The organism is Chromohalobacter sp. 11-W, from assembly GCF_029889905.1.
Classification (GTDB): domain Bacteria; phylum Pseudomonadota; class Gammaproteobacteria; order Pseudomonadales; family Halomonadaceae; genus Chromohalobacter.
In genome coordinates this window covers 1-106,686 of sequence record NZ_JARANZ010000012.1, presented here as the reverse complement: position 1 = coordinate 106,686, position 106,686 = coordinate 1, and the positions used below count along the sequence as shown (strand labels likewise).

The 106,686-nt window shown below is 60.9% G+C and carries 107 protein-coding genes and 5 tRNA genes; 88 read left to right on the top strand and 24 right to left on the bottom strand.

Translation table 11 applies throughout. The features are described from left to right. Positions 1–231: 231 nt before the first annotated feature. From OP494_RS15555 to rplQ, 46 genes are all read left to right on the top strand, one after another. The gene (locus OP494_RS15555) at positions 232–1,212 is read left to right on the top strand and encodes a biotin--[acetyl-CoA-carboxylase] ligase (protein WP_280542154.1); all 981 of its coding nucleotides are present in this window, start codon (positions 232–234) and stop codon (positions 1,210–1,212) included. Next, positions 1,209–2,048: a type III pantothenate kinase gene (locus tag OP494_RS15550; protein ID WP_178999560.1), complete on the top strand. Its 840-nt coding sequence runs from the start codon at positions 1,209–1,211 to the stop codon at positions 2,046–2,048. The genes OP494_RS15555 and OP494_RS15550 overlap by 4 nt, the downstream gene beginning before the upstream one ends. 105 nt (positions 2,049–2,153) lie before the next feature. Then, positions 2,154–2,237, top strand: a tRNA-Tyr gene (locus tag OP494_RS15545). A gap of 50 nt (positions 2,238–2,287) precedes the next feature. Beyond that, positions 2,288–2,361, top strand: a tRNA-Gly gene (locus OP494_RS15540). Between the two features lie 6 nt (positions 2,362–2,367). Continuing rightward, positions 2,368–2,442: transfer RNA gene (locus OP494_RS15535), tRNA-Thr, on the top strand. A 125-nt stretch (positions 2,443–2,567) separates the two neighbouring features. Next, positions 2,568–2,643, top strand: a tRNA-Trp gene (locus tag OP494_RS15530). A gap of 72 nt (positions 2,644–2,715) precedes the next feature. Beyond that, on the top strand, positions 2,716–3,084 hold the full coding sequence (secE, locus tag OP494_RS15525) for a preprotein translocase subunit SecE (protein ID WP_178999559.1): 369 nt from the start codon (positions 2,716–2,718) through the stop codon (positions 3,082–3,084). Positions 3,085–3,092: 8 nt separating this feature from the next. Beyond that, positions 3,093–3,626 carry a transcription termination/antitermination protein NusG gene (gene nusG, locus OP494_RS15520; protein WP_040239448.1) on the top strand — a complete coding sequence of 178 codons (534 nt, stop codon included), beginning with the start codon at positions 3,093–3,095 and terminating at the stop codon, positions 3,624–3,626. Positions 3,627–3,729: 103 nt separating this feature from the next. Beyond that, a complete protein-coding gene (gene rplK, locus OP494_RS15515; RefSeq protein WP_040239445.1) occupies positions 3,730–4,161 on the top strand; it encodes a 50S ribosomal protein L11 in 432 nt (143 codons plus the stop codon). A 2-nt stretch (positions 4,162–4,163) separates the two neighbouring features. Beyond that, positions 4,164–4,856, top strand: a complete 693-nt coding sequence (rplA, locus tag OP494_RS15510) for a 50S ribosomal protein L1 (protein WP_280542151.1) — start codon at positions 4,164–4,166, stop codon at positions 4,854–4,856. A 263-nt stretch (positions 4,857–5,119) separates the two neighbouring features. Further along, complete coding sequence (rplJ, locus tag OP494_RS15505; protein WP_280542149.1) at positions 5,120–5,623, top strand: 50S ribosomal protein L10; 504 nt, start codon at positions 5,120–5,122, stop codon at positions 5,621–5,623. 83 nt (positions 5,624–5,706) lie between these two features. Continuing rightward, complete coding sequence (gene rplL, locus OP494_RS15500) at positions 5,707–6,078, top strand: 50S ribosomal protein L7/L12 (RefSeq protein ID WP_040239438.1); 372 nt, start codon at positions 5,707–5,709, stop codon at positions 6,076–6,078. Positions 6,079–6,305: 227 nt separating this feature from the next. Further along, on the top strand, positions 6,306–10,382 hold the full coding sequence (rpoB, locus tag OP494_RS15495) for a DNA-directed RNA polymerase subunit beta (protein ID WP_280542147.1): 4,077 nt from the start codon (positions 6,306–6,308) through the stop codon (positions 10,380–10,382). A gap of 79 nt (positions 10,383–10,461) precedes the next feature. Further along, positions 10,462–14,679, top strand: a complete 4,218-nt coding sequence (gene rpoC, locus OP494_RS15490) for a DNA-directed RNA polymerase subunit beta' (RefSeq protein WP_280542145.1) — start codon at positions 10,462–10,464, stop codon at positions 14,677–14,679. Between the two features lie 148 nt (positions 14,680–14,827). Next, complete coding sequence (rpsL, locus tag OP494_RS15485) at positions 14,828–15,202, top strand: 30S ribosomal protein S12 (RefSeq protein ID WP_040239433.1); 375 nt, start codon at positions 14,828–14,830, stop codon at positions 15,200–15,202. 110 nt (positions 15,203–15,312) lie between these two features. Further along, entirely contained in the window at positions 15,313–15,783 is a 471-nt protein-coding gene (gene rpsG, locus OP494_RS15480; RefSeq protein WP_040239431.1) for a 30S ribosomal protein S7, read from the top strand. 18 nt (positions 15,784–15,801) lie between these two features. Continuing rightward, entirely contained in the window at positions 15,802–17,922 is a 2,121-nt protein-coding gene (gene fusA / locus OP494_RS15475; RefSeq protein ID WP_280542143.1) for an elongation factor G, read from the top strand. 29 nt (positions 17,923–17,951) lie between these two features. Further along, positions 17,952–19,145, top strand: a complete 1,194-nt coding sequence (gene tuf, locus OP494_RS15470; protein WP_280542141.1) for an elongation factor Tu — start codon at positions 17,952–17,954, stop codon at positions 19,143–19,145. 153 nt (positions 19,146–19,298) lie between these two features. After that, positions 19,299–19,610 carry a 30S ribosomal protein S10 gene (gene rpsJ, locus OP494_RS15465; RefSeq protein ID WP_011505728.1) on the top strand — a complete coding sequence of 104 codons (312 nt, stop codon included), beginning with the start codon at positions 19,299–19,301 and terminating at the stop codon, positions 19,608–19,610. Positions 19,611–19,740: 130 nt separating this feature from the next. After that, on the top strand, positions 19,741–20,379 hold the full coding sequence (gene rplC / locus OP494_RS15460) for a 50S ribosomal protein L3 (protein WP_075369415.1): 639 nt from the start codon (positions 19,741–19,743) through the stop codon (positions 20,377–20,379). Positions 20,380–20,393: 14 nt separating this feature from the next. Then, entirely contained in the window at positions 20,394–21,002 is a 609-nt protein-coding gene (gene rplD, locus OP494_RS15455) for a 50S ribosomal protein L4 (RefSeq protein WP_040239419.1), read from the top strand. Beyond that, positions 20,999–21,295: a 50S ribosomal protein L23 gene (rplW, locus tag OP494_RS15450; RefSeq protein ID WP_040239417.1), complete on the top strand. Its 297-nt coding sequence runs from the start codon at positions 20,999–21,001 to the stop codon at positions 21,293–21,295. Before rplD ends, rplW begins: the two co-directional genes overlap by 4 nt. A 16-nt stretch (positions 21,296–21,311) precedes the next feature. Beyond that, positions 21,312–22,142, top strand: a complete 831-nt coding sequence (gene rplB / locus OP494_RS15445; protein WP_075369414.1) for a 50S ribosomal protein L2 — start codon at positions 21,312–21,314, stop codon at positions 22,140–22,142. 34 nt (positions 22,143–22,176) lie between these two features. Further along, positions 22,177–22,452: a 30S ribosomal protein S19 gene (gene rpsS / locus OP494_RS15440; RefSeq protein WP_011505733.1), complete on the top strand. Its 276-nt coding sequence runs from the start codon at positions 22,177–22,179 to the stop codon at positions 22,450–22,452. Positions 22,453–22,470: 18 nt separating this feature from the next. Then, positions 22,471–22,803, top strand: coding sequence for a 50S ribosomal protein L22 (rplV, locus tag OP494_RS15435; RefSeq protein WP_246901017.1), 333 nt, complete (start codon positions 22,471–22,473; stop codon positions 22,801–22,803). Positions 22,804–22,814: 11 nt separating this feature from the next. Further along, positions 22,815–23,513 carry a 30S ribosomal protein S3 gene (gene rpsC / locus OP494_RS15430; RefSeq protein ID WP_178999553.1) on the top strand — a complete coding sequence of 233 codons (699 nt, stop codon included), beginning with the start codon at positions 22,815–22,817 and terminating at the stop codon, positions 23,511–23,513. A 14-nt stretch (positions 23,514–23,527) separates the two neighbouring features. Then, complete coding sequence (rplP, locus tag OP494_RS15425) at positions 23,528–23,941, top strand: 50S ribosomal protein L16 (RefSeq protein WP_011505736.1); 414 nt, start codon at positions 23,528–23,530, stop codon at positions 23,939–23,941. After that, positions 23,941–24,132, top strand: coding sequence for a 50S ribosomal protein L29 (gene rpmC / locus OP494_RS15420; RefSeq protein WP_011505737.1), 192 nt, complete (start codon positions 23,941–23,943; stop codon positions 24,130–24,132). The genes rplP and rpmC overlap by 1 nt, the downstream gene beginning before the upstream one ends. Before the next feature lies 1 nt (position 24,133). Then, complete coding sequence (rpsQ, locus tag OP494_RS15415) at positions 24,134–24,394, top strand: 30S ribosomal protein S17 (protein WP_040239407.1); 261 nt, start codon at positions 24,134–24,136, stop codon at positions 24,392–24,394. 51 nt (positions 24,395–24,445) lie between these two features. Further along, positions 24,446–24,817: a 50S ribosomal protein L14 gene (gene rplN / locus OP494_RS15410; protein WP_040239405.1), complete on the top strand. Its 372-nt coding sequence runs from the start codon at positions 24,446–24,448 to the stop codon at positions 24,815–24,817. Between the two features lie 14 nt (positions 24,818–24,831). Continuing rightward, complete coding sequence (rplX, locus tag OP494_RS15405) at positions 24,832–25,146, top strand: 50S ribosomal protein L24 (protein ID WP_246976039.1); 315 nt, start codon at positions 24,832–24,834, stop codon at positions 25,144–25,146. Between the two features lie 18 nt (positions 25,147–25,164). Further along, entirely contained in the window at positions 25,165–25,704 is a 540-nt protein-coding gene (rplE, locus tag OP494_RS15400) for a 50S ribosomal protein L5 (protein WP_040239400.1), read from the top strand. 10 nt (positions 25,705–25,714) lie between these two features. Beyond that, positions 25,715–26,020, top strand: coding sequence for a 30S ribosomal protein S14 (rpsN, locus tag OP494_RS15395; protein ID WP_040239397.1), 306 nt, complete (start codon positions 25,715–25,717; stop codon positions 26,018–26,020). Positions 26,021–26,048: 28 nt separating this feature from the next. Continuing rightward, entirely contained in the window at positions 26,049–26,441 is a 393-nt protein-coding gene (gene rpsH, locus OP494_RS15390; protein WP_040239394.1) for a 30S ribosomal protein S8, read from the top strand. Positions 26,442–26,450: 9 nt separating this feature from the next. Further along, positions 26,451–26,981, top strand: a complete 531-nt coding sequence (rplF, locus tag OP494_RS15385; RefSeq protein WP_040239393.1) for a 50S ribosomal protein L6 — start codon at positions 26,451–26,453, stop codon at positions 26,979–26,981. 9 nt (positions 26,982–26,990) lie between these two features. Beyond that, the gene (gene rplR, locus OP494_RS15380) at positions 26,991–27,341 is read left to right on the top strand and encodes a 50S ribosomal protein L18 (RefSeq protein WP_040239390.1); all 351 of its coding nucleotides are present in this window, start codon (positions 26,991–26,993) and stop codon (positions 27,339–27,341) included. Positions 27,342–27,352: 11 nt separating this feature from the next. Continuing rightward, on the top strand, positions 27,353–27,853 hold the full coding sequence (rpsE, locus tag OP494_RS15375; RefSeq protein ID WP_040239388.1) for a 30S ribosomal protein S5: 501 nt from the start codon (positions 27,353–27,355) through the stop codon (positions 27,851–27,853). 6 nt (positions 27,854–27,859) lie between these two features. After that, positions 27,860–28,045, top strand: a complete 186-nt coding sequence (gene rpmD / locus OP494_RS15370) for a 50S ribosomal protein L30 (RefSeq protein WP_040239387.1) — start codon at positions 27,860–27,862, stop codon at positions 28,043–28,045. A 3-nt stretch (positions 28,046–28,048) separates the two neighbouring features. Then, positions 28,049–28,483 carry a 50S ribosomal protein L15 gene (gene rplO, locus OP494_RS15365; RefSeq protein WP_040239384.1) on the top strand — a complete coding sequence of 145 codons (435 nt, stop codon included), beginning with the start codon at positions 28,049–28,051 and terminating at the stop codon, positions 28,481–28,483. Beyond that, positions 28,483–29,814 carry a preprotein translocase subunit SecY gene (gene secY, locus OP494_RS15360; RefSeq protein WP_040239383.1) on the top strand — a complete coding sequence of 444 codons (1,332 nt, stop codon included), beginning with the start codon at positions 28,483–28,485 and terminating at the stop codon, positions 29,812–29,814. Before rplO ends, secY begins: the two co-directional genes overlap by 1 nt. 31 nt (positions 29,815–29,845) lie before the next feature. After that, positions 29,846–29,959 carry a 50S ribosomal protein L36 gene (gene rpmJ, locus OP494_RS15355; RefSeq protein ID WP_075369409.1) on the top strand — a complete coding sequence of 38 codons (114 nt, stop codon included), beginning with the start codon at positions 29,846–29,848 and terminating at the stop codon, positions 29,957–29,959. Positions 29,960–30,081: 122 nt separating this feature from the next. Beyond that, positions 30,082–30,438 (top strand): 30S ribosomal protein S13, encoded by a 357-nt coding sequence (rpsM, locus tag OP494_RS15350; protein ID WP_040239380.1) that lies wholly within the window; start codon positions 30,082–30,084, stop codon positions 30,436–30,438. Between the two features lie 38 nt (positions 30,439–30,476). Further along, positions 30,477–30,863: a 30S ribosomal protein S11 gene (gene rpsK, locus OP494_RS15345; protein WP_011505752.1), complete on the top strand. Its 387-nt coding sequence runs from the start codon at positions 30,477–30,479 to the stop codon at positions 30,861–30,863. Between the two features lie 12 nt (positions 30,864–30,875). Further along, positions 30,876–31,496, top strand: a complete 621-nt coding sequence (gene rpsD / locus OP494_RS15340) for a 30S ribosomal protein S4 (protein ID WP_040239375.1) — start codon at positions 30,876–30,878, stop codon at positions 31,494–31,496. 91 nt (positions 31,497–31,587) lie between these two features. Next, complete coding sequence (rpoA, locus tag OP494_RS15335; RefSeq protein WP_040239374.1) at positions 31,588–32,586, top strand: DNA-directed RNA polymerase subunit alpha; 999 nt, start codon at positions 31,588–31,590, stop codon at positions 32,584–32,586. 39 nt (positions 32,587–32,625) lie between these two features. Further along, positions 32,626–33,009: a 50S ribosomal protein L17 gene (rplQ, locus tag OP494_RS15330; protein ID WP_040239371.1), complete on the top strand. Its 384-nt coding sequence runs from the start codon at positions 32,626–32,628 to the stop codon at positions 33,007–33,009. An 87-nt stretch (positions 33,010–33,096) separates the two neighbouring features. Here the strand turns inward: rplQ and uvrA are convergent, their stop codons facing one another. Then, entirely contained in the window at positions 33,097–35,967 is a 2,871-nt protein-coding gene (gene uvrA / locus OP494_RS15325) for an excinuclease ABC subunit UvrA (protein ID WP_280542125.1), read from the bottom strand. A 245-nt stretch (positions 35,968–36,212) separates the two neighbouring features. Between uvrA and OP494_RS15320 the strand changes: the two genes are divergently transcribed. The 6 genes from OP494_RS15320 to pgaD all read left to right on the top strand — a co-directional run bounded on the left by OP494_RS15320 (position 36,213) and on the right by pgaD (position 44,511). Beyond that, positions 36,213–37,595: an MFS transporter gene (locus tag OP494_RS15320; RefSeq protein WP_280542123.1), complete on the top strand. Its 1,383-nt coding sequence runs from the start codon at positions 36,213–36,215 to the stop codon at positions 37,593–37,595. A gap of 33 nt (positions 37,596–37,628) precedes the next feature. After that, the gene (gene ssb, locus OP494_RS15315; protein ID WP_280542121.1) at positions 37,629–38,198 is read left to right on the top strand and encodes a single-stranded DNA-binding protein; all 570 of its coding nucleotides are present in this window, start codon (positions 37,629–37,631) and stop codon (positions 38,196–38,198) included. Positions 38,199–38,431: 233 nt separating this feature from the next. Continuing rightward, a complete protein-coding gene (pgaA, locus tag OP494_RS15310) occupies positions 38,432–40,645 on the top strand; it encodes a poly-beta-1,6 N-acetyl-D-glucosamine export porin PgaA (RefSeq protein ID WP_280542119.1) in 2,214 nt (737 codons plus the stop codon). Then, positions 40,645–42,747 (top strand): poly-beta-1,6-N-acetyl-D-glucosamine N-deacetylase PgaB, encoded by a 2,103-nt coding sequence (gene pgaB, locus OP494_RS15305; protein ID WP_280542117.1) that lies wholly within the window; start codon positions 40,645–40,647, stop codon positions 42,745–42,747. Before pgaA ends, pgaB begins: the two co-directional genes overlap by 1 nt. Then, on the top strand, positions 42,744–44,042 hold the full coding sequence (pgaC, locus tag OP494_RS15300) for a poly-beta-1,6-N-acetyl-D-glucosamine synthase (RefSeq protein ID WP_280542115.1): 1,299 nt from the start codon (positions 42,744–42,746) through the stop codon (positions 44,040–44,042). The genes pgaB and pgaC overlap by 4 nt, the downstream gene beginning before the upstream one ends. Position 44,043: 1 nt before the next feature. Further along, the gene (gene pgaD / locus OP494_RS15295) at positions 44,044–44,511 is read left to right on the top strand and encodes a poly-beta-1,6-N-acetyl-D-glucosamine biosynthesis protein PgaD (RefSeq protein ID WP_280542112.1); all 468 of its coding nucleotides are present in this window, start codon (positions 44,044–44,046) and stop codon (positions 44,509–44,511) included. A 37-nt stretch (positions 44,512–44,548) separates the two neighbouring features. Here pgaD and norR read toward each other — a convergent pair whose 3' ends face one another. Next, a complete protein-coding gene (gene norR / locus OP494_RS15290; protein WP_280542111.1) occupies positions 44,549–46,117 on the bottom strand; it encodes a nitric oxide reductase transcriptional regulator NorR in 1,569 nt (522 codons plus the stop codon). Positions 46,118–46,367: 250 nt separating this feature from the next. Here norR and hmpA point away from each other — a divergent pair, with 250 nt between their 5' ends. After that, positions 46,368–47,549 carry an NO-inducible flavohemoprotein gene (hmpA, locus tag OP494_RS15285; RefSeq protein WP_280542109.1) on the top strand — a complete coding sequence of 394 codons (1,182 nt, stop codon included), beginning with the start codon at positions 46,368–46,370 and terminating at the stop codon, positions 47,547–47,549. A 116-nt stretch (positions 47,550–47,665) separates the two neighbouring features. Here hmpA and OP494_RS15280 read toward each other — a convergent pair whose 3' ends face one another. Further along, positions 47,666–48,460: a 2OG-Fe dioxygenase family protein gene (locus OP494_RS15280; RefSeq protein ID WP_280542107.1), complete on the bottom strand. Its 795-nt coding sequence runs from the start codon at positions 48,458–48,460 to the stop codon at positions 47,666–47,668. Between the two features lie 285 nt (positions 48,461–48,745). Here OP494_RS15280 and OP494_RS15275 point away from each other — a divergent pair, with 285 nt between their 5' ends. From OP494_RS15275 to OP494_RS15265, 3 genes are all read left to right on the top strand, one after another. Then, a complete protein-coding gene (locus OP494_RS15275) occupies positions 48,746–50,593 on the top strand; it encodes a GGDEF domain-containing phosphodiesterase (RefSeq protein WP_280542105.1) in 1,848 nt (615 codons plus the stop codon). Positions 50,594–50,767: 174 nt separating this feature from the next. Continuing rightward, positions 50,768–51,640: a sugar nucleotide-binding protein gene (locus tag OP494_RS15270; protein WP_280542104.1), complete on the top strand. Its 873-nt coding sequence runs from the start codon at positions 50,768–50,770 to the stop codon at positions 51,638–51,640. Continuing rightward, positions 51,637–52,392 carry a lysophospholipid acyltransferase family protein gene (locus OP494_RS15265; RefSeq protein ID WP_280542103.1) on the top strand — a complete coding sequence of 252 codons (756 nt, stop codon included), beginning with the start codon at positions 51,637–51,639 and terminating at the stop codon, positions 52,390–52,392. Before OP494_RS15270 ends, OP494_RS15265 begins: the two co-directional genes overlap by 4 nt. Before the next feature lie 101 nt (positions 52,393–52,493). On the opposite strand, the gene fabB is transcribed toward OP494_RS15265, so the two are convergent. Together fabB and fabA are read right to left on the bottom strand one after the other, a co-directional pair. Then, complete coding sequence (gene fabB / locus OP494_RS15260; RefSeq protein ID WP_280542102.1) at positions 52,494–53,711, bottom strand: beta-ketoacyl-ACP synthase I; 1,218 nt, start codon at positions 53,709–53,711, stop codon at positions 52,494–52,496. A gap of 13 nt (positions 53,712–53,724) precedes the next feature. Then, a complete protein-coding gene (fabA, locus tag OP494_RS15255) occupies positions 53,725–54,240 on the bottom strand; it encodes a 3-hydroxyacyl-[acyl-carrier-protein] dehydratase FabA (protein ID WP_040239351.1) in 516 nt (171 codons plus the stop codon). Positions 54,241–54,450: 210 nt separating this feature from the next. Between fabA and OP494_RS15250 the strand changes: the two genes are divergently transcribed. Further along, positions 54,451–56,286, top strand: coding sequence for a GGDEF domain-containing phosphodiesterase (locus tag OP494_RS15250; RefSeq protein ID WP_280542098.1), 1,836 nt, complete (start codon positions 54,451–54,453; stop codon positions 56,284–56,286). Here OP494_RS15250 and OP494_RS15245 read toward each other — a convergent pair. The 9 genes from OP494_RS15245 to OP494_RS15205 all read right to left on the bottom strand — a co-directional run bounded on the left by OP494_RS15245 (position 56,255) and on the right by OP494_RS15205 (position 64,248). Next, on the bottom strand, positions 56,255–56,737 hold the full coding sequence (locus OP494_RS15245; protein WP_280542095.1) for a DUF2878 domain-containing protein: 483 nt from the start codon (positions 56,735–56,737) through the stop codon (positions 56,255–56,257). The genes OP494_RS15250 and OP494_RS15245 overlap by 32 nt on opposite strands. Before the next feature lie 4 nt (positions 56,738–56,741). Then, entirely contained in the window at positions 56,742–57,929 is a 1,188-nt protein-coding gene (locus OP494_RS15240; RefSeq protein WP_280542159.1) for a cyclopropane-fatty-acyl-phospholipid synthase family protein, read from the bottom strand. A gap of 77 nt (positions 57,930–58,006) precedes the next feature. Next, positions 58,007–58,774: a DUF1365 domain-containing protein gene (locus OP494_RS15235; protein ID WP_280542094.1), complete on the bottom strand. Its 768-nt coding sequence runs from the start codon at positions 58,772–58,774 to the stop codon at positions 58,007–58,009. Next, a complete protein-coding gene (locus OP494_RS15230; RefSeq protein WP_280542092.1) occupies positions 58,771–60,099 on the bottom strand; it encodes an FAD-dependent oxidoreductase in 1,329 nt (442 codons plus the stop codon). Before OP494_RS15230 ends, OP494_RS15235 begins: the two co-directional genes overlap by 4 nt. Next, a complete protein-coding gene (locus OP494_RS15225; protein ID WP_280542090.1) occupies positions 60,096–60,887 on the bottom strand; it encodes an SDR family NAD(P)-dependent oxidoreductase in 792 nt (263 codons plus the stop codon). Before OP494_RS15225 ends, OP494_RS15230 begins: the two co-directional genes overlap by 4 nt. A gap of 28 nt (positions 60,888–60,915) precedes the next feature. Continuing rightward, complete coding sequence (locus OP494_RS15220) at positions 60,916–61,362, bottom strand: nuclear transport factor 2 family protein (protein ID WP_280542088.1); 447 nt, start codon at positions 61,360–61,362, stop codon at positions 60,916–60,918. Positions 61,363–61,412: 50 nt separating this feature from the next. Continuing rightward, the gene (gene phrB / locus OP494_RS15215) at positions 61,413–62,834 is read right to left on the bottom strand and encodes a deoxyribodipyrimidine photo-lyase (protein WP_280542086.1); all 1,422 of its coding nucleotides are present in this window, start codon (positions 62,832–62,834) and stop codon (positions 61,413–61,415) included. A 27-nt stretch (positions 62,835–62,861) separates the two neighbouring features. Then, a complete protein-coding gene (locus OP494_RS15210; RefSeq protein WP_280542083.1) occupies positions 62,862–63,779 on the bottom strand; it encodes a MerR family transcriptional regulator in 918 nt (305 codons plus the stop codon). Positions 63,780–63,867: 88 nt separating this feature from the next. After that, positions 63,868–64,248 carry a CbiX/SirB N-terminal domain-containing protein gene (locus tag OP494_RS15205; protein WP_280542081.1) on the bottom strand — a complete coding sequence of 127 codons (381 nt, stop codon included), beginning with the start codon at positions 64,246–64,248 and terminating at the stop codon, positions 63,868–63,870. Positions 64,249–64,408: 160 nt separating this feature from the next. Here OP494_RS15205 and OP494_RS15200 point away from each other — a divergent pair, with 160 nt between their 5' ends. Then, positions 64,409–65,305 carry a TIGR01777 family oxidoreductase gene (locus OP494_RS15200; RefSeq protein WP_280542079.1) on the top strand — a complete coding sequence of 299 codons (897 nt, stop codon included), beginning with the start codon at positions 64,409–64,411 and terminating at the stop codon, positions 65,303–65,305. 22 nt (positions 65,306–65,327) lie between these two features. Here the strand turns inward: OP494_RS15200 and rapA are convergent, their stop codons facing one another. Both rapA and OP494_RS15190 read right to left on the bottom strand, forming a co-directional pair. Continuing rightward, positions 65,328–68,285 carry an RNA polymerase-associated protein RapA gene (gene rapA / locus OP494_RS15195; protein ID WP_280542077.1) on the bottom strand — a complete coding sequence of 986 codons (2,958 nt, stop codon included), beginning with the start codon at positions 68,283–68,285 and terminating at the stop codon, positions 65,328–65,330. 121 nt (positions 68,286–68,406) lie between these two features. Further along, positions 68,407–69,249, bottom strand: coding sequence for a TlpA disulfide reductase family protein (locus OP494_RS15190; protein ID WP_280542075.1), 843 nt, complete (start codon positions 69,247–69,249; stop codon positions 68,407–68,409). 96 nt (positions 69,250–69,345) lie between these two features. Here OP494_RS15190 and OP494_RS15185 point away from each other — a divergent pair, with 96 nt between their 5' ends. Further along, on the top strand, positions 69,346–69,594 hold the full coding sequence (locus OP494_RS15185) for a hypothetical protein (RefSeq protein WP_280542073.1): 249 nt from the start codon (positions 69,346–69,348) through the stop codon (positions 69,592–69,594). A gap of 8 nt (positions 69,595–69,602) precedes the next feature. On the opposite strand, the gene OP494_RS15180 is transcribed toward OP494_RS15185, so the two are convergent. Then, entirely contained in the window at positions 69,603–70,019 is a 417-nt protein-coding gene (locus OP494_RS15180) for a hypothetical protein (RefSeq protein WP_280542071.1), read from the bottom strand. A 416-nt stretch (positions 70,020–70,435) separates the two neighbouring features. Between OP494_RS15180 and OP494_RS15175 the strand changes: the two genes are divergently transcribed. Next, positions 70,436–70,600 (top strand): hypothetical protein, encoded by a 165-nt coding sequence (locus OP494_RS15175; RefSeq protein ID WP_280542069.1) that lies wholly within the window; start codon positions 70,436–70,438, stop codon positions 70,598–70,600. Here the strand turns inward: OP494_RS15175 and OP494_RS15170 are convergent. The 3 genes from OP494_RS15170 to ispB all read right to left on the bottom strand — a co-directional run bounded on the left by OP494_RS15170 (position 70,578) and on the right by ispB (position 72,564). Then, positions 70,578–71,192, bottom strand: coding sequence for a Fic family protein (locus tag OP494_RS15170; protein ID WP_280542066.1), 615 nt, complete (start codon positions 71,190–71,192; stop codon positions 70,578–70,580). The genes OP494_RS15175 and OP494_RS15170 overlap by 23 nt on opposite strands. Before the next feature lie 239 nt (positions 71,193–71,431). Beyond that, a tRNA-Pro gene (locus tag OP494_RS15165) sits at positions 71,432–71,508 on the bottom strand. Between the two features lie 81 nt (positions 71,509–71,589). Beyond that, on the bottom strand, positions 71,590–72,564 hold the full coding sequence (ispB, locus tag OP494_RS15160; protein WP_280542064.1) for an octaprenyl diphosphate synthase: 975 nt from the start codon (positions 72,562–72,564) through the stop codon (positions 71,590–71,592). A 272-nt stretch (positions 72,565–72,836) separates the two neighbouring features. Here ispB and rplU point away from each other — a divergent pair, with 272 nt between their 5' ends. The 15 genes from rplU to OP494_RS15085 all read left to right on the top strand — a co-directional run bounded on the left by rplU (position 72,837) and on the right by OP494_RS15085 (position 87,756). Further along, entirely contained in the window at positions 72,837–73,148 is a 312-nt protein-coding gene (rplU, locus tag OP494_RS15155; RefSeq protein ID WP_040239266.1) for a 50S ribosomal protein L21, read from the top strand. A 33-nt stretch (positions 73,149–73,181) separates the two neighbouring features. Then, a complete protein-coding gene (rpmA, locus tag OP494_RS15150) occupies positions 73,182–73,439 on the top strand; it encodes a 50S ribosomal protein L27 (protein ID WP_040239264.1) in 258 nt (85 codons plus the stop codon). A gap of 85 nt (positions 73,440–73,524) precedes the next feature. Then, positions 73,525–74,712: an Obg family GTPase CgtA gene (gene cgtA, locus OP494_RS15145; protein WP_280542059.1), complete on the top strand. Its 1,188-nt coding sequence runs from the start codon at positions 73,525–73,527 to the stop codon at positions 74,710–74,712. A gap of 26 nt (positions 74,713–74,738) precedes the next feature. Then, positions 74,739–75,875 (top strand): glutamate 5-kinase, encoded by a 1,137-nt coding sequence (gene proB, locus OP494_RS15140; RefSeq protein WP_280542056.1) that lies wholly within the window; start codon positions 74,739–74,741, stop codon positions 75,873–75,875. A gap of 208 nt (positions 75,876–76,083) precedes the next feature. Next, positions 76,084–76,350 (top strand): 30S ribosomal protein S20, encoded by a 267-nt coding sequence (gene rpsT, locus OP494_RS15135; RefSeq protein WP_178999527.1) that lies wholly within the window; start codon positions 76,084–76,086, stop codon positions 76,348–76,350. A 172-nt stretch (positions 76,351–76,522) separates the two neighbouring features. Then, positions 76,523–78,106 carry a murein biosynthesis integral membrane protein MurJ gene (gene murJ, locus OP494_RS15130; protein WP_280542157.1) on the top strand — a complete coding sequence of 528 codons (1,584 nt, stop codon included), beginning with the start codon at positions 76,523–76,525 and terminating at the stop codon, positions 78,104–78,106. Positions 78,107–78,181: 75 nt separating this feature from the next. After that, positions 78,182–79,249, top strand: coding sequence for a bifunctional riboflavin kinase/FAD synthetase (gene ribF, locus OP494_RS15125; protein ID WP_280542053.1), 1,068 nt, complete (start codon positions 78,182–78,184; stop codon positions 79,247–79,249). Positions 79,250–79,258: 9 nt separating this feature from the next. Next, positions 79,259–82,099, top strand: a complete 2,841-nt coding sequence (gene ileS, locus OP494_RS15120) for an isoleucine--tRNA ligase (RefSeq protein WP_280542050.1) — start codon at positions 79,259–79,261, stop codon at positions 82,097–82,099. A gap of 65 nt (positions 82,100–82,164) precedes the next feature. Then, the gene (gene lspA, locus OP494_RS15115) at positions 82,165–82,710 is read left to right on the top strand and encodes a signal peptidase II (RefSeq protein WP_280542048.1); all 546 of its coding nucleotides are present in this window, start codon (positions 82,165–82,167) and stop codon (positions 82,708–82,710) included. Further along, complete coding sequence (gene fkpB / locus OP494_RS15110; RefSeq protein WP_035415327.1) at positions 82,707–83,150, top strand: FKBP-type peptidyl-prolyl cis-trans isomerase; 444 nt, start codon at positions 82,707–82,709, stop codon at positions 83,148–83,150. The genes lspA and fkpB overlap by 4 nt, the downstream gene beginning before the upstream one ends. Positions 83,151–83,211: 61 nt before the next feature. After that, positions 83,212–84,165: a 4-hydroxy-3-methylbut-2-enyl diphosphate reductase gene (gene ispH, locus OP494_RS15105; RefSeq protein WP_280542045.1), complete on the top strand. Its 954-nt coding sequence runs from the start codon at positions 83,212–83,214 to the stop codon at positions 84,163–84,165. Between the two features lie 130 nt (positions 84,166–84,295). Further along, positions 84,296–84,805: a GspH/FimT family protein gene (locus tag OP494_RS15100; protein ID WP_280542042.1), complete on the top strand. Its 510-nt coding sequence runs from the start codon at positions 84,296–84,298 to the stop codon at positions 84,803–84,805. Then, complete coding sequence (pilV, locus tag OP494_RS15095) at positions 84,805–85,269, top strand: type IV pilus modification protein PilV (RefSeq protein WP_280542156.1); 465 nt, start codon at positions 84,805–84,807, stop codon at positions 85,267–85,269. The genes OP494_RS15100 and pilV (OP494_RS15095) overlap by 1 nt, the downstream gene beginning before the upstream one ends. After that, the gene (locus tag OP494_RS15090) at positions 85,262–85,882 is read left to right on the top strand and encodes a prepilin-type N-terminal cleavage/methylation domain-containing protein (protein ID WP_280542041.1); all 621 of its coding nucleotides are present in this window, start codon (positions 85,262–85,264) and stop codon (positions 85,880–85,882) included. Before pilV (OP494_RS15095) ends, OP494_RS15090 begins: the two co-directional genes overlap by 8 nt. Beyond that, positions 85,879–87,756 carry a polymer-forming cytoskeletal protein gene (locus tag OP494_RS15085; RefSeq protein ID WP_280542038.1) on the top strand — a complete coding sequence of 626 codons (1,878 nt, stop codon included), beginning with the start codon at positions 85,879–85,881 and terminating at the stop codon, positions 87,754–87,756. Before OP494_RS15090 ends, OP494_RS15085 begins: the two co-directional genes overlap by 4 nt. Position 87,757: 1 nt before the next feature. Here the strand turns inward: OP494_RS15085 and OP494_RS15080 are convergent, their stop codons facing one another. Continuing rightward, on the bottom strand, positions 87,758–88,264 hold the full coding sequence (locus tag OP494_RS15080; RefSeq protein WP_280542037.1) for a GspH/FimT family pseudopilin: 507 nt from the start codon (positions 88,262–88,264) through the stop codon (positions 87,758–87,760). A 101-nt stretch (positions 88,265–88,365) separates the two neighbouring features. Here OP494_RS15080 and pilV (OP494_RS15075) point away from each other — a divergent pair, with 101 nt between their 5' ends. From pilV (OP494_RS15075) to OP494_RS15050, 6 genes are all read left to right on the top strand, one after another. Continuing rightward, a complete protein-coding gene (gene pilV, locus OP494_RS15075) occupies positions 88,366–88,827 on the top strand; it encodes a type IV pilus modification protein PilV (protein WP_280542035.1) in 462 nt (153 codons plus the stop codon). After that, a complete protein-coding gene (locus OP494_RS15070) occupies positions 88,790–89,560 on the top strand; it encodes a PilW family protein (protein WP_280542034.1) in 771 nt (256 codons plus the stop codon). The genes pilV (OP494_RS15075) and OP494_RS15070 overlap by 38 nt, the downstream gene beginning before the upstream one ends. Positions 89,561–89,589: 29 nt before the next feature. After that, positions 89,590–90,189: a PilX N-terminal domain-containing pilus assembly protein gene (locus tag OP494_RS15065; RefSeq protein ID WP_280542033.1), complete on the top strand. Its 600-nt coding sequence runs from the start codon at positions 89,590–89,592 to the stop codon at positions 90,187–90,189. 70 nt (positions 90,190–90,259) lie between these two features. Then, positions 90,260–90,640 carry a type IV pilin protein gene (locus tag OP494_RS15060; RefSeq protein ID WP_280542032.1) on the top strand — a complete coding sequence of 127 codons (381 nt, stop codon included), beginning with the start codon at positions 90,260–90,262 and terminating at the stop codon, positions 90,638–90,640. Positions 90,641–90,678: 38 nt separating this feature from the next. Then, complete coding sequence (thiO, locus tag OP494_RS15055; protein ID WP_348521705.1) at positions 90,679–91,809, top strand: glycine oxidase ThiO; 1,131 nt, start codon at positions 90,679–90,681, stop codon at positions 91,807–91,809. A 108-nt stretch (positions 91,810–91,917) separates the two neighbouring features. Further along, positions 91,918–93,549, top strand: a complete 1,632-nt coding sequence (locus OP494_RS15050) for an NAD+ synthase (RefSeq protein ID WP_280542029.1) — start codon at positions 91,918–91,920, stop codon at positions 93,547–93,549. Positions 93,550–93,701: 152 nt separating this feature from the next. Here OP494_RS15050 and OP494_RS15045 read toward each other — a convergent pair whose 3' ends face one another. After that, positions 93,702–94,502, bottom strand: coding sequence for an outer membrane protein assembly factor BamD (locus tag OP494_RS15045; RefSeq protein ID WP_280542027.1), 801 nt, complete (start codon positions 94,500–94,502; stop codon positions 93,702–93,704). Positions 94,503–94,607: 105 nt separating this feature from the next. Here OP494_RS15045 and rluD point away from each other — a divergent pair, with 105 nt between their 5' ends. The 3 genes from rluD to clpB all read left to right on the top strand — a co-directional run bounded on the left by rluD (position 94,608) and on the right by clpB (position 99,070). Beyond that, the gene (rluD, locus tag OP494_RS15040; RefSeq protein WP_280542024.1) at positions 94,608–95,570 is read left to right on the top strand and encodes a 23S rRNA pseudouridine(1911/1915/1917) synthase RluD; all 963 of its coding nucleotides are present in this window, start codon (positions 94,608–94,610) and stop codon (positions 95,568–95,570) included. A 7-nt stretch (positions 95,571–95,577) separates the two neighbouring features. Further along, the gene (gene pgeF, locus OP494_RS15035; protein ID WP_280542022.1) at positions 95,578–96,333 is read left to right on the top strand and encodes a peptidoglycan editing factor PgeF; all 756 of its coding nucleotides are present in this window, start codon (positions 95,578–95,580) and stop codon (positions 96,331–96,333) included. 154 nt (positions 96,334–96,487) lie between these two features. Further along, the gene (gene clpB, locus OP494_RS15030; protein WP_280542020.1) at positions 96,488–99,070 is read left to right on the top strand and encodes an ATP-dependent chaperone ClpB; all 2,583 of its coding nucleotides are present in this window, start codon (positions 96,488–96,490) and stop codon (positions 99,068–99,070) included. Positions 99,071–99,203: 133 nt separating this feature from the next. Here clpB and OP494_RS15025 read toward each other — a convergent pair whose 3' ends face one another. Beyond that, positions 99,204–100,562, bottom strand: a complete 1,359-nt coding sequence (locus tag OP494_RS15025) for a sugar porter family MFS transporter (protein ID WP_280542155.1) — start codon at positions 100,560–100,562, stop codon at positions 99,204–99,206. Between the two features lie 512 nt (positions 100,563–101,074). On the opposite strand from OP494_RS15025, the gene OP494_RS15020 reads away from it, so the two are divergent. Both OP494_RS15020 and ilvN read left to right on the top strand, forming a co-directional pair. Continuing rightward, the gene (locus tag OP494_RS15020) at positions 101,075–102,799 is read left to right on the top strand and encodes an acetolactate synthase 3 large subunit (protein ID WP_280542018.1); all 1,725 of its coding nucleotides are present in this window, start codon (positions 101,075–101,077) and stop codon (positions 102,797–102,799) included. Then, positions 102,799–103,290 (top strand): acetolactate synthase small subunit, encoded by a 492-nt coding sequence (gene ilvN / locus OP494_RS15015; RefSeq protein WP_075368568.1) that lies wholly within the window; start codon positions 102,799–102,801, stop codon positions 103,288–103,290. Before OP494_RS15020 ends, ilvN begins: the two co-directional genes overlap by 1 nt. Positions 103,291–103,376: 86 nt before the next feature. Here the strand turns inward: ilvN and ilvY are convergent, their stop codons facing one another. Continuing rightward, the gene (ilvY, locus tag OP494_RS15010; protein ID WP_280542015.1) at positions 103,377–104,258 is read right to left on the bottom strand and encodes an HTH-type transcriptional activator IlvY; all 882 of its coding nucleotides are present in this window, start codon (positions 104,256–104,258) and stop codon (positions 103,377–103,379) included. A gap of 169 nt (positions 104,259–104,427) precedes the next feature. Between ilvY and ilvC the strand changes: the two genes are divergently transcribed. Both ilvC and pssA read left to right on the top strand, forming a co-directional pair. Then, positions 104,428–105,444 carry a ketol-acid reductoisomerase gene (gene ilvC / locus OP494_RS15005; protein ID WP_280542013.1) on the top strand — a complete coding sequence of 339 codons (1,017 nt, stop codon included), beginning with the start codon at positions 104,428–104,430 and terminating at the stop codon, positions 105,442–105,444. Between the two features lie 156 nt (positions 105,445–105,600). After that, entirely contained in the window at positions 105,601–106,425 is an 825-nt protein-coding gene (gene pssA, locus OP494_RS15000) for a CDP-diacylglycerol--serine O-phosphatidyltransferase (protein ID WP_280542011.1), read from the top strand. Positions 106,426–106,686: the final 261 nt, after the last annotated feature.

Below are 106,686 nucleotides of genomic sequence, written 5' to 3'. Positions count from 1 at the left end.
TCGTCAGGCATTTATTTCGACACCCCCGGCCAATGGTCGGGGGTGTTGTCGTTGGGGCCTCCCTCTCCAGGCCTTGTGTCGAACCCCCGCTTCAGGCGAAGCGGGGGTTTTGTCGTTTATGGGGCTGAAAAACAGCCTGACAGAGTAATTTGTTGCGCTTTGGTCGGCTATGCTCCCCCGGCGGAGTGCATTTCGATAGAATGGCATTTTTTCCCGACGGGGATGATCGGAATGACGATTGGTGATCTGATCCGTTTGCTGAGCGACGGTGAGTATCACTCCGGCGAACAATTGGGCGAGCAGCTTGGCGTTTCACGCACGGCGGTCTGGAAGCAGCTCAAGAAGCTGGAGAAAATGGGGTTGCAGTTGGAGGCGGTGAAAGGCCAAGGGTATCGTTTGGCCGCACCGTTGGACCTGCTGTCCGGGCCGGCTATCATCGAGCGCCTGCCCGCGGAGCCACGTCATCATTTGACCCGCCTGTTCGTTGAAGATGCGCTGCCTTCGACCAACACTTTTTTGCGCGAGCGTTTTCAGCAAGGCGCTGGGCATGCTGAGGTGTGCCTAGCGGAGAGCCAGGAAGCCGGGCGTGGACGGCGTGGCCGTCATTGGGTCTGCCCCTGGGGGAGTGGCCTGCTGTTCTCGCTAGGGTGGCGTTTCGATGAAGGCGCGTCGGCGTTGGAAGGCTTGAGCCTGGCCGTGGGCGTGGTGCTGGCCGAAGTGTTGGAGCGCTTCTCCGTACCTGTGGTGCTTAAATGGCCCAATGATTTGTTGTTGCGCCGGGATGACGGCACAGCGAAGTTGGCCGGTATTCTGCTGGAGGTGAGCGGCGATGTCGCCGGTCCCTGCGAGGTCGTCATCGGTATTGGGCTCAATGTCGCCTTGCCTGACGCCGCGCGAGATAGCGTGGACCAACCCGTTGCCGCCCTGAATGATGTGAGGTCCGATATCACGCGCAATGAATTGTCCGCATCACTGGTGGAAGCCTTGCTGGGAATGTTGCCTCGTTTCGAGCAACATGGCTTCGAGCCTTGGCGTGATGCGTGGAATCGTCGCAATGCCTATGCAGGGCTCGAAGTGGATGTCGTTCAGGGTGGGCACACTTATACGGCTGTTGCCGAGGGCGTGGATGCCACTGGGAACTTGCGAGTCAATGTAGATGGGGAGGCCCGGCTGTTGGCCGGCGGTGAAATCAGCTTGCGCGCGCTCTCATGATTTTGGATCTCGATATCGGCAATACCTTGTCGAAATGGCGCCTGAAGGATGTCGCGAGCAGTGAAATTCGCTCTCGTGGGGCCGTCTGGACACGGGAAGAGTGGCGGCCTGGTGCCGACATACCAGATCTCGATGTGGTAGAGGCCGTGCGTATCTCGAGCGTCGCGCGAGAATCCGTATTGCGCGACACCGTGACCTTGCTGCGGCGCCAGGTCGGTGTGGTTCACGTGGCGCGTTCTACTCCCGAAGCGCTTGGTGTCAGCTGTGGCTATGATGAGCCTGGGCGTCTTGGCGTCGACCGCTGGATGGGTGTGCTTGCCGGCTATCAGCTGACTGGAGGCTGTTGCAGTGTCGATTGCGGCAGTGCGATCACCATGGATTTCGTGCTGCCGGGTGGGCGCCATCTGGGGGGGTACATCATCCCCGGGCTACGCTTGATGAAAGAGAGCCTCAAGCTGGGGACGCGTAATGTGGCCATTGACCCTGACAGTGAAGCAGATGAGCTGCTGGCACCAGGGCGCAACACGGTCGAGGCGGTCAATCATGGCATCTACATGTCGGCGGTGAGCGCTGTTAATCGTATCTATAGCGAAGTGTGCGATCGAGAAGGCGTTGCACTACCGCTACTCTTGACCGGGGGAGACGCTCGGGTAGTGTCGCGCGGGCTGCGTATCCCGCACGCAGTATGGCCGGACATGGTCTATGCCGGGCTCGAAACATGTTATCCGCTGACAGCGGCGGAGCGCGCTGGACGATTGGCCGGGGCGCCGCTGCCACCCCCCGTTCCTCCCCTGGAAAAAGTCCGGGCCGGCCTTGCATTCTCAATGCTGCTTTGACACAATGCTGCGCGTTTCGGGTCGACGGGCTCATGGACAGAGAAAAGCATTGTAAATTAAGTGCTTGACACAATTCTCAAATTCCGTAGAATTCGTCGCCACGTTGGAGGGGTTCCCGAGTGGCCAAAGGGAGCAGACTGTAAATCTGCCGCGAAAGCTTCGAAGGTTCGAATCCTTCCCCCTCCACCAGATTAAATGCTTGACCGCCAGCCTGTAGGGCGCAAGCGACGAGTGGGTAGGCGGGCATAGTTCAATGGTAGAACCTCAGCCTTCCAAGCTGATGATGCGGGTTCGATCCCCGCTGCCCGCTCCAAATTAAGCTCATGTAGCTCAGGGGTAGAGCACACCCTTGGTAAGGGTGAGGTCGACGGTTCAAATCCGTCCATGAGCTCCAATATTGGGCGAGACAAGCTTCTCGTCTTGGTGCGATACAATTGGGTTGCCTTCCTGGTTGTAGTTAGCTAACATGACGCGCGCTGTGGCAAAAGCCTACCAGTAAAGCGTCAGGTTGCAGAGTATAGGCCAGTAGCTCAATTGGCAGAGCAGCGGTCTCCAAAACCGCAGGTTGGGGGTTCGATTCCCTCCTGGCCTGCCAGCCTTCCTCAGTGCTGGTTCTTCCTTTATTCTTTCTTGCCACGCTTGCCGCGCCTTTAGGAGTTCCTTTTCCATGAAACAAAGCGCCGAGGTGCAAGGGTCGCGTTTCGATTTCGCCAGATGGGCGGTCGCCGTCGTTCTTGTCGTTCTGGCGGTGGCAGGCAATGCTTATTTTGCCGATCAAGCGCTGCTGTATCGCGTTCTAGGCGTCGTTGTGCTGGGTGTGGCCGCTGCGGCGGTAGCCTTGACCACGACCAAAGGGCGTGCGCTGACTGAGTTGGCGCGCGGGTCGCGTAAGGAAATTCAGCGCGTAGTGTGGCCGACGCGCCCCGAGACGATTCAGACCACTGCGATTGTCTTGGTGGCCGTAGTGTTGGTCGGCATTCTATTATGGCTGATCGATACGCTTCTCGGCTGGGCCATGTCCGGCATCATAGGTTAGGAGTTTTCATGTCCAAGCGTTGGTACGTCGTCCACGCCTACTCCGGTTTCGAAAAGCATGTGATGCGCTCTCTTCATGAGCGCGTCAAGATGTATGGCATGGAAGACCAGTTTGGCGAAATTCTGGTGCCGACCGAAGAAGTCGTCGAGATGCGTGACGGCAAGCGCCGCAAGAGCGAGCGCAAGTTCTATCCCGGCTATGTGCTGGTCGAGATGGAGATGACCGACGCCACTTGGCACTTGGTGAATGAGACGCCGCGTGTCATGGGGTTCATCGGCGGTACGCCGGAAAAGCCGGCGCCCATTACGCAAAAAGAAGCCGATGGCATCCTGCGTCGTGTGCAGGACGGTACGGACAAGCCACGTCCCAAGACGCTCTTCGATCCGGGCGAAACCGTGCGTGTCGTTGATGGGCCTTTTGCCGACTTCAACGGCGTGGTGGAAGAGGTCAACTACGAGAAGAGCCGCTTGCATGTCAGCGTGCTGATATTCGGGCGCTCGACGCCTGTCGAGCTCGAGTTCGCTCAGGTCGAAAAAGACTGAATTCAAGACGCCGGCTCGATATGAGCCGGTGCGTGTCGTAGAGGCCTCAGGGTCTCATTGAAACGGGGAGCCGCAAGGCGTTAGCACCCAACTGGAGTCCAATATGGCGAAAAAAGTACAGGCCTATATCAAGCTGCAAGTTGCAGCGGGTAAGGCCAATCCGAGTCCCCCCGTGGGCCCCGCGCTGGGTCAGCACGGTGTCAATATCATGGAGTTCTGCAAGACGTTCAACGCAGAAACTCAGGATATCGAGCCGGGCCTCCCGACGCCGGTCGTGATTACGGTCTACTCTGATCGCAGCTTCACGTTCATCACCAAGACGCCGCCCGCAGCAGTGTTGTTGAAGAAAGCGGCGGGAATCAAGTCTGGCTCTGGTGTGCCGAACAAGACCAAGGTCGGTACTGTGACGCGCGAGCAGCTGGAAGAGATTGCCAAGACCAAGGAGCCCGATTTGACGGCTTCCGACCTTGATGCGGCTGTCCGCACCATCGCAGGCAGTGCCCGTAGCATGGGCCTCAACGTGGAGGGTCTCTGATCATGGCCAAGCTTACCAAGCGCGCGCAGATGCTCAACGAAAAGGTCGACAAATCCAAGGTATATAACCTGGAAGAAGCGGTTGCCCTGTTGTCCGAAGTGTCCGCGGTCAAGTTCAAGGAATCCGTCGAAGTATCGATCAACCTCGGCGTTGACCCGCGTAAATCCGACCAAGTCGTGCGTGGCGCTACCGTCATGCCTAACGGTACGGGCAAAACCGCACGTGTCGCTGTCTTTGCGCAAGGCGCTGCTGCCGATGCCGCGAAAGAAGCCGGCGCCGATGTCGTGGGGATGGATGAACTGGCGGCAGACGTCAAGAAAGGCAATATGGACTTCGATGTGGTGGTTGCCGCACCGGACGCCATGCGTGTCGTTGGGCAGCTGGGCCAGATCCTCGGTCCGCGTGGGCTGATGCCCAACCCCAAGGTCGGCACCGTAACGCCGGACGTCGCCACTGCCGTGAAGAATGCGAAGGCAGGCCAGGTGCGCTTCCGTACCGACAAGAACGGCATCATCCATGCCGCCATCGGTAAGGTGGATTTCGACGCCAGTGCTATCAAGGGCAACCTCGATGCATTGATCGGCGACCTCAAGCGTCTCAAGCCGAGTACGTCCAAGGGCATCTACTTCAAGAAAATCACCCTGTCCACTACCATGGGGCCAGGGTTGACCGTGGATCACACGCCGTTCGTGTGAGTCGCGGGAAAAGGCAGTAACTTTGCGGTCCCCGTACACAGCGTTTAAACGTGGCGGCGGGGCACCGTCAAAGACCGCAGGTGCCATGCTTTCTCGAGGAAGCATGGCTTAATGGACCTAAAAAGCCGCCTGCGCAGATGGTGTGGCCGCCAGATTTCTGGTGAGCACCATCACCCCGGCCCCCTCTCGTGGTAAGCGAAGATGGGGGAGATGGTAACCACTGGAACGCCCCCAAAGGCGTCCGGTACGAAGGAGTGATCACTGTGCCATTAGCACTCGAAGGCAAGAAAGCGATCGTTGCCGAGGTCAGTGAAGCCGCACAAGATGCGCTCTCCGTCGTCGTTGCCGATTCTCGCGGTGTGGCCGTAAGCGCCATGACCGAACTGCGCAAGCAGGCCCGCGAGAATGGTGTGCAAATTCGTGTTGTGCGCAACACCCTAGCACGCCGCGCCCTCGAAGGTACTCCTTGGGAGTGCCTTAACGAGACGTTCTCGGGTCCGACCATGTTGGCCTTCTCCTATGAGCATCCGGGCGCTGCCGCTCGTCTGTTCAAGGAATTCGCCAAGAATGAGAAAGATTTCGAGATCAAGGCGCTGGCATACGAAGGCGAGTTCATCCCGGCTTCCGGTCTTGACCGCCTGGCGACGCTGCCGACACGTGATGAAGCCATCGCCAAGCTGATGTCCGTCATGAAGGAAGCATCGGCTGGCAAGTTGGCTCGTACACTCGCTGCGTTGCGTGACCAGAAGCAGGAAGAAGCGGCCTAAGGGCAGGCTGAACCGCACTGGCACGAATCCTGTATCAATGAGCTCTCATGATATGAGGCTCCCGCAAAGTTAGGAATTTGATAATGGCACTGACTCAAGAAGATATCATCAACGCCGTCGCCGAAATGTCTGTCATGGAAGTGGCTGAGCTCGTTTCCGCGATGGAAGAGAAGTTCGGTGTTTCTGCGGCCGCCGCTGTTGTGGCTGGCCCGGGTGGTGGCGAAGCTGAAGAAGCTGAAGAACAGACCGAGTTCGACCTGGTGCTGACCAGCGCTGGTGAGAAGAAGGTCAACGTCATCAAGGTGGTTCGTGAGATCACCGGTCTGGGCCTCAAGGAAGCCAAGGCAGCCGTCGACGGCGCCCCGGCAACCCTCAAGGAAGGCATGTCCAAGGAAGATGGCGACGAAGCCAAGACCAAGTTGGAAGAAGCTGGCGCATCCGTGGAACTCAAGTAACTCCGGTGACCATGGCTTTACGCGCTGCGTAAGCTTCATGGCTGGCGGCGGGCTTTCCCGCTGCCGGCCTTTTTCTGTTGCTGCTAGCCAGAATGTCACGTGTCTGACTAGACGAATTCCGACGGCGAGCTCTCGTAAGGGCTTGCCGTCAGCGCCTGACGGGAAATCCCTTCAGGCGGCGCCGACCACGCACCGGTCACCCAAGGTGAACAAGCTGGGGAATACAGATGGCTTACTCATACACTGAGAAAAAACGCATCCGCAAGGATTTCGGCAAACTGCCACAAGTGATGGATGTGCCCTACCTGCTGGCCATTCAGCTTGATTCCTACTACGACTTCCTCCAGCAGGACCGGGCGATCGAAGAACGCCTCGACGTCGGCTTGCATGCTGCTTTCAAGTCCGTGTTCCCTATCGAGAGCTTTTCCGGCAATGCCGCTCTCGAGTATGTCAGCTACCGCTTTGGCACGTCGGCTTTCGACGTCAAGGAATGCCAACTGCGTGGCGTGACCTATTCGGCGCCGCTGCGGGTCAAGGTGCGCTTGATCATCTACGATAAGGACTCGTCCAACAAGGCGATCAAGGACATTAAAGAGCAGGAAGTCTACATGGGGGAGATCCCCCTGATGACGGAAAACGGTACCTTCGTTGTCAATGGTACCGAACGTGTCATCGTCTCCCAGCTCCATCGCTCGCCGGGTGTGTTCTTCGACCATGACAAGGGCAAGAGTCACACGTCCGGCAAGCTGCTGTACTCCGCGCGAATCATCCCGTATCGCGGTTCATGGCTGGATTTCGAGTTCGATCCCAAGGACAACGTCTACGTCCGCATCGACCGTCGCCGCAAGCTGCCGGCCACGGTGTTGCTGCGCGCGTTGGGCATGAGTGCCGAGGAGATCCTCGAGACGTTCTTCGACACCAGCACCTTCCATGTCGAGAAGAAAGGATTCAGCGTCGAGCTGGTACCGTCACGTCTGCGTGGCGAGACGGCGACCTTCGATATCCAGGACGGCGAGGGTAACCTCATCGTCGAGGAAGGGCGTCGTATTACCCAGAAGCATATTCGCCAGATGGAAAAAGCCGGCCTCGAGCGCCTCGATGTGCCGATGGAATATCTGTTCGGCAAGACGCTGGCCAAGGATCAGGTCGATCCGAATACCGGCGAGCTGGTGTGCGAATGCAATACGGAAATCACCCCCGAGCTGCTTGAAACGCTCGGTCAGGCGGGCATTACCACGCTTGAGACGTTGTACACCAACGATCTCGACGCGGGCTCGTTCGTCTCCGATACGTTGAAGATTGATACCACGCGCTCTCAGCTCGAGGCGCTGGTCGAGATCTATCGCATGATGCGTCCCGGAGAGCCGCCGACAAAAGAAGCGGCCGAGACGCTGTTCCACAATTTGTTCTTCACCGAGGACCGCTACGACCTATCGGGCGTCGGTCGCATGAAGTTCAACCGCCGCCTGCGTCGCGAAGGGGACACCGGCTCCGGGATTCTCGACAACCAAGACATCCTCGATGTTCTTCGCGAGCTGATCAATATCCGTAATGGCTTCGGTGATGTCGATGATATCGACCACTTGGGCAACCGCCGCATTCGTTGCGTCGGCGAGATGGCGGAAAACCAGTTCCGTGTCGGTTTGGTGCGCGTCGAGCGTGCGGTCAAGGAGCGTCTCTCCATGGCGGAGAGCGAAGGCTTGATGCCTCAGGATCTGATCAATGCCAAGCCGGTGGCGGCCGCAGTGAAGGAGTTCTTCGGCTCCTCGCAGCTGTCCCAGTTCATGGACCAGAACAACCCGCTCTCCGAGGTGACGCACAAGCGTCGTGTGTCTGCGCTTGGGCCGGGTGGCCTGACCCGTGAGCGTGCCGGCTTCGAAGTGCGCGACGTCCATGCCACGCACTACGGTCGTCTGTGCCCGATCGAAACGCCGGAAGGCCCGAACATCGGCCTGATCAACTCACTGGCGACCTACAGCCACACCAACAGCTACGGCTTCCTGGAAACGCCGTATCGCAAGGTGGGTGATCGTCAGGTGACCGACGAGGTCGTGCATCTGTCGGCTATCGAGGAAGGTGACTTCGTCATTGCCCAGGCGTCGGCAACGGTGGACGAGGACGGCAAGCTGGTCGACGACCTGGTGCAGGTTCGTCACAGAGGCGAGACGACCTTCATGGCGCCGGATAAGGTCACGTTGATGGACGTGTCGCCGCGTCAGGTAGTGTCCGTGGCCGCGGCGTTGATTCCGTTCCTCGAGCACGATGACGCCAACCGTGCCTTGATGGGCTCGAACATGCAGCGTCAGGCCGTTCCGACCCTGCGTGCCGAGAAGCCACTGGTCGGTACGGGCATGGAGCGTTTCGTTGCTCGTGACTCTGGCGTCTGCGCGGTTGCACGGCGCGGCGGGGTGATCGACTCGGTGGATGCCAAGCGCATCGTGGTACGTATCAACGAAGATGAGATCATCGGCGGTGAAGCGGGTGTCGATATCTACAATCTCACCAAGTACCTGCGCTCCAACCAGAACACCTGCATGAACCAGCGCCCGATCGTTCGCCCGGGCGACACCGTGGCAAGCGGCGATATCCTGGCCGACGGTCCTTCCGTCGACATGGGGGATCTGGCACTGGGTCAGAACATGCGCATGGCTTTCATGCCGTGGAACGGCTACAACTTCGAGGATTCCATCCTCATCTCGGAGCGCGTAGTCGAGGAAGACCGCTTCACCAGCATCCATATTCAGGAGCTGACCTGCGTGTCTCGCGACACCAAGTTGGGCGCCGAGGAAATCTCCTCGGACATTCCCAATGTCGGTGAAGCGGCACTTGGCAAGCTCGACGAAGCAGGTATCGTCTACATCGGTGCCGAGGTCGGCCCTGGCGATATCCTGGTCGGCAAGGTCACGCCCAAGGGCGAAACCCAGCTGACGCCGGAAGAGAAACTGCTACGTGCGATCTTCGGCGAGAAGGCGTCCGACGTGAAGGACACTTCACTGCGTGCGCCGACGGGCATGAAGGGCACGATCATCGACGTGCAGGTCTTCACCCGCGATGGCGTCGAGAAGGATTCGCGCGCCCTGTCCATCGAGCAAAGCCAGCTCGATGAGGTGCGCAAGGACCTTCAGGAAACCTATCGCATCGCCGAAGAAGCCACCTTCGAGCGCCTCAAGCGCACCTTGCTCGGTCAGCCGGTCAATGGCGGTCCCAAGCTCAAGAAGGGCGACGTCCTCGATGAGGCCTATCTCGACGAGCTGCCGCGCAGCCAGTGGTTCAAGCTGCGCATGCAGGACGAGGCACTCAACGAGCTCTTGGCCCAGGCCGATGAGCAGTTGGAAACGCGTCGCAAAGAGATGGACGAGCGTTTCGAAGACAAGAAGCGTAAGTTGACTCAAGGCGATGATCTGGCACCCGGCGTGCTCAAGATCGTCAAGGTCTACCTGGCCGTTAAGCGTCGCATTCAGTCGGGTGACAAGATGGCCGGCCGTCACGGTAACAAGGGTGTCATTTCGTCGATCATGCCCGTCGAGGACATGCCGTTCGACGACAATGGCGAACCGGTCGATGTGGTACTCAACCCGCTGGGCGTGCCCTCGCGCATGAACGTCGGGCAGATCCTCGAGACTCACTTGGGCATGGCTGCCTGGGGGCTCGGGGTGAGAATCGACGAGATGTTGCGCGAGGCACGCCAGCAGCAGGTAGCGGAGATTCGCGACTTCTTGGGGCAGGTGTACAACACCGCCGAGACGCGCCAGGAGGATATAGACTCGCTCAGCGATGACGAGATCATTACCCTGGCGAAGAATCTGCGCAATGGCGTGCCGGTGGCGACGCCGGTCTTCGATGGTGCCAAGGAGCACGAGATCAAGCATCTCCTGAGCCTGGCCAACCTGCCGGATTCCGGTCAGATGACGCTCTACGATGGGCGTACGGGCGAGACCTTCGATCGCTCAGTGACGGTGGGCTACATGTATATGCTCAAGCTCAACCACCTGGTCGACGACAAGATGCACGCCCGTTCCACCGGTTCGTACTCGCTGGTGACCCAGCAACCGCTGGGCGGTAAGGCGCAGTTCGGCGGACAACGCTTCGGTGAGATGGAAGTCTGGGCGCTGGAAGCCTATGGCGCGGCCTATACCTTGCAGGAAATGCTGACCGTCAAGTCCGACGACGTGGAAGGCCGCACCAAGATGTACAAGAACATCGTCGACGGCGACCACTCGATGCAGGCAGGCATGCCGGAATCCTTCAACGTATTGGTGAAGGAAATCCGCTCGCTGGGTATTGATATCGAGCTGGAAGGCTGAGCGTTTCACGCTGACGAATGACGGTCCGCGGGGCCTTTAGAGGCCCCGCCCATGACAACTCCGCTACGGAGCCGACCCCATGAAAGATTTGGTGAAAGTCCTCAAATCGCAGGCACAGTCCGAAGAGTTCGATGCGATCAAGATTACGCTCGCATCGCCGGACTTGATCCGCTCCTGGTCCTACGGCGAAGTCAAAAAGCCTGAGACCATCAACTACCGTACGTTCAAGCCTGAGCGTGATGGCCTGTTCTGCGCCAAGATCTTCGGTCCGGTGAAGGATTACGAGTGCTTGTGCGGTAAGTACAAGCGCATGAAGCATCGTGGCATCATTTGCGAAAAGTGCGGCGTCGAGGTCACTAAGGCCGCCGTGCGCCGCGAGCGTATGGGACATATCGAACTGGCTGCGCCGGTGGCGCATATCTGGTTCCTCAAGTCGCTGCCGTCACGCATCGGCTTGTTCCTGGACATGACCCTGCGTGATATCGAGCGTGTGCTCTATTTCGAGAGCTTCATGGTCATCGATCCAGGCATGACCACGCTTGAGCGTGGTCAGTTGCTAAACGATGAGCAGTACTTCGAGGCACTGGAAGAATTCGGTGATGATTTCGATGCCCGCATGGGCGCCGAAGCCGTACAGGCATTGCTCAATGATGTCGATCTCGAAGAAGAGATCGAGCGCCTGCGCGAAGAAGTTCCGCAGACCAACTCCGAAACCAAGATCAAGAAGCTCTCCAAGCGCTTGAAGCTGTTGGAGGCCTTCTACAAGTCCGGCAACGACCCGGCGTGGATGATCATGGAAGTGCTGCCGGTACTTCCGCCGGATCTGCGCCCGTTGGTGCCGCTGGACGGTGGCCGTTTCGCGACGTCGGATCTCAACGATCTGTATCGTCGCGTGATCAACCGCAACAATCGCCTGAAGCGTCTGCTCGACCTCAATGCGCCGGATATCATCGTGCGCAACGAGAAGCGCATGCTGCAGGAATCGGTCGATGCGCTGCTCGACAACGGTCGTCGCGGCCGTGCCATCACCGGTTCCAACAAGCGTCCGCTGAAGTCACTGGCCGACATGATCAAGGGCAAGCAGGGGCGTTTCCGTCAGAACCTGCTGGGCAAGCGTGTCGACTACTCCGGCCGTTCCGTCATCACCGTCGGTCCGACCCTGCGCCTGCACCAGTGCGGTTTGCCCAAGAAGATGGCGCTTGAGCTGTTCAAGCCGTTCATCTATTCCAAGCTACAGGCGAGCGGCCAAGCGTCTACCATCAAGGCCGCCAAGAAGATGGTCGAGCGCGAGCTGCCGGAAGTGTGGGACATCCTTGCCGATGTCATCCGCGAGCACCCGGTGATGCTCAACCGTGCACCGACGCTGCACCGCTTGGGTATCCAGGCCTTCGAACCGTTGTTGATCGAAGGCAAGGCGATCCAGCTGCATCCGTTGGTGTGCGCGGCGTATAACGCCGACTTCGACGGCGACCAGATGGCCGTACACGTCCCGCTGACGCTGGAAGCACAGCTCGAGGCGCGGACGCTGATGATGGCCACTAACAATGTGCTGTCGCCAGCCAACGGCGAGCCCATCATCGTACCGTCTCAGGACGTCGTGCTGGGTCTATATTACATGACTCGCGAGAAGGTCAATGCCAAGGGCGAAGGCATGGTTTTCTCCAACCTCGACGAAGTCGAGCGTGCGTTCGGGACCGAAAGCGTGTCGATGCATGCGCGTGTCAAGGTGCGTCTCACCGAATACGAACGGGACGACGAAAGCGGTGAACTGAACGGCAAGACCTCGCTGCGTGATACGACGGTGGGGCGTGCCTTGTTGTTCCGCATTTTGCCCAAGGGGATGCCCTACGAGCTGGTCGATCAGCCGATGAAGAAGAAGGCGATTTCCGGCTTGATCAATGCCGTCTATCGTCGTGCGGGCCTCAAGGATACGGTCATCTTCGCCGACCAGTTGATGTACACCGGTTTCCGTCTGGCGACTTGGTCGGGCGCATCGATCGGGGTCAACGACTTTGTCATCCCCGACTCGAAGAAGGAAATCGTCGACGGGGCCGAGGAAGAGGTCAAGGAAATCGAGGACCAGTTCTCCTCCGGTCTGGTGACTGCGGGCGAGAAGTACAACAAGGTCATCGATATCTGGTCCAAGGCCAACGATAAGGTCGCCAAGGCGATGATGGCGGGGATCTCGAAGGAGACCGTCACCGACCGTCATGGCGAACAGGTCGAGCAGGATTCGTTCAATAGCGTCTTCATCATGGCCGACTCCGGGGCACGTGGTAGTGCCGCACAGATCCGCCAGTTGGCGGGCATGCGCGGGCTGATGGCAAAGCCGGATGGCTCGATCATCGAGACGCCGATCACCGCCAACTTCCGCGAAGGCTTGAACGTCCTGCAGTACTTCATCTCGACGCACGGTGCGCGTAAGGGTCTGGCGGATACGGCACTCAAGACCGCCAACTCCGGTTACTTGACGCGCCGCTTGGTGGACGTGTCTCAGGACTTGGTGGTGACCGAAGAGGATTGCGGCACGTATGAAGGCCTGACGCTACATCCGGTGATCGAGGGCGGTGACGTCATCGTATCGCTGGCGCAGCGTGTGCTAGGCCGCGTCGTGGCGCAGGATGTCATCGATCCTGCCAACGATGATGTATTGATTCCGCGCGGTACTTTGCTGGATGAGGCTTGGTGCGCCAAGCTCGATACCATGGGCGTGGACGAGATCATCGTGCGCAGTGCGATCACCTGCGAAACACGACATGGTGTATGCGCATCGTGCTACGGCCGTGACTTGGCGCGTGGCCATCAGGTCAACATCGGCGAAGCTGTCGGTGTTATCGCGGCGCAGTCGATTGGTGAGCCGGGTACCCAGCTGACCATGCGTACTTTCCACATCGGGGGGGCTGCATCACGTGCCTCGGCCGTCGATAGTGTTCAGGTCAAGCACGGTGGCACGGTGCGCCTGCACAACATCAAGCATGTCGAGCGCAATGACGGCAAGCTCATCGTGGTCTCTCGCTCGAGTGCTCTGGCCGTCGCCGACGAGCATGGTCGCGAACGTGAGTACTACAAGTTGCCGTATGGTGCCGAGCTGTCGGTACGCGACGGTGACATGGTCGAAGGCGGGACGCCGGTCGCCAAGTGGGATCCGCACACCCATCCGGTCGTGGCTGAGGTCGAGGGTAGGGCCCAGTTCAGCGACATGGAAGAAGGCATCACGATCCACCGTAGCGTGGACGAGATGACCGGCCTGTCGAACATCGAGGTGATCGAGACCGCTGCGCGCCCAACCTCTGGCCGTGAAAAGCGTCCGATGATCATGCTGCTCGACGACAATGGTGAGCATGTCACGCTGCCGGGCTCCAACACCCCTGTGCAGTACATGCTGCCCGGTAAGGCCATCATCGCAGGCGAAAATGGCGATCAGGTCGGTGTCGGTGAGGTTATCGCGCGTATCCCGGTCGAAGCGTCCGGTAACAAGGACATCACCGGGGGTCTGCCGCGTGTCGCCGACTTGTTCGAGGCGCGCAAGCCCAAGGAGCCAGCGATTCTGGCCGAGGTCACCGGGACCATCAGCTTTGGCAAGGAAACCAAGGGCAAGCGTCGCCTGACGGTTACGCCTGAAGAAGGTGATCCGGTCGAGATGCTGATCCCCAAATGGCGTCAGATCGGGGTGTTCGAAGGCGAGACGGTGGAGAAAGGCGAGGTCATCTCCGACGGCCCCAGCAACCCCCACGACATCCTGCGCCTGCTCGGGATCGCGGAATTGGCCAAGTACATCACGGTCGAGATCCAGGACGTCTATCGTCTGCAGGGCGTGGTCATCGATGACAAGCACATCGAGGTGATCGTGCGTCAGATGCTGCGCAAGGTGGAAATCACCGATGCAGGGGATTCTTCCTTCATTACCGGCGACCAGGCGGAGTACGTTCGCGTCCTCGAGGAAAACGCACGCCTGGCCCAGGAAGATAAATTCCCGGCCAAATGCGAGCGTCTGCTGCTGGGTATCACCAAGGCGAGCCTGGCAACCGAGTCGTTCATCTCGGCGGCATCGTTCCAGGAAACCACCCGCGTGTTGACCGAGGCGGCGGTGTCCGGCAAGCGTGACTACCTGCGCGGCCTCAAGGAAAACGTTGTGGTGGGTCGCCTGGTGCCGGCCGGTACAGGGTTGGCGCACCACGCCGAGCGGCGTCGCAAGCGCGAGGGTGATGAGCACACGCTCAACCCATCGGCCTCCGATGTCGAACAGGAGTTGGGCGCGCAGCTCACCGCGCTGGACGCCGACGACGAAGACCTCTAGGCGTATGCCGTCAAGTCCGGCGCCTACTGGGTGGCGGACTTGACGTGGCTCGTCGCCAGACATTAGAATGCGCAGCCTTTAACAGTGGGGTGGGTACGTCCTGTCCCAATGTTGAAAGGTTTGGCAACCATTGGAGTCAGCTACAGATATGGCAACGATCAATCAGCTCGTGCGCAAGCCGCGCAAGCGCCCGGCCGCCAAGAGCGACGTGCCGGCGCTGCAGTCTTGCCCGCAAAAGCGCGGGGTTTGCACCCGTGTATACACCACCACCCCGAAGAAGCCGAACTCGGCGCTGCGTAAGGTCTGCCGTGTGCGCCTGACGAATGGCTACGAAGTCGCTTCCTACATCGGCGGTGAAGGTCACAACCTGCAGGAACACTCTGTGGTCCTGATTCGCGGCGGTCGTGTAAAAGACTTGCCGGGTGTGCGTTATCACACCGTTCGCGGCGCGCTGGATACTTCTGGTGTTCAGAATCGCCGTCAGGGCCGTTCCAAGTACGGTACCAAACGTCCCAAGTCTTGATCGCAAAGCGATCAGGGCTTCAACTGTTGTCGGTCAGATAAGAGTAAGGTCGAGCGCGCGATGCGTCGTCTCGAGTTTACCTGAAGGACCCTTCGAAACGAGGGCTTATCATGCCTAGAAGAAGAGTTATCGCCAAACGCGAAATCCTCCCGGATCCGAAATTCGGAAGTGAGCGTCTGGCCAAGTTCATGAACCACCTGATGATCAGCGGCAAGAAATCTGTAGCTGAGCGTATCGTCTATGGTGCGCTGGACAGGGTTGCCGAACGTAGCAAGGATGAGCCGCTGGAAATCTTCGACAAGGCGCTGGAAACGATCCAGCCGATGGTTGAGGTCAAGTCTCGCCGCGTTGGCGGTGCGACCTATCAGGTGCCCGTGGAAGTCCGTCCTTCTCGCCGCCAGGCCCTGGCCATGCGTTGGCTGGTGGATGCGGCGCGCAGTCGTGGTGAGAAGACCATGGTGCAGCGCCTCGCTGGCGAAATGCTGGACGCCGCCGAAGGCAAGGGTGCTGCTGTGAAGAAGCGTGAAGACGTGCATCGCATGGCAGATGCCAACAAGGCCTTCTCTCACTACCGCTTCTAACCAACGGGGTATTCCATCGTGGCACGCAAGACTCCGCTTAATCGCTACCGTAATATCGGTATCGTGGCTCACGTCGACGCCGGGAAGACTACCACTACCGAGCGTGTCCTGTTCTATACCGGCCTGTCGCACAAGGTCGGCGAAGTTCATGATGGTGCCGCCACCATGGACTGGATGGAGCAGGAGCAGGAGCGTGGTATCACAATCACCTCTGCTGCGACCACCTGTTTCTGGCAGGGGATGAGCAAGCAGTTCGATGAGCATCGTATCAATATCATCGATACACCGGGGCACGTTGACTTCACGATCGAAGTCGAGCGTTCCTTGCGTGTCCTCGACGGTGCCGTCGTTGTGCTTTGTGGCTCTTCCGGTGTACAGCCGCAAACCGAAACGGTTTGGCGCCAGGCCAATAAGTATGAAGTTCCGCGCATGGTGTTCGTCAACAAGATGGACCGTGCCGGCGCCGATTACTTCATGGTACTCAACCAGCTCAAGCAGAAGCTGGGGGCCAATACCGTTCCGATCCAGATCAACTGGGGCGCGGAAGATAACTTCAAAGGGGTTATCGACCTGATCCAGATGAAGGGTATTCTCTGGGACGAAGCCAACCACGGCATGAACTATGAGCTGGTCGACATTCCCGATGAGCTTAAGGAAACCGCCGAGGAGTATCGCGAGGCGATGGTCGAAGCCGCCGCCGAAGCGTCTGAAGAGTTGATGGACAAGTACCTCGAAGAGGGGGCTCTCTCCGAGGCGGACATCAAGGCTGGCTTGCGTCGCCGTACCCTGGATAACGAAATCGTTCTGGTGACGTGCGGTAGCGCGTTCAAGAACAAGGGCGTCCAGGCGGTACTCGATGGCGTGATCGAATACATGCCGTCACCGACCGAAGTCAAGGCCATCGAAGGTGAGCTTGACGACAAGGATGGCACTATCGCCACGCGTGAAGCTGACGATAAGGCTCCCTTCGCCGCGCTGGCTTTCAAGATCGCCACTGACCCATTCGTCGGTACGCTGACCTTTATCCGCGTCTACTCGGGTGTGCTCAAGTCCGGTGATAGCATCTTCAATTCCGTGAAGAGCAAGAAGGAGCGCGTGGGCCGTATCGTCCAGATGCACTCCAATTCACGCGAGGAGATCAAGGAAGTCTACGCGGGCGATATCGCCGCGTGCATCGGTCTCAAGGATGTCACCACTGGTGACACGCTCTGCGATCTGCATGACAAGATCATTCTTGAGCGCATGGAATTTCCGGATCCGGTGATCTCGGTCGCCGTGGAGCCGAAATCCAAGCCCGACCAGGAGAAGATGGGGACCGCGCTGGGCAAACTGGCTCAGGAAGATCCTTCTTTCCGCGTCAAAACCGACGAGGAAACCGGTCAGACGATCATTTCTGGCATGGGCGAGCTTCACCTCGACATCATCGTCGATCGTCTGCGTCGCGAATTCAAAGTCGACGCCAATATCGGTAAGCCGCAGGTAGCCTACCGCGAAACGATTCGCGCCAGTGTCGAGCAGGAAGGCAAGTTCGTTCGTCAGTCGGGCGGTCGTGGTCAGTACGGTCACGTGCTGCTGCGTATCGAGCCGCTGACGGCCGAAGACAAAGGCGAAGACGAAGACATGAACTTCAAGTTCGCCTCCGAAATCGTCGGTGGTGTGGTTCCCAAGGAATACGTGCCGGCCGTCGAGAGAGGGGCCTATGAGCAGCTGCAGAACGGGGTCATCGCGGGTTACCCGATGATTGACGTCAAGGTCACGCTGTTCGATGGTTCCTACCATGACGTGGACTCGAACGAGACTGCGTTCAAGGTTGCCTCTTCCATGGCGATCAAGGAAGGCGCGCCGAAGGCCAAGGCCGTGCTGCTGGAGCCGGTGATGAAGGTTGAGGTCGTGACTCCCGAAGAGTTCATGGGGGATGTCATGGGCGATATTAACCGCCGCCGTGGCCTCGTTCAGGGCATGGATGACTCGCCGTCTGGCAAGATTATCCGCGCCACGGTGCCGCTGGCTGAGATGTTCGGTTACGCGACCGATTTGCGTTCTCAGACCCAGGGCCGCGCAAGCTACACTATGGAGTTTGCGGATTATGAAGAGGCGCCCTCCAGCGTCGTTGAAGCCGTCATCAACCAGAATGGTTAACCGTTAGCTAACGTAAAGAGGTTATAGCAGTGGCTAAGGAAAAATTTGAACGTAACAAATCGCATATCAACGTCGGTACCATCGGTCACGTCGACCATGGCAAGACCACGCTGACTGCGGCACTGACTCGCGTTTCCGCAGAGGTTTTCGGCGGCGACTGGCGCGAATTCGATACGATCGATAATGCGCCGGAAGAGCGTGAGCGCGGTATCACCATCGCGACTGCTCACGTCGAATACCAGTCTGAAGTGCGCCATTACGCGCACGTCGACTGCCCGGGGCACGCTGACTACGTCAAGAACATGATCACCGGCGCCGCCCAGATGGATGGTGCTATCCTGGTCTGCAGCGCCGCTGATGGCCCCATGCCGCAGACGCGCGAGCACATCCTGCTGTCTCGCCAGGTCGGCGTTCCGTACATCGTCGTGTTCCTGAACAAGGCCGACATGGTCGATGACGAAGAACTGCTCGAGCTGGTCGAGATGGAAGTTCGTGAGCTCCTCAACGAGTACGACTTCCCGGGCGACGATACGCCGATCATCATCGGTTCCGCGCTGATGGCGCTGGAAGGCAAGGATGACAATGGCATGGGTACCACCGCCGTTGCCAACCTGATCAAAGCCCTGGACGCGTATATTCCGGAGCCGGAGCGTGCCATCGATCAGCCGTTCCTGATGCCGATCGAGGACGTGTTCTCGATTTCCGGTCGCGGTACTGTTGTGACTGGTCGTGTCGAGCGCGGTATCGTCAAGAGCGGTGAAGAAGTCGAGATCGTGGGTCTCAAGGACACCGTCAAGACGACCGTTACCGGTGTTGAGATGTTCCGCAAGTTGCTCGACGAAGGTCGTGCTGGCGAGAACATTGGTGCGCTGCTGCGTGGCACCAAGCGTGACGACGTCGAGCGTGGCCAGGTATTGGCCAAGCCGGGTACCATCAAGCCCCACACTACCTTCGAAGCCGAAGTTTACGTGCTGTCCAAGGAAGAAGGCGGTCGTCATACGCCGTTCTTCAAGGGCTACCGTCCGCAGTTCTACTTCCGGACCACTGATGTGACCGGTACTTGTGAACTGCCGGAAGGCGTCGAAATGGTCATGCCGGGCGACAACGTCCAGATGACTGTGACGCTGATCGCGCCGATCGCCATGGAAGACGGCCTGCGCTTCGCGGTTCGCGAAGGTGGACGTACCGTGGGTGCCGGTGTTGTCGCCAAGATCGTCAAGTAAGGGTTCCGCCCTTCGATGATCGAAGGGGGCTCCTTTGGGGAGCCCCCTTTCTGTGCATGTTTGACAGTCACTGTCAGCCTGCCTATAATGCGCATCCTTTGAATGCGTGGGTAGACGGCTCGCGCCGTCGACATCCATTGGAGTTTAAGGCTAATGCAGAACCAAAAGATTCGCATTCGGTTGAAGGCCTTTGACCATCGCCTGATTGACCAGTCCGCGCAAGAAATCGTGGATACCGCGAAGCGTACGGGTGCTCAGGTCCGTGGTCCGATCCCACTACCGACTAATCGCGAGCGCTATACCGTATTGATCTCGCCGCACGTCAACAAGGACGCGCGCGATCAGTACGAGATTCGCACTCACAAGCGTGTGCTCGACATTGTCGAACCCACGGAAAAAACCGTAGACGCGCTGATGAAGCTCGACCTCGCCGCTGGCGTGGATGTGCAAATCAAGCTCGACTGACCACACTAGTCACTAGCGGCTTTTCCACAAGGTCGCCACGCCGGGACGGCGTCACACAATGTGCTAGTGGAATGCTCTGGAAAGGGCAGCCATAGCGGGTGATAGCCCCGTACACTAAAGGAGACTGAACATGACTATCGGTTTGGTCGGTAAGAAGAGCGGCATGACCCGCATCTTTACCGAGAATGGCGCCTCCGTGCCCGTAACCGTTATCGAGGTCGAGCCGAATCGCGTGACTCGCGTCAAGACTGTCGAAACCGACGGCTATAGCGCGATTCAGGTGACTTCGGGTTCCCGCAAGGCCAAGCATCTGACCAAGGCTGCCGCAGGGCAGTATGCCAAGTCAGGTGTCGAGGCCGGTCGTGCATTGATGGAGTTTCGTCTCGCAGAAGGCGAAGACACTCCTGAAGTGGGCGGCAACATCACCGTATCCCTCTTTGAAGCCGGTCAGAAAGTCGATGTGACTGGTACCTCTAAAGGCAAGGGCTTCCAGGGCGCCGTCAAGCGCTGGAATTTCCGCACCCAAGACAATGGCCACGGCAACTCGCTTGCGCACCGTGCACCGGGCTCCATCGGTATGTGCCAGACGCCAGGTCGCGTCTTCAAGGGCAAGAAGATGGCCGGTCAGATGGGCAATGAGCGTGTCACCGTCCAGAGCCTGGAAATCGTGCGCGTCGATGCCGAGCGTAATTTGCTGCTGGTCAAAGGCGCCGTGCCGGGTGCGACCGACTGCGAAGTCATCGTACGCAGTGCCGTTAAAGCTCGCTGAGGGGTATGAGACCGATGAATTTGAATCTCGCAGGTGCCGAAGCCGGCACTGTCGAAGTGTCAGACGCTACCTTCGGTAAAGAGTTTAATGAGTCGCTGGTCCACCAGGTCGTGACTGCGTACTTCGCAGCCGGTCGCCAGGGGACTCGTGCACAGAAGACTCGCGCCGAAGTACGTGGCGGCGGCAAGAAGCCGTGGCGTCAAAAAGGAACCGGCCGTGCGCGTGCCGGCACTATCCGCTCGCCGCTGTGGCGTAGTGGTGGTGTGACCTTTGCGGCGCGCCCGCAAGACTACACCCAGAAAGTCAACCGCAAGATGTACCGCGCGGCCATGCGCTCGATTCTCTCCGAGCTGGTGCGTCAGGAACGTCTGGTCGTTGTTGACAGCATTGCGGTGGATGCCCCCAAGACCAAGCAGCTGATTGCCAAGCTGAAGGACCTGGATCTCGAGAAAGCGCTGATCGTCACCGAAGATATCGACGAAAAGCTGTTTCTCGCCGCGCGTAACATTCCCTACGTCGATGTAGTGGATGTCGCGGCTGCCGATCCGGTGAGCCTGGTTGCCTTTGACAAGGTGCTGGTCACCGTTTCCGCTCTGCGTAAATTCGAGGAGAAGCTGGGATGAACCAGGAACGCGTATTCAAGGTTCTGCTCGGGCCTCATATGACCGAGAAGGCCGCATTCGCCGCCGAAAACAACCAGTACGTGTTCAAGGTGGCCCAGGACGCGACCAAGCCCGAGATCAAGAAAGCCGTCGAAGCGCTCTTCGAGAAGAAGGTCGCCGGTGTGCAGGTCTTGAATGTCAAGGGTAAGACCAAGCGCACGCAGCACGGTGTTGGTCTGCGCAAGGGATATCGCAAGGCATACGTCACGCTGGCGGCCGGCGAGACTCTCGAAGACTTCTCTGGCGCCGAGTAAGGCAGGAGTACGGATCATGGCAGTTGTTAAGACCAAACCCACGTCCGCCGGTCGTCGTCACGTCATCAAAGTCGTCAACGACGAGCTCTACAAGGGCCGCCCTTATGCCGGCCTATTGGAAAAGAAATCCAAGAGCGGCGGTCGTAACAATAACGGTCGTATCACTACCCGTCATGTCGGGGGTGGTCACCGTCAGCACTATCGTGTGATCGATTTCAAACGTGCCAAGGATGGCGTTGCCGCCGTCGTTGAGCGCCTTGAATACGATCCCAATCGTAGCGCCAATATTGCGCTGCTCAAGTACCTGGATGGCGAGCGTCGCTACATCATCGCTCCGCGTGGCGTGAAAGCGGGCGATCGCTTGGAGTCCGGCGTCAATGCAGCGATCAAGCGTGGTAACGCGCTGCCGCTGCGTAACATTCCGGTAGGGTCTACCGTGCACTGCATCGAGATGAAGCCCGGCAAGGGTGCTCAGATCGCGCGGAGTGCCGGTGCCAGCGCCCAGTTGGTAGCACGTGAAGGCAACTACGCCACTGTGCGTCTACGTTCCGGCGAGATGCGCAAGATTCTGGCGGAATGCCGTGCGACCTTGGGTGAAGTGGGCAATTCCGAGCACAGCCTCCGTCAACTTGGCAAGGCCGGTGCAAAGCGCTGGAGAGGTGTGCGCCCGACGGTTCGCGGTGTCGCGATGAACCCGGTCGACCATCCGCATGGTGGTGGTGAAGGCCGCTCCAGCGGTGGCCGTCACCCGGTCAGCCCGTGGGGTATCCCCACCAAGGGCCATAAGACCCGCAAGAACAAGCGCACCGACAAGCTGATCGTCCGTCGCCGCAAGGCTCGGAAGTAAGCATCTAACGCCAAGACATTAAGAGGTAACGGCTGTGCCACGTTCACTGAAGAAAGGTCCCTTTATTGACCTTCATCTGTTGAAGAAGGTTGAGACTGCAGTGGAGAAGAGCGATCGCAAACCGATCAAGACCTGGTCGCGTCGCTCCATGATCCTGCCCAATATGGTCGGGCTCACCATTGCAGTCCATAACGGTCGCCAACACGTCCCGGTGCATGTCTCCGAGGAAATGGTTGGCCACAAGCTGGGCGAATTCGCTGCCACCCGCACCTATCGCGGCCATGCGGCGGACAAGAAAGCCAAACGGTAAGCCAGAGAGGTTAGAGAGATGGAAGTCACTGCAAAGCTGCGTGGCGCTCGTTTATCCGCCCAGAAGGCCCGTTTGGTGGCTGACCTGGTGCGCGGTAAGCCGGTCGCCGAAGCACTGGATTCATTGACGTATTCGCCGAAGAAAGCGGCGAAGATCGTCAAGAAAGTGCTTCAGTCCGCCATCGCGAATGCGGAAGAAAACAATGGCATGGACATCGACGAGCTGCGTGTCTCGACCATCTGCGTCGATGAGGGCATGACGCTTAAGCGCATCCAGCCTCGCGCCAAGGGCCGTGCGGATCGCATTTTGAAGCGCACCTGCCACATCACCGTCAAGGTAGCCGAGAAGTAGGAGTCGACCAGATGGGTCAGAAAGTAAATCCGACAGGTATTCGGCTAGGCATCGTTAAGGATCACCGCTCCGTCTGGTACGCCGAGCGTGGTGCTTATGCCGATAAGCTGAATAATGACCTCGAAGTGCGCCGTTTCCTGGAGCAGCGTTTGAAGAACGCCTCCGTGAGCGACATCACCATCGAGCGTCCAGCAAATAACGCACGCATCACCATTCACACGGCCCGTCCGGGCATCGTGATTGGTAAGAAGGGCGAGGACGTCGATCGCCTGCGTCGCGATGTCTCCGAGATGATGGGCGTGCCGGTGCACGTCAACATCGAGGAAATCCGCAAGCCGGAACTCGACGCTCAACTCGTCGCACAGAACGTGTGCGGCCAGCTCGAGCGCCGCGTGATGTTCCGTCGTGCCATGAAGCGCGCCGTACAGAACGCCATGCGTCTAGGCGCAGGCGGCATCAAGATCCAGCTGTCAGGGCGTCTTGGTGGTGCGGAAATCGCGCGTACTGAATGGTATCGCGAAGGTCGCGTGCCGCTGCACACGCTGCGCGCCGACATCGATTACGCCACTTACGAAGCGCACACCACTTACGGCGTTATCGGCGTCAAAGTGTGGGTCTTCAAGGGTGAGATCCTCGGCGGCATCGAGGAAGTGCGTGCCAAGCAGAAACAAGCGCAGGCACCGGGGCCCAAGAAGAAAGGTTCCAAGTAAGGGGAGAGTGATCGATGTTACAACCCAAGCGTACGAAATTTCGCAAGGTGCAAAAAGGCCGTAACCGCGGTCTGGCGCATCGCGGAAGCAAGGTGAGCTTCGGCGAGTATGGCCTGAAAGCCACCGGTCGCGGACGTATCACCGCTCGCCAGATCGAAGCCGGCCGCCGCGCTATTACGCGTCACGTCAAGCGTGGTGGCAAGATCTGGATCCGTGTCTTCCCGGATAAGCCGATTACCGAGAAGCCGCTGGAAGTCCGTATGGGTAAGGGTAAGGGCTCCGTTGAATATTGGGTCGCCCAAATCCAGCCCGGCAAGGTGCTCTACGAGATCGAAGGCGTTTCCGAGGAGCTGGCGCGTGAGGCTTTTGACCTGGCCGCCCAGAAGTTCCCGGTCTCCACCACCTTTGTGAAACGGACGGTGATGTGATGAAAGCCCAGGAAATTCGTGAAAAATCAGTCGAAGCGCTTCAGCAGCAGCTGCTCGAGCTCCTCCGGGAGCAGTTCAACCTGCGCATGCAGAAGGCCACCGGCCAGCTGAGCCAGACCCATCTGCTCAAGCAGGTGCGTCGCGATATCGCTCGCGTTAAGACTGTGCTCAATGAGAAGGCAGGTGACTGAGATGGCTGAAGAAAATAATGCCCGCACACTGAATGGCAAGGTCGTGAGCGATAAGATGGACAAGTCCGTCGTCGTTCAGGTCGAGCGCCGTGTCCGGCATCCGATTTACGACAAGTACGTGAAGCGCTCCACCAAACTGCACGCCCATGACGAGGCGAATCAGGCGAAGGTCGGGGATACGGTCTCTATCGAAGAGTGCCGCCCGATCTCCAAGTTGAAAGCCTGGACGCTGGTCGAGGTGGTCGAGCAGGCCAAGGGCTGAGCAGGCCAGAGCCTTTCACCAGTGCAGTCAGTTTAGGTTTGGAGAAAACCGATGATTCAGACGCAGACAATGCTGGATGTCGCCGACAACAGCGGCGCGCGCCGGGTGCAATGCATCAAGGTGCTGGGCGGTTCTCACCGCCGTTACGCCCGTGTTGGTGACGTCATCAAAGTGACGGTCAAGGAAGCGATTCCGCGAGGCAAGGTCAAAAAAGGCCAAGTTCTCAAGGCCGTCGTTGTACGTACCAAGAGTGGTGTCCGTCGCACAGACGGTTCACTGATCCGCTTCGATGGAAATGCGGCCGTTCTGTTGCAAAACGCCAACGAGCAGCCGATCGGTACCCGTATCTTCGGGCCGGTTACGCGTGAGCTTCGCAACGAGAAGTTCATGAAGATCATTTCCCTAGCGCCTGAAGTGCTGTGAGGAGCGAGGCGGATATGCGAAAGATTAAACGTGACGACGAAGTAATCGTCATTGCCGGCAAGGACAAGGGCAAGCGCGGCACGATTAAGCGGGTCCTAAACGGAACCTATGTCGTGTCCGGTGTGAATATGATCAAACGTCACACCAAGCCTAACCCCATGCAAGGCAAGCAGGGGGGTATCGTCGAGCGTGAGGCCCCGATTCACGGATCCAACGTGGCCATCTTCAATCAGGAGACCGGTAAGGCGGATCGCGTCGGCTTCCAGATTCAGGAAGACGGTACCAAGGTACGTATCTACAAGTCGACGCAAAAGCAGATCGACGCCTAACGCGAGTCGGGTAGCAAAATGGCGAACTTGAAAGAACGTTATCAGAACGAGGTGGCAGCTCAGCTCCAAGAGCAGTTCAGCTATGCCAACGTGATGCAGATCCCTCGGATCACCAAGGTGACCCTCAACATGGGCATCGGCGATGCGACCAGCGATAAAAAGCTGATCGACAACGCCGTCGGCGACCTGGAGAAACTCTCCGGTCAGAAGCCGGTAGTGACCAAGGCGCGCAAGTCAATCGCAGGCTTCAAGGTCCGCGAGGGCTGGCCGATCGGCATCAAGGTGACTTTACGTCGCGAACGGATGTGGGATTTCCTCGATCGTCTCGTGAACGTCGCGATTCCGCGCGTTCGTGACTTTCGCGGTCTGAACCCCAAGTCCTTCGATGGTCGTGGCAACTACTCAATGGGTGTGCGTGAACAGATCATCTTTCCCGAGCTCGAATATGATAAGATTGATCGTATTCGCGGGTTGGATGTCACAATCACCACTACTGCCAACACCGATGAAGAAGGCCGTGCGCTGCTGAGCGCGCTGAACTTCCCGTTCAAGAAATAAGGGTGGGATCATGGCAAAGAAAAGCATGATTGAGCGTGAGCTCAAGCGCGCGAAGCTGGTAGATAAGTACGCGGCCAAGCGTGCCGAGCTCAAGGCCGTCATCTATGACGTCAACGCTTCTGATGAAGAGCGCTTCGACGCCCAACTGAAACTTCAGGAGTTGCCGCGCGATTCCAGCCCGGTGCGTCAGCGTAATCGCTGCCGCGTCACCGGTCGTCCGCACGGCTTCTACAACAAGTTCGGCTTGGGCCGCAATAAACTGCGTGAAGCCGCCATGCGTGGCGACGTACCTGGGCTCAAGAAGTCCAGTTGGTAAGCTACGCGAGAATCAGGAGCGCAACGTAATGAGCATGCAAGATACTCTGGCGGATATGTTTACCCGTATCCGCAATGCGCAGATGGCCACCAAGGAGACGGTTTCCATGCCGTCTTCCAACCTCAAGGTCGAGGTGGCTCGCGTATTGAAGCAAGAGGGCTATATCCACGACTTCACTGTCACGGAAGGCGCCAAGCCCCAGCTGACCGTTACTCTCAAGTACTTCGAGGGTAAGCCGGTCATCGAGCACATTCAGCGCTTTTCCAAGCCGTCCCTGCGCTCTTACAAGGGCAAGGACACGCTGCCGAAAGTCGCGGATGGTCTGGGCATCGCGATCGTCACCACTTCTCAGGGCGTGATGACCGATCGTGCGGCGCGTCAGGCCGGTGTCGGTGGTGAAGTCATCTGCACCGTATTCTAGGAGTTTGGAATGTCCCGCGTAGCCAAATATCCGGTGAAACTACCGAGTGGCGTCGAGGTCAAACTCGAGGCTAACAAGCTGACCGTCAAGGGCGGTCAGGGCACGCTCTCCATGACCGTGCATTCCGATGTCACCGTGGGCCAGGAAGAAGGCCAACTGACATTTAATCCGAGCGAGTCCGCCAAAAGCTGGGCGATGGTCGGAACCACCCGTGCGCTGGTACAGAACCTCGTTACTGGCGTTTCGGAAGGCTTTAGTAAGTCTCTCGAGATCAACGGTGTCGGTTACCGCGCGCAATCAAGCGGCAACACACTCAACCTGACATTAGGCTTCTCGCACCCCGTCGAGTATACGCTGCCTGAAGGTGTGACGGCTGAAACGCCGAAGAACACCACGATCGTGCTGAAAAGCGCGGACAAGCAGAAGCTCGGCCAGGTCGCAGCGGAAATTCGTGCCTTCCGTCCCCCCGAGCCCTACAAGGGCAAAGGGATTCGGTATGGCGACGAAGAAGTCCGCCGCAAAGAAGCCAAGAAGAAGTAAGGCAGGGTTATGAACGCGAAGAAAGAATCTCGTCTCCGTCGTGCCCGCCGCGCTCGCGCCAAGATCCGCGAGCTTGGCGTGTCTCGCTTGTGCGTCAACCGCACGCCGCGCCACATCTACGCGCAGATCATTTCGCCGGATGGCGGCCAAGTACTGGCCAGCGCATCCACGCTCGATAAGAGCCTGCGTGAAGGATCCACGGGCAATGCGGACGCCGCCTCCAAGGTGGGCGCTCTGATTGCCGAACGCGCAAAGGAAGCGGGCATCACCGAAGTGGCCTTTGATCGTGCCGGGTTTAAATACCACGGTCGTATCAAGGCCCTGGCAGATGCCGCTCGTGAAGGCGGCCTGGAATTCTAAAGGGTTTTACGATGGCGAATAACGAACAGAAGGGCGGCGATCTGCAAGAGAAACTCGTGCAGGTAAACCGCGTCGCCAAGGTTGTGAAAGGTGGTCGTATTTTCGGCTTCACCGCACTGACCGTCGTTGGCGATGGCAACGGTCGCGTCGGCTTCGGCCGCGGCAAAGCACGTGAAGTGCCAGTCGCGATTCAGAAGGCGATGGATCAGGCTCGCCGCAACATGGTGAAGGTAAGTCTCAGCGGCTCTACGCTGCAGTACCCCACGAAGGCCCGTCATGGCGCCTCCAAGGTGTTCATGCAGCCGGCGTCTGAAGGTACCGGCATCATTGCTGGCGGTGCCATGCGCTCCGTACTCGAACTGGCAGGCGTCCATGACGTTCTCGCCAAGTGCTACGGTTCCACCAACCCGGTGAACGTGGTGCGCGCGACTATCAAAGGTCTCGCCGCCATGCAGTCTCCGGAGGATATTGCCGCTAAGCGTGGTATGTCCGTCGAAGAGCTCGCGGGGTAAGGCATCATGGCAGCAGCAACGATCAAGGTTACCCAGACTCGTAGTACCATCGGCATTCTGGAAAAGCACAAGGCCACTATTCGTGGCTTGGGCCTGCGCCGCATCGGTCACACGGTTGAGCTGGAAGACACCCCCGCCGTACGCGGTATGGTCAACAAGGTTAATTACCTTGTGCGTGTTGAGGGAGAGTAATCCATGAAACTCAATAGTCTGAGTCCAGCACTGGGCTCGAAGCACGCCGAGAAGCGCGTCGGTCGTGGCATTGGCTCCGGTCTGGGTAAGACCGGCGGCCGTGGCCACAAAGGCCAGAAGTCACGCTCCGGTGGGTCCGTGAAGCCCGGTTTCGAAGGCGGTCAGATGCCATTGCAGCGTCGTCTGCCGAAATACGGTTTCACGTCCATCAAGTCGCTGGCATCCGAAGAGGTGCGCGTGGCGGAGTTGGGCAAGATCGACGGTGATATCGTCGATCTGGATAGCCTTAAGAAAGCCAACGTACTCAAGGATAATACCAAGTACGCGAAGGTGATTCTCTCCGGTGAACTGAACAAAGCAGTCACGGTTCGTGGTCTCAAGGTCACCAAGGGTGCCCGTGGCGCGATCGAAGCTGCCGGTGGCAAGGTAGAGGACTAATGGCTAAGTCAGGAAACATGCCGGCCAGTGGAAGTGGTCTGAGTGAACTTTGGGCGCGTTTGCGTTTCGTGTTCATCGCCATCGTGGTGTACCGTATCGGTGCCCATATTCCGGTGCCTGGCATCAATCCTGACCAGCTTGCTGCCTTGTTCAGGGAAAATCAGGGCACCATCTTGGGCATGTTCAACATGTTTTCGGGTGGTGCGCTGTCGCGCATGAGTATTTTTGCGCTGGGGATCATGCCGTATATCTCCGCGTCGATCATCATGCAGCTCCTGACGGCGGTCTCGCCTCAGCTGGAACAGCTGAAGAAGGAAGGTGAGGCTGGCCGGCGCAAGATCAACCAGTACACGCGCTACGGTACGGTGCTGCTGGCATTGATCCAAGCGACCGGCATGGCAGTCGGTCTGGTCGGACAGGGCGTCGCCTATAGCGGCGATCTCAGCTTCTACTTCACAGCAATCGTGACGTTTGTCGCGGGTGCCGTGTTCCTGATGTGGCTGGGAGAGCAGATCACCGAAAAAGGTATTGGTAACGGCATTTCCCTTATCATCTTCGCGGGTATCGTGGCGGGTCTTCCGAGCGCTATCGGCCAGTCTTTCGAGCTGGCGCGAAACGATGGGGCCTGGAATATCTTGCCGCTGCTGTCTTTGGCAGTCCTGGGGATCGCGACCGTTGCATTCGTGGTCTTCATCGAACGTGGCCAGCGACGGATCAAGGTGAATTATCCGCGTCGTCAGGTAGGCAACAAGATGTATGCCGGGCAGAGCAGCTATCTGCCGCTGAAGGTCAACATGGCCGGTGTCATTCCGCCGATCTTTGCCTCCAGTATCTTGCTGTTTCCGGCCTCGATTGGCCAATGGATCGGTGACGGGCAGAACATGGCCTGGCTGCAGACGGTGTCGCAAGCGCTTGGGCCGGGGCAGCCGCTGTACATCTTGCTTTTCGCGGCGGCGGTGCTATTCTTCTGCTTCTTTTACACGGCGTTGGTCTTCAATCCCAAGGATGTCGCCGACAACCTGAAGAAGTCGGGAGCGTTTCTACCGGGAATTCGTCCGGGTGAGCAAACGTCCCGCTATGTCGATAAGGTCATGACACGTCTGACGCTTTTCGGCGCCTTGTACATCACCGCAGTTTCCCTGATGCCCCAGTTCCTCGTGGTGGCCTGGCAAGTGCCTTTCTACTTTGGCGGCACTTCCTTGCTCATCGTGGTAGTGGTGGTCATGGACTTCATGGCCCAGGTGCAGTCGCATCTGATGTCGAATCAATATGAATCGGTGATGAAGAAGTCCAACCTGAAAGGCTATGGCAGCGGCGGTATCCTGCGTTAAACGAGCCCCGCTAGGTTTTTTGGAGAGAACGATGAAAGTTCGAGCTTCCGTCAAGAAAATGTGCCGTAACTGCAAGATCATTCGGCGCAATGGCGCGATTCGTGTCATCTGTAGCGAACCGCGGCATAAGCAGCGCCAGGGTTGATCCTGCGCTGACTTAAAAGCGGGTGTAGGCATACCCCTTGTCTCCAAGGAGACAAAGGGGTATGCTATTGCGCCCTTATAGACGACTAAACGAGCAAGCCGCTCAACATTCGGAGTAAGCTGATGGCCCGTATTGCAGGCGTCAATATCCCGGACAACAAGCATGCGGCGATCTCGCTGACTTACATCTTCGGGATTGGCCGTACGCGTGCGCAGGAAATCTGCGTCGCTACCGGCATCGCGCCGACGACGAAAGTGCAGGAGCTGTCCGCCGACCAGGTGGATGTCCTGCGTAACGAAGTCGGCAAGTATACCGTTGAAGGCGACCTTCGCCGTGATACGACGCTTAACATCAAGCGTCTCATGGACCTGGGTTGCTATCGTGGTCTGCGTCATCGTCGTGGTCTTCCGCTGCGTGGTCAGCGTACCAAGACCAATGCGCGTACCCGTAAGGGACCGCGTAAGCCGATTCGCAAATAAAACGCAGTTCTGGCGTTAAGACAGGAATAGACATCAACATGGCTAACCCGCGTAGTAACCGTAAAAAGGTGAAAAAGCAGGTAGTGGATGCGGTTGCCCACATCCATGCCTCTTTTAACAACACGATCGTGACGATCACAGACCGCCAGGGCAACGCTCTTTCTTGGGCGACTGCCGGTGGTTCGGGTTTTCGTGGTTCTCGTAAGAGCACCCCGTTCGCTGCTCAAGTAGCAAGCGAACGTGCAGCGACTGCTGCAGCCGAGTATGGTGTGAAAAACGTCGACGTGCTGGTCAAGGGACCCGGTCCCGGCCGTGAATCCGCCGTGCGTGCGCTCAATGCTGCGGGTTTCCGCGTGCAGAGCATTACCGACGCGACGCCCGTTCCCCATAACGGCTGCCGTCCGCCGAAGAAACGCCGCGTTTAAGGAGACAGATTCATGGCACGTTATATTGGACCGAAGTGCAAACTGTCTCGTCGTGAAGGCACCGACCTCTTTTTGAAGAGCGGTGTTACTCCCTTCGAGAAAAAGTGCAAATCCGAGCAGATCCCGGGTGTCCACGGCCAGCGCCGTCAGCGTCTTTCCGACTACGGCTTGCAGCTTCGTGAGAAGCAGAAAGTACGCCGCATGTATGGCGTACTCGAGAAGCAGTTCCGCAACTACTACAAGGAAGCGGCCCGCCTCAAGGGCGCGACCGGCGAGTTGTTGTTGCAGCTCCTCGAATCCCGACTGGACAATGTCGTCTACCGTATGGGCTTCGGCTCCACGCGCTCCGAAGCGCGTCAGTTGGTCAGCCACAAGGCAATCGCCGTGAATGGCCGTAGCGTCAACGTGGCTTCCTATCAGGTCAAGCCGGGTGACGTGGTGTCCGTTCGTGAAAAGTCCAAGAACCAGGCGCGTATTCAAAACGCCCTGGGAATCGCCGCCAACCGTGGCGATGTGACTTGGATCGACGTCGACTCCAAGAAGATGGAAGGCACTTTCAAGGCTGTCCCGGAACGCGGCGACCTGTCTGCCGACATCAACGAAAACCTGATCGTCGAGCTGTACTCGAAGTAATCATGCAGCCACTGCGTGATGCCGCCAGGCCCCATGCCAGGGCCTGGTTTCGAGTACCGAGTATCCGTTTGGCAGCCTGAAAGGTGTTCTTATGCAGCGTTCAGTGACAGAGTTTCTCCGTCCTCGCGACATCAAGGTCGAAGAGATCAACGCGAATCATGCGAAGATCGTGCTCGAGCCGTTCGAGCGTGGTTTCGGCCATACCCTGGGGAATGCTCTGCGTCGCATCCTGCTGTCTTCCATGCCCGGTTGCGCCATTGTGGAAGCGGAGATTGAAGGCGTTCTACACGAGTACAGCGCCATCGAGGGCGTCCAAGAAGACGTCATCGAAATTCTCCTGAACCTCAAGGACGTCGCCATCAAGATGCATGGCCGTGACGAAGTGGTTCTGACGCTGAGCAAGCAGGGTCCGAGTGTGGTGACCGCGGGCGATATCGCCGTCGATCATGACGTCGACGTCATCAACCCGGATCACGTTATCGCGCACCTCAACGACAGCGGCGAGCTGAAAATGGAGCTCAAGGTGGTCCGCGGTCGTGGCTATGAGCCGGCGGATACCCGTGCTTCTGAGGAAGACGAATCGCGCGCGATCGGTCGCCTCCAGTTGGATGCGACTTTCAGCCCGGTGCGTCGTGTGTCTTACTCCGTGGAAGCCGCGCGTGTCGAACAGCGTACCGATCTCGATAAGCTGATTATCGACTTGGAAACCGACGGCACCTTGGATCCGGAAGAGGCGATTCGTCGTAGCGCGACTATTCTGCAAGAGCAGTTGGGCGCGTTCGTCGACCTCGAAGCCGACAAGGAACAGGAAGTCGAAGAAGAAGAGGATCAGATCGATCCGATTCTACTGCGCCCCGTAGACGATCTCGAGTTGACCGTTCGCAGCGCCAACTGCTTGAAAGCCGAGAATATCTATTATATCGGTGATCTGATTCAGCGTACCGAAGTGGAGCTGTTGAAGACGCCGAACCTCGGCAAGAAATCCTTGAACGAGATCAAGGATGTTCTGGCAGCGCGCGGTCTTTCCCTCGGCATGCGGCTGGAAAACTGGCCGCCGGCGAGCCTGAAGGACGACAAGGCCTCTGCGTGAGCGCCGACTCGAGTCCCAGTTTGGTAAGGAATTTCAACCATGCGTCATCGTAAGAGTGGTCGTCACCTCAATCGTACGAGCTCGCATCGCCATGCCATGTTCAAGAACATGTGTGTGTCGCTAGTCGAGCACGAAGTCATCAAGACTACCCTGCCCAAGGCCAAGGAGTTGCGTCGTCACGTCGAGCCGCTGATTACTCTGGCCAAGCAGGACAGCGTCGCCAACCGCCGTCTGGCCTTCAACCGCACCCGTTCCAAAGAAACGGTCGGTAAGCTCTTCAACGAGCTGGGCCCACGTTACGTCGAGCGCCCGGGCGGCTATGTGCGTATTCTCAAGTGCGGTTTCCGCACTGGTGACAATGCGCCGATGGCTTATGTTGAGCTGGTCGACCGTCCGGTCGTAGAGGAAGCCGCCGAAGAGTAATCTTCGCCAGGCTTCGCCATCTCGGCACAATAAAGCCGGCCCCTCGGGGCCGGCTTTTTTATGCGTTGTTGATAGCCGGTATTGAGGTCAGGTCTCGGTAGTACTCGTTTCGCGCGTTGCTTTGGCGGTTGTGCGCTTGGCCAGGATCGGCTCCAGGAAGCGCCCGGTGTGCGAGACGTCCATCTTGGCGACTTGCTCTGGCGTCCCCTCGGCGATGATGCGTCCCCCGCCGGAACCACCCTCCGGGCCAAGGTCGATAAGCCAGTCGGCGGTCTTGATCACATCGAGATTGTGCTCGATGACCACGATGGTGTTGCCATGATCGCGCAAGCGATGCAGGACACCCAGTAATTGCCGGATATCTTCGAAGTGCAGGCCGGTAGTGGGTTCGTCGAGAATGTAGAGCGTCTTCCCAGTATCGCGTTTGGCCAACTCGCGGGCGAGCTTGACGCGCTGCGCCTCGCCGCCGGAAAGGGTGGTCGCGCTTTGCCCCAGGCGCACGTATGACAGGCCGACATCCATCAGGGTCTGCAAGCGCCGGGCAAGCGCCGGGACCGGCGAGAAGAACTCCAATGCCTCCTCGATGGTCATTTCCAGCACCTCATGGATGTTCTTGCCCTTGTATTGAATCTCCAGGGTTTCGCGGTTATAGCGTTTGCCCTTGCAGACGTCGCAGGGTACATAGATGTCGGGCAAAAAGTGCATCTCGACCTTGATCAGTCCCTCGCCTTGGCAGGCTTCGCAGCGTCCGCCCTTGACGTTGAAACTGAATCGCCCCGGTTTGTAGCCACGTGAGCGTGCCTCCTGGGTGCCCGCGAAGAGCTCTCGAATCGGTGTGAAAATGCCGGTATAGGTGGCCGGGTTGGAACGTGGCGTCCGCCCGATCGGGCTCTGATCGATGTCGATGACCTTGTCGAGCAAATCCAGCCCTTCGATGTGCTTGTAAGGCGCGGGCGTGAGGCTCGTCGCGCGGTTGAGCTCGCGCGTGGCGACGGGCATCAGCGTCGAATTGATCAGCGTCGACTTACCTGAGCCGGACACCCCCGTCACGCACACGAAAAGGCCCAAGGGTAGCTCGAGCGTGACATCCTGCAGGTTGTTGCCGTTAGCACCGGTGAGGCGCAGCATCTTCTCTGGATTGCCGGGGATACGGTACGGGGGCATCTCGATACGCCGCCGATCCGAGAGGTACTGGCCGGTCAGTGAGGCTTCGCATTGGGTTATCTGCTCGGGGGTGCCCTGGGCGACGATACGACCGCCGTGCACACCGGCACCGGGGCCAATATCGAGCACGTGGTCCGCTGCACGGATCGCTTCCTCGTCGTGCTCGACGACGATGACCGTATTGCCGAGATCGCGAAGATGCTCGAGCGTCTGAAGCAGCCTGTCGTTGTCGCGCTGGTGCAGGCCAATGGATGGCTCATCGAGGATGTACATGACCCCAACCAGCCCGGCGCCGATCTGGCTGGCCAGGCGAATGCGCTGTGCCTCGCCGCCGGAGAGGGTGTCGGCGCTGCGTTCGAGGGTCAGGTAGTCGAGCCCCACATTAACCAGGAACTCCAGGCGAGAGTGGATCTCGTGGAGGATCTTGGCGGCGATTTCACCCTTGCGGCCCGGCAGTTCCAGCGCCACGAAATAATGCCAGGCCTCGCCGATGGGCAGTTGCGAGACCTCGGGGAGAGGACGCCCGTCAATATAAACATGGCGGGCTTCCTTGCGTAGCCGGGTCCCTTGGCAAGATGGGCAGGACCGCACTGCCAGGTGCTTGGCGAGGTCTTCTCGCACCATGCTCGACTCGGTTTCGCGGTAACGCCGCTCCATGTTGGGGAGGACACCCTCGAAGGCATGTTCGCGCGTGACCTTGCGGCCCCGGTCGTTGACGTAGCTGAAGGCGATCTGGTCCTGTCCGCTACCGTGCAACACCACGTCGCGCTCGTGCCGGGCAAGATCCTGCCAGGGCGTTTCCAGCGCGAAACGATAGTGCTCGGCGACCGCCTGAAGCTGGTTGAAGTAATACACGCTACGCCGATCCCAGCCCTTGATGGCGCCTTCGGCCAGCGACAACTCGGGGTGGCTGATCAGTTTATCGGGATCGAAATACTGCCGCACACCGAGACCGTCGCAGGTCGGGCAAGCACCGGCGGGGTTGTTGAACGAGAACAGCCGCGGCTCGAGCTCGGCAATCGAGTAGCCGCACACCGGGCAGGCGAAGCGTGCCGAAAAGACGATGTCGTCGCGCGCGCCATTCATATCGTGAAGGATGGCGATGCCGTCGGACAGGCCGAGCGCAGTTTCAAACGACTCGGCCAGGCGCAGGGCCAGCCCCTCGCGTACCTTGATACGATCTACCACGACGCTGATGTCGTGTTTCTTGTTCTTGTCGAGCGGACCGAGCTCATCGAGTTCCACGGCCTGGCCGTCGACCATGGCGCGGACGTAGCCTTGGGCACGTAGCTCGGCCAGTAGTTGCTGGTGTTCGCCCTTGCGGCCACTAATGACCGGCGCCAGCAGCATCAGCTTGCTGCCTTCGGGCAATGCCAGAGCTTGGTCGACCATTTGTGAGACGGTTTGCGCTTCGAGGTCGATATCGTGATCGGGGCAGCGTGGCGTCCCCGCGCGGGCATAGAGCAGGCGCAGGTAATCGTGGATCTCGGTGATCGTGCCGACCGTCGAACGTGGGTTGTGGGACGTCGACTTCTGCTCGATGGAAATCGCGGGCGAGAGCCCTTCGATGTGGTCGACATCGGGCTTTTCCATCATCGACAGGAATTGGCGGGCGTACGTGGAGAGGGACTCCACATAGCGACGCTGCCCCTCTGCGTAGAGGGTGTCGAAGGCCAGCGATGACTTGCCGGAACCGGACAAGCCGGTAATGACGATCAACTTGTTGCGCGGTAGTTCGACGTCGATGTTCTGCAAATTGTGGGTGCGTGCACCCCTGACCAGAATTCTGTCCATGCCCACCTCGTGCCGGTTGCGCCGTGGCGGTGGCGCGGTCAAAGGATCGATTATAGAGGGTGCAGTGGAGTCCGGGCAAAGCGCGTCCTTTCCTTGACAGGCAGGCAGTCGGTAAAATGCGCTTGGTCGGCGTCTGCGCGCGTGCGAGACGCCGAGGTGTTGGTTCGTCACGGCCCCTTGCGGCAAGGCCTCATGGGCCGGTTTCGGTATCGAACGTTTCTTCTCTTCAACGACGCGACTCAATCATGTCTTCATCATTGCTTCACACCGAGCGGCGTGCCATTTTCGGCCTCGCTAGCTTATATGCGACACGCATGCTCGGGCTTTTCATGGTATTGCCGGTCCTGGCGCTGTATGCCGAGGGCCTGGATGGCGCGACTCCCTTACTGGTGGGAATGGCGCTGGGTGGTTACGGCCTGACACAGGCGATTCTACAAATTCCCTTCGGGCTGCTGTCGGATCGGTTCGGCCGCAAGCTCATCATCAGTATCGGGCTCTTGTTGTTTCTGCTGGGCAGTGTGGTCGCCGCCCAGGCGACCTCGATCGGCTGGGTAATCGCCGGGCGCTGCCTGCAAGGCAGCGGCGCGGTTGCGGGCGCGATCATGGCGCTGCTAGCCGATCAGACCCGCGAAGAGGTGCGTACGGCGGCGATGGCGACCATCGGGCTGTCGATCGGCATCGCGTTTGGCGTGGCGATGGTCGTGGGTCCCTTGGTCGCCGACCCTTACGGCTTGGCCGGCGTGTTCTGGTTCACGGCCGCACTTGCGGCGGTGGGGATGTTGGTGCTGTGGCGGCTGGTCCCGCGGGCACCACGTTTGGTGTCGCATCGCGATGTCGGGCTCGACCGCACTCAACTCCGCGCGATGCTGGCACGGCGTGATCTGTTGCGCTTGGATTTCTCGATCTTCGCCCTGCACGCCATCCTGACCGCCTGCTTCGTGGCCGTGCCCTTTCGCTTGGAAGCCTTGGGCATTGCGCCGGCGCATCATGGCTGGGTCTATCTGCCGATCATGGCGCTGGCCTTTGTGGCCATGGTGCCGCTGGTGATCGTGGCCGAAAAGTACCGCAAGATGAAACCGATCTTCATCGGCGCCGTGGCATGGCTGACGCTGTGTCTGGCGGGGCTGGTGGAGTTTTCCGATGGGCGTTGGGCGCTGTTCTCGCTGCTCTGGGGATTCTTCGTGGCCTTCAACTTGTTGGAAGCCACGCTGCCGTCGATGATCAGCAAACTGGCCCCGGCGGGCGCCAAGGGCACGGCGATGGGGGTGTACTCCACCAGCCAGTTTCTGGGCGCTTTCCTGGGCGGAACGGCGGGAGGCTTCCTCTCCCAACACTTCGGCCTGGATGCGGTCTTTCTGGGCGCAACGTTGCTGGGTGCGGTATGGTTGGCGATTGTCTGGAAGATGCCGGCACCCCGCCACCTCTCGAGCGAGATCGTCGCCCTGGACGAGCGCTCGATGGGCACGATGGATACACTGATGGAGCGATTCGCCGCCGTGGCCGGCGTCGAGGATGTCATGGTGGTGCCCGACGAGCGTGTCGCCTACCTCAAGGTCGACCGTCAGCGACTGGATGCCGAGGCGTTAGAACGCGTCCTCGGATCCCAGCGAGATCACAAGAGCGCCTGATTACGGGCGCGGGACTATTTCAAGGAGACTCACATGGCGCGCGGCGTGAACAAGGTCATCCTGATCGGCAATCTCGGTCAGGACCCGGAAGTCCGCTTTTTACCTTCCGGTAATCCGGTGTGCAATCTACGCATCGCGACCACCGATACCTGGACCGACCGTCAGAGCGGTCAGCGCCAGGAGCGTACCGAATGGCATACGGTGGTGATGTTCAACAAGCTGGCGGAAATCGCCCAGCAGTACGTGAAGAAAGGCTCGCGTATTTATGTCGAAGGCCGCCTGCAGACGCGTAAGTGGCAGGGCCAGGACGGTCAGGATCGGTATTCCACCGAGATCGTCGCCAACGACATGCAGATGCTGGACTCGCGTAGCGGCCAGGGTGGCGGCGACTATGCCCAACCCCCGCAAAATGCGCCTCAGCAAGGCATGGGGCAAGGCGCTGCGGCGCAGCAGGGCGGTGGCTACGGCCAGCCACAAGGCGGCCCGCCCCCGCAGCAGCAGGCACCTCAGCAACAGCCGCCCCAGCAGGGTGGCCAGCAAGGTAATTACGGTGCTCCCAATCCCGGCAACTTCGATGACTTCGACGACGAGATCCCGTTCTAGCGTTGCCGACGTGATAAGTCGATAGACGCTTGTAGAGCCCCGTTTAACGGGGCTTTTTTATGTCGGCTTTGGAGGAAAGGCTCTCAGATTGTCATGGATACGCAAAGACACATAACATCACACTTGTTTGCATACGGAGATATTCCCTACTAGCCTCAGTGTCGCTACAGCACCCGCTCAACGGATTTGAGCCCTCATCTCGTTAATGGAACTAACGGTGGTGTCATCTCATAATGCAATCTCTCCGCTTCGGCGGCCGGTGGATGGGTGGTCATCCAGGCCACTGCTCACGTGCGCGTGCCGGCTGTCATCGTTTTCTACGCTTGGGCGTGGCTTTTACTGGGTTCGCCGCGCTGGGTCTGCTTTTGGCGCCGACAGGTGCCGCTCAGGCGGACGCGCGCTTTCCCGATGGTCGACTGCCGGCTACTGATGCGCCGGCGTCGGCCTATGGTGACGACGTGCGTGCGGGGCCTGATGGACACCCTAACGCCGACGATCTGGCAGGGATAGCCGAGCGCCAACGACAGCAAGGCCACCCCGGTATTGCGCTGCAGCTCGCTGAGCGCGTCTTGACGTATGCGTCATCCAACCCCCAGGCGCTCAAGACGAAAATTTCCAGTCTCTCCAACTTAGGAGCATATCGGCGTGCCGATCGGTTGCGGCGACGTCATCAGCCCGAGTGGCCAGAGGAGGTGAGCGACCGCTTTCGGGCGGATAAGGCGACGGGCGCTATCCACAACGGAATTCTCGAGCAAACGCGTCACCAGCGTCGGCAACGCTACGCCAAGGACGACGTCGCGCTATCGGCGGCGCTGGAGAAACTCAATGCTAACCTTGATGCCTTTGCAGCCGGTAGTGAGGCGCGTCGGCGTACTCGGTTCGATCGGCTCGTGGTGCTACGCCAGTTGCGGCGTTTCGATGATGTCATCGACGATTACGAATCGTTGCGTCGGGCCTCGGTGACGTTACCGACCTATGCCCAGGCGCCGGTGGCCGATGCGTATCTGGCACGCCAAAGACCCGAAAAGGCGGCGGCGCTTTATCGCCAAGTGCTCGATGCCGGTTCGCCGGCACCGCTCGCGGTCAAGACGGGATATTACTACGCGCTGATCGAGAGCGAAGACTACGAGGGGGCCAAGCAACAACTGGCGCGCCTGGATGATCGCACCCCGACGTGGCGCTACCGCGAGAACCAGACGGCGTCGCCGGTTCCCAACTGGGAGCGTAGTGAAATCGATCGTCTCCGGGTCCGTGACGCGGCGTACAGAAATCATGAAGAGGTTGCGCTTGAGAGGGCGACTACGCTTTATCGAGCGGCGCCGCGCAACACCGATGTCATCAATGCGCTTGCCACCACCCAGCGTGCCCGCGGCTGGTATCGTCAAGCGCAAGCGACGACCGAGCTGGCCAAGGCATACGCGCCGGACGATAAGGCCACGCGTTTGAATATCGCTGAGAATGCCCAGGATCTCGAAGCGTTTCCGCGTTGGCAGGCGACCAGCGAGGCTCTAGCGGAGCAGTTTCCGAGCGACTCGGCGGTGAGACGTAATCGGCTCGAATGGCTGGATCGCCAGCATTTTTCCATCGAGGGGCAGGGGAGTTTTGGCCGTTCTCACGGTGGTAATGCCGTCAATGGTAGCCAGGATGGCGATTACCAACTGCGCCTGAACTCGCCCTGGAGCGAGGGAGGCTATCGCATTTATGCCGAGCAGTCCTACCAATGGGGCGATTATGACGAGGGCGCAGAGCGCCATAGCCGCCAGAGCCTGGGCGTCGAACGCCAGTGGCTGCGTCGACACTGGTGGGCGGCGTTGAGCGGTGAGCAACTGAATGATCATCTCGGCCTCGAGCTCGGCTGGTCGCAATGGCTGGGCGATCATTGGCAATACCAGCTACGCACGCAGACGCAGTCGCCCGAGACGCCACTGCGTGCCGAGCGCGACGACCTGGACGGACGTCTTTACCAGACGCAAGTGACCTGGCGCCAGAATGAATCCCGAGACGCCACGCTCACGCTGAGTGCACTGGATATCAGCGACGGTAACCTACGCAGCGATGTGGCGGTCGACCTGACGCAGCGCGTTCAGGCCAGCGCTCATCATCAGACCCGGCTGATTGGTTCTCTGTCGGCCGAACACAATCGCGACGTCGAGGCCGATTATTACAACCCCGAAGGCCAGCGCATGGCTGGCATTACGCTTGAACATGACTGGTTGACTTGGCGTCGCTACGACCGCTCCTTGACCCAGAATTTATCGTTGGGTGCGGCATCTGAGTGGGAAAGCGGCTACGGCGGTGCGCCAGGTTACGAGGTGTCCTATGGCCATACCTGGCAGCTGACGCGGACCTGGTCGATTAATTACGGCATCGGCTGGGAAAGCCATGCATACGAAGGTGAGCGCGAGAAGCGCTGGTATGGGCAGTTTGGTTTCGAGGGGGTGCTGTAATGCCATCGCTGGTCTCAATATTGCTGCTCTTGGGGCTGCTGATAGCCGGCCCCAGCTTGGCCGAGACGTCGGCTGCGCCGCCCCCGAGGGATCCCTCTGCCTCGGCCAATGTGCACATACCGGATGGCCATTTCGCGACGCTCGCGTTTCATGATGTCCGTGACGCTGCCCAACCGGCGGTGGGGCGTGACCCCTATGCGATCAGCCATGAACGGCTGGCGGGATGGTTCGATTGGATGCTGGCGCATGACTGGCATCCTGTCTCGTTGGACGACATTCAGGCGGCACGCCAAGGCCAGCGGCCACTGCCCTCGAATGCCGTACTGCTGAGTTTCGACGATGGCCTGGAAAGCTTCTATCGTCGCGTGTACCCGCTGCTGCAGGCCTACGACTATCCGGCGCTCTTCGCGGTCGAGACAGGATGGCTCGAGCGGGTCCGCAAGGGCGAGAATATCGCGACGCGCGAAACCGCCCAGTTGGCGGCCAATCTAGGCAATGCGTCGAGCGACCCGCGTGACGAGGCAGCCGCGGATGAAATCCAGTACAACGGTGCCACGCGTGGCCAGGCAGGGTTCGTTACCTGGGAGCAGGTACGTGAAATGCAGGCCTCGGGCTTGGTCGAGATCGCCACTCACACCCACGACCTGCATCGTGGCATTCGCGCCAATCCTCAGGGCAACGTCGAACCGGCCGCGTTGGCGCGGCACTATGACCCGACGAGCGGTGAGTATGAAGACGATGCCGCGTATCGCCAGCGCATTCATGACGACCTCGTTAAAAGTGCCGATGTGATCGAGTCGAAAACGGGCGTGCGTCCGAGGGCCTTAGTCTGGCCATATGGCGCCACCAATGCCGAAACCGAGGCGATTGCACGTGACGTGGGTTTTGACTTCACCTTCAACCTGGGGGACCGACGTCTATCGACGCCGGCCTCGGGGCCTGACTTCGGGCGCTTACTGGTCATGGGCAATCCCACGCCGGTGGATATCGAAGCACAGGTCGCGCAGACGCTCGACCCGCCGGCGCGTAGTCAGCGTGCCGTGCAGGTCGACATCGACATGCTCTACGATGACGATCCCGAGCAGGTGCATGCCAACCTGAGCGCGCTGCTCGATCGTATCAAGGCGATGCAGGTGCGCACGGTCTATCTGCAGGCGTTCGCCGACCCGGACGGCGATGGCACCGCCTCTTCGCTTTACTTCCCCAATGCGCATTTGCCGATGCGGGCCGATCTGTTCAACCGCGTCGCCTGGCAGCTCAAGACGCGTGCCGGGGTGGATGTTTATGCTTGGCTACCCTTGCTGGCCTTCGACCTGCCGGATGCCTCTCGGCAGCGTCGCTTGCAGGTTCGGGTGCACGAGGCCGATGGTGACAGTCGCGTTGCCGAGCGTGCCTATCGACGCCTGAGCCCGTTTCGTCCCGAGGCGCAAGCGCTCGTCCATGACATCTACGCGGACTTGGCGCGCAGCACGCCGGGTATCGACGGCGTACTGATTCACGATGATGCTTACCTCGCCGCTGATGAAGATGCCCAGGCATGTGCCCCCGAGGCTCGCTGGCCCGATAGTGGGCGCCGGATTACCGACTGCAAGCTGAGCGCGCGTGACAAGACTCGGGCGTTGATCGATTTCGGTGAGCAGGCGCTCGACGGCGCCCGACACTACGCCAATCTCAGCAATCGCTTTCGCGTAGCGCGCAATCTCTATGCGCGCGTTGTGCTCGACCCGAGCGCGGAAGCGCGTTTCTCCCAGGCGCTGGGGCCATTCCTCGAGCATTACGATGATGTCGCCTTGATGGCGATGCCTTATCTGGATGGTACCGAGAAGCCGGCGGAAGAGTGGTTGGACACGCTCGTGGACCGGGTGCAGCGCTATCCGCGTGGCCTCGATAAAACGGTGTTCGAGTTGCAAACCTATGATTGGGAGCGCCAGGAGTGGATCGCGCCGAAACGCCTGCGTGACTGGATGCATCAGCTCGTGCGTCGTGGCGCGCTCAATCTGGCGTATTACCCGGATGACTTCATTACCGGCAAGCCAGCGTTCCAGCCGACGTTCGAAGGCATGAGCCTTAACGAGTTTCCCCACCGCCGGAGCCAGCCATGATCGATGCACTCGTTTCCTGGATACTGACCATCGATTGGCGGGCAACGATGTTCGGCTTTGCTTTTTACTACCCGATCTTCATGGCCTGGATGTGGATCATCGGCGGGTTGTGGTTCTATCTGCGCCGCGAACGTGGCCATACCGAGCAACCGCGCTTCGATGGCTCGGGGGCGGAGATGGAACCCGTCAGTATCGTTATTCCGTGTCACGACGAAGCAGATCAAATCGAGCAGACGATCCGGTATGCGCTGGCGACGCGTTATCCGCACTTCGATGTCATCGCCGTCAATGACGGTAGTCACGATGACACGGGCGCCATTCTTGACCGACTGGCGGAAAACAACGAACGCCTGCGGGTCATTCATTTCGGCGCCAACCAGGGCAAGGCCGTGGCGCTGAAGGCCGGGACGCTCGCGGCAGGCAGCGACTATCTGGTGACTATCGATGGCGATGCCTTGATACATCCTCATGCCGTCTATTGGATGATGCGCCATCTAACGGGAGGGCCGCGCGTGGGCGCTGTAAGTGGCAATCCGCGCATCCTCAATCGCTCGACGCTACTGGGAAAGATCCAGGTCGGCGAGTTTTCCTCGATCATCGGTCTGATCAAGCGTGCCCAGCGTACTTATGGGCGTATTTTTACCGTCTCCGGGGTCATCACGGGCTTCAATCGGGCCGCGTTGGATAGCGTGGGCTATTGGCGTGCCGATATGGTAACGGAGGATATCGATGTCTCGTGGCGCCTGCAGTTGGACCACTGGGACATTCGTTTCGAGCCCGAGGCGCTCTGCTACATCTATATGCCGGAAACTCTGAAAGGCCTGTGGCAGCAACGGCTGCGTTGGGCCCAGGGCGGCGTCGAGGTGATGCTGCGTTATGGTCGAGGCTTGTTTGCCTGGCGCCAACGGCGTTTCTGGGGCGTGGCAATCGAGTACTTCACCAGTTTGATCTGGGCCTATGTGATGCTGGCGATTGCCGTGTTGTTTTGCTTGGGGCCGTTTGTGCCCCTGCCGCAGCAGTGGCGGGTGGACACGTTGTTGCCCCAATGGAATGGTTTGCTGCTGGGGGCGACATGCTTGATCCAGTTTCTGGTCAGTCTCTACATCGACCAACGCTACGAACGCATGGGCTTCCTGCGTCATTACTTCTGGGTGATCTGGTACCCCTTGCTCTACTGGACGCTGTCGACCCTCACCGCCGTGGTCGCGGTGCCCAAGACCCTTCTGGCCTCACCCTGTCGGCGGGCACGTTGGCAGAGTCCCGATCGCGGCATCCAAACCGATAAGGACGCATGACATGCGAGACGATACTGCGGCGCTCGAGTTGCCTGAGATCATCCATCGTCCCGACTTGCAGTCGCGCCGTCAGCGGAGTGTGTTCGCGCTACTCTCGGGGGTGGGGTGGATGCTGTGGCTTTACCTGTTCCTACCGTTGTCGACCCTGTTGGGATGGGCCTTCGGGAGCGAGCGTTTTCAGTCCTATGTGATCGACAGCCACGAGCACAGTTGGGCTTCGCTGACAGTTTATGCCGTGACTGTCGTGCTGGCGGGAATGGCGTTGCTGATATGGGCCTTCTACAACTATCGCCGCTTTCGGCATGCCGATCGTCGCCGCCCACCATCCCCGCTGACCACTGAGCGCCTGGCGGTCTCTTTCGGGGTGAGCGAGGCGCAGGTCGAGGACCTTCAGCGCAGTCGCGTGACGACACTGCGCCATGATGCGCGGGGCCACATCGTCGGCATCGAGACGGCATCGACGCTGTGAGAGGACGCGCGGTTGAGGCAGATGCCGAGCGTGCCGCTTAAGGCTTGAGTCCCAGGCGTTTGCCCAGGCGGTGCAGGTTACCGCCGTCTGTCTGCAGCGTTCGCGCGGTGGCAGCCCAGTTGCCGTCATGCGCCTCCAGTGCGTGGGCGATATGCTGGCGCTGGAAGGCCTCGACGGCTTCACGGAGCGGGGTGAGGGGCGCGCGGTGGGCCTCGGGTGCTGAGGGTTCGGGAGGCTTGAGATCGTCGGTGGGCAGCGTCGGCAGTTCCAAGTGGTGCGCGGCGATGCGCACCACGGCGTCGCGACGTGCGCTCTGCCCGCGAGGTGACTGTTCGCCGAAGGCGCGTAGCGCGGCGCGCCCCAGGGTGTGTTCCAGTTCGCGGATGTTCCCCGGCCATGGCCAGGCCAGCAGAGCGTGTTCGGCTGCAAGGTCGAGGCGCAGGTTAGCGAGCCCCAGGCGAACGCGGTTGTCCTCCAGAAAACGGCCGGCCAGTAGTGGCACGTCCTCGCGCCGTTCGCGCAGGGGCGGCACCTGCAAGGGGAAGACGCTCAAGCGGTGGTAGAGGTCTTCACGGAAACGCCCGGCGGCGACTTCCTGGCTCAGGTCGCGGTTGGTGACCGCGACCAGGCGCACGTTGATGCGCTGCGAGGTCTCGCTGCCCAGTGGCTGAATCTCGCCTTCCTGCAGCACGCGCAATAGCTTGGGTTGCATGGTCAACGGCAACTCGCCGATTTCATCGAGCATCAGCGTACCCTCATGGGCCATGGCGAAATGGCCGCGATGATCGCGGACGGCGCCGGAAAACGCGCCGCGTCGATGGCCGAAGAGTTCACTTTCGATCAGTGACTCGGGCAGGGCAGCGCAATTGACACGCACCAGTGGCCCCTGGCTGCGTGCGGAAAGCGCATGCACGCGGCGGGCGATACGCTCCTTGCCGACGCCGGTCTCGCCATGCAGCAGCACGCTCATGTCGGTGGGCGCCACCAGGGCGAGACTTTCCTCCAACCGGCGCATGGCGGGGCTCTGCCAATCGGGCGTGCTATTACGCGGTGCGTCCTGATCGGGGAAGTGCTGGTCGAGCGCCTGATTGAGGCGCGAACGGGTATCGCTGAGTTGCTGCGCGAGACGCAGGCAGGTCGCTAGCAGGCCCGCCGCGGCCAACAGGTCGTCATCGTCGATGGCGGCCAGGCAGCCGGGCGTCAGTGCATCCAGCGTCAGCATGCCGAGCAGTCGGTCGCCATCGCGCAGGGCGACGCCCATGCAGTCATGTACATGGCTCAAGGTGTCGTCGAGCAGGCCATCGAAGGGGTCGGGCAACGGCGAGTCGAGCGGGAAACGGCATACGCCGGGATGCGCGGCGATCGCGGCCAGACGCGGGTGTGCGGCTAGGCTGAAGCGACGCCCACGAACTTCGTCGTCGAGGCCCAGCACGGCGACGGGCTGCAAGCCGTCGTCATGGGCGACCATCAGCGTACTGGCATCGGCGGGGTAATCGCCGACCAGCGCAGCGAGCAGCCGTGCCCAGCGCTCGGGCAGAGCGTCGCTGCCACGCCCGACGCTGAGGTCGGCGAGCAGGTCGCGCAAGGTATGCAAAAAGACGGTCATTTATACATCCTTTTCCGAGCCGATTGTCATATCGACACGTTGTTTGGGTGTTATTTTGACAGTCATGGTGGCGAGGGCAAGGGCTCGTCATATGCCGGGCGGTGCCCTGACGTTTCTATAAAGCGGCAACCGCGCGGCCTCGCAGGTAGGCGCGTGGCACAATGTCGCGGGCACGGTGAAACGAGCCGAGTTGGCACTCCGCTTGCGATAGCAGGGGCACACACTGTAAGCCCCATCGTAAGGAGACATCATGCTGACATCTGCCCAGGAATCCGTCATCGCCGCCACTGCACCGGTGGTTGCCGCACACATCGAGGCCATCGCCAAGCGCTTTTATCCGTTGATGTTTGCGCGTTATCCCGAGGTCAAGACGTTTTTCAACGCCGCGCACCAGCAAAGCGGCGGACAGCCGCGCGCGCTGGCGGGCGCCGTTGTCGCCTATGTGCAACTGCGCCACGAGCCGACGCGTCTCGACGAGGTGCTGGGCATCATCGTCGACAAGCACGTCTCGCTGGGAATCCGCCCCGAGCATTATCCGATCGTCGGCGAATGCCTGATGGCGGCGATCGGTGAGGTGCTGGGCGAGGCAGTCACAAAAGAGGTCGCCGACGCATGGGGTGCGCTTTATGAGGAGCTGGCGGGGGTGTTGATCGAGAAAGAGGCACGCCGTTATCACGACTTCGCCGCCCAGCCTGGTGGCTGGGATGGCACCCGTGCGTTTCGCATCGTCGCCAAGCATCCCGAGAGCGCGGTCATTACCTCTTTCGAGCTGGCGCCGGTGGATGGCGGTGCGGTCGCCGAGCATCGTCCGGGGCAGTATATCGGCCTCAAGCTGGCCATCGACGGTGAAACGGTGCATCGCCACTACAGCCTCTCGGCGGCACCCAATGGCACAACGTATCGGATTTCCATCAAGCGCGAGAAAGGTGGCAAGGTCAGCCGTCATTTCCATGATCGCCTGGCGGTGGGCGATACTCTGGAACTGCTGCCGCCGGCGGGGCATTTGACCCTGGCCGCAGGCGACGCGCCGGTGATGCTGATTAGCGGTGGTGTAGGGCAGACGCCGATGCTGCCGCTGGCGCGGCAGGCGCTCGCCGAGGGGCGCCGAGTCGTCTATTTGCATGCGGCGCGCGACGGTGCGGTGCATGCTTTCGCCGACGAACTGGCCGAGCTGCGCCGGTCATACCCTGAGACGTTGCACGTAATGACCATTTATTCACAACCGCGTTCGGAGGATGCGCCCGATCACGTCGGCCGTGTGGGTGCCGCGTTGCTGGCGGACTACATGCCGCATGATGCGCAGTGCTACACGGTGGGGCCGGCGGATTTCATGCGCCGCGTCGACGCGGCGCTGGAAGCGCTCGGGGTCGAGGCTGAACGGCGCCATCATGAGTTCTTCGGACCGGCTGAGTCGTTGGCACACGTCGCCTGAGACGTCGTGCCGCTGACCGAAACGCCACGCCATCCGGCGTGGCGTTTTGCGTGGGTGCCCGGTATGGCGCTGGGGGCGACCCCAGCACCGATACGGTCGTGATTGCTGATGTGTCTTTAGCGGGTCTCGTTGAGCACCGCCTCGGGAAAGTGTCGACGCAGGATCTGATTCTGAAACGCATCCACGAAGCGGCTATTGATGATGATGATGAAGCGCTCGAAGGGCGCTCCGGCATCTTCCTGGTGGATGCCGTCTACGCTATGGAAGAGACGGTCGTCACGCAGGTGGAGGATATCGCCTGGGGCGAGGGTCGTGTCGGCCACGGCGCAAGTGCCCGCCTTGTCAGCATAGAGGTGGTTATCGCCCCCGGCGACATTGTGGCGGCTTAACACCAGGATGCTCAGCGCCTTGCATCCGTCGGCATGAATCCCCTGACCCTGCAGAGGGTCGATCATGCCTTCGCCACGAACGCCGGTTATCTGCATCAGGATGGGCTCGTTGGGCTTCAGGTCCCAGAGCCGCGCCCAGGCACGCACGAAGTCCTTCACGTCCGGTCGGGCCATGAATGCTGGCGTCAGTGGCTCATAGTAGCGCAGGCGGTCCGCCATGCTCTCGGCATCATTAAAGGCACCGCCCTGCGCCATGGGGCAATGGCCCATATCGATGACCTCGTCATGTTCATCCAGAGCCAGCCAGGACATGCGTTTCCAGCGACGATTGACATAGGGGTCTCGCGGCAAGTCGGCGGTGAATGCTTGCCAGGCCTCGAGATCTATCCGGGAGCGGACCTCGGTCTTGGCCCAGCCCTGATAGTGTAGGGCTTGGGTAATCGAGGGCGACCAGTAGTCGACGAACGGATCGGAGGGTATGGTGCTTGAATTGACGCCATGCTTGAGGGTATCGAGTTTCATGAGATCTTCTCCATTACAGTGTGAACCGAGATTGCCCGAGATCGTCCGAGCAACCCTCGGAAAGGAGAATATCTGCAGCGAAATGTCAAAAAAGGTATAAAAAGTGTCGCATTGCTTTGACGTTGGTCACGTTTCGTTACGCTGGATGAAAACGGTCATGCCGAGTCGGGCTGCCGTGTGGAGGCATGCCTGCGTATGCCGTGAGGGTGAAGTGGTCGCGGTGGTGGAAGATGCCATCTGGCCTCATGATGCAGGCAACAGCATCTTTCGATGATGGGAAAGTTGATGAGCGGTTACGATTTCGTTTTCCGACGCTGGCTAGTCTTGCAGTGGCATAAGCTAGTGCGTCGGTGGCAGCAGCTCAGGGCGAGATGGTTGGATGCTCAGGGCGAGAGCGTTCGGGATGATATCGAGCTCGTGCGCCGTCAGTATCTGGAGAGCGAGCAGCGTTTTCGAGCCCTGCTGGAAAGCCTGCCCAGAGTGGCGGTCCAGGGCTATGATCGCGATCGCCGCGTGATCTACTGGAACGAGGCCAGCACCCGGCTCTATGGCTATGGCGCCGCGGAGGCACAGGGCCAAGCGCTGGAAGAGCTGATCATCCCGGACCCCATGCGTGAATCGGTGATTCAGGCGCATCAGGCCTGGGTGAAGAAGGGGGTCGAGATTCCGGCGGAAGAACTCGAGCTTCAGCACAAGAGTGGTGAGCTGGTCCCGGTCTTCTCTCATCACGTGATGCTCGGCGAACACACCGAGAATCCCCTGATGTTTTGTGTCGACGTGGACCTCTCGGATCAGAAGCGAGCGTATCGCGAGCTGGATTTTGCCACGCGCTTCGATGCGCTGACCCACCTTCCCAATCGCCAGACCTTCGAAGCGCAGCTGGATGAGGTCATCGTCTATTGCCGCCGAAAGCGTGTCGGGATGACGCTGGTCTATCTGGATATCGACGACTTCGTGGCGGTCAACGACGCTCTAAGCTACGAGCAGGGAGACCGGTTACTCGTCGAGTTGACGCGGCGGCTGCATCAGGTGATGGGAGCGTCAGACATCATGTCGCGGCTCTCCGGCGACGAGTTCGTGATCGCCTGCCCGATGTTGCAGCGCAAGGAGGTGCTCCTGCAGTGGGTCCACAAGATTCAAGATACCCTGCGTTCTCCTTTCCTGATGAACGGTTCTCGGCATCAAGTGACGGCCTGCCTGGGAGTCAGCCTCTATCCGGATAATGGCGAAACGGCCCGCGAGCTGATCCGCAACGCCGATGTGGCCAAGAACCGGGCCAAGATGGATGGCCACGGTAGCGTGTGCTTCTTCGACCAGACGCTCCATGATCAACTGCTCTACCAGCATCGCCTTGTCGACCGGCTGACGAAAGCGCTGGATAGCGGAGAACTCTCGCTGCATTACCAGCCTCAGGTTTCTGCTGCGAGTGGGCGTATCGAGAACCTCGAGGCGCTGCTCCGCTGGCAGCCGGCAGAGGGACCACCGATCTCGCCGGCCGAGTTCATTCCCCTCGCCGAGCGCTCCGACTTGATCCATCGCCTCGGTGATTGGGTCATGGAAACCGCCTGTCAGCAGCGTGTGCTGTGGCGGGATGCCGGGCTAGCCATCGGTCGCATCGATATCAACTTCTCCGGTCGACAGATGAGCCGGCCCGACGTCTTCCAGCGCTTCGAAGATTGCCTGGGGCGCCATGGGCTGGGTCCTCAGGACATAGGGTTGGAACTTACCGAGAACGTGCTCATCGAAGCCGACGATCGTATCCTGGAGGGCTTGCGCCGGCTTCATGACCGGGGTTTTCGCATCGCCATCGATGATTTCGGCACCGGCTACTCGTCGCTGAGCTATCTCAAGCACTTTCCGGTAACGGCGCTCAAGATCGATCGTGCCTTCGTGCGTGATGCTCCTGACGAGCCCAAGGATCGCGCGATCATGGAGGCCGCGATCTTCATCGGCCACCGCCTGGGTCTGGAGGTCGTGGCCGAGGGGGTCGAGAATCGTGAGCAGCTCGCACTGATCCGGGAGATGCGCTGCGACCTGGTGCAGGGGTTCTATTTCTTCCGCCCCATGCCCGCTCTGGAAATGGAGCGTGTACTGGACGGTCTGGTAACGGGGCATCCCGGGGTTTCGGGCTGAGTCCACCGCCTGCATGGCGTAGAATACGAGCCTTGCGCACGACCACGGCGCGTCTCCGTGCGCAGCCTGTCGGCGGCAATGAGGATGACAGGCAATACGGCGATGGGTGAATATGTGGCCCTGTCGACGCGGTGGACGACGAATCGAGGAAACGAGCATGCGAAAGGAGAGGCCGTGAAGCTGTTGCTGGCGGATGCGGGACATTGCTTGAGTCTGGCGCTGGCGCGTGAGGCCAATCGACGTCGCGATACCCAATTGACCATCGTCGAGGAGACGCAAGTCTCGGCGGAGGCCTTGGCCGAGGCCCGGCCCGATGCGCTGGTGGTGCCACCGTTATCGGCGCCGTCACGTCTGGCGCCCGCTGAGGTCATGGCCCATGTCGAGGCGGTCGACGCCAACCTCGCGCTGTGTCGGGAATACGATGTGCCGTTGATCTGGTGCGTATCCGATGAACTCTATGAGGATGGGGGCGACGGGCCGCTCGACGAGCATGTCATCCCGGCGCCACGCGATGACAGTCTGAAGCGCTTGATTGCCACCGGCGACCGGGTGCGTGAGTGTCTGCCGAAACATCTCATCGTACGGCTGGGGCCGCTGTTCGCGCTCGGCGGCGCGCATGCCTGGTTACCCGAGTTACTCGACACGCTGCTGGCGGGTGACGAAGTACGCGCCGCGGAAGACATCATCCTGTGCCCGACCTCGGTCGATGCGGTGGCCATGGCGTTGATCGGTATGATGCAGCAGCAAGGTTGTGGCGCCGATGCGTGGGGCGCCTATCATCTGGCAGGTACCGAGCCGATCAGCCCGTATACGTTCGCCTCCGTCGTACGCACCTACCTCACCACGCATCTCGAGCGACAGGAGCGTGACGCGACATTAGGGACGTTGCACGCCTTGCATCATCATCACGACCATCCGTTACGGCGTGTCCTGAATTGTCGCCGCGTATTGGACGTTTTCGGTATCCACCAGAAGCCCTGGCGGCTCGAGCTGAGCCGCATGTTGGATGACTGGTGCCTGTTGCATGACAAGGAGTCGGCGACGTGAAGGTGTTACGCAGTCTCGTATTTTATACCGGCTACTTTTTGGCCCTGCTGATCAGCGGCCTAGTGTTGTTACCGGCCGCACCGTTCTTGCCGTTGTTTTCGCGTTTTCGGCTGCTGAATCTGTATAACCGCTTCATCGTGGGTTGGTTCGCTGTGTCCTGCGGGGTGCGTTATCACATCAGCGGGCGCGATAACGTACCTGAGGGGCCCTGCGTGGTGCTCGCCAATCATCAGAGCGAGTGGGAAACTCTGTTCCTGCAGCTGCTCAAGGTGCCAGTGTGCACGGTACTCAAGCGTGAGCTGCTCAATATACCAGTCTTCGGCTGGGGACTGCGCTTGATCAAGCCCATCGCGCTGGATCGCTCGCGACCGTCGCGGGCCATGCGTATGGTGCTCGAGCAAGGCACGCAGCGTTTGGCCGAGGGGCTATCGGTGCTGATCTTTCCCGAGGGAACGCGGGTGGCGCCAGGGCAGCGGCGTCGCTACAACAAGAGCGGGGTGGTGATTGCTTGCCGCTCGGGTGTCCCGGTGTTGCCCGTAGCCCATAATGCCGGCGAACACTGGCCGGGACGACATTGGGTCAAGAAGCCTGGAGACTTGCATGTGGTGGTCGGCGAGCCGATCGCCACGCAGGGGCGTTCCACCAACGAGGTACTGGCCGAGGTCGAGCATTGGATCGAGGCGCAGCTTCGCGAGATCTCCGCGGTACCGCGTCCCGAGGTTGAGGGCGAGCCTGCCAAGGTGCCGGCCTGAGCCTCTGTCGACGGCAGGTGTGCCAGCATGCAAAAAGGGGCGTCTCGCGAGAGACGCCCCTTTTTCATGTTACCGAGGAACGGTACGGCGCGAGATCGCGCTCAGTCCCGGTAGCGCTGTAGCACCAAGCAGGCGTTGGTGCCGCCGAACCCGAAGCTATTGGATAGCACGCGCTCAATGGCGACATCGTCGCGACGTTGGTCGACGATATCGAAGCCCTGGGCAGCATCGTCCAGCTCGCTGATGTTGGCCGAGGCGGCGATGAAGGCGTGCTCCATCATCAACAACGAGTAGATGGTTTCCTGCACGCCAGTGGCGCCCAGCGAATGCCCAGTCAGCGACTTGGTAGAACTCATCGCCGGCGTGGTATCGCCGAACACCTCGCGAACCGCCTTGAGTTCGGCGATGTCGCCCACCGGGGTGGAGGTGCCATGGGTATTGATATAGTCGATCGGACCGTCCACGTTCGCCATGGCTTGCCGCATGCAGCGCGCAGCGCCTTCGCCGGAGGGGGCGACCATGTCGTAGCCATCGGAGGTGGCGCCATAGCCGACGATTTCGGCATAGATCTTGGCGCCACGCGCCTTGGCGTGCTCCAGCTCTTCGAGCACCAGCATGCCGCCACCTCCGGCGATGATGAAGCCATCGCGCGAGGCGTCATAGGGACGCGAGGCGGTTTCGGGTGCGTCGTTATAGCTCGTCGAGAGTGCGCCCATGGCATCGAACAGGCAGGACAGCGTCCAATGTTCCTCTTCGCCGCCACCGGCAAAGACCACGTCCTGCTTGCCGAGCTGGATCTGCTCGACGGCACTGCCGATGCAGTGGGCCGAGGTCGCGCAGGCCGAGGAGATGGAGTAGTTGACGCCCTTGATCTTGAACGGCGTGGCGAGGCAGGCGGAAACCGTGCTGCCCATGGTCCGCGTGACCCGGTAGGGGCCGACGCGACGCAGGCCCTTCTCGCGTAGGACATCGGCGGCTTCGACCTGGTTGGCGCTGGACGCGCCGCCGGAGCCAGCGATCAGACCGGTACGCTCGTTGGAAATATCGCTTTCGTCGAGGCCGGCATCACGGATCGCCTGTTCCATCGAGACATAGGCGAATGCCGCGGCATCACCCATGAAGCGACGCAGCTTACGGTCGATTAAGGTATCGAGATCGATATCGATGACGCCGGCCACGTGGCTGCGGAAGCCACGTTCGGCGTATTCATCCTTGTAACGAATACCCGAGCGTCCGCTGCGTAGCGCGTCCAGTACCTGGTGCTGGTCATTGCCGAGGCAAGACACGATGCCTTGGCCGGTGACTACCACTCGTCGCATGGAAGCCTCCTGATCAGAAATTCGCGGTGGAGGTGAACAGGCCAACGCGCAAATCGTTGGCCTGATAGATATCGCGACCGTCGACCGAAACGGTGCCGTCGGCAATCCCCAGTATCAACCGCCGGGTAATGATCCGCTTGAGGTTGATCCGGTAGGTGACCTTCTCGGCGTTCGGCATTATCTGGCCCGAGAACTTGACCTCGCCGCAGCCCAGGGCGCGTCCGCGGCCAGGATGTCCCAGCCAACCGAGGTAGAAGCCGACCAGTTGCCACATGGCATCTAGGCCTAGACAGCCGGGCATGACCGGGTCGCCGGGGAAGTGGCAGTCGAAGAACCACAGGTCGGGGTGGATATCCAGTTCGGCGATGAGCTCGCCCTTGTCGTACTCGCCTCCGCCCTCCTGGATCTGCGTGATGCGGTCGAGCATCAGCATGTTAGGGGCCGGCAGCTGGGCGTTGCCCGGGCCGAAAAGCTCGCCCTGGCTGCATGCCAGCAGTTCTTCGTAGCTGAAAGAATGTTGCTTGGTCACTGAGTCTTTCCGAGAGTCGAAATTGTGGTGCGTCGCAGAGCACGAACACCTTAGTCTACTGGCAGTGCCGAATGAATGCACGCTGGGCTAGCCTACCGGGCGCGCGTTATGGGTGCAATCCGCAGATGGGTGCGGGTTGCGCCGGTCGCAAGAGAAGGGGCATGATGCCTGCACTTCACGAACCTCTATTGATTGAGCCGCTAACTCGCCATGTGGTCCGTCTTTACGCTTAACCGTCCCTTGGTATGGACGGGTGTTGCTGCCATGGCTTCTATGAGCCTTTTGCCGACGCTAATGTTGCGACTGGCGGCTCTGGTGGTCGTTGTCATCGGTGCCCTGGATGCCTGGCGGCAGATTCGTCTGGAGGCGACCCGTCGTCAACTGACCGAAGCGGCGCTCACGCTCTCCCCTGATGGCGTGGTGATTTCCAACGCCCACAATCGCATCGAGGCGGTCAACCCGGCCTTTACGCAAATCACCGGCTACAGTGATGACGAGATACGCGGCCTCGATCCGTCGGTGCTCTCCTCCGGTCGCCACGACAAGGCTTTCTACGAGCATTATTGGCAAACGCTCAATGCTACCGGGCAGTGGGAAGGAGAAGTCTGGAATCAGCGCAAGCATGGCGATCAATTCCCCGAGTGGCTGCGTGTGCGGGCGGTTACGGATGACAAGGGGCGGGTCACGCATTACGTGGGATTGTTCACCGATATCACGCGGCATAAGGCGCGTGAGCAGGATCTGCAGCGTATCGGCTTCGAGGATCCGTTGACCGGCTTACCCAATCGTCGGCGTCTGCATGATTTGCTGGCCTCGCGCTTGCAGCGCCTGCGTGCCGGCGAGGGGTTGGATATCGCATTGATCGACATCGATGGCTTCAAGGCAGTCAACGATGCCATGGGCGTCGACAAGGGCGACCGCCTGCTATCGCGCTTCGGACAACGGCTCGCCGCCTTCGTCGCCGGGGGAGTGGTAGGCCGTCTGGGCGGCGACGAGTTCATGGTCATTCGCACCACGACCTATGACGATCATGAACAATGGGTGGAAGGGCTACGCGGGCATCTTAGCGAACCGTTCGAGATCGGCGATAAACCCCTTCGCCTGGGGCTGACCATCGGCACGTGCCGTGCGCCCGAAGACGGGCGTGATTCTGGAGTGCTGTTCCAGCGTCTCGAGTCGGCTCTCTATGCCGCCAAGCGCCACGGGCGAAACCACAGTCAACGCTTCCGCCCCTCGCTAGAAGTCGCGGGAGATCCTCAACTCGAGTTGCTCAACGAGCTTCGCCAAGCTCTGGCGCACGGTACGCAACTCGAGCTCTTCTACCAGACCCAGCACTATCTCGACGATGGGCGACTGGCCGGCATGGAAGCCTTGTTGCGCTGGTATCATCCCACGCATGGCATGATTTCGCCGGGAACGTTCATCCCCCTGGCCGAACGCCATGGTTTGATGGCGTCGCTGGGCGACTGGGTGATCGATCATGCCTGCGCGCAGCTGGCGACCTGGCGTCAGCAAGGGATATCGTTCGTGCCGGTGTGGATCAATATTTCTGCGGTGCAGCTCATCCAGGGCGATCTTGAGTCGCGGCTGTCCGCCAGTCTGTCCAAGCACAACGTGCCTGCGGCCATGCTGGGGTTGGAACTGACCGAGTCGGTGCTGCTCGACGAGCGCGCCGGGGATATCTCGACGCGTCTTGTCGCGCTGCGTGACAAGGGGCATCCGATTGCCATAGATGACTTCGGCACCGGCTATTCATCAATGGCCTATCTCAAGCAGTTGCCGGTGGATAAGCTCAAGCTCGACCGTGCCTTCGTGCGCGCCCTGCCCGACGATAGCGCCGATGCCGCGATCACGTCGGCAGTTCTCGCCATGGCACGCGGCCTGGGGCTGGATGTGATTGCCGAGGGAGTGGAAACCGAGGCGCAGCGGGACTATCTGCGTTCAGAAGGCTGTGCCATGGTGCAAGGCTTCCTCTATGCGCGCCCCGAACGGGTTACCGATGTCGAAATGCGGCTCAAGGGCGATCTCGAGATGTCACTGCCCTAAGCGCCAGCCATCCGCATATAGCGCTCCACACTACGGCCTGCACCGCCACTGCCCAGGGCGCCAGTTCGACATCCGCCAGGCGCGCGCCACCCAGATAGGAACTCGGCCCTCCGAGCGCCCCGCCCAGCATCGCCAGCCAAGGGTGTGACCATAGCCAAGCGAGTGAATGGTGGATAGTGGTTGCGAACAGGGGCCAGAGCAGCCACAGCCATAGCGGCAGTTCCGAGGCACCGGCAAAGCGTAAACCGCCAAGCAGCGTCAGAGTGCCGTCCACGCCCGCGCCCAGTAGCGCGAACCCTGCCAGCCAGCGCCACTCTCCCGGTATGCCCAGCCACAGCAGGTGACATGTCACGATCACTATGACCGTGGGCAAGGCCCAAGGCGTGCCGCCGAGCACGCAGGCCAGCCAGCCGACCTGAAACGCGAGCGCGTTTAAAACCTTGCCCCGCATGGGATCAGGGTGCGCCGGTGAGCGGCGCGCGCCGACTGCCAGGCTTGGCCAGCAGCCACTGCGAGGCGCCGATGGTGCGCTCGCGGAAGCCGCCCTCGCAGTAGCACAGGTAATAACGCCACATGCGGATGAAGCGCTCGTCGTAGCCGAGTTCACGAATGTGCTCAAGGCGGGCATCGAAGCGCTGGCGCCACTCGCAAAGCGTGCGCGCATAATGTGCCCCGATCTCGTCAAGGGCGAGTACATTGAGTTGCGTGCGCCGCGCGATGCTTTCCAGCATCGCCTGGTGGGAAGGCAGGAAACCACCAGGAAAAATGTAGCGTTTGATGAAGTCGACCTCGCGCTTGGCCGCCTCATAGCGCTGATCGCGAATGGTGATGGCCTGAAGCAGCGCCAGGCCGTCGTCGTCGAGCAGGCGGTCGACGGTGGCCAGATAAGTGGCCAGGTACTGATGCCCCACTGCCTCGATCATTTCCACCGATACCAGACGGTCGTAACACCCCTCGAGATCGCGATAATCGCGCTGGAGCAGGGTGATACGATCCTCGAGGCCGGCGTCGCGGATGCGTTGCGCGGTATGCGCGTACTGCTCCTCGGAAATGGTCGTGGTGGTGACGTGGCAGCCTCGGGTACGCGCCGCGTAAAGTGCCAGCCCGCCCCAGCCGGTACCGATCTCCAGCAGATGATGCTCGGGGCCGACATCCAGCCTGTCGAGAATGAGCTCGAGCTTATGTGTCGAAGCGTCTTCCAGGCTGGCGTCGGGGGATGGAAAGATGGCGCTGGAGTAAAGCCAGTGCTCGCGATCGAGGAACGTTTCGAAGAGGGCATTGCCGAGGTCGTAATGCGCGGCGACATGGCGTCGGGCGCGGCTAGTGGTATTGCGTTGCAGGGCTTGGAGCGCGCTGAGAATACCCTGCGCCAGTCGTGCGGGGCCTTTCTCCAGGCGCTCGTTGACGTGCTCCAGGTTGCGGGCGAGCAAACGAATCAGCGCGACCAAGTCATCGCAGTGCCAGTCACCGTCCATATAGGTTTCTCCGGCCGCGACGCTGCCCCCCAGCGCGATGCGCCGCCAGACTCGGTCGTGATGTATGCGCAGACGTACCGTGAGTGGACCGCCCTGACCGATCCGGTGCGTGCGTCCGGCTTCCTCGACGATCAGCACGCCGCCCTCGAGGGTCGACAACTGGCGCATCAGGCGTGGCTTGAGCCAACGCGCTACGCGCGCATCGAGCGTGCTGGCAGGCGCCTTGGTGGCGGAACGGGTCGTCGTCACGGGCGTGTCTCCTCGCCACGGGAATGTGAAAAGAGCGGCACGCGCTTCAACCATAGGCGCAATGCCTCGAAGTGAATGCCGGCCAGCGTCTTGAGGCTCATCCAAGGGGCTCGTGCCAGGGCGGCAAGCCATGCGCGCCGTCCCGCGGGAGCGAAACGCAGACTCAGCGTGGCATCGAAATGGCGTGTCTCCTCGCGCCATGCCTCCATGTGCATCAGCAGGTGCTCGCTTGGCGTGTTGAAGCGCCAGCGATAGCGCATGTCCATGGGGTTGAACGGCGAGACATGCAGAGCCTTGTCGAAATGCGCACCATGGACATGACGTGTCGGTGTCACGGAGTAGGCATAGACGTGGCGCTCCCGCCACGGCGTGTTGGTCACTTCGCCGAGGATGGCGCGCAAGCGTTCGTCATGGTCATAGACGTAATACAGCGTGATGGGGTTGAAGAGCACGCCGCATAGGCGCAACTGGGTCAACATGCGGACGGGGCCTGCGGGTGCGGCCTCGCCCAGCTCATCACGCAATCGCTGATGGACCGCCGTCTTGAGTGGTAAATGCGTGGGGCCCAGATAATCTTCGCGGCGAAAGCGCGCCAGCGCCGCGCGGCGTGCACTGAAGCCCGGCAGTGCATCGAAGAGCTCGGGCAACTCGTCCAGGTCGAGCCAGGCCATCCATACGCGGTAGGTGAAGCGATGCGCGCGCGGCGTGAAGCGCCGATGACGCAGCTCGCCCAGGGCCACCCGGCTATGCAAGAAGGCGCTCATGCCGGGACGTCTCCAGGCACCGCGGTTGTCGACGAGAAAGACCCTTGCAGGATGCCGGAGTCATCGCAGCCCAGTGTGCGGGCTACGCGCAGCGCGCTCCAGACGCCATCCTCGTGGAAACCGTGGCGCCAGTACGCGCCGCAGAAATGCGTGCGATGGTGCGGACCGGAGATTTCCGCATGGCGTTGCTGGGCGGCGGCCCCCGCCAGCGTGAAGCAGGGATGACGATAGACGAAGCGCCGCAGCATGCAGTCGGGGGCGATGGCGTCGCTGTCGTTGAGCGTCACGCAGAAACGCGTCGCGCCTGGCAGATGCTGGAGGCGATTCATGTCGTAGGTCACCGAGATGCGGGCGTCGTCTTCGCGCCCGTCGATGCGATAGTTCCAGCTCGCCCAGGCGCGGCGTCGACGTGGCAGCATCCGGGTGTCGGTATGCAGGACGACGTCATTGTCTTGATAGGGCAGGGCATCGAGGATCTCGTGCTCCGCGTGGCTGGGCGAGGCCAGCATCGCCAGTGCTTGGTCGCTGTGGCAGGCGAGTACCACCTGATCGAAACGCTCCCGGCCTTGACGCGTGGTCAGTGTCACGCCCGTCGCGTCGCGCTCGATGCCCAGCACCGGGCAAGCCAGGCGGATGCGCTGGGCGTAGGCGGCCGTCAGCGGGGCTATGTAGCGTCGCGCGCCGCCCACTAGCGTGTACCACTGTGGGCGATTGTTCACCGACAGCAGCCCATGATGATGGAAGAAACGTACGAAGGATGTCAGCGGGAAATTCGCCATGTCGCGCTCGCTGGCGGACCAGATGGCGGCGCCCATGGGCAGCAGGTAACGGCGCTGGAAAGTCTTGCCATAGCCACCCTGCGTCAGATACTCGCCCAGCGTCATGTCCTCCGGCAAGGTGCCATGTGATAGATCGCGTACCGCGTGGCGATTGAAGCGCAGGATATCGCGCAGCATGCCGTGAAAGCCGGGGCGTAGTAGATTGCGACGCTGGGCGAACAGGGTGTCGAGGGTATGGCCGTTGTATTCGAAGTCTTCGTGCGTGGCATGCACCGAGAAGCTCATTTCGGTGGCTTGTGCGGGCACATCCAACTGCGCCAGCAAGCGCTGAAAGTGCGGATAGGTGCGGTCGTTGAAGACGATAAAACCGGTATCGATGGCATGCTGGCGCCCCTCCAGTTCGACATCCACGGTCGCAGTGTGGCCGCCGAGGTGCTCGTTGGCCTCGAACAGTGTCACCTCGTGGCGTTGCGAGAGGTAATGGGCGCAGGCCATGCCGGCGATGCCACCGCCGACCACCGCGATGCGTGAGGCGGGCACGTTCATGAGCGGTCCTCTTCGGCGGTATTGCGGGTCAAGAGACGCCCGAGGCGATGACGTAGCCCAGGCGGCAGAATGCCCGCCAGCTTTACCAGCAAGGTGAAACGACGCGGGAAGTGGATATCGAGTGCACGTTTCTCCAGGCCGCGCAGGATGGCCTCGACGGCGGTCTCGAGCTCGACGCGCATGGGCATGGGAAAATCGTTGCGCTCGGTTAGCGGCGTGCGCACGAATCCGGGGTGTATGACGCTGACATCGATGCCTTCCGCCGCCAGATCCAGTCGCAGGGACGCGAGGAAGTAGCTGATTGCGGCCTTGGATGCACCGTAAGCTTCGGCGCGCGGCAGCGGAAAATACGCCGAGGCGCTGGAGACAGCCGCCAAGTGCGGACGTTGTGTGCCATGGCGAGCGCGACGCAGTAGTGGCAGTGCCGTATCGATGGCATACAGCGTGCCGTGGAGATTGGTGGCCAGCACGCGCTCGATGAGGTCGACATCGAAGTGTCGCGCGTCCACGTATTCGCAGGTGCCGGCGTTGAGCAGGGCCAGCTCGAGGCCACCGAAGACAGCCTCTATGTATTCCCCGGCGGCGGTGACCGAGGCGCGATCAGTGAGGTCGGCGGGAACGACCAGGGCGTTCTCGAAGGGGGCCGCCAACGCCTCCAGGGCATCGCGTCGACGTGCGGTCAGCGCAACCCGGTGGCCCTCCTTCAGCAACCGCACGGCAAGTGCCTCGCCGATGCCCGAGGTGGCGCCGGTCAACCAGATGCGCTGGGGGGCTGCTGATGTGGTCATGCGCTCTCCTCCAGGTGATGCCCGCTGACTAGTGCGATGAAGATGTTGGACGCATGCGCCGCTTGAGCCATCGGATCAGCGTGCTGAATACGGGCAGGTGCTCGTAAAGCATTGCGCCGGCATCGAAGTAATCGCGTTGCTGGCAGATTCGTTCGCCGCGAAAGGTCAGCCGCGAACACCCCGCGACCTCGACTTCGCGTCCGCCGGCAAGTCGAGGGTGCGTGAGATGCATGACCCAGTCGACGCAGGCGTCATCGCCCTCACGCTGATAATGCCCGGTGTCGAAGCGACACTCGGTCACGTTGGCGAGCATCTCGGCGTAGTAGTGCAGCAACACATCGCGCCCTTCGATATGGTGTAACGGGTCCGTGAACGACACATCTTCAGTGTAGAGGTTTTCGAGGTCTTTTGTACATGTCTTGTCCAGCTTTTTAAAGACATGACAAAACGCCTCCAAGGTCGGGTCCTGGCGCATGCTGTCCTCCGAAAAGGGCAAGGGTCTGTAACGTGGGTCGGGGCGCGCGGTTACGTCGTCAGTGACTTGAAGGCGTCCAACGCACGTTGGCGTGCCGCCTTGTGGTCGACGATGGGCTCGGCATAGCCGGTTTGCCGGCGTTGCGCAGCGTCGGGGAAAAAGCGTGACTTGAGCGGCAACTCGGCCAGCTCCGGCAGATATTCCGCGATGAAGTGGCCTTCCGGATCGAAGCGTTCCGCCTGGGTGGTCGGGTTGAAGATACGAAAATAAGGCGCGGCATCGGTGCCGGTGGAGGCGGCCCACTGCCAGCCACCATTGTTGGAGGCGAAGTCACCGTCGACGAGGTGGCGCATGAAGAAGGCTTCGCCACGTCGCCAGTCGATCAGCAGGTGCTTGGACAAGAACATCGCCACGACCATGCGCAGGCGGTTGTGCATCCAGCCATGCTGAACCAATTGGCGCATTGCGGCGTCGACCAGCGGATAGCCGGTACGCCCTTCGCACCAAGCCTGAAACCCCGCGTCATCGTCGCGCCAGGCCAGGGCCTTTGTATGCGACTGAAAGGGGCGGTGGCGGTTGATGTCGGGGAAGCTGGCGGCGATATGCAGATAGAACTCGCGCCAGATTAATTCATTGGCCCAGGCGGTGAGGCCGGCGTCGCCGTCGGCCAGGTGCCCCTCGTTGTTGCTCATCACCGCGTGTAGGCACTGGCGATGCGAAATCATGCCCAGCGACAGGTAGGGAGACAGCTCGCTGGTACCGGGGAGCGTGGGGAAATCGCGCTGGCGCTTGTAGTGATGGCCGCGGAAACGCAGGAAGCGCTCGAGCCGGTCGCCGGCCTCGTCCTGGCCCGCAGGCCACAGACTCGGGTCGAGTGGCGCGTCGGCCATCGTCTCGAGATCGCGAGAAGGCGGCGGATCGGCGTCGATGGCCAGTGGGGCTTGGGGCTCAGGTTCTTCCACCAAGGCGATGCGGCGTGACGCCAACTGGCGATGCCAAGCCTTGGCGAACGGCGTGAACACGCTATACGGCTCGCCCTTGCCGGTGAGCAGCTCGCCGGGGGCGTAGGCGACGGCGTCGGTATGCCCCCAGGCTGCCAGTCCTGCCGCCTGAAAGGCAGATTCCACCGCCGCATCGCGGCGGCGCTCGTTCAGAGGATATTCGCGATTGAAGTGCAGTGCGCTGGCGCCGTGCTCACGCGCCAACTCGAGCAGCGCTGCGGGTGCCTCGTCGAAGGTCGCGATGCGTCGCTGCAGCAACGGAATATTGAGACCGGCCAAGTGCTCGCGAAGCGCTGCTACGCCGCGCAGCCAGAAGTCGACCTTGTTGGCGCCGTGGTCGTGGCGTTGCCACTGTGGAAGGCTGGTCAAAAAAACGGCGATTACCGGTCCGCGTTCGGCGGCGGCATGCAAGGCGCGGTTATCGAAGGTTCGCAGATCGCTGCGGAACCACATCAATTGCACTTCGGACATGGCCAATCCCTGGCGCAGGTATGAGAGTTAGCGTCCCAGCAGCCCATGTAGGCGACTGAGTGCGGTGGGTAGTTCGTCGCCGAGCGAGGCGACCTGAGTGTTTTCCAGTTCTGCACTGCGGATGCGTGCCACAGGGCCGACTAGGCACAGCGGCATCTTGAGCTGCTCCGCCAGACGCGGCAACTGACGCCGAATGAGATCGCTGCGCTCGGCATAGCCACTGGTCATGAGCACGGCCTCTGCCTTGAAACGCTCGGCGGCCAGCGGCAACTCGTTGAGCGGCAAGTCGGCATCCAGCCATTCGACCCGAAACCCCGAGGCCGACGCGACCAGCGCCAAAAGTAGCAGGCGCAACAGGTCGCGCTCCTCGGGCAGGCGCAATAGCAGTAGGCGCGCGCCCCGCGTGGCTTGATTGGCGTGGTACAGGCGAATGGCGACCCGCGTACGCAGGAAACTTTCCAGCAAGCGGCGCTGCAATTCGGCACCGAACTGATCGCCCCAGCGCTCCTCGAGCTGATCGATCACCGGTTGCCATAATTCGGTCACGCACAAACCAGCGGGATAAAGCGCCATGCTGCGGTTGAACAGGACTTCCAACGTATCGCTATCCAGTGCGTCGACGGCCTGCAGCAGTCGCTGGCGCTGGCTTTCCCAGTCGCTGATATCCGGCGGCGGGACATCATTGACTGCGGGTTCGGCCTGCTCGAGCAGATCGCGTACTTGGCTGACGGGAACGCCCCGATTGAGCCATTGCAGAATGCGTTCGACGCGGCGTATGTCCTCGCGTGCATAGAGACGGTGTCCCTTGGGGGTACGCTGCGGACGGATCAGGCCGTAGCGGCGCTCCCAGGCGCGCAAGGTCACGGAATTGACGCCGGTCAGCCGTGAGACCTCGCGGATCGGGTACAGCGGCGAACTGGCCGGATCCATCGCCTGTTCACTCATGCGCTTAGGTTCCTCCTGTGAATCTTGCCACTTAGCATGGGGGATGAAGTTGTACGTCGCAATAGTTTTGTACAATCTCCATCACGTCTTATTTCTCCGGCGACGCCTCTGCGCGGGCTGTCACGATGCCCGCCAATGCCTCGACGAAGGCGGGGTGCTGGCCGACGGGGTCGAGCAGCGTCAGTGCCGCTTGGGGGTACTGCGCGCGCAATGCCTCGAGCTGGGCTGGAACGTCCTGACGCAGGTGGCGCCCGGCGGCAAAAAATAGCGGCAAGATATCGAGGCGTCGATGGCCCGCGTCATAAAGTTCGGCGACTCGGGTTTCCAGCGAAGGTTCGCTTAGCTCCATATAAGCGATGACCGCGGGGGTCTCGAGGCGCGCGCGCAGGTCGTGCTCGAGCGTCTCGAAGGGCGCGCGCCAGCGCGCATCGCTGGAGCCATGGGCAAGTAGTATCAAGGCGTGGCTCATCGAGCGATCTCCTGTGGTGAATGACGTGGCGCCTTGCATGGCGGAAAGCCGCGTGGTGGGCGGCCATGAGCTATGCTTTGCAATCAGGCTAACGCATATTTACCTGGACAACTCTAGCAAACTGTACAACGGTCGTATAATACGTATTCGGAGAGTCATCATGCGCATCCTGATCACCGGCGGTAGCGGTTTCGTCGGACGGCTGCTCTGCCAGCGCCTCCACGAGGCTGGCCATCGGTTGATGGTGGTGTCGCGCTCGCCAGCTCGGGCGCAGACGCATCTGCCCGAGGGCATCGAGGTCCGCGAGTCGGTCATGGCATTTGCGGACGACGCCCCCGAGGCGATCGTCAATCTCGCCGGCGAGCCGATCGCCGACAAACGCTGGAGCGAGACGCAGAAACAGCGATTGCTCGAGTCGCGACTGACCATCACGCGCGAGCTGGTGACGTTGTGCGAGCGCCTGGAGACGCCGCCTCGGGTCATGGTATCCGGGTCGGCCATGGGTTTTTACGGCGATCAGGGGGAGCGCGACGTTACCGAGCAGACGCCACCCACCGATGAGTTCGCCCATCGCCTGTGTGCGCAGTGGGAATCGGCGGCGCGGGCAGCCGAACCGCTGGGCGTGCGGGTCGCGCTATTGCGTACCGGGCTGGTGCTCGATGCCGGTGGAGGGACGCTGAGTAAGCTGCTCCCGCCTTTCCGGCTGGGTCTCGGTGGTCGTCTGGGGAGCGGGCGTCAGTACATGCCGTGGATTCATCGCGAGGATCTAGTGCGCATCGTGCTGTTGTTGCTCGAGCGGGATGATCTCGAAGGGCCTTTCAATGCTTCTGCGCCGCATCCCGTCACCAATGCCGACTTCACGCGTACCGTGGCGCATCATCTGCATCGACCGGCACTGATGAAGGTGCCCGCGGGTTTGCTGCGGCTGGCCCTGGGCGAGATGTCACGCTTGCTGCTGACCGGCGCCCGTATGCGCCCCGCGCGCCTGGAGGCGGCGGGGTTCACGTTTCACTATCCGACGTTGGACAGCGCCCTGAAGGCGATTCTCGGACGCTGACGCGTAGTCTCTCGACCTAGGTTTACTCGGGTGGATCGACGGTGACGATCACACGCACTGCGTCGAGGCGCAGCCGCGTGGCATCGATGGCCGTATCCAGCGCCTGGCGCTCGTGGGTGAGGGCGTCGATTTCCGCGTCGCGCACTGCCGGATTGTGGTGTGCCAAGGCCTTGAGACGGGCCAGCTCGGTGTCCAGCGTCTCGCGCATGCGCGTCTGTGCGGCCTCGACGATGCTCGGCAATTCGTTTTCGGCCTCGCCCTCGGCGTTGGTCAAAAGCTCGCGTAATTGTGCATGGCGCGACTTGATCAGGTCGCGCGCGACGGCTTTCTTGACCTTCTTGAGGTTCTTCGCCAGGCCCCCGAACGAGACTTTCTGAGTCAGGTTGGCGCCCGACTCGTCGAGCAGCAAGCGAACCGCCGTGGGTGGTAAAAAGCGTCCGACATTCAAATGTTTGGGCGCCGGGCAATGGGTCCGAAATACCAGCTCGGCCATCAGTCTACCGCCGGGAATCGAGGGGTGCTGAAGCAGTGCCAGCGCCGTGTTACCCAAGGTGCCGTCGAGAATGCGCTCCATCATTTCGCGCACTAGGGGATGCTCCCAGGAGAGGCGCTGCACGTCGTCGCGGGCCAGGGCGCGCTGCCGGTCGAAGGTGGCCGAGAAGCCTTCCTCGCCTTTGACCAGTCCTGGCAGGCCGTCGAGCATGTGCGGCCCCGCCAGCAAGTGCTGGATATCGCCGCCCAGGTCGCGACTCTCGACGCCAAACACGTCCAGGGCCTTGTCGACGTAACGGGGCAGTGTGGTGTCTTCGTCCAGTTCGCGGATGGCCTCGGTGACGGCCTGGGCGCGTTCCGGACGGCAAGCGTTCCATTCCAGGAGCCGGTCGCGGCCGGCCTCATGTGCAGCGAGGCGGCTTTCGAAATAGGCGCGTGTTTCCGCGATGACCTCTTCGAGGGAATTGTTGTCGAGCAGGGAGTCGGCCACGGTATCGCCGAAGGCATCGTAGAGCTCGCTGCCGATGCCATGCGGGGCGTTGAAGGCACGCATCCCCTCGTCGTACCAACGCAGCAGGCGCTCGCCGGGGCTATCTTCGAACACCGGCACGTAGAGCTCAATGGCGTGTTGCTGGCCGATGCGGTCGAGGCGGCCGATGCGTTGCTCGAGTTGATCGGGATGCGCGGGTAGATCGAACATCACCAGATGGCGGCAGAACTGGAAGTTGCGCCCCTCGGAGCCGATTTCCGAGCACACCAGCACCTGGCAACCGTCTTCGTCGTCGGCGAAGGCCGCCGCGGCCCTGTCGCGCTCGATGAGCGTCATGCCCTCGTGAAAAACGGGAGCCTGGAGACCGCCCAGCACGCGTAGTGCCTCGCTGAGATCGCTGGCGGTTGTGCGGTCGTGGGCGATGACCAGCACCTTGTCGCGGCCGACCTCGGTCAAGCGTTCCAAGAGCCAGGTCACGCGCGGATCGATCTGCCACCAGGGTTCGGCATTGAGCGCACCGACGCCTGACGAAACGTCGCCCGGCGAATCGTCACTCAGCGCACGGTACATGGCGTCGGGATAGAGCAGTACCTCGGGATGATCGAGCTCGGTGGCGATCAGCAGGTCATCGAGATAGTCCATGTCGCGATCCAGCTTGCGTAGCTCGCGGCGGTAGCTGGAAGGCGGGGTCAGGCGCGTAACGTGCAAATGGCGCTCGGGGAAGCCAGCGACATGGCGGCGGCTGTTGCGGAACATCACGCGGCCGGTGCCGTGACGGTCGAGCAACTGCTCGCGGAGCTGGCGGCGGGCGCTATGCTGCTGCGCCTCGTCGCTTTCGGGGTCGAACAGCGTTTCGAGCAGCGCCTGGCTGTCCGCGTCGTCGATGACGGCGCCCACGGCGTCGCGATCCGCGGCATCGCCGGGCAGGCGTTCAAGGGCGTCCACCGCCTCGGCGACCTTGGCATAGCCTGCTTCTTCGGCGGCGAAGGCCTCCAGGCTGGTGTAGCGCTCGGGATCGAGTAGGCGCAGCCGCGCGAAGTGGCCGGCTTGGCCCATCTGCTCGGGGGTGGCGGTGAGCAGCAATACACCGTCGATGACACGCGCCAACTGCTCGACGCAGGCATAGCCGGGGCCGCTGGCCTCGGGCGTCCAGTCGAGATGATGGGCCTCGTCGACGATCAGTAGATCCCAGTCGCAGGCCTGGGCCTGGGTTTGGCGGTGCGGATTGGCGAACAGCCATTGCTGACTGGCGAGTACCAACTGGGCGCTCTCGAAGGGGTTGCCCGTGCTGTGTTGGCTCTGCTGTTCGTCGAGCAGGGTGAAATGTAGCGAGAAGCGGCGCAGCATTTCCACCAGCCATTGATGGCTCAGGCTGTCGGGCACCAGGATCAGGGCACGCTCGACACGCCCAGTGAGCAGCAGACGATGCAGGATTAAACCGGCTTCGATGGTCTTGCCCAGGCCCACTTCGTCGGCAAGCAGTACGCGTGGCGCATGACGGCGCGAGACCTCATCGGCGATGTACAACTGGTGGGGAATGAGGTCGACACGTGGTCCGGCCAGGCCGTTCGCCGGGTGCTGGGCGATGCGGTGATAATGGTGCAGGGTGCGGTAGCGTAGCTCGAACCAGTCGTTGCGATCGACCTGACCGGTAAGCAGTCGATCGCGCGCCTGCTGAAAACGCATGCTATCGGCGAGGCGGCTTTCGGGAAGCTCGTCGTATTCGCCGTCCGCCGTCTCGACGATATAGACCAGTAGCCCGTCGGCTTCCTTGGTGTCGTCGACGGTCAGCGTGCGGCCGTCGGCGACTTCGATCCGGTCGCCGGCGCCGAAGACCACGCGGGTTAGCGGCGCCTGGCGAACGCTGTAGGTGCGCGTTTCCTGGCTGGCGGCAAAGAGAACGGTCACGCTTCGGACGTCACAGCTCAGGATCGTGCCCAGCCCCAGCTCGGCTTCGCCGTCGCTGACCCAGCGCTGGCCCGGAATGAATTCGCTCATGATGCCTCGGGATGATGATGTAACGGTACGTGGCGCGCCGTCTTGCCGGGGGAGCATGCAGGACGGCGGGGCGCGGTATTCTACCGGAAAGCGGCGAAGGGCTTAACAGGCGATTGCGTTTTCAGGTCGTGGGCGATAGCCAGCGCATGAGATGCGCCGTGGAAATCTCGCCTGCCTGGTAATCGCGAAGCCTGCCGTGGGCGTCGAGGCGCATTATCAGCGGCAGTGCGGGCATCCCGAAATAGGCCTGCAGACGTTGGTGTGGGTCACGCAGGTCATGGGTGAAGGCGGTATGCCGAGCATCGAGATAGCGCGCGGCTTGCAGCAGGGTCTGGCCTTCGTTGATCGTCACCACGGTGGCATCGCGCTTAATATCGGTGAGCCGTGCCAGCGTGCGGCGGCATGCCCGACAATCGCTGCGCCACAGCACCACGATGAGCGGAGGCGCCGACGCCAGCGTTGCGATGGGCGTCGGGGTGCCATCGAGCGCGTTCAAGGTCAAATTCGGCAAGTGCGCGGACGGAGGCTCGACCGCCAGCGGCTGCCAAGCGTTCAAGCCCCACCATAGCGCACTGCACGCCATTAGAGCGCCAGTGGCCAGTCGTATCCGGCGCGCGGGAAGGTCGCGCAAGCGCCACAGCGTCCACGCAACGGCGCCGAGCAAGGCGCCCAGCGGGTGATACCCGGACTGCCACAATGTGATGGCCTCGAACGGTGCCTCGCGGTAAGCCTCGAGATGAAGCGCGACATACAACAGGCGAGCCCCGATCAGCGCCGCCACCAACGTACCGCTCAACCACTGGCGTCGACGTGTGCGGGGTAGGCGCAACAACGTGCCCAGCGCCAATAGTGCGAGCGCCGCGACGGTGGCATATAGAGGCGCAGGTGGAAGCGGCACGTGGCCGAGCATGATCGGCGGCATGGGATCCTCATGGTGGCGATGACGAATCGCGATGCTGGACACGTTACACTAACGCCCTTGGAGTCGCCTCTTTAAAGCGTGGTGGCTGGGTTGAAGCCCTCGCGCGGCGATTAGGACGAGACGGAACGGGGAGAATGCATGGTGAGTTCGCGCTATGGGATCGATGGGTTGCGCGCGGCAGCCATCGCCAGTCAGGCCCTGGGGTTCATCCTGATCATGACGCTGGAAACGTGTCTGGGCGACGCGGCGCGCCCCTGGCAGGGCGCGACTCTGGCGCTGATGCTTCTCGCTGCATGCTGGGTGGCGCTGATGCGCCGCTATCGTCGCAACAAGCAGCGCCGGGCGATGGCCGAGCGGGTCAGACGGGCCAAAGGAGACGATGAGTGAGGGGCTCGTCAAAGAGTCTGTCCATGCGGGCCCAAGTGTTGGCAGCGGTGTGGGTCGAGGGCCAGCAGCATCAGCTGCCAATCACCGGGTAGTGGCATGGTCAAGACCCGCCAAGCGCAGCCACGTGAGGCGCTGGGATGTTCGCGCGACGCTTCCAGGCAGCGTGCGCCCTGGCTAATCAGCCGGGGCGCAAGACGCTCGAACTCCACATTGTCGGCTTCCAAACGTAGCGTGCTGGCGGGTGCCTCAGGGTATTCTTCAAGCAGTAGCACATGACTGTTGTGGCCTTCGCGGTGCAGCTCAAGATAAGCGCTGTACGAAGTACGTAACAAGACGGTCAGTCCCAAGTGTGCCTGTAACCACTCGAGCAAGGGCGCAAGACGCGCGACATGAAGCGCGGTGGGCTCCAGCGATAAGCGTTGCATGATGGACTCCCAAGACGCCGGCAGGCATATCCATCAGTATGGATGCTGATGCGCCGCAGGGAAGCACTGCATGACTATGGTGAGGATGTAAAACGTCTATCGACGTTTTGATGCACATGTCTTGGTGAGTGTTCTGGTAAAGCGTAAAGGAGGGTTGGCACATCCGTGTGCCATTGAGCATCCTAGCCTTGTCACAGTGTGCTTATGCGCCAGGATTATCGATAATCTGGGTTAAGTAGTGGTAACCATCGGCGTATCAGCTCAACTCTTCCACCTCGATACCGTGCCGTGTCAGCTATCCTTTCTGCTGCTCATAGTCCGGCATGGCACGCTCCAGGCGACGCCACAACGAGAACCTGAATGCAGGCTCTTGGGGAAACGCGTAAAATAGAGGCTATTGAATGAGGAGGACTTACATGACAGCTTCCACAGCGCTCAAAAAACGTCGCACGGTGGACCGAAAAGCTCTGCTGAAGGCCGTTGCCACGTCCACTGCCGTGGAAACTGGTAAGCCTAGTCACGCCATCGAGACAGCGCTGCGCACTCGTAAGTCTCGCTTCAAGTCCCTGCCGCTTTCTTGACGCGTTCTATCATCGGCCCGTAATCGCCGCTCAGGCCGGCGTGGATCGCGCCGATGTAGGCGTCTTTGTTCTCGCTCCAGTCGTGGTAGTCCAGCAGGCTCATCCCTGCCTGATAAGCCATGGCATCGGCTAGCAGGCGTGCGATGCGACCGTTGCAGTCCCGAAAGGGGTGGATCAGGATCAGCTCGACATGCACCTGAGCGATCGCGCTGATGGCCGTTTCCCGGGCCATGCTACTGCATGGTGTCAGTGGGGTCAGCCATTTCTTGTCGAGTTGATGCAGTAAGTTGGGCACCTGAGCCGCTGCCGCAAATGGAAAGCCGTCCTTTTCCAGGTTGACCTGACGCTCCTCTCCTGCCCAGCCGTAGAGGCTACCCAGCCAACGGTGGTGCCAACGCTTCAACGTCTCGGTATCGATGGGCTGGTCTTCTTCCAACGTGCTGAAAACGTCTTCATAAAGCTTGAGAAGCAGCTCGGTTTCCGCTTCATCCAAGCTTTCCTGATCGGTAAGGCCCAACTTGTTGGCCATGACCTTGCCATCCGAGCCAGGCTCGGCACTGCCTTGGGCGCCGGAGGCATGATAACGGCTCATGAGCTGCTCCTTCCGATTCTTGTTGCCCGAATGATTTCAGGTTGTTTTCGCTTCTTCGCGATCTGTCAGCGACTATTGCCTCAGTAGGTCAGTAAGGATTTTGACCTCAGTATTATGGATCTTATTTTCTTGGCCGAGGACTTCTCGACGCTTGGAGCCCGTTATAGAGTCTGGGGAGCGCCGCAACCAAAAACGGCCACCGCTCCGAAGAGCTAAGTGGCCGCTTTTGCTTGTGTTCTTGGTCGGAGTAGCAGGATTCGAACCTACGACCTCTGCCTCCCGAAGGCAGCGCTCTACCAAGCTGAGCTATACTCCGTTCGCGCCGGGGGTGCCGGCTCGACGGGGCTGCATTATACGCATCCGCGGTGCGCGCGCAACCCTTTTGCGAGGCGCTGGATCAGGTTTGGCGCTCGACGGCGAGATGGGCGAGTTCGGCCATGCTGTCGCGGTAGCGGCTCTCGGGTAGCAGCTCGAGCTGAGCGAGGGCGCGGTCGGCCATTTCCACGGCGCGGCGGCGGGTATATTCCAGCGCGCCGGTATCGTTGACGATGGCCAGCACCTCGTCGAGATGGTCGAGCCCGCCTTGGCGAATGGCGCGCCGAATCATCTTGGTCTGCTCGGCATCGCCGACGGCCATGGCATGGATGAGCGGCAATGTGGGCTTGCCCTCGGCTAGGTCGTCGCCGACGTTCTTGCCCATGGCGTCGGCATCGCCCTGATAGTCGAGCAGGTCGTCGACGAGTTGGAAGGCCAGGCCTAGATAGCGTCCGTAGAGCTTGAGCGCCTCTTCCTGCGCGGGGCTTGCCTCGGCGAGCACCGCACCGCTATGGCTGGCGGCCTCGAAGAGCATGGCGGTCTTGCCTTGGATGGTGTCGAAGTAGGCGGCCTCATCGATATCGGGGTTGCCGATATTGGTCAGCTGCAGCACTTCGCCTTCGGCGATCACGCAGGTGGCGCCGGAGAGGATCTCCATCACGCGCATCGAGCCGACCTCGACCATCATCTGGAACGAGCGCGAATAAAGGAAGTCACCGACCAGCACCGAGGGTGCGTTGCCCCAGGCGTCGTTGGCGGTGGCCTTGCCACGGCGCAGATGCGATTCGTCGACCACGTCGTCGTGCAGCAGCGTCGAGGTATGCATGAACTCGATCAGCGTGGCCAGGGTCACGTGGCGATCGCCTGGATAGTCCAGTGAGCGCGCCGCGAGTAGCACGAGCAGAGGGCGCAGCCGTTTGCCGCCACTTTCTATGATGTAGTGGCCAATGGTTTCGACGAGGGGAACCCGGGAAGCCAATTGGGCGAGAATGGTGCGGTCGACGGCGGCGAAATCATCCGCGACCGCCGCATGGATGGGCGATGCGTTGGGCTGCATGGGTCGGCTTGTCGCAATAAGGGGTTGGGCCGCCTCATTGCGGCCTTGGGCTCGGGCTATGCTAGGGGGCCCCCCGGAAGGCGTCAAGGCGCATGCCGGGGTCTCGCCAGGCCGCGTCAGTTATGGCATGAAAGACGCTTGCCCGGCATGCCCGAGTGTCGCTATAATACGCGGCTCGACTCATCATGCTCCCTGTCAGATGGCTGCCGGAAGGGGCGCCACTCGCCGCAGGCCGATGAAGAGCGCAACCCCGATGAGTGCTGGAGAGTGACATGTACGCAGTAATCAAGAGCGGTGGCAAGCAGTACCGCGTTCAGGAAGGCCAGACCCTGAAGCTCGAGAAGCTGGAAGTGGCCACGGGTGACACCCTCGAGCTCGACCAAGTTCTGCTGGTCGGCGATGATGATGATATCAAGGTCGGCGCGCCGCTGGTCGACGGGGCCAAGGTGACGGCAGAAGTCGTTTCACATGGTCGTGGCGAAAAGGTGCAGATCATCAAGTTCCGTCGCCGTAAGCACCAGATGCGTCGTCAAGGCCATCGTCAGTGGTTCACCGAAGTCAAGATCACCGGAATTTCCGCGTAAGCGATATTCCCTAGATAACGCGAGGTATTTGCAATGGCTCATAAAAAGGCTGCCGGTAGTTCTCGTAACGGTCGCGATAGCGAATCCAAACGCCTTGGTGTCAAGCTGTTCGGTGGCCAGGCGGCGACCGCCGGCAACATCATCGTTCGTCAGCGTGGCACCAAGTTCCACGCGGGCAGCGGCGTTGGCATCGGCAAGGATCACACCTTGTTCGCTCTGAACGAAGGCGTGATCAAGTTCGAGACCAAAGGTCCGAAAAACCGCAAGTTCGTGAGCGTCGTCTCCGCCTGAGACCGCCACGAACGGTGAAAGGAAAGGCCCCGCTCAGGCGGGGTCTTTTCGTATAGGGCGGCCGTAGCCGTCGGGAGAAGTGTCCATGCAATTCGTCGACGAAGCCTCGATCATTGTGGAGGCCGGTAAGGGCGGCAACGGCTGCCTGAGTTTCCGGCGCGAGAAGTACGTTCCCAAGGGTGGGCCGGACGGCGGCGACGGTGGGCACGGCGGCAGCGTCTATCTGATCGGTGACGACGCCCTCAATACACTGATCGACTTCAAGTATCAGCGTTTCTACAAGGCGCCTAATGGGCAGCCGGGCCAAGGCCGCCAGATGAGCGGCCGCAACGGCGAGGACCTGCACGTCAAGGTGCCGGTGGGGACCACGGTGATCGACGAGGATACCCTCGAGGTGATTGCCGACGTGACCGAGATCGGCCAGGTCGAGCTGGTGGCGCAGGCGGGCCGTCGAGGACTGGGCAATATTCACTTCAAGTCTTCTACTAACCGGGCGCCGCGCAAGACCACGCCAGGCACCGAAGGCGAGCGTCGCAACTTGCGCTTCGAGATGAAGGTGATGGCCGACGTGGGCTTGCTGGGCGTGCCCAATGCCGGCAAGTCGACGCTGATTCGTGCCGTCTCGGCCGCCAAGCCCAAGGTCGCCAACTATCCTTTCACCACGCTGGTGCCCAACCTCGGGGTGGTCAAGCTAGGTACGCACGAGCATTTCGTGATGGCTGACGTGCCCGGCCTGATCGAAGGCGCATCCGACGGCGCGGGCCTGGGGCTTCGATTCCTCAAGCACTTGACCCGCACGCGGTTGCTGCTGCATGTCGTCGATGTGGCGCCGTTCGATGAAAGCGATCCCGTGGAGAGTGCGCGGGCCATTGCGCATGAGCTCGAGCAATTCTCTACCACGTTGGCCGAGCGGCCGCGCTGGTTGGTGCTCAACAAGCTCGACTTGCTTCCCGAGGAAGAGCGTCAGGCGACGGTCGACGACATCGTCGCGCGTCTGGAATGGACGGGGCCGGTGTTCCGGGTGTCGGCGATCAGTAGCGAGGGTACCCAGCCGCTAGTGCAGGCGGCGCATCGTTGGCTGACCGAGCAGCGCCAGCTCGAGGCGGAAGACGAGGCGGCCTTCGAGCATGAGCGCGAGATGCGCCAGCGCATGGAAGATGAGGCCGTGGCGCGTGCCGAAGCGCGCATGTCGCACAAGCGCAAGCCGGCCCAGGAAGATGACGATGACTTCGACGATGACGATTACGACGTCGAGGTGGAATACGTCCCCTGAGTCGAGGCTAGAAGGGAGAGAAGCCGGTGAGTGAGTCGCAGTCGACGAGCCGTGATGCCTTGCGTGGTGCGCGGCGTGTCGTGATCAAGATCGGCAGTGCATTGTTGACCAACGATGGACGTGGCCTCGATGCCGAGGCCATCGGTGGTTGGGTCGATCAGATCGCCTCCCTGCATGCGCGCGGTGTCGAGGTCGTGCTGGTTTCGTCCGGGGCGGTGGCCGAGGGCATGGCGCGTCTGGGCTGGGCGTCCCGGCCCTCGGCAGTGCATGAACTGCAAGCGGCCGCCGCGGTGGGGCAGTCGGGTCTATCGCAATGCTACGAGGGTCACTTCGCGCGTCACGGTCTGCGCAGCGCGCAAGTGCTGCTGACGCATGATGATCTTTCCGACCGCAAGCGTTACCTCAATGCGCGCTCGGCATTACGCACGCTGGTCGCGTTGCGCGTGGTGCCGGTGATCAACGAAAACGACACCGTGGTCACCGACGAGATCCGCTTCGGCGATAACGATACGCTGGGTGCGCTGGTGGCCAACCTTCTGGAAGCGGACGCGCTGCTCCTGCTTACCGATCAGGAAGGCTTGTTCGATGCCGACCCACGTCACGATCCCGAAGCGCGGTTGATTAGCGAAGGGCGTGCCGACGACCCTGCCCTGGCGGCGGTTGCCGGTGATGGCGGTGCCTTGGGGCGCGGCGGGATGACCACCAAGGTGCGTGCTGCTCGCCTGGCGGCGCGCTCCGGCGCGCTGACGGTGATCGCCAGCGGGCGTCAGGCGTCGGTACTCACGCGGCTGGCGGAAGGCGAGACGTTGGGCACGTTGTTGATGCCGGATCATGCGCCGTTGGCGGCGCGCAAGCGGTGGTTGGCGGGGCAACTCCAGGTGCGCGGCACGCTGGTGCTCGACGATGGCGCCGTTGAGGTGTTGCATCGTCATGGCTCGAGCTTGCTGCCGGTGGGCGTGCGGCGTGCCGAGGGTGCCTTCAAGCGCGGTGACATGGTGGTCTGCGTCAACGAGCAAGGCACCCGAGTCGCCAAAGGGTTGGTCAACTACGGCAGTGACGAAGCGCGGCGTATCGTGGGTCAGCCCAGTCATCGTATCGAGGCGTTGCTTGGCTACATGGAATCGCCGGAGCTCATTCATCGCGATAACTTGGTCATCATCTGAGGGCGCGATGTCGAGGCGTCGGTCGGTGAACCTATAGCCGTTTCCACGTGGACCGTGCTAGAATGCCGCATCCTCTCAGACACGGCCCGTTGATGGGGCGCCTCGCGAGTGGCGATCCCGTTTTGGCCGATTCGCGTGAAGTGGTAGAAAGGTCATGCGAATCAATTTCTTACAGAATATGACTGTCAACATCTCCAAGGAGTAGACGGTGGCGAACACCAAACAGGCCCGTAAACGCGCCCGCCAGGCGGAGCAGCGTCGTCAGCACAATGCCAGCCAACGCAGCATGGTGCGCACGTATATCAAGCGCGTCGTCAAGGCGATCCAGAACGGCGATCACGGTCAGGCCATGACCGAGTTCAAGGCGGCACAGCCGGTCATCGACCGCATCGCCGACAAGGACGCGATCTCCAAGCGTAAGGCTGCACGCATCAAGAGCCGTCTGAACAAGCGAATTAAGGCCCTGGCTGCCTGAAGCCGGGACTTGGCGGTAACGCGTGAAAAAACCGGCTTCGGCCGGTTTTTTTGTAAGTGGCGCTTGGAGGGCGTTTACAAAACAGGCGCGCGAAGCCCTTTTGTAAACATCCTCTTGGGTGTCGACTCCGGGTGCGTGGAGGTCGTCGGTGACGGGTAAGCAATCGCAGGCAGTGCCAGAAGAGGGCGCATCGCCAGGGCCGGAGTCGCGGTCTTCGGCGCGTGGCGGTCTGTTGCGTTCGGGGATGGTGGTCAGCACGATGACCATGCTCTCGCGCGTGCTGGGGTTGGCGCGCGATGTCGTGATCGCGGCTTTGTTCGGGGCCGGTAGCGGCGCAGATGCCTTCTTCGTCGCCTTCAAGATTCCCAACTTCATGCGTCGCCTGTTCGCCGAGGGCGCCTTCAATCAGGCGTTCATTCCGGTGCTGTCCGAGTATGCCACCCAGCGGACCCGCGAGGAGGTACGCGAACTGCTCGATGCGGTTTCGGGCAGTCTCGGCGTGATACTGGCCCTGCTCAGCGCCGTGGCGGTGCTCCTCGCGCCTTGGTTGGTGTGGCTGTTTGCGCCAGGCTTCAGCGCCGACCCGGGCAAGCTGGCGCTGACCGCCGACATGCTGCGCTTGACGTTTCCCTATCTGTGGCTGATTTCGCTGACCGCCTTCGCGGGTAGCGTGCTCAACACCTGGAACCGTTTCGCCGTGCCGGCGTTCACCCCGGTGCTGCTCAACCTGTCATTGATCGGCGCGGCGCTGGGACTGACGCCTTGGATGCAGGACCCGGCCATGGCGCTGGCTTGGGGCGTGCTGATCGCGGGTGTCGTGCAACTGGGGTTTCAAGTGCCGTTCTTGGCACGTTTGGGGCTGACGCCACGTCCCTGGCCCAACTTCCGGCACCCGGGCGTGCGTCGCATCTTGGCACTGATGGCGCCGGCGTTGTTCGCCGTGTCGGTGTCGCAAATCAATCTGTTGTTGGATACCGTGCTGGCGTCGTTGCTGGCGTCGGGTAGCGTGTCCTGGCTCTACTACTCGGATCGCCTGGTGGAATTGCCGCTGGGGGTGTTCGGCGTGGCGCTGGGCACGGTGATCCTGCCGGCGCTCTCCAAGCGGCACGCCGAGCAGTCGCCCGAGCATTTCGCGAAGATGCTCGACTGGGCGCTGCGCGCGGTGTTGTTGATCGGGTTGCCTGCGGGCCTGGCCTTGGTGCTGCTGGCCGAGCCATTGCTGGTGAGCCTGTTCCACTATGGGGCGATGACGGATCACGATATCGTGATGGCGGCACGCAGCATGCGAGCCTATGCGTTAGGTCTGTTGCCCTTCATGCTCATCAAGGTGCTGGCGCCGGGGTACTTCGCACGTCAGGACACCAAGACGCCGGTCAAGATCGGGGTCGTGGCGATGGTCGCCAACATGGTCTTGAACCTGCTCTTGATTTGGCCGCTGGCGCATGCGGGGCTGGCGCTGGCCACGGCGCTGTCGGCGTTTCTCAATGCCGGCTTGCTGGGCTGGGGGCTACGCCGGCGCGGCGTACTGACGTTTCAGCCGGGCTGGGGACGCTACGCGTTGACAGTGGGCGGCGGCTGCGTCGGCATGGGGGCCGGGCTTTGGTGGCTATGCCCCGAATGGCATCAGTGGCTGGCCTGGGGCGTATGGCAGCGCGCGGCGACATTGCTCGGGCTGACCCTGGGCGGTGCCCTGGTCTACTTTGGATGGCTGGCGTTGTGCGGCGTGCGACTCAGGCATTTCCGTCTGGGTGGCTGATGGGAGGGCAGTCATGGCTGTCAGTCGTGGCCCCCTTGGTTATAATCGAACGTTTCACCGGCATATGAACGGCACATGGAACTGATCAGAGGACTGCACAATCTGCGCGAGGCGGGCCCGTGCGTGGCGACGATCGGCAATTTCGATGGCGTACATCGCGGCCATCAGGCGATCCTCGATCAGCTCAAGAGTCGCGCCACGGCGTTGGGGTTGCCGATGACGGTGGTCGTCTTCGAGCCCCAGCCACGCGAGTATTTTGCCGGCGAGCAGGCACCGCCTCGTTTGAGCCGGCTGCGCGACAAGGTCGAGCTGCTGGCCGAATACGGTGCCGAGCGCGTCGTTTGCCTGCCCTTCAATGCCGCTCTGCGAAGTCTGACGGCCGACGAGTTCATCGAGCGCGTGCTGATCCGCGGCCTGGGCGTCAAGCATCTCGTCGTGGGTGACGACTTTCGTTTCGGCTGTGACCGGGCGGGCGATTTCGCGTTGCTGCAACGCGTGGGCGAACGTTGTGGTTTTGAGGTCGAGCATACGCGTACTTTTGCCCTCGACGACGATCGCGTCTCGAGTACCCGGATACGCACCTTGCTGGCCAGCGGCAATTTCGCTCAGGCCACGCGGCTGTTAGGGCGCCCCTATCAACTCTCGGGGCGTGTGGTTGCCGACCGGCAGTTGGGGCGCACCATCGGCGTGCCCACCGCTAATCTGCCGTTGACGTCGCGTTCCCTGGCATTACGCGGTATCTATGCCTGCGTCACGCGGTTGCCCGATGGCCGCGAGCTGCCGGGGGCGGCCAATATAGGCTGGCGGCCGACGGTAGGCAGCTCGCGGCCGGTGTTGGAGGTGCATCTGTTCGATTTCGAGGGTGACCTCTATGGCCAACGTCTCACAGTCGTGCCCTGCGCGCGGCTGAGAGGCGAGGTCAATTTTGCGGGGCTGGAGGCCCTGACGCGTCAGATTCATGCCGACCTGGCGCAGGCACGTCGCTACTTCCGCACGGCGACACCGCTCGATGCGGCTGCACTCGAGCTGCCGTGTGCTTCGACTGGCTGGACTTATCCGCTGGCCTCGGCGCCCCTGGCGCCCGAGCCTTCGACTTCCGACTCCTCGGCCGGCGCTCGCCCGGCCGACCAAGACGATGGCTGACCTTCCGCTATGAGCGATTACAAACATACCCTGAACCTCCCCGAAACCGACTTCCCCATGCGCGGCATGTTGCCCAAGCGTGAGCCGGGGCGGGTATCGCAATGGCAGGACATGAACCTCTACGAGCGCCTGCGCGAAGCGCGTGCCGGCCGTGAGAGCTTCGTGCTGCACGATGGCCCTCCCTACGCCAACGGCAGCATTCACATCGGTCATGCCGTCAACAAGATTCTCAAGGACATCGTCGTCAAGTCGAAGGCACTGGCAGGATACGATGCGCCCTACGTGCCCGGCTGGGACTGTCACGGCTTGCCCATCGAGCACAAGGTCGAGACCACTCACGGCAAGCATCTCGGCGCCGGTGAAGCACGCGATCTATGTCGCGAGTACGCGGGGGCGCAGATCGAAGCGCAGAAGACCGACTTCGTGCGCCTGGGCGTGATCGGCGACTGGGAGCACCCCTACCGGACCATGGACTTCGCCAACGAGGCGGGTGAGATCCGCGCGCTGGCCAAGATGGTCGAGGGCGGCTACGTCTTCAAGGGCTTGAAGCCGGTCAACTGGTGCTTCGATTGTGGCTCAGCCCTGGCCGAGGCCGAGGTCGAGTACGCCGACAAGAAGTCCGATGCCATCGATGTCGCCTTCACCGCCGCCGAGCCCGCCAAGCTAGCGACGGCGTTTGGGCTCACGTCGCTCGACAAGCCGGCGGCGATCGTCATCTGGACCACCACGCCGTGGACCATTCCCGCCAACCAGGCGCTCAACGTGCATCCCGACGTCACCTACGCGCTGGTCGATACCGGCGAGCGGTTGCTGGTGCTCGCCGAAGAGCTGGTCGAAAGTTGCCTGGCGCGCTATGGCCTCGAGGGCGATGTCGTGGCCACGACCACGGGCGCGGCGCTGGAATTCATCACTTTCCAGCACCCGTTCTATGAGCGCGTGGCGCCGGTGTATCTCGCCGATTACGTGACCGTGGAAGAAGGTAGCACGGGGATCGTCCACTCGGCGCCGTCGTACGGCCTGGATGACTTCATGACCTGTCGCGAGCACGGCATGAGCTTCGATGACATGCTCAACCCGGTGCAGGGCAATGGCGTGTACCGCGATGATTTGCCGTTCTTCGGCGGGATGATGATCTGGAAGGCCAATCCTCAGATCGTCGACAAGCTGCGTGAAGTGAACGCGCTGATGGTGCACACGCCGATCACCCACAGCTACATGCACTGCTGGCGCCACAAGACGCCGGTCATCTACCGCGCCACAGCCCAGTGGTTCGTGGGCATGGACCGCGAGGACGATACGGGGCGCACCTTGCGTCAGCGCGCATTGGAAGGCGTCGAGGCGACGCAGTTCGTCCCCGCCTGGGGCAAGGCGCGGCTGCACTCGATGATCGCCAACCGTCCCGACTGGTGCATCTCACGGCAGCGCAACTGGGGCGTGCCGATTCCGTTCTTCCTGCACAAGCAGACCGGGGAATGGCATCCGCGCACCGTCGAGCTGATGGAAGACGTCGCCAAGCGCGTCGAGGCCGAGGGTATCGACGCCTGGTTCCGTCTCGACGCACAAGAGCTGCTGGGCTCCGAGGCCGGCGACTACGAGAAAGTCACCGATACCCTGGATGTGTGGTTCGATTCCGGCACCACGCATTGGCATGTGTTGCGTGGCTCGCATTCGCTGGGACACCCACAAGGGCCGCGCGCCGATCTGTATCTCGAGGGTTCCGACCAGCATCGCGGCTGGTTCCATTCGTCGCTGCTCACCGGTTGCGCCATCGACGGTCATGCGCCTTACAAGGCGCTCTTGACGCACGGCTTCACCGTCGACGAGAAGGGCCGCAAGATGTCCAAGTCGATGGGTAACGTCATCGCGCCGCAGCAGGTGATGGACAAGCTGGGTGCCGATATTCTGCGCTTGTGGGTGGCTTCCACCGACTATTCCGGTGAGATGGCGGTCTCCGACGAGATCTTGAAGCGCACCGCCGATGTGTATCGCCGCATTCGCAACACTGCGCGCTTCTTGCTGGCCAACTTGAATGGCTTCGATCCCGCGCGTGATGCTGTGGCGTTCGAGGATATGCTGGCCCTGGATCAGTGGGCGGTGGATCGCGCCGCACAGCTTCAGCAGCGCATGCAGACGGCCTATGACGACTACCGCTTCCGTGACGTCTACCAGCAGGTGCATGACTTCTGCGCGCACGAGCTGGGCGGCTTCTATCTGGATGTGATCAAGGATCGCCAGTACACCACCCAGGCTGACTCGCTCGCGCGGCGCAGCTGCCAGACGGCGCTCTATCATGTGGTCGAGGCGCTGGTGCGTTGGGTGGCGCCGATTCTGTCCTTCACCGCCGAGGAAATCTACGAGGCCATCCCCGGCACGCGCGGCGATAGCGTGCTGCTGGAGGAATACTATCCGCATCTGGCGACTCTGAAGGCGGATGCCGTGATGGGGCGTGAGTTTTGGTCGCGGGTGCTCGAGGTCAAGCAGGCGGTCAACAAGTGCCTGGAAGACGCGCGTAACGCCAAGGTGATCCGCAATAGCCTCGCCGCCGAGGTCACGCTCTACGCCGACGACGGCTTGCGCGAAACCTTGTCTCAGCTCGGCGATGAACTACGTTTCGTGCTGTTGACCAGCGAGGTGCACCTGGCGTCGCTGAACGCAGCGGGCAGCGACGAGGCCGAGACCAGCGAGCTCGATGGTCTCAAAGTGGGCGTGATGGAAAGTCCGCACACCAAGTGCGAGCGCTGCTGGCATCATCGCGCAGATGTTGGGACGCATGCCGCCGATCCGAACCTGTGCGGTCGCTGTTTGAGCAACCTGCCCGACGGGCCGGGCGAAGTCCGCCGCTATGCCTGAAGCTGCGATGCCTGATGACGCACCCTGGATCATAGCGCCGCTTGGTCATGACATGAGAGGCTCGAATGAACGACGCTGCAACGCCTGATCGACCGGTATCGCCGCCCATGCAGCGGCCCTTGCGCTGGCTGTGGCTGGCGCTATTGGTGATCGTGCTGGACCTGGGCAGCAAGCTGCTCGCCAGCACGTATTTGATCTATGCACAGCCGGTCGAGTTATTGCCGGTGTTCAACTTCACGCTGCTGCACAACACGGGTGCGGCGTTCAGCTTTCTAGCCGATCACGCTGGGTGGCAGCGCTGGTTGTTCGCGGCCATCGCCATCGGCGTGAGCATTGGCTTGACCGTGTGGTTGACGCGTCTCAAAGCCGATGAACGTCTCTCGGCGGCAGCCATCGCACTCGTGATCGGCGGGGCGTTGGGCAATCTCTACGATCGCCTGGTGCATGGCTATGTGGTCGACTTTCTGTCGTTTCATTGGCAGGGAAATTACTTTCCCGCCTTTAACTTGGCCGATACCGCCATCACCTTGGGAGCCATTGGCTTGATTCTGGCCTCCCTGCGTGACGGCCGACGACACACGGCAACATCCGATAAGAGAGATGCCCCATGAGTGAGTACCGCATCGGCGATGGGATGGAAGTGACGTTGCATTTCACCGTCAAATTGGAAGACGAGACGGTGATCGACTCCACCCGCGACAAGGCACCGGCGACGTTCCAGGTCGGCGATGGTAATCTGCCGCCGGGGTTCGAGACCCCGCTCAAGGGCATGACCGATGGCGAGACTGGCCGTTTTACCATTACCCCCGAGCACGGCTTCGGTCAGCACAATCCGCAGAACGTGCAGCGCCTGCCGCGCGACCAGTTCGACGACGAGCTCGAGGTCGGCACGATGATGTCTTTCACCGACCCGGGCGGCGGCGAGTTGCCCGGCGTCATCGCCGAGATCGACGAGCGTAATGTCGATGTAGACTTCAATCACCCGCTGGCGGGGCGTACCCTGACCTTCGAGGTGGAAGTGATCGAGGTTCGTCCGGCCACGACCCATTAAGTTTTGACGGGCGCACGCCGCCCATCGATACGATGCCACGGCGCATCGAGGCGAGGTAAGCATGCAAATCAAGCTGGCCAATCCACGCGGTTTCTGTGCCGGCGTCGACCGCGCCATCGAGATCGTCAATCGCGCGCTCGATGTGTTCGGGCCGCCCATCTACGTGCGTCACGAAGTCGTCCATAACCGCTTCGTGGTGGATAGCCTGCGCGAGCGCGGGGCGGTATTCGTCGAGGAGTTGCATGAAATCCCCGACGACGTGATCGTCATCTTCTCCGCCCACGGCGTGTCGCGCGCGGTCCAGCAAGAGGCCGAGCGGCGTGGATTGCGTATCTTCGACGCTACCTGCCCGCTGGTCACCAAGGTGCATATGGAAGTCCTGCGCTACGCCAAGCGTGGCCAGGAGTGCGTGCTCATCGGGCATGCCGGCCATCCCGAGGTCGAGGGCACCATGGGGCGCTACGATACGTCCTTCGGCGGCCAGATCCACCTCGTCGAGGACGAGCAGGACGTGGCAAATCTCGAGGTCAACGATCCCGAGCGGCTGGCGTTCGTTACCCAGACCACGCTCTCCATGGATGACACCTCAAGGGTCATCGACGCCCTGCGCGAAAAGTTTCCGCAAATAGACGGGCCGCGCAAGGACGACATCTGCTACGCCACCCAGAACCGTCAGGACGCGGTGCGTGAACTGGCTAGCGAAAGCGGCCTAGTGCTCGTGGTCGGCAGCCCCAACAGTTCCAATTCCAACCGCCTGCGGGAATTGGCAGAGCGTACCGGCACGCCGGCGTATTTGATCGATACTGCTGAGCAGATTCGCCCCGAATGGGTGGACGGCGTGGGCACCATCGGCATCACGGCCGGTGCCAGCGCACCGGAAGTCCTCGTCCAGGCGGTTATCGACCGGCTCAAGTCGCTGGGTGCCGAGGATCCCAATGAACTCGCCGGGCAGGCGGAAGACATCGTCTTCTCCATGCCCAAAGAACTGCGCGAGCAGGTGATCGCCAGCACGTGAGAAGCGTCGTTCCTTCGATGTGATGTGAGCGTTACAATTCGTTGCAAAGTACGCTACATTGACAAAGCGCATGGGGTGCCGCCCCATGCCGCGTACGTAACGCACCGCCTCACCGATCAGGAAGTCGTACGTGCCGCATCGTGCTTATCGCCTTCGCCACGTGTCGCATAGCCGTGGTTTTTCTCTCCTTGAGTTGCTGATCGTGCTGGTGATCTTCGCGATCATGGCAAGCATCGCCGTGCCCAGCTTTCAGTCCTTGCGCCAGCAGCAACAGCTCACCGACGCCAGCAACGAACTGGTCGCCGCGCTGCGTCTGGCACGCGGCGAAGCCATCATGCGCGAAGCCGAGGTCACGATGAGCGCAGTCGAAGACGATGACTGGGCGCAAGGCTGGCGTATAGAGGTTGAAGGGGATAGTGAGAACCCTATCGCCGTCCACCAGCCGCTACCTGACCAGCTCAGCGTAGGAGACAAGAACGCCCAGCCCGCCGATGAAGTCACTTTCGATGACCTGGGATATCCCGATGCTGGTGGCGAATGGCTACTCAGTCATGCGGGGCTGCCGAAAGTCTCGCGGATATGCATGAGTGCGATCGGACGCGCCTATGTCGCGGAGTCAGGCAAGGGGTGTGACTCGTGATGGAATCGCCGGTGTATCGTCCCCCCCGTGGCCAACACGGCTTTGGTCTGATCGAGGTGTTGGTGGCATTGACCATCCTCTCCGTCGGCATGCTTGGGCTCGCCGTCATGCAACTTAATTCGCTGCACGCTTCCCGCGAGAGTCTTAATACGACACTCGCCACCATCATGGTCCGCGACATGAACGAACGCGCCTGGGCGCATAGTGATGAGGCTTGTGAGAAGCTTGAGGGCCCTGAAGGGCTTTTGAGTGAGTGGCAGGGCGATGTCGCTAAGGTTGATAGCCTGCCTTCGCCCACTGTCAGTGGAAAAGATATCGGCAATGGCCTTTATGATCTGGAGATCACTTGGCAGGGCCGTGGAGACCCGGATGACGCAAACTATGAGCCTCCGCACGTGAACTTGGTGGCCTTCTTGCCATGTAAGTCGTCGCCGCCGGAAGAAGCGGAGCCAATCGATGAATAATCGACAACGCCAAAGCGGCTTCACGCTGATCGAAATGATGATCAGCATGTTGCTTGGATTGGTTATCCTCGGTGGTACTATCACGGCTTACCAAGCGATCAGTAGTGTTAGTGAGCAGCGGGATAACTATTATAAGCTGCAAGACGAGCTGATGTATATACATCGGGCGCTAGCTTCTTCCGTCAAGGTGGCAAAATCGGTTGAGATAAATAAAGGTCTAAATTCTCTAACTTTAGAATCGTATTCAGGTGATGGTGTGAGGGGAATAAAATGCCCTGGGTTTGATAAGGGTGATGCGGAAGTCGAGTGGATGACGGTGCACAGCGGTGATAATGAACAGGTTTTGAAATGTAAGCTTAAGAGCGGTAGAGAGGTGGAGGTTATTTCGCTCGTTTCTAAAGGCAGTGTAGGAATAACATCAATTAATTTTTGCAGCTTACCTTATGATGATGAAAAACAATGTGGGGCGGGAAAAAGTAATAGCGGTATTGCCGTCACTGTTAAATACTATGACCTGAAATGTGATCCGGACGATGAAAGTTGTGATGAGAAAAGTGTGTCATTCCGTTTAGCCACGCGTGCCCCCACTTCGGCGTTAGGAGTAGGAAGATGAAGGCATCGAAACAGTCCGGCTTTGTGCTCGTCGTGGGAATGATGCTGCTGACGGTGGCATCTGGGGCTGTTATTTCCGGCATGTCCGTCAATAAATATCAAGAGCGTCAAGCGGGTAATTATGTGCGCACTAATAATTATGAAGCGGGCACGGACGAGGCTTTTCGGCGCTTTGAAAATTATGAAGAAGACTCTAGAAGTGATGATAAGGCAGGGTGGGCTGAAAATATTAGGGCAGTAGTGGAAGACAGGCTTGGTGATTCCGAGAAAGGTACGATCATTTTTCCCCTTGATGGTGACGATAACTGGCTTCCTAGCGATGAACGTGAGGAAAGAGCACGGGAGCGCAATGGGGAAGAGGAGCAGGATGAAGATGGTGGTGATGAAGATGTTAAGTACGCTTTTACTCGGGCAGGAATTAAAGAGGTCGTAAAGCTCGAAGGCGATAGAGTGAAGGTGATTTTTTGGGGTGAGAAAAGGCTGAGTGGCTATGATGAGAGTGACGCTTCCGAAGATAATAATGGGCGCGATGTGTTACAGGCCATTTACTCTATAAATAATGATGAGCAATCCAATGATGCCTACCAAGACGTGTTGCTCGGCTGCGAGGGGGTTCAGGTCAGTGGCGGAGGGGGGATTAATGGTAATGTTCGAACGTTGCAGCCAGGTGCCGGAGTGAGGCTTAGCGGTGATGCCAATGTTGATGGCAACGTGACAACAATGGGCACGCTATACACCGATAGCAGCATCACAGGCAACATTCTTGCCGGTGATGATATCACTTTGGATGCAGGGGGGGGGTATGCTTATGGTGGCTCCATCGCTACAACGGGAAGCGTTTTTTTTGAAAATTCGGCGCCTGCCAAGGGGAATGTCTCGGCCAACGGTGATGTTGAGTTCAACAACGCTGCGACGGTCACAGGTAATGTTTCGGTAGGTGGTAAGGTCATATTTGACAACAGTTCGGCTTACGTGAGCGGCGATATCGAATCGCAGGAAGGGACTGTCAATACTGCAAACGGAAAGGAGATCGATAAGTTTGCTGGTGGTTCGGTTAAGGTCGGTAGCCATACATCTGTCTCCCCTGTAAGTGGTGGTGAGTGCGATCCAAAAATTTTTTCCGGCAACCACAACTTGTCTATGGAGGTGAGTGATCTGCTTGCAGCCGTTCCTACCGATAAAACCGGCGCTGACAAAGACATTACGGTTGGTAGTTATCCAACGGTGGACGCTTCCCTGACCCCCGGCGGCCTATCGGCGTTTGATGAAACCTGGAATGTTCAGAAAGATGTTACCCTCGCGGAGGCAACTACGGTTGAAGCGCCGACCTTCGACAAACCTGTTTCCGTTATCCGCACGAAGGATTTCACCCAGAAGAATGGCGAGCTCAATGTTAGTGGCGGCGACGTGGTGTTGCTGGTCGATGGTGACCTCACTCTGGGCTCCGGTGGAGGAAAAGGGCTTACTATCGATCCAGGCAGTACGCTGACGATCTTCGTGACCGGCGAGACTCATATCAAGAGCTCCACCCAAATGGCGGATGTTCCGGCCACGACCAATGGCCGTTCCACCTTGTCGCTTTACTCCAACCATAAGGATAGTGACTCTTATAGTAGAGGTGTGTTGATTGATGGCAGTGCCCAGGCGTTGGCAAATATTTATGCGCCGTATGCCAACGTTTCTGTCACTGCCGGCGGTGGTCTACGCGGTTCGGCAAGAGGTAAGACCGTTACTGTCGATGGTGGTGGGGAAATCGAGTATGTGCCCAGGTCGACCTCAGGAGGCGGTGACGGAAGTGGTGACAACGGCGATGATAACTCCAGCGCCTCCGGTTGGTCTCTAGAAGGCTTGTCGTACGGTAGCCCGGAGGAGTGATTCATCGCGCGCAGGCGGTATCACCATCGGGCAGGCGCTCGATGCGTACCCGTCCGCCGCGACTCAGCACGATGCGCCGTGTCGGTGTCGTCGCCTTGGTCGTGCACAGATAGAAGCTGCCAATCTGAAAGCTGCCGGAGGCACGAATCGAGTAGCCATTCGGCGCGTAACGCACGTAGCGACGCAAGGGCTGATTGGCATATAACCGGAGTCCGCCGGGTGGGGCGCCACCCGCGCGTAGCGTCGGCTCCGAGGGCGATTGCTCGCCATCGTCGTTGCGATCAGCGAATATGTGCCAGCCCTGTTCCCAGCCATCTGAATCACTCACCATCATCACCGGCACGCCTTGGCGAATCGCTTCGCTGCGCGCGTAGTAGAGCGCCTGATAGAGCGTATGACTGGCGGCCTGCAAGCGTTGATCGCGTAGCACATGGCCCATGGCGGGAACGCCCTGGGTGGTGAGAAGGCCGACAATGACGATGATCACGAGCAGTTCGAGCAGTGTCATTCCTCGCATATGCCATGACGTCGTATGCATCGATTGCCTTACTTTGTATTAGCATTTACTTTATTTGTTTATAAAGTAGTCTTGGCAGTCGAGCAAATACGATGAGGGTGATACACAGGGACGCGCGGTCGCGGCATGGGCGTACGCGGGGTTTCAGCTTGATCGAAGTGCTGATTACGCTGTTCATTTTGTCCTTCGGCATGCTGGGGGTGGCGGCGACTCAGACCCAGGCGCTGCGCGCCCAGCGGAATGCCGATGCCCAGTCTCAGGTGGTGCAGCGGGTGGGGGCCATGCTCGAACGCTTGCGCATCGACCGCCACGGCGCGCTGGCCGGCGCCTACGACCAGCCGTGCAGTGACGATCCCGCTAGTGCCGGTTCGGCCCAAGTACGTGCCTGGTTGGCGGGGCTAGTGAACGCGCTTCCCCAGGCGCAGGGCTGCATCGAGGTGACGGGCGATGACGACCTGGCGACGGCCACGGTGAAAGTGACCTGGCGAGCGCCCCGCGTGAGCTGGAGTGATGACGATGGGCAGCGGCAATATCGATTACAGACCCGACTTTGAGCGACCCACTCCGGGGCTGCGCCGTCAAAGCGGGGTGTCGCTGATCGAGTTGATGGTGAGCCTGGCGCTGAGCATGATCGTGCTGCTTGGCGTCATCGACCTGTTCATTGCCTATCAGCATCAGTACCGCTTGCAAACGCAACTGGCTCAAGTGCAGGAGAGCGGTCGCTTCGTGACTGACGTGCTGACACGGGAGCTACGCAAGGCGGGGTATGCCGAATGGCAAAAGGCGCAGACCTTTCCGGCGACATCGCAGTTTGCCCAGGGCGCTATCGTTGCGGGGGACGACAGCAGCTTGTGGATACGCTATTACGGCAGCACGGGTGAGCCTCTGCAGGATTGCCTGGGCGGGGATCTCGAGAGTGCTGACATCACGCGGGCGACGCTATCGCTGAACGCCTCGCAGGGGCTGGACTGCGCGGTGGATGGCACGTCTCCCCAGCCGCTCGACGCGAATGTCGAGGCCATGGCGCTGCGCTATTTCGTCGAAGGCCGTTGGCGCCGCGCCTCGGGCGTCGGCGATTGGGCCAGCGTCAAGGGTGTGAGCATCGAATTGCTGGTGGCCTCGCGACAGGATGGGCTCGTCGACACGGCATCATCCTATGTCTTCGATGGCGAAACCGTCACGGCACCGGATCGTCGCCTGTATCGGGTGTACGCCACGAGCGTGGCTCTGCGTAATGTGGCATCCCCGCCGCCGCTTGTCACCTCGCAGGGTGACACGTCATCGTGAGCGTCAGCGGCCCCTCTCGGGAACGGGGCATGACGCTGATCGTCGCGCTGATTCTGCTGATGGCGATGACGGCGTTGGGACTCGCCGGCTTGCAGGGCGCGGTCCTGCAGGAGCGCATGGCGCGCAACGTCATGGATCGACAAGTTGCGTTTCAAGCAGCACAGGCAGCACTCAAAGAAGGCGAATGGCGATTGCGTCATGCGGATTACACACTGCCCGATGACCACGGTGACTGCACGGCGCCTGATTGCCTGATGCCACAGGCGTTGCATGCCAGCCAATGGTCGGCTGCTCGTTGGCGACGTGACGGCGTGGCCTATGGCGATAGCGGGGCACCCATCCCGCTCGATACCCACGAGCCGCCCCGGGTGACGCTGGCTGTCCTGACGAGCTCGTGTCCCGAGGCCGACGCGCCCTGCCAAGCACGTATTGAGGTGACCGCGTTCGGCTGGGGTACACGCCAGGTAACGCATGCGGTACTCGAGCGCCGCGTTACGCTGATGCTGCCTCGCGAGTCAGGCGAGGCATTGATTCAAGCCCGCCAGGCACAGGCCGATAATGACGACACGCGCGTTATCCGCTCTTCCGAGGGGCCCACTCGTCCGGCGTGGCGCGAGGTCTTGCGCTGAGTACCTAGCGTTGAACGTCTCTCTTTCCGTCTGCAGCCCTTTTGTAAACACCCTCTCAGGAGTCCATGCCATGCGTCGAACCCAAGGCTTCAGCTTGATCGAGTTGATGATCGTGCTGGTCATCATCGGGATCCTTGCCGCGATCGCCATTCCCTCGTATACCGATTATGTGCGCAAAGCGAACCGGGCCGATGCCCAGGCCACGCTGACGCAGTGGGCATACCGAATGGAGCGTCAGTACACGCAAGATAATCTCTACGATACCGATGGCGCGAAGCAGGAGAAAAGCGACGCGTACAAGTTTGAAGCCCTGCGAAATCCCGATAAAGAGAAGGGCAATGGTTTCCTGCTAAAGGCCATACCGATCAATAGCCAAAGCGAGGATCGCTGCGGCGAGTTGACTCTGAATGATGCCGGGGAACGCGGCGCGGGCGCCGAGGACTGCTGGTAACTCGGTATCCCTGCGCCGCTGCCTTGCACATGCGGCACATGATAGATTGCGGTTTTCTCAGCGATGAAATGAGTGCCCGTGTGAGTGAATTCTTGATCGTTGGAGGCGGCGTCATCGGCATGATGACGGCCCTGCAACTCGCCGACGCTGGCCGCCACGTCACCCTGCTCGAACGCGGCGAATGTGGCCGCGAGGCCTCCTGGGCCGGTGGCGGCATCGTCTCCCCGTTGTACCCCTGGCGCTATAGCGCGCCGATTTCCGCATTGTCGCGCTATTCCGAAGGTGCCTATCCCGAATTGTCGCTGCGCCTGCTGGAAGAGACCGGTATCGATCCCGAGTATCGCCAGCGAGGGCTCCTGTATCTGCGTGTCGATGATGAGCCTCAGGCGCTCGCGTGGGCGCGTGAGGTTGGCAAGCCCCTGGAACGGGTCGGGGCGGAGACGATTTATGCCAAGGAGCCCAATGCCGCGCCCGGTTTCGATTCGGCACTGTGGATGCCGACCTTGGGTAGCATTCGTAATCCGCGCTTGTGCAAGGCGCTGCGGGCCCGCCTGCAGGCGATGCCTAACGTCACCCTGCGTGAGCATGTCGAGGTCGAAGCGCTGGATGTGGCGGATGGACGCTTTCGCGGCGTTCGGACATCGGCGGGGCATGAAGCCGCCGAGCGCGTAGTGGTTTGTGGCGGCGCCTGGGCCGGCCAGCTGCTGGCGGGTATCGGCGTGACACTGCCGGTGCGTCCGGTGCGTGGGCAGATGATCCTGTTCAAGGCGTCGCCGGGGTTGGTCGAACGTGTGGTGCTGAAGGATGGGCGTTATGTGATTCCGCGTGGCGATGGGCGTGTCGTTGCCGGCTCCACCTTGGAAGAGGTGGGCTTCGATCAGCGTACCACCGAGACAGCAAAGGGCTCGCTTTACGATAGCGCACTGTCGATCGTGCCGGCATTGGCCGAATGCCCGGTGGAGCATCACTGGGCCGGCTTGCGTCCCGGGTCGCCGGATGGCGTGCCGTCCATCGGCGCGGTACCCGGCATCGAAGGGTTATGGGTCAACGCTGGCCATTATCGCAATGGCCTGGTGTTGGCGCCGGCGTCGACGCGCCTGTTGGTCGATCAACTACTGCAACGCACCCCGGTGGTCGACCCCGCCCCCTACCGGCTAGGTGGCGTCTGACGACAAGGCGTTTTGCCAGCGAGCCGGCGTTGCGTGACAATACAGCCATGAGGCCGTCTCGACGGCAGTTTACTCAGCCAATCACGATGAGAGAGGCGTATTCCGCTCATGCAAGACCTGACTCTGGTGATGGCCCAGCTCGACCCGCTGGTGGGCGATATCCCCGGCAATACCGCGCAAGCCATCGAGGCCGTGCGCGAAGCGCGCATCGAACATCGTGCCGATGTGGTGGTCTTCCCCGAACTGTTCCTGACCGGTTACCCGCCGGAAGACTTGTTGCTGCGCGAATCGATGGAAGCACGCCTGGAAGAGGCACGCGCGACGATGGCGCGTAAGGTGGCGCGCGATGTGATGGTCGTCATCGGCTATCCAGGCCGGCGCGAAGGCCGGCTGCATAACCTCGCGGGCGTGCTGTACAACGGCGAATGGCTCGGCGAATACGCCAAGCAGGCGCTGCCCAATTACCAGGTATTCGACGAGCAGCGCTATTTCACCCCGGGGCAATCGCCGCTGGTCATCGAGCATGGCGGTGCCAAGCTGGGGATCCTCGTTTGCGAGGATTTATGGGACGGCGCGCCGGTGACACAGAGCGTCGAGGCTGGCGCCGATATCCTGGTCACACTCAATGCCTCGCCCTATCATCGCGATAAGCCGCTGGAGCGTGAACGGTTATTCGCCCGGCGTGCTCAGGCGGCTGCGCGGCCGCTGGTATATCTCAACCAGATCGGCGGCCAGGACGAGCTTGTCTTCGATGGTGGTTCGCTGGTGCTCGATGCCCGGGGCGAGGTTGCAGTACGTGCGCCATTCTGGGAAGTCGGCCTGATGCCGGTGCGCTTTACCGATGCGCAGGGCGCATGGGCCCCGGAGGCCGGCGAATGCGAGCCGCTGTTGGCCTCGGAAGAAAGCCTCTATTGCGCATTGGTGACCGGGCTTCGCGACTACGTCAACAAGAGCGGCTTTCAGGGCGTAGTGCTAGGGCTTTCCGGGGGTATCGACTCGGCGCTGTCGCTGGCCATTGCGGTCGATGCCCTGGGGCCCGAGCGCGTGCAAGCGGTGATGATGCCCTATCACTACACGGCGGATATCTCCAAGGCGGATGCGGCCGCGCAAGCCGAGTTGCTGGGTGTGCATTACGAGGTCATGCCCATCGCGCCGATGGTGGAGGCTTTCACCTCAACGCTGGAAGAGAGCTTCGCCGGGACTGAGCGCGATACCACCGAGGAAAACCTGCAATCGCGTTGCCGGGGCGTACTGTTGATGGCGCTTTCCAACAAGAAAGGGCTGATGGTGTTGAGCACCGGTAACAAGAGCGAGATGGCGGTGGGTTATGCCACGCTGTATGGCGATATGGTGGGTGGCTACAATGCGCTCAAGGACGTCTACAAGACGTGGGTGTATCGTCTTGCCAAGTGGCGCAATGCGCAAGAGCCGGCCATTCCCGAGCGTGTCATCACGCGCCCGCCTTCTGCCGAGCTGGCGCCGGATCAAGCGGACAGTGACTCGCTGCCAGGCTACGACGAACTGGATGCCATTCTCGAGCGTTACATCGAAGGCGACATGAGTGCCGAGGCGATCATCGATGCCGGCTTCGCCAGCGAGGATGTCTATCGGGTCGTGAAGCTGGTCGACCGCAGCGAATACAAGCGGCGTCAGGCACCGGTGGGGGTGCGTGTGACGGCGCGCGGTTTCGGACGTGATCGTCGCTATCCCATCGTCAACGGCTGGCAACCGGGGGAATGATCCCGGCTGTCGCCGGGGAGCTATAAGAAGGAAGAGCGGCGCTGCGCGCCTGGAAGCTGGAAGAATCGCTATCTGCCAAGACAGGTGTTTTTAGCGTTTGATTTTTCTTCCAGCTTACCTCTTATGACTTACAGCTCCCCGGAAGGGCGCCGTTAGAGCGTCAGCGGCTTGGCGTCGACATGTTCGGGCTCGAACGTCTTGCCATCGAGGCGCGGATTGTCGGGGTCGTTCTTGATGAGCGTCTGCAAAGCGGTGCGTGCCCGCTCGGGCATGTTGAGCCCCATGTAGCCCTCGACGATTACTGCCAGGGCGTCGCGCGTGGCGGGTGTCTGCGGGTAATGCTCAAGTACCCATTTGCCGCGATTGATCGCCGCCAGGTAGGCGCCCTTGCGAAGATAGAAGTCGGCGACTTGCAGTTCGTGACGCGAGAGCACGTTGCGCAGATAGACGATGCGCTGACGCGCGTCGGCCGCGTAGGGGCTTTCCGGGAAGCGACGCACCAACTCGCCGAAGTCGACATTGGCGTCACGGGTGGCGCCAAGGTCACGCTTGGAGATATCGATCAGCTCGAGCCCTTCGAGGCTGAAACGCCCGGATTGGTAAGCCGCGAGACCGCGCATGTAATACGCGTAATCGACCTGCTCGTGATCGGGGTGCAAACGAATGAAGCGGCTGGCGGCGGCGCGCGCTTGCTCCCAGTCCTCGGTCTGATAGTACGCGTAGATCAGCTCCAACTGGGCCTGCTCGGCGTAACGACCGAAAGGAAAACGGGTATCCAGCGCCTCGAGGCGTGTCACGGCGGTGCTGTAACGCCCGGCATCCAGTGACTCTTGAGCTTGCTGGTAAAGATCCTGCTCTTGTATATCCGGGGCCGGCTCGTTGCTCGCGCAACCGGCAAGCAGCGCGCCACTAAGCAGCAACGCACCGAACGTGCCAAGTGAAGGGAATCGCATCGTCATCCTCGTTCAACCAATACGGGGCGGCCGTGCTAGAATCCGCCAGTTCGGAGTCACTATAAAGCAAACGCCCCCGGTGGCGAAATGGAACCGAGCATTGCCATGGCAGATACCGTGCAGCGAGAAGAACGCGTCCCCGAAACGATGGCTGGCCAGCGCCTGGACCAAGCCGCCTCGACGCTGTTCGCGGACTTCTCCCGCGAGCGCCTCAAGGCGTGGATCAAGTCGGGGGCGCTGACCTGCGACGGCGCGTCCGCGCGCCCCAAGGATAAGTTGCACGGCGGCGAGCAACTGACACTCGAGGCCACCCTCGAGGAAGACACGCGCTTCGCGCCGCAGGCCATGGCGCTTGATATCGTTTATGAAGACGATGACGTCATGGTGATCGATAAGCCGGCGGGGCTGGTCGTGCATCCCGCTGCAGGCAACCCTGACGGCACGCTGCTCAATGCGTTGCTATACCATGCGCCTGGCCAGATGCAACTGCCACGGGCGGGCATCGTGCACCGACTCGACAAGGACACGACCGGTTTGATGGTGGTGGCCAAGACGTTATCGGCGCATGCCTCATTGGTTGAGCAGTTACAGGCGCGTACGGTGTCGCGCGAATACGATGCCGTGGTGACCGGCAGGATGACCGCGGGTGGCAGTGTCGATGAGCCGATTGGGCGGCATCCCAAGGATCGCAAGCGCCAGGCCGTCACGCCCTCGGGTAAGCCGGCGGTGACACACTACCGCGTGGTGGAGCGCTTTCCTTCCCATACGCATGTCCGCTGTCGGCTCGAAACCGGGCGTACCCACCAGATCCGCGTGCATATGGCCCATCGGCGCTTTCCGCTGATTGGCGACCCGACCTATGCCGGGCGCCTCAAGATGCCTGCGGGGGCCAGTGAGGCATTGAAGGACGTGCTGCGGCACTTTCCGCGTCAGGCCTTGCATGCTCGCAAGCTGGCCTTCGTGCATCCCGGTACCGGTGAGGCGGTGGAGTTTCGCGCGGCGTTACCGGACGATATGCTGATGTTGCTGGATTTTCTGCGCGACGCAGCCGACACGCACGCTAAGTGAGTCCCACATGAACGAACGCCCCACCTTGATTCTGCCCGATTGGCCGGCGCCGAGCACGGTCGGCGCCTTCGTCACTACGCGTGAGAGCGGCCCCAGTCAGGGCGCCTTCGCGTCTTTCAATACGGCGCATCATGTAGGTGACGAGCCCGCGTCGGTTGACCGCTGCCGCCGCCTGTTGAGTGCCGAGCTCGACGACGCCCGCCCTTTGTTATGGCTGAACCAGGTGCATGGTGCCGCCGTCCAGCAGGACTACCGTGCAGCGTTTGCCGAGCAGCCGCCGCAAGCGGACGCCTCGGTGGCTTTCGACACGGGATACGCCTGTGCCGTGCTGACCGCCGATTGTCTGCCGGTGTTCTTCTGCGATCGCCAGGGCACGCGCGTGGGCGTGGCACACGCCGGCTGGAGGAGCTTGGCGGGTGGCGTACTGGAGGCCAGCGTGGCGGCCTTGGGGCTGCCACCGGACGAGCTCATGGCGTGGCTGGGGCCGGCGATTTCCAAGGCGCAGTTCGAAGTCGGCCCTGAAGTGTTCGAAACCTTCGTGGCCGTGCAGCCTGAGGCGGAAAGCGCCTTTGAGCCAAGCCCCTATCGCCTTGGGCACTATATGGCGGATATCTATCGCCTGGCACGGTTGCGTCTCGAGCGGCTGGGTATCGGCCATATCGGCGGCGGTCACTTCTGCACCGCCTGCGAGCCGCGTTTTTATTCCCACCGTCGCGACGACGGCCACACCGGCCGCATGGCCAGTGTGATCTGGTTGCGCTGAACGGCGCTTCGCGTCTGATCCCGGCGTTATCGAGCGTCGGAACGATTTTTGCACGCCCTGCCTTGAAACGCCTCGAGCATACCTCCATTGATGATGTCAACATAAGATAATCGTGCGGCACGCCGATGGCGTGTCGCGATGAAGGAGGGGTTCGATGCGTATCGATCGCATGACCAGTAAATTGCAGAATGCCCTGGGCGAGGCGCAGTCCCTGGCGGTAGGGCGCAGTCATAACCAACTCGATCCCGGCCATGTGCTGATGGCGCTCGTCGAGGCGCAGGAAAACGGCATCAAGGGCCTGGTGCAGAAGGCCGGTGGCGATGTTTCGCGCCTGCGTAACGGGCTTTCCGAGTATCTCGATGCCTTGCCGCGCGTCGGTCAGTTCGACGGCAACGTGCAGCTTTCCTCGGCGTTGTCGCAGTTGTTCAATCTCGCCGACCGCGAGGCCCAGCAGCGTGGCGATCAGTATATCGCCAGCGAGTTAGTGGTACTGGCGGCGCTGGAAATGAAAAACACCATCAGCAAGGTTCTCCAGCAGGCCGGTCTCGACGTGCAGTCCGTACGTAGCGCCATCGATAGCCTGCGCGGCGGTAACAAGGTGGATGACGCCTCGGCCGAGGAAAGCCGCGAGGCGCTGGACAAGTACACCATGGATCTGACCCAGCGTGCCGTGGATGGCAAGCTCGATCCGGTGATCGGCCGTGACGACGAGATTCGTCGCACCATCCAGGTGCTGCAACGGCGTACCAAGAATAATCCCGTGTTGATTGGCGATCCTGGCGTGGGCAAGACCGCCATCGTCGAGGGCCTGGCAAGCCGCATCGTCAATGGCGAGGTGCCGGAGGGGTTGAAGGACAAGCGCGTGCTGTCATTGGACATGGGCTCGTTGCTGGCCGGCGCCAAGTATCGCGGCGAGTTCGAGGAACGCCTCAAGGCCGTGCTCGGAGAGCTGGCCAAGGAAGAAGGCCGCGTCATCCTGTTCGTCGACGAGTTGCACACCATGGTCGGCGCCGGCAAGGCCGAGGGTGCGATGGACGCTGGCAACATGCTCAAGCCGGCACTGGCGCGCGGCGAATTGCATTGCGTCGGGGCGACCACGTTGGACGAGTATCGTCAGCACATCGAGAAGGACGCGGCACTCGAGCGGCGCTTCCAGAAGGTGCTGGTGGATGAGCCCAACGAGGAAGATACCGTGGCGATCCTGCGTGGCCTCAAGGAGCGCTATGAGGTGCATCACGGCGTCGATATCACCGACGGCGCGATCATTGCTGCGGCCAAATTGTCGACGCGCTATATCACTGATCGGAAACTGCCCGACAAGGCCATCGACCTGATCGACGAGGCGGCGTCTCGGATCCGTATGGAATTGGATTCGATGCCCGAGGAAATGGATCGTCTTGACCGTCGGCTGATACAGCTCAAGATGGAGCGCGAGGCACTCAAGAAAGAAACTGACGAAGCGACCCGCAAGCGTCTCGACTCGCTTGAAGCTCAGATCGACGAACTGAGCCGTGAATATGCCGATCTCGAAGAGGTCTGGAAGGCCGAGAAGGCCAGCATCCAGGGCGCGGCGCAGTTCAAGGCGGAACTCGAACAGGCGCGCATCGACCTCGAGGCGGCACGCCGCCAGGGCGATTTGGGGCGTATGTCCGAGTTGCAGTATGGGGTGATTCCCCGGCTCGAGCAGCAGATCGCCGAGGCCAGCGAGCATGAGGCGGATACCGCCAAGCACCAGCTGTTGCGTTCCAACGTCACCGAGGAGGAGATCGCCGAAGTGGTCTCGCGCTGGACCGGCATTCCGGTGTCCAAGATGCTCGAGGGCGAGCGCGATAAGCTGCTGCGCATGGAAGAGGCGCTGCACGAACGCGTCATCGGTCAGGACGAGGCGGTGACTGCAGTGGCCAACGCCGTGCGCCGTTCGCGCGCGGGGCTCGCCGACCCACATCGCCCCAACGGATCGTTTCTGTTCCTGGGGCCTACAGGGGTCGGCAAGACCGAATTGTGCAAGTCGCTAGCCAACTTCCTCTTCGATACCGAGGAAGCCATGGTGCGCATCGACATGTCCGAGTTCATGGAGAAGCATTCCGTGGCGCGGCTGATCGGCGCGCCGCCGGGCTACGTCGGCTACGAAGAAGGCGGGTATCTGACCGAGGCGGTACGTCGCAAGCCGTATTCCGTGCTGCTGCTCGACGAGGTCGAAAAAGCGCATCCGGATGTCTTCAACATCCTGCTGCAGGTGCTAGAGGATGGCCGGCTGACCGATGGTCAGGGGCGCACGGTGGACTTCCGTAATACGGTGATCGTGATGACCTCCAACATGGGCTCGGACATCATTCAGCGCATGGGCGGCGATGACGCCGATTACGCAGTGATGCGCGATGCCGTGATGGGGGTAGTGGGCGATCATTTCCGCCCGGAACTGATCAACCGCATCGACGAAGTGGTGGTATTCCACGCCTTGGGGCAGGAGCAGATCCAATCCATCGCGGCCATCCAGCTCGAACGTCTCCAGGCGCGCCTGGTCGAGCGCGAAATTCGTCTCGAGATCAGCGACGACGCCCTGGCGCAGCTGGCGGTGGTAGGCTTCGATCCAGTGTTCGGCGCACGACCGCTCAAACGCGCCATCCAGAGCCGGATCGAGAACCCGCTGGCGCAGGAGCTGCTCGCCGGGCGTTTCGCGGCGGGCGACACCATCCGCGTCACCACAGAAGACGGTCACCTCGTCTTCGCCAAGTAACGCGAACGGCCCGCCGTGCCGGGCCGTTCGACGCTCTCGACACACGGGCGCGTCCTGACCGTGTTCCCACCCGCGACGTGCTGCGTCGCGGGTTTTTTATGACTGCCTCCTGGGTCAGCGCTTTCGGGCCCGCTTACTTCTGCGGGGAGAGCTTGCGCTGCAGCTTTTCCAGGGGCACGCCTTTCGTCTCCGGCATCAGGAAAGCGACGAAGAGCACCTGGAGGACCATCATGACGCCAAAGAAGGCGAATACCGGCCCGCCGTTGAATGCGCCCAGCACCCAGGGAGTGACCAGTGTGATCGCGGCGGCGAAGAACCAGTGCGTAAAGCTGCCCAGCGACTGACCGCGGGCGCGCTCGCGATTGGGGAATATCTCGGAAATGAAGACCCAGATCACCGTGCCCTGGCTGATGCCGTGAGCGGCGACGAAGAGGCATAGCTGAAGGGGAATCAGCGCGCCGCCGAGATTATCGGTAAAGAACGCGTACGAGATGCTCGACAGCGAAATGATGTAGCCCACCGAGCCGATATACATCAGCTTGCGGCGGCCGAAACGATCGATCAACGCCATGCCGATCATGGTGAAGATCACCATGACCAAGCCGATGCCCGCGGTGGAGAGCAAGGAAGCGCTGGCGCCGAGCTGGGCCGACTCGAGAATACGCGGCGCGTAGTAGAGCACGAAGTTGATACCGGTGAACTGATTGAAGAAGGCGATCAAGAAGGCCAGTGTGATCGGCAACCGGTAGCGGCGAGAGAAAAAGCGCGAGTGGACCTTGTTGTCCTCGCGGTCGGCGGCTTGAATCTCCTCGATCTGCGTATCGATATCACGCTTGGAATCGATCTGGCGTAGTACCTCAGCAGCGCCACGGGTGTCTTGGCGATTGAGAATCAGCCAGCGTGGGCTCTCGGGCACTTTGAACAGTGCCAGTGTATAGACAAGTGCCGGCACGGCTTCGATGCCGACCATCCAGCGCCAGGCATCAGCGCCGAGCAAGCTGCCGAGGATCGCGTTCGAAACGTAGGCCATGAAGATGCCGAACACCACATTGAATTGATAGAGCGCTACCAGGTTGCCGCGTCGTTCGGCGGGTGCGATCTCGGAGATATAGGCCGGCGCGGCGACCGATGACATGCCCACGCCGAACCCACCGATCAGGCGGAAGAAGGAAAACCAGAACGGGTCGGAGGCGAGTGCAGAGCCCACGGCCGACACGAAATAGAGAACGCCGATCGCGAACAGTGTCTTGCGCCGTCCCAGGCGATCGGTGGGCCAATTGCCGAAGATCGCGCCGAGCACCGTCCCCCATAGCGCCATCGACATGATGAGCAGGCCGTGCTGGAGATCGCTGAGGCCCCAGAGTTCTTGCACGGGTCTGTCCGCGCCGGAAATCACGGCGGTGTCGAAGCCAAAGAGGAAGCCCGCCATGGCAACGAATACGGACCATTTCAGGATGGGCGACATGAGCGACTCCTTTGCGTGTGGCTGAATCCATTCACTAACCCTGTAATCTTAACCAAGATTACCGCAGCGATGCCTTAATAATGCCGTCGGCAAGCATCCAACTTTAGTGGATGACGGGTGCGTCAATGGGGATTGCGAAGCGCCGCTGGCTGCGTGTGGGCGGTGGAGGTTGACAGCTCGGGAGTGCTGATGGAATCTAGGTGGTTCCTGATTGCGGGCGCAGCCATTGACGGGCGATCCCCGGTCGCTGCGTGAAGGGTAGGTTGAAAATGCCTCTACCCGCCTGTCGAAGGAGATCAAGGGTATGGGCCAAACGCCTGTTCCCGCCAACCCCGACACGGCGATCTGCCGTGCCAGGAACCGCTCGGACCAGCCGGTCTTTGTGGTTTCTATGAGTGCGGGTCCCCACCCCGGGCCCAGAGCCAGGATTATGGCATCAGGTGCCGGCGCAGCCGGCAGCGGCGTACCGCCGCATCGACACTTCGCTGCCCGTCGTGTGGCAGTGAATGGCACTCGTTATCTCCAGGGGAGAACTATCAGTGGAATTGCTTTCTGGCGCCGATATGATCGCCCGCTTCCTGCAGGATGAGGGCGTCGAGCGTATCTACGGCTACCCCGGCGGCGCAGCGTTGCATATCTATGATGCGCTGTTCCGCCAGGATAAGGTCAAACACATCCTCGTTCGTCATGAACAAGCTGCCACCCACGCCGCCGATGGCTATGCCCGTGCCTCGGGCAAGCCGGGCACGGTGTTGGTCACTTCCGGCCCCGGTGCGACCAATGCCGTGACCGGCATCGCCACCGCCTACATGGATTCGATCCCGATGGTGGTGCTGTGTGGCCAGGTGGCCAGTCATCTGATCGGTGAAGATGCCTTTCAGGAAACCGACATCGTCGGCGTGACGCGCCCTATCGTGAAACACAGCTTCGCCATCAAGCACCCGTCGGAGATCCCCGAGGTGCTCAAGAAAGCTTACTATCTCGCCGCGACCGGTCGTCCCGGGCCGGTAGTCGTGGATATTCCCAAGGATATGACGGCGCCCACCGAGCGTTATGAGTACGTCTATCCGAAGAAGGTCAAGATCCGCTCCTATAACCCGGTCACGCGGGGCCATAGCGGCCAGATCAAGAAAGCCGTAGACATGATGCTCAAGGCGCGGCGGCCGGTGTTCTATACCGGCGGCGGTATCGTTACCAGTGGCGCGAGCGAAAACCTGACGGCGTTGGTGAAGCGCTTGGGCTTCCCCATTACCACCACGTTGATGGGTATCGGCTCCTATCCGCAGACCGATGCGCAGTCGCTGGGGTGGCTGGGCATGCACGGCAGCTATGAGTCCAACATGGCCATGCACCATGCGGACCTGATCATCGCCATCGGGGCGCGTTTCGACGACCGGGTGACCAATAACACCTCGAAGTTCTGCCCGACGGCCAAGATCGTGCATGTGGATATCGACCCCAGCTCGATCTCCAAGACGGTGCGCGCCGATGTGCCGATCGTGGGGCCTGCGGATAGCGTCATCAATGAGATGATCAGCCTGCTGCAAGGCCGGGAAATGGCTAATGCCGAGGCTTTGCCAGAATGGTGGACGACCATCGATGGTTGGCGCGCCGAACGCGAAGGCAAGCTCTACGAGGCTTCTCAGCCGGGCGAGCGACTCAAGCCGCAGGAAGTCATCGAGGCGGTGTATCACATCACGCGCGGCGAGGCCTTCGTGACCACTGATGTCGGCCAGCACCAGATGTTCGCGGCGCAGTACTACAAGTTCGACAAGCCCAATCGCTGGATCACCTCCGGGGGGCTGGGCACCATGGGCTTCGGTTTCCCGGCGGCGATGGGCATCAAGCAGAACTTCCCCGATGACGTCGTGGTGTGCTTCACCGGGGAGGGCAGCTTTCAGATGATGATGCAGGAATTGTCGACGTGTAAGCAGTTCGGCACCGGGGTGAAGATCATCAACCTCAACAACGGGACGCTGGGTATGGTGCGCCAGTGGCAGGACCTCAATTACAAGTCGCGCCATGCGCACTCGTACGTGGAGTCGCTGCCGGACTTTCAGAAGTTGATCGAGGCCTACGGTTTCACGGCGCTCAAGGTGGAACATCACGACGAGCTCGATGCGGCGCTGGAGCGCACGTTCGCCGACAATGACGAACTGGTGTTCCTCGATATCGACGTCGATCCCCGGGAACACGTCTATCCGATGCAGGTGCCCCTGGGCGCCATGCGAGACATGCTGCTTTCGAAGACGGAGCGGACCTGATGCGCCACATCATCTCGATCCTGCTGGAAAACGAACCCGGCGCCCTGTCCCGCGTGGTGGGGTTGTTCTCCCAGCGCAACTTCAACATCGAAACGCTCAACGTGGCGCCTACCGAGGACCCGAGCCTGTCGCGCCTGACCGTGACCACGGAGGGCGATGACCGCGTCATCGAGCAAATCACCAAGCATCTCAACAAGCTCATCGATGTGGTCAAGCTGGTCGATCTGACCGAGGGCAATCACATCGAGCGTGAGCTGATGCTGGTCAAGGTGAAGGCGCTGGGCGCGAGCCGCGACGAGGTCAAGCGCACGGTGGATATCTTCCGCGCGCAGATTGTCGACGTCACGCCGAGTGTCTACACGGTGCAGATCACCGGCGATGCCGGCAAGCTGGATGCCTTCGTCCAGGCCATGGCGCCGATCGGTATTCTCGAGGTGGCGCGTACCGGGGTATCGGGCATCTCGCGAGGTGACAAGATCCTCAGCCTCTGAGTCATGTGCTCGCATACCGTGCCACTCGCGTACCATTCCATTAAAGGCCGCTTACGAGCGGCCTTTTTTGCTTTAAGGGGGCAAGGTTAGCGGATCTGCGACCATAGGGCCTTGACCAGCGGATTGCGTAGCTTCTTCTCGGTGACGCAGAGCCCAACCTCGTAAGGCGTTAGTGCGGGTTCGACCTCGAGGGCCTGAATGCGCTCGGCCAATGGGCTGTTGTCGACCACGATCTGTGGCACCACGCCGACCCCGAAGCCCAGCCCGACCATGCTGACGATGGCTTCGTTGCCCGCGACCTGGGCATAGATGCGCGGCTTGATACCCAACTGGCGGAACCACGCATCCGTTCGTTCGCGGGCGAGGCCCGACTCCGAGAGGATCATGGGAATGCTGCCCCAACTGGCGGCGTCCGTCGTGGCGGTGAGGCCGGCCAGCCATTCCGGCATGGTGCGTGGTGCGATGAACAGCAGCGGCGACGTGGCGATTGGCTTGAAGGCTAGCTGTGCGGGCAGGGTTTCGGGGCGCGCGGTGATCGACATATCTTCTTCGCCGCTGAGAACGCGTGAAACCGCGCTGGCCGGGTCGCCGGTATGCAGCTTCAATTCAATGCGAGGATGGCGCTGGCGAAACTCGCTGAGCAGCTCGTAGAGAAAGCTGTAGCTAGCGGTCACCGAGCAGTAGATGCTGATTTCGCCGCACAGTTCGCGGCTTTCCGCCATCAGCGAGTGACGAAATACATCCCATTGTTCCAGAGCATCGCGTGCATAACGCTGGAAGAGGCGGCCTTCATGGGTCAGGCGGACACTGCGGTTGTCGCGCTCGAACAAGGTGACGCCGAGCTGTGTCTCGAGTTGGCGGATCGTGCGGCTCAGCGTCGAAGGACTGACGTGACACAACTCGCTGGAGCGGCCAAAGTGGAGCGTATCGGCCAAGCTGAGGAACTGCTGGTAGGGACGAGTATCCATGGCAATATCATTTCAATTTTCGGCATACGGTATTGCAAATATAGCGTTTTACGCAACGCTTGGGGCTGGCGTAAGGTGACATCAAAGCGTCGCGACAGACGACGCTCATGGCGGAAAGCCATCAACGCTGACACTTCATACGTTTCTTCTTCGATATCTGGAGTACGACATGCGCGTTTATTACGACAAAGATTGCGACCTCTCGCTGATCCAGGCGAAGAACGTCACCATCGTGGGTTATGGTTCCCAGGGCCACGCCCATGCGCATAACCTCAAGGAATCCGGCGTCGAGGTCACCGTGGCGCTGCGTCCTGGCTCCTCGTCCGTGGCCAAGGCTGAGTCGGCGGGCTTCAAGGTGGCCTCCGTGCCCGAGGCCTGCAAGACGGCCGACGTGGTGATGCTGCTGGCGCCCGACGAAAATCAGAAGGCGATCTACGAGCAGGATATCGCGCCTAACTTGAAAGAAGGCGCGACGCTGGCCTTCGCGCATGGTTTCAATATTCATTACAACCAGGTGACGCCGCGTCAGGATCTGGACGTCATCATGATCGCGCCGAAAGCGCCGGGTCACACGGTGCGCTCCGAGTTCGTGCGCGGTGCCGGCGTTCCCGACTTGATTGCCATCCAGCAGGATGCCACCGGCCAGGCCAAGGAGTTGGCGCTGTCCTACGCAGCCGGTATCGGCGGTGGTCGCAGCGGTATCATCGAAACATCCTTCAAGGATGAAACCGAGACCGATCTCTTCGGTGAGCAGGCGGTGCTGTGCGGCGGTGCCGTGGAACTGGTCAAGGCCGGCTTCGAGACGCTGACCGAGGCAGGTTACGCTCCCGAGATGGCTTACTTCGAGTGTCTGCACGAACTCAAGCTGATCGTCGACCTGATGTACGAAGGCGGTATCGCCAACATGAACTACTCCATCTCCAATAATGCGGAGTATGGCGAGTACGTCACCGGGCCCAAGGTCATCAACGAGCAGTCGCGGGAAGCGATGCGCCATGCCCTGAAGGATATCCAGACCGGCGAATACGCCAAGATGTTCATCAACGAAGGCAACACCAACTATCCGTCGATGCATGCGCGTCGCCGCCTGAATGCCGAGCACCCGGTCGAGCAGGTGGGTGCGAAGCTGCGTGGCATGATGCCTTGGATCGCGGCCAACCAACTGGTCGACAAGAGCAAGAACTAAGCGCTGTCGGCAAGTCGGTAGCGAGCGGGCGCGGCCAATTGGCCGCGCCCGTTTACGTTTTGGGTCGTCAAGGAGGCCGACTGTCGACTAGGCTTGCAGTGTGTAGAATGTCGGAATGGCCCATCAAGGGCCGTCCCATGGCAACGGATGACTTTTATGACGCAAGAATCGGGCACGCCAGAATCGCCCAAGAAAGCCGACACCGAGACTGTCTCGGAGGACAATGCGGCGTTTCAGGACGAAGACGAAATCATTGAGGAAACCATCGAGAACGGTAAGCGCGTGCGTCGACGAGGCATCTATTTGTTGCCCAACCTGTTCACGCTGTCGGCGCTGTTTTCTGGTTTCTTCTCTATTATCGCGGCGATGAACGGCAACTTCTCCGGGGCCGCTATCGCGATTTTCGTCTCCATGGTGCTCGATGGGCTAGACGGGCGCGTGGCACGGATGACTAACACGCAAAGCGCCTTCGGTGCCGAATTCGACAGCCTGGCCGACATGGTCTCGTTCGGGGTGGCACCGGCTTTGGTCGCGTTCTCTTGGATCCTGCAAGACGTCGGCAAGATCGGTTGGATCGCTGCTTTTATTTTTGCCTCCGGGGCGGCATTGCGTCTGGCTCGCTTCAATGTGCAAATCGGCAGTACCGACAAGAAGTGGTTCGTTGGCTTGCCGAGCCCTTCCGCCGCCGCGCTCGTCGCCGGCTGCGTATGGACGCTGCATAAGTTCGACGCCGATGCCTTGGGCTTCAAACTTTTCATCGCGTTCGTCGTCGCGGCGGCAGGGGTGCTGATGGTCAGCAACATCCGCTACCACAGCTTCAAGGAGGTCGATTTCAAGGGACCCGTTCCCTTCGTCGTGCTGCTGGCGATTGTGCTCGCGTTTGTGGTGATTTCACTCGAGCCCTCGCTCATGCTGTTGATCCTGTTCGGTTGCTATGTGGTGTCGGGGCCACTGCTCGCACTCATGCGCAAAATGCGCTGAGTTAGTTTCTTCAATACCCAGCGCCTGCCACGGTATGGCGCTGGATTATCCACACCCTCTTTTATGCGCTGCCCCGTTCAAGGTGTGGATAAGGCGAATGGCGGCGACATTTAGCGGCCGTCAATCGAGCGGGCACTATTTTCGCATCACCCCCTTGCGTTCAGCCTCTGTGGATCGTAAAGTACGCATCCGCTGCCGGCGACGGACCTCGTAGCCAGCGGTGGAGAGGTGGCGCAAGTGACTGACGTGCTTGAGAAATTC

Bases quoted from the DNA above. Each gene is read 5' to 3' on its own strand.
- uvrA (WP_280542125.1), bottom strand. From the start codon at position 35,967: ATGGACAGAATTCTGGTCAGGGGTGCACGCACCCACAATTTGCAGAAC.
- clpB (WP_280542020.1), top strand. From the start codon at position 96,488: ATGCGTATCGATCGCATGACCAGTAAATTGCAGAATGCCCTGGGCGAG.
- cgtA (WP_280542059.1), top strand. From the start codon at position 73,525: ATGCAATTCGTCGACGAAGCCTCGATCATTGTGGAGGCCGGTAAGGGC.
- pgaD (WP_280542112.1), top strand. From the start codon at position 44,044: ATGCGAGACGATACTGCGGCGCTCGAGTTGCCTGAGATCATCCATCGT.
- rplU (WP_040239266.1), top strand. From the start codon at position 72,837: ATGTACGCAGTAATCAAGAGCGGTGGCAAGCAGTACCGCGTTCAGGAA.
- rpsL (WP_040239433.1), top strand. From the start codon at position 14,828: ATGGCAACGATCAATCAGCTCGTGCGCAAGCCGCGCAAGCGCCCGGCC.
- rpmJ (WP_075369409.1), top strand. From the start codon at position 29,846: ATGAAAGTTCGAGCTTCCGTCAAGAAAATGTGCCGTAACTGCAAGATC.
- OP494_RS15085 (WP_280542038.1), top strand. From the start codon at position 85,879: ATGAAGGCATCGAAACAGTCCGGCTTTGTGCTCGTCGTGGGAATGATG.
- OP494_RS15070 (WP_280542034.1), top strand. From the start codon at position 88,790: ATGGGCAGCGGCAATATCGATTACAGACCCGACTTTGAGCGACCCACT.
- OP494_RS15235 (WP_280542094.1), bottom strand. From the start codon at position 58,774: ATGAGCGCCTTCTTGCATAGCCGGGTGGCCCTGGGCGAGCTGCGTCAT.
- ispH (WP_280542045.1), top strand. From the start codon at position 83,212: ATGCAAATCAAGCTGGCCAATCCACGCGGTTTCTGTGCCGGCGTCGAC.
- fabB (WP_280542102.1), bottom strand. From the start codon at position 53,711: ATGCGACGAGTGGTAGTCACCGGCCAAGGCATCGTGTCTTGCCTCGGC.
- OP494_RS15175 (WP_280542069.1), top strand. From the start codon at position 70,436: ATGACAGCTTCCACAGCGCTCAAAAAACGTCGCACGGTGGACCGAAAA.
- ssb (WP_280542121.1), top strand. From the start codon at position 37,629: ATGGCGCGCGGCGTGAACAAGGTCATCCTGATCGGCAATCTCGGTCAG.
- ilvY (WP_280542015.1), bottom strand. From the start codon at position 104,258: ATGGATACTCGTCCCTACCAGCAGTTCCTCAGCTTGGCCGATACGCTC.
- OP494_RS15180 (WP_280542071.1), bottom strand. From the start codon at position 70,019: ATGCAACGCTTATCGCTGGAGCCCACCGCGCTTCATGTCGCGCGTCTT.
- rplX (WP_246976039.1), top strand. From the start codon at position 24,832: ATGCGAAAGATTAAACGTGACGACGAAGTAATCGTCATTGCCGGCAAG.
- ileS (WP_280542050.1), top strand. From the start codon at position 79,259: ATGAGCGATTACAAACATACCCTGAACCTCCCCGAAACCGACTTCCCC.
- pgaA (WP_280542119.1), top strand. From the start codon at position 38,432: ATGCAATCTCTCCGCTTCGGCGGCCGGTGGATGGGTGGTCATCCAGGC.
- hmpA (WP_280542109.1), top strand. From the start codon at position 46,368: ATGCTGACATCTGCCCAGGAATCCGTCATCGCCGCCACTGCACCGGTG.
- OP494_RS15225 (WP_280542090.1), bottom strand. From the start codon at position 60,887: ATGACCACATCAGCAGCCCCCCAGCGCATCTGGTTGACCGGCGCCACC.
- secE (WP_178999559.1), top strand. From the start codon at position 2,716: ATGAAACAAAGCGCCGAGGTGCAAGGGTCGCGTTTCGATTTCGCCAGA.
- rpsH (WP_040239394.1), top strand. From the start codon at position 26,049: ATGAGCATGCAAGATACTCTGGCGGATATGTTTACCCGTATCCGCAAT.
- OP494_RS15245 (WP_280542095.1), bottom strand. From the start codon at position 56,737: ATGCGGGGCAAGGTTTTAAACGCGCTCGCGTTTCAGGTCGGCTGGCTG.
- rpoB (WP_280542147.1), top strand. From the start codon at position 6,306: ATGGCTTACTCATACACTGAGAAAAAACGCATCCGCAAGGATTTCGGC.
- OP494_RS15240 (WP_280542159.1), bottom strand. From the start codon at position 57,929: ATGCGCCAGTTGTCGACCCTCGAGGGCGGCGTGCTGATCGTCGAGGAA.
- OP494_RS15320 (WP_280542123.1), top strand. From the start codon at position 36,213: ATGTCTTCATCATTGCTTCACACCGAGCGGCGTGCCATTTTCGGCCTC.
- rplF (WP_040239393.1), top strand. From the start codon at position 26,451: ATGTCCCGCGTAGCCAAATATCCGGTGAAACTACCGAGTGGCGTCGAG.
- OP494_RS15170 (WP_280542066.1), bottom strand. From the start codon at position 71,192: ATGAGCCGTTATCATGCCTCCGGCGCCCAAGGCAGTGCCGAGCCTGGC.
- rpmD (WP_040239387.1), top strand. From the start codon at position 27,860: ATGGCAGCAGCAACGATCAAGGTTACCCAGACTCGTAGTACCATCGGC.
- rpsD (WP_040239375.1), top strand. From the start codon at position 30,876: ATGGCACGTTATATTGGACCGAAGTGCAAACTGTCTCGTCGTGAAGGC.
- rplD (WP_040239419.1), top strand. From the start codon at position 20,394: ATGAATTTGAATCTCGCAGGTGCCGAAGCCGGCACTGTCGAAGTGTCA.
- lspA (WP_280542048.1), top strand. From the start codon at position 82,165: ATGAACGACGCTGCAACGCCTGATCGACCGGTATCGCCGCCCATGCAG.
- OP494_RS15050 (WP_280542029.1), top strand. From the start codon at position 91,918: ATGCAAGACCTGACTCTGGTGATGGCCCAGCTCGACCCGCTGGTGGGC.
- ilvC (WP_280542013.1), top strand. From the start codon at position 104,428: ATGCGCGTTTATTACGACAAAGATTGCGACCTCTCGCTGATCCAGGCG.
- rpsN (WP_040239397.1), top strand. From the start codon at position 25,715: ATGGCAAAGAAAAGCATGATTGAGCGTGAGCTCAAGCGCGCGAAGCTG.
- nusG (WP_040239448.1), top strand. From the start codon at position 3,093: ATGTCCAAGCGTTGGTACGTCGTCCACGCCTACTCCGGTTTCGAAAAG.
- OP494_RS15210 (WP_280542083.1), bottom strand. From the start codon at position 63,779: ATGAGTGAACAGGCGATGGATCCGGCCAGTTCGCCGCTGTACCCGATC.
- OP494_RS15185 (WP_280542073.1), top strand. From the start codon at position 69,346: ATGGTGAGTTCGCGCTATGGGATCGATGGGTTGCGCGCGGCAGCCATC.
- norR (WP_280542111.1), bottom strand. From the start codon at position 46,117: ATGACCGTCTTTTTGCATACCTTGCGCGACCTGCTCGCCGACCTCAGC.
- OP494_RS15275 (WP_280542105.1), top strand. From the start codon at position 48,746: ATGAGCGGTTACGATTTCGTTTTCCGACGCTGGCTAGTCTTGCAGTGG.
- rpmC (WP_011505737.1), top strand. From the start codon at position 23,941: ATGAAAGCCCAGGAAATTCGTGAAAAATCAGTCGAAGCGCTTCAGCAG.
- pgaC (WP_280542115.1), top strand. From the start codon at position 42,744: ATGATCGATGCACTCGTTTCCTGGATACTGACCATCGATTGGCGGGCA.
- OP494_RS15045 (WP_280542027.1), bottom strand. From the start codon at position 94,502: ATGCGATTCCCTTCACTTGGCACGTTCGGTGCGTTGCTGCTTAGTGGC.
- rpsJ (WP_011505728.1), top strand. From the start codon at position 19,299: ATGCAGAACCAAAAGATTCGCATTCGGTTGAAGGCCTTTGACCATCGC.
- fkpB (WP_035415327.1), top strand. From the start codon at position 82,707: ATGAGTGAGTACCGCATCGGCGATGGGATGGAAGTGACGTTGCATTTC.
- rpsQ (WP_040239407.1), top strand. From the start codon at position 24,134: ATGGCTGAAGAAAATAATGCCCGCACACTGAATGGCAAGGTCGTGAGC.
- rpoC (WP_280542145.1), top strand. From the start codon at position 10,462: ATGAAAGATTTGGTGAAAGTCCTCAAATCGCAGGCACAGTCCGAAGAG.
- OP494_RS15550 (WP_178999560.1), top strand. From the start codon at position 1,209: ATGATTTTGGATCTCGATATCGGCAATACCTTGTCGAAATGGCGCCTG.
- OP494_RS15230 (WP_280542092.1), bottom strand. From the start codon at position 60,099: ATGAACGTGCCCGCCTCACGCATCGCGGTGGTCGGCGGTGGCATCGCC.
- ilvN (WP_075368568.1), top strand. From the start codon at position 102,799: ATGCGCCACATCATCTCGATCCTGCTGGAAAACGAACCCGGCGCCCTG.
- pgeF (WP_280542022.1), top strand. From the start codon at position 95,578: ATGAACGAACGCCCCACCTTGATTCTGCCCGATTGGCCGGCGCCGAGC.
- rapA (WP_280542077.1), bottom strand. From the start codon at position 68,285: ATGAGCGAATTCATTCCGGGCCAGCGCTGGGTCAGCGACGGCGAAGCC.
- rplE (WP_040239400.1), top strand. From the start codon at position 25,165: ATGGCGAACTTGAAAGAACGTTATCAGAACGAGGTGGCAGCTCAGCTC.
- OP494_RS15220 (WP_280542088.1), bottom strand. From the start codon at position 61,362: ATGCGCCAGGACCCGACCTTGGAGGCGTTTTGTCATGTCTTTAAAAAG.
- phrB (WP_280542086.1), bottom strand. From the start codon at position 62,834: ATGTCCGAAGTGCAATTGATGTGGTTCCGCAGCGATCTGCGAACCTTC.
- OP494_RS15205 (WP_280542081.1), bottom strand. From the start codon at position 64,248: ATGAGCCACGCCTTGATACTACTTGCCCATGGCTCCAGCGATGCGCGC.
- OP494_RS15250 (WP_280542098.1), top strand. From the start codon at position 54,451: ATGTGGTCCGTCTTTACGCTTAACCGTCCCTTGGTATGGACGGGTGTT.
- rpsK (WP_011505752.1), top strand. From the start codon at position 30,477: ATGGCTAACCCGCGTAGTAACCGTAAAAAGGTGAAAAAGCAGGTAGTG.
- rplC (WP_075369415.1), top strand. From the start codon at position 19,741: ATGACTATCGGTTTGGTCGGTAAGAAGAGCGGCATGACCCGCATCTTT.
- secY (WP_040239383.1), top strand. From the start codon at position 28,483: ATGGCTAAGTCAGGAAACATGCCGGCCAGTGGAAGTGGTCTGAGTGAA.
- rpsG (WP_040239431.1), top strand. From the start codon at position 15,313: ATGCCTAGAAGAAGAGTTATCGCCAAACGCGAAATCCTCCCGGATCCG.
- rpsE (WP_040239388.1), top strand. From the start codon at position 27,353: ATGGCGAATAACGAACAGAAGGGCGGCGATCTGCAAGAGAAACTCGTG.
- rpmA (WP_040239264.1), top strand. From the start codon at position 73,182: ATGGCTCATAAAAAGGCTGCCGGTAGTTCTCGTAACGGTCGCGATAGC.
- OP494_RS15080 (WP_280542037.1), bottom strand. From the start codon at position 88,264: ATGACACTGCTCGAACTGCTCGTGATCATCGTCATTGTCGGCCTTCTC.
- rplN (WP_040239405.1), top strand. From the start codon at position 24,446: ATGATTCAGACGCAGACAATGCTGGATGTCGCCGACAACAGCGGCGCG.
- OP494_RS15280 (WP_280542107.1), bottom strand. From the start codon at position 48,460: ATGAAACTCGATACCCTCAAGCATGGCGTCAATTCAAGCACCATACCC.
- OP494_RS15555 (WP_280542154.1), top strand. From the start codon at position 232: ATGACGATTGGTGATCTGATCCGTTTGCTGAGCGACGGTGAGTATCAC.
- pilV (WP_280542156.1), top strand. From the start codon at position 84,805: ATGGAATCGCCGGTGTATCGTCCCCCCCGTGGCCAACACGGCTTTGGT.
- OP494_RS15060 (WP_280542032.1), top strand. From the start codon at position 90,260: ATGCGTCGAACCCAAGGCTTCAGCTTGATCGAGTTGATGATCGTGCTG.
- rpoA (WP_040239374.1), top strand. From the start codon at position 31,588: ATGCAGCGTTCAGTGACAGAGTTTCTCCGTCCTCGCGACATCAAGGTC.
- rpsC (WP_178999553.1), top strand. From the start codon at position 22,815: ATGGGTCAGAAAGTAAATCCGACAGGTATTCGGCTAGGCATCGTTAAG.
- pgaB (WP_280542117.1), top strand. From the start codon at position 40,645: ATGCCATCGCTGGTCTCAATATTGCTGCTCTTGGGGCTGCTGATAGCC.
- OP494_RS15065 (WP_280542033.1), top strand. From the start codon at position 89,590: ATGACGCTGATCGTCGCGCTGATTCTGCTGATGGCGATGACGGCGTTG.
- rplR (WP_040239390.1), top strand. From the start codon at position 26,991: ATGAACGCGAAGAAAGAATCTCGTCTCCGTCGTGCCCGCCGCGCTCGC.
- rplL (WP_040239438.1), top strand. From the start codon at position 5,707: ATGGCACTGACTCAAGAAGATATCATCAACGCCGTCGCCGAAATGTCT.
- thiO (WP_348521705.1), top strand. From the start codon at position 90,679: ATGATAGATTGCGGTTTTCTCAGCGATGAAATGAGTGCCCGTGTGAGT.
- ispB (WP_280542064.1), bottom strand. From the start codon at position 72,564: ATGCAGCCCAACGCATCGCCCATCCATGCGGCGGTCGCGGATGATTTC.
- rplW (WP_040239417.1), top strand. From the start codon at position 20,999: ATGAACCAGGAACGCGTATTCAAGGTTCTGCTCGGGCCTCATATGACC.
- rplA (WP_280542151.1), top strand. From the start codon at position 4,164: ATGGCCAAGCTTACCAAGCGCGCGCAGATGCTCAACGAAAAGGTCGAC.
- rplQ (WP_040239371.1), top strand. From the start codon at position 32,626: ATGCGTCATCGTAAGAGTGGTCGTCACCTCAATCGTACGAGCTCGCAT.
- OP494_RS15090 (WP_280542041.1), top strand. From the start codon at position 85,262: ATGAATAATCGACAACGCCAAAGCGGCTTCACGCTGATCGAAATGATG.
- rplB (WP_075369414.1), top strand. From the start codon at position 21,312: ATGGCAGTTGTTAAGACCAAACCCACGTCCGCCGGTCGTCGTCACGTC.
- pssA (WP_280542011.1), top strand. From the start codon at position 105,601: ATGACGCAAGAATCGGGCACGCCAGAATCGCCCAAGAAAGCCGACACC.
- ribF (WP_280542053.1), top strand. From the start codon at position 78,182: ATGGAACTGATCAGAGGACTGCACAATCTGCGCGAGGCGGGCCCGTGC.
- rplP (WP_011505736.1), top strand. From the start codon at position 23,528: ATGTTACAACCCAAGCGTACGAAATTTCGCAAGGTGCAAAAAGGCCGT.
- rplK (WP_040239445.1), top strand. From the start codon at position 3,730: ATGGCGAAAAAAGTACAGGCCTATATCAAGCTGCAAGTTGCAGCGGGT.
- pilV (WP_280542035.1), top strand. From the start codon at position 88,366: ATGAGGGTGATACACAGGGACGCGCGGTCGCGGCATGGGCGTACGCGG.
- rluD (WP_280542024.1), top strand. From the start codon at position 94,608: ATGGCAGATACCGTGCAGCGAGAAGAACGCGTCCCCGAAACGATGGCT.
- OP494_RS15200 (WP_280542079.1), top strand. From the start codon at position 64,409: ATGCGCATCCTGATCACCGGCGGTAGCGGTTTCGTCGGACGGCTGCTC.
- rplV (WP_246901017.1), top strand. From the start codon at position 22,471: ATGGAAGTCACTGCAAAGCTGCGTGGCGCTCGTTTATCCGCCCAGAAG.
- rpsM (WP_040239380.1), top strand. From the start codon at position 30,082: ATGGCCCGTATTGCAGGCGTCAATATCCCGGACAACAAGCATGCGGCG.
- rplO (WP_040239384.1), top strand. From the start codon at position 28,049: ATGAAACTCAATAGTCTGAGTCCAGCACTGGGCTCGAAGCACGCCGAG.